The 115,343-nt window shown below is 52.2% G+C and carries 93 protein-coding genes and 2 pseudogenes (2 of these 95 only partly in view); 24 read left to right on the top strand and 71 right to left on the bottom strand.

Annotation, left to right across the window (positions count from 1 at the left end):
• The 4 genes from ET33_RS07995 to ET33_RS08010 form a co-directional block, all read right to left on the bottom strand.
• Positions 1–713, bottom strand: partial view of an ATP-binding protein gene (locus ET33_RS07995; protein WP_036679055.1) — the 5' portion only. 424 nt of this gene lie to the left of the window's left edge; only the first 713 of its 1,137 coding nucleotides appear in the window; the start codon lies at positions 711–713; its stop codon lies off the left edge, out of view.
• A gap of 145 nt (positions 714–858) precedes the next feature.
• On the bottom strand, positions 859–1,728 hold the full coding sequence (locus tag ET33_RS08000) for a glycine betaine ABC transporter substrate-binding protein (protein WP_036679856.1): 870 nt from the start codon (positions 1,726–1,728) through the stop codon (positions 859–861).
• A gap of 26 nt (positions 1,729–1,754) precedes the next feature.
• Positions 1,755–2,600, bottom strand: coding sequence for an ABC transporter permease (locus ET33_RS08005; RefSeq protein ID WP_036679057.1), 846 nt, complete (start codon positions 2,598–2,600; stop codon positions 1,755–1,757).
• Positions 2,590–3,798, bottom strand: a complete 1,209-nt coding sequence (locus ET33_RS08010) for a quaternary amine ABC transporter ATP-binding protein (RefSeq protein ID WP_036679059.1) — start codon at positions 3,796–3,798, stop codon at positions 2,590–2,592. Before ET33_RS08010 ends, ET33_RS08005 begins: the two co-directional genes overlap by 11 nt.
• A gap of 275 nt (positions 3,799–4,073) precedes the next feature.
• Here ET33_RS08010 and ET33_RS08015 point away from each other — a divergent pair, with 275 nt between their 5' ends.
• The 3 genes from ET33_RS08015 to ET33_RS08025 all read left to right on the top strand — a co-directional run bounded on the left by ET33_RS08015 (position 4,074) and on the right by ET33_RS08025 (position 9,084).
• Entirely contained in the window at positions 4,074–4,649 is a 576-nt protein-coding gene (locus tag ET33_RS08015; protein ID WP_036679061.1) for a GbsR/MarR family transcriptional regulator, read from the top strand.
• A gap of 242 nt (positions 4,650–4,891) precedes the next feature.
• A complete protein-coding gene (locus ET33_RS08020; protein WP_235206663.1) occupies positions 4,892–7,483 on the top strand; it encodes an Ig-like domain-containing protein in 2,592 nt (863 codons plus the stop codon).
• 431 nt (positions 7,484–7,914) lie between these two features.
• On the top strand, positions 7,915–9,084 hold the full coding sequence (locus ET33_RS08025) for an MFS transporter (protein WP_036679063.1): 1,170 nt from the start codon (positions 7,915–7,917) through the stop codon (positions 9,082–9,084).
• 62 nt (positions 9,085–9,146) lie between these two features.
• Here ET33_RS08025 and nagZ read toward each other — a convergent pair whose 3' ends face one another.
• From nagZ to ET33_RS08195, 34 genes are all read right to left on the bottom strand, one after another.
• Positions 9,147–10,754, bottom strand: a complete 1,608-nt coding sequence (gene nagZ, locus ET33_RS08030; RefSeq protein WP_036679065.1) for a beta-N-acetylhexosaminidase — start codon at positions 10,752–10,754, stop codon at positions 9,147–9,149.
• Positions 10,744–12,402 (bottom strand): response regulator transcription factor, encoded by a 1,659-nt coding sequence (locus ET33_RS08035; protein ID WP_036679067.1) that lies wholly within the window; start codon positions 12,400–12,402, stop codon positions 10,744–10,746. Before ET33_RS08035 ends, nagZ begins: the two co-directional genes overlap by 11 nt.
• Positions 12,403–12,407: 5 nt before the next feature.
• Entirely contained in the window at positions 12,408–14,234 is a 1,827-nt protein-coding gene (locus tag ET33_RS08040; RefSeq protein WP_036679069.1) for a cache domain-containing sensor histidine kinase, read from the bottom strand.
• Between the two features lie 70 nt (positions 14,235–14,304).
• Entirely contained in the window at positions 14,305–15,636 is a 1,332-nt protein-coding gene (locus ET33_RS08045; RefSeq protein WP_036679072.1) for an extracellular solute-binding protein, read from the bottom strand.
• Between the two features lie 224 nt (positions 15,637–15,860).
• The gene (locus ET33_RS08050; RefSeq protein WP_036679074.1) at positions 15,861–16,946 is read right to left on the bottom strand and encodes a hypothetical protein; all 1,086 of its coding nucleotides are present in this window, start codon (positions 16,944–16,946) and stop codon (positions 15,861–15,863) included.
• 27 nt (positions 16,947–16,973) lie between these two features.
• Positions 16,974–17,765, bottom strand: a complete 792-nt coding sequence (locus ET33_RS08055) for a DL-endopeptidase inhibitor IseA family protein (protein ID WP_152570605.1) — start codon at positions 17,763–17,765, stop codon at positions 16,974–16,976.
• A 17-nt stretch (positions 17,766–17,782) separates the two neighbouring features.
• Positions 17,783–20,014: a C39 family peptidase gene (locus ET33_RS36305; protein WP_051775181.1), complete on the bottom strand. Its 2,232-nt coding sequence runs from the start codon at positions 20,012–20,014 to the stop codon at positions 17,783–17,785.
• 51 nt (positions 20,015–20,065) lie between these two features.
• The gene (locus tag ET33_RS08065) at positions 20,066–21,460 is read right to left on the bottom strand and encodes a hypothetical protein (protein WP_036679077.1); all 1,395 of its coding nucleotides are present in this window, start codon (positions 21,458–21,460) and stop codon (positions 20,066–20,068) included.
• A gap of 255 nt (positions 21,461–21,715) precedes the next feature.
• Entirely contained in the window at positions 21,716–22,027 is a 312-nt protein-coding gene (locus ET33_RS08070; RefSeq protein WP_036679079.1) for a hypothetical protein, read from the bottom strand.
• Entirely contained in the window at positions 22,020–23,126 is a 1,107-nt protein-coding gene (locus ET33_RS08075; protein ID WP_036679081.1) for a hypothetical protein, read from the bottom strand. Before ET33_RS08075 ends, ET33_RS08070 begins: the two co-directional genes overlap by 8 nt.
• 33 nt (positions 23,127–23,159) lie before the next feature.
• On the bottom strand, positions 23,160–26,069 hold the full coding sequence (locus ET33_RS08080; protein WP_152570606.1) for a type VI secretion system Vgr family protein: 2,910 nt from the start codon (positions 26,067–26,069) through the stop codon (positions 23,160–23,162).
• 32 nt (positions 26,070–26,101) lie between these two features.
• Entirely contained in the window at positions 26,102–26,476 is a 375-nt protein-coding gene (locus ET33_RS08085) for a DUF4280 domain-containing protein (protein WP_036679083.1), read from the bottom strand.
• Positions 26,477–26,478: 2 nt separating this feature from the next.
• Positions 26,479–27,006, bottom strand: a complete 528-nt coding sequence (locus ET33_RS08090) for a hypothetical protein (RefSeq protein WP_036679085.1) — start codon at positions 27,004–27,006, stop codon at positions 26,479–26,481.
• A gap of 18 nt (positions 27,007–27,024) precedes the next feature.
• On the bottom strand, positions 27,025–27,636 hold the full coding sequence (locus ET33_RS08095; protein WP_036679087.1) for a hypothetical protein: 612 nt from the start codon (positions 27,634–27,636) through the stop codon (positions 27,025–27,027).
• A gap of 358 nt (positions 27,637–27,994) precedes the next feature.
• Entirely contained in the window at positions 27,995–29,146 is a 1,152-nt protein-coding gene (locus ET33_RS08100; RefSeq protein WP_036679089.1) for an XAC2610-related protein, read from the bottom strand.
• A gap of 29 nt (positions 29,147–29,175) precedes the next feature.
• Positions 29,176–30,498, bottom strand: coding sequence for a phage tail tip lysozyme (locus tag ET33_RS36310; protein ID WP_051775183.1), 1,323 nt, complete (start codon positions 30,496–30,498; stop codon positions 29,176–29,178).
• Between the two features lie 43 nt (positions 30,499–30,541).
• A complete protein-coding gene (locus ET33_RS08110; protein WP_036679091.1) occupies positions 30,542–30,982 on the bottom strand; it encodes a hypothetical protein in 441 nt (146 codons plus the stop codon).
• 13 nt (positions 30,983–30,995) lie between these two features.
• Positions 30,996–31,454 (bottom strand): hypothetical protein, encoded by a 459-nt coding sequence (locus ET33_RS08115; protein ID WP_152570607.1) that lies wholly within the window; start codon positions 31,452–31,454, stop codon positions 30,996–30,998.
• On the bottom strand, positions 31,418–33,124 hold the full coding sequence (locus ET33_RS08120; RefSeq protein WP_036679095.1) for a DL-endopeptidase inhibitor IseA family protein: 1,707 nt from the start codon (positions 33,122–33,124) through the stop codon (positions 31,418–31,420). Before ET33_RS08120 ends, ET33_RS08115 begins: the two co-directional genes overlap by 37 nt.
• Positions 33,100–33,603, bottom strand: a complete 504-nt coding sequence (locus tag ET33_RS08125) for a DL-endopeptidase inhibitor IseA family protein (protein WP_036679097.1) — start codon at positions 33,601–33,603, stop codon at positions 33,100–33,102. The genes ET33_RS08120 and ET33_RS08125 overlap by 25 nt, the downstream gene beginning before the upstream one ends.
• Before the next feature lie 77 nt (positions 33,604–33,680).
• A complete protein-coding gene (locus tag ET33_RS08130) occupies positions 33,681–34,688 on the bottom strand; it encodes a hypothetical protein (protein ID WP_036679099.1) in 1,008 nt (335 codons plus the stop codon).
• Between the two features lie 15 nt (positions 34,689–34,703).
• A complete protein-coding gene (locus tag ET33_RS39470; RefSeq protein WP_200879192.1) occupies positions 34,704–35,213 on the bottom strand; it encodes a DUF3829 domain-containing protein in 510 nt (169 codons plus the stop codon).
• Positions 35,201–35,500: a DUF3829 domain-containing protein gene (locus tag ET33_RS39475; protein ID WP_036679105.1), complete on the bottom strand. Its 300-nt coding sequence runs from the start codon at positions 35,498–35,500 to the stop codon at positions 35,201–35,203. Before ET33_RS39475 ends, ET33_RS39470 begins: the two co-directional genes overlap by 13 nt.
• Before the next feature lie 31 nt (positions 35,501–35,531).
• Positions 35,532–36,305 (bottom strand): hypothetical protein, encoded by a 774-nt coding sequence (locus tag ET33_RS08145; RefSeq protein WP_036679109.1) that lies wholly within the window; start codon positions 36,303–36,305, stop codon positions 35,532–35,534.
• Between the two features lie 10 nt (positions 36,306–36,315).
• Positions 36,316–38,964 (bottom strand): acetate and sugar kinases/Hsc70/actin family protein, encoded by a 2,649-nt coding sequence (locus tag ET33_RS08150; protein WP_036679113.1) that lies wholly within the window; start codon positions 38,962–38,964, stop codon positions 36,316–36,318.
• A gap of 259 nt (positions 38,965–39,223) precedes the next feature.
• The gene (locus tag ET33_RS08155) at positions 39,224–39,922 is read right to left on the bottom strand and encodes a hypothetical protein (RefSeq protein ID WP_036679116.1); all 699 of its coding nucleotides are present in this window, start codon (positions 39,920–39,922) and stop codon (positions 39,224–39,226) included.
• On the bottom strand, positions 39,913–41,190 hold the full coding sequence (locus tag ET33_RS08160) for a hypothetical protein (protein WP_036679118.1): 1,278 nt from the start codon (positions 41,188–41,190) through the stop codon (positions 39,913–39,915). The genes ET33_RS08155 and ET33_RS08160 overlap by 10 nt, the downstream gene beginning before the upstream one ends.
• Before the next feature lie 6 nt (positions 41,191–41,196).
• Entirely contained in the window at positions 41,197–42,912 is a 1,716-nt protein-coding gene (locus tag ET33_RS08165) for a PP2C family protein-serine/threonine phosphatase (RefSeq protein WP_036679123.1), read from the bottom strand.
• Between the two features lie 6 nt (positions 42,913–42,918).
• Complete coding sequence (locus ET33_RS08170) at positions 42,919–43,770, bottom strand: PP2C family protein-serine/threonine phosphatase (RefSeq protein ID WP_036679126.1); 852 nt, start codon at positions 43,768–43,770, stop codon at positions 42,919–42,921.
• Positions 43,770–44,300: an FHA domain-containing protein gene (locus ET33_RS08175; protein ID WP_036679129.1), complete on the bottom strand. Its 531-nt coding sequence runs from the start codon at positions 44,298–44,300 to the stop codon at positions 43,770–43,772. The genes ET33_RS08170 and ET33_RS08175 overlap by 1 nt, the downstream gene beginning before the upstream one ends.
• A 51-nt stretch (positions 44,301–44,351) precedes the next feature.
• Entirely contained in the window at positions 44,352–44,903 is a 552-nt protein-coding gene (locus ET33_RS08180) for an FHA domain-containing protein (protein WP_036679133.1), read from the bottom strand.
• Positions 44,904–44,930: 27 nt separating this feature from the next.
• On the bottom strand, positions 44,931–45,374 hold the full coding sequence (locus ET33_RS08185) for a DnaJ domain-containing protein (protein WP_036679137.1): 444 nt from the start codon (positions 45,372–45,374) through the stop codon (positions 44,931–44,933).
• An 89-nt stretch (positions 45,375–45,463) separates the two neighbouring features.
• Positions 45,464–45,889, bottom strand: a complete 426-nt coding sequence (locus ET33_RS08190; RefSeq protein ID WP_010497257.1) for a hypothetical protein — start codon at positions 45,887–45,889, stop codon at positions 45,464–45,466.
• Positions 45,890–46,011: 122 nt separating this feature from the next.
• Positions 46,012–48,183: a zinc-binding metallopeptidase family protein gene (locus ET33_RS08195; protein WP_036679873.1), complete on the bottom strand. Its 2,172-nt coding sequence runs from the start codon at positions 48,181–48,183 to the stop codon at positions 46,012–46,014.
• Between the two features lie 416 nt (positions 48,184–48,599).
• Here ET33_RS08195 and ET33_RS08200 point away from each other — a divergent pair, with 416 nt between their 5' ends.
• Positions 48,600–50,621, top strand: a complete 2,022-nt coding sequence (locus ET33_RS08200) for a VWA domain-containing protein (protein ID WP_036679143.1) — start codon at positions 48,600–48,602, stop codon at positions 50,619–50,621.
• 509 nt (positions 50,622–51,130) lie between these two features.
• Here the strand turns inward: ET33_RS08200 and ET33_RS08205 are convergent.
• Both ET33_RS08205 and ET33_RS08210 read right to left on the bottom strand, forming a co-directional pair.
• Positions 51,131–52,072 (bottom strand): serine/threonine protein kinase, encoded by a 942-nt coding sequence (locus tag ET33_RS08205; RefSeq protein WP_036679876.1) that lies wholly within the window; start codon positions 52,070–52,072, stop codon positions 51,131–51,133.
• A gap of 165 nt (positions 52,073–52,237) precedes the next feature.
• Positions 52,238–54,262, bottom strand: a complete 2,025-nt coding sequence (locus ET33_RS08210; RefSeq protein WP_051775185.1) for a penicillin-binding transpeptidase domain-containing protein — start codon at positions 54,260–54,262, stop codon at positions 52,238–52,240.
• A gap of 184 nt (positions 54,263–54,446) precedes the next feature.
• On the opposite strand from ET33_RS08210, the gene ET33_RS08215 reads away from it, so the two are divergent.
• Both ET33_RS08215 and pdxK read left to right on the top strand, forming a co-directional pair.
• The gene (locus tag ET33_RS08215) at positions 54,447–55,583 is read left to right on the top strand and encodes a glycerate kinase (RefSeq protein WP_036679147.1); all 1,137 of its coding nucleotides are present in this window, start codon (positions 54,447–54,449) and stop codon (positions 55,581–55,583) included.
• 117 nt (positions 55,584–55,700) lie between these two features.
• Complete coding sequence (pdxK, locus tag ET33_RS08220; protein ID WP_036679149.1) at positions 55,701–56,510, top strand: pyridoxine/pyridoxal/pyridoxamine kinase; 810 nt, start codon at positions 55,701–55,703, stop codon at positions 56,508–56,510.
• Positions 56,511–56,590: 80 nt separating this feature from the next.
• On the opposite strand, the gene ET33_RS08225 is transcribed toward pdxK, so the two are convergent.
• Positions 56,591–57,184 (bottom strand): TetR/AcrR family transcriptional regulator, encoded by a 594-nt coding sequence (locus ET33_RS08225; protein WP_036679152.1) that lies wholly within the window; start codon positions 57,182–57,184, stop codon positions 56,591–56,593.
• A 104-nt stretch (positions 57,185–57,288) separates the two neighbouring features.
• Here ET33_RS08225 and ET33_RS08230 point away from each other — a divergent pair, with 104 nt between their 5' ends.
• The 3 genes from ET33_RS08230 (at position 57,289) to ET33_RS08240 (ending at position 59,728) form a co-directional block, all read left to right on the top strand.
• Entirely contained in the window at positions 57,289–57,822 is a 534-nt protein-coding gene (locus ET33_RS08230) for a hypothetical protein (RefSeq protein WP_036679155.1), read from the top strand.
• A 183-nt stretch (positions 57,823–58,005) separates the two neighbouring features.
• A complete protein-coding gene (locus ET33_RS08235) occupies positions 58,006–58,770 on the top strand; it encodes an ANT(4')-I family aminoglycoside nucleotidyltransferase (RefSeq protein WP_036679158.1) in 765 nt (254 codons plus the stop codon).
• A 202-nt stretch (positions 58,771–58,972) separates the two neighbouring features.
• On the top strand, positions 58,973–59,728 hold the full coding sequence (locus ET33_RS08240; protein ID WP_036679162.1) for an alpha/beta fold hydrolase: 756 nt from the start codon (positions 58,973–58,975) through the stop codon (positions 59,726–59,728).
• A 654-nt stretch (positions 59,729–60,382) separates the two neighbouring features.
• Here ET33_RS08240 and ET33_RS39670 read toward each other — a convergent pair.
• On the bottom strand, positions 60,383–60,874 hold the full coding sequence (locus tag ET33_RS39670; RefSeq protein ID WP_081890250.1) for a DUF6884 domain-containing protein: 492 nt from the start codon (positions 60,872–60,874) through the stop codon (positions 60,383–60,385).
• Between the two features lie 180 nt (positions 60,875–61,054).
• Between ET33_RS39670 and ET33_RS08250 the strand changes: the two genes are divergently transcribed.
• Together ET33_RS08250 and ET33_RS08255 are read left to right on the top strand one after the other, a co-directional pair.
• Positions 61,055–64,192: a GNAT family N-acetyltransferase gene (locus ET33_RS08250; protein WP_036679166.1), complete on the top strand. Its 3,138-nt coding sequence runs from the start codon at positions 61,055–61,057 to the stop codon at positions 64,190–64,192.
• 6 nt (positions 64,193–64,198) lie between these two features.
• Entirely contained in the window at positions 64,199–65,056 is an 858-nt protein-coding gene (locus ET33_RS08255; protein ID WP_036679169.1) for an amidohydrolase family protein, read from the top strand.
• 161 nt (positions 65,057–65,217) lie between these two features.
• On the opposite strand, the gene ET33_RS08260 is transcribed toward ET33_RS08255, so the two are convergent.
• The 5 genes from ET33_RS08260 to ET33_RS08275 all read right to left on the bottom strand — a co-directional run bounded on the left by ET33_RS08260 (position 65,218) and on the right by ET33_RS08275 (position 70,584).
• A complete protein-coding gene (locus ET33_RS08260; protein WP_036679171.1) occupies positions 65,218–66,444 on the bottom strand; it encodes an RtcB family protein in 1,227 nt (408 codons plus the stop codon).
• On the bottom strand, positions 66,426–67,334 hold the full coding sequence (locus ET33_RS39675; RefSeq protein WP_235206664.1) for a hypothetical protein: 909 nt from the start codon (positions 67,332–67,334) through the stop codon (positions 66,426–66,428). The genes ET33_RS08260 and ET33_RS39675 overlap by 19 nt, the downstream gene beginning before the upstream one ends.
• A gap of 87 nt (positions 67,335–67,421) precedes the next feature.
• Positions 67,422–68,030 (bottom strand): hypothetical protein, encoded by a 609-nt coding sequence (locus tag ET33_RS39680; protein WP_235206665.1) that lies wholly within the window; start codon positions 68,028–68,030, stop codon positions 67,422–67,424.
• Positions 68,031–68,819 (bottom strand): nucleotidyltransferase domain-containing protein, encoded by a 789-nt coding sequence (locus tag ET33_RS08270; protein ID WP_036679173.1) that lies wholly within the window; start codon positions 68,817–68,819, stop codon positions 68,031–68,033.
• Positions 68,820–69,075: 256 nt separating this feature from the next.
• Entirely contained in the window at positions 69,076–70,584 is a 1,509-nt protein-coding gene (locus tag ET33_RS08275; RefSeq protein WP_036679175.1) for a TROVE domain-containing protein, read from the bottom strand.
• 743 nt (positions 70,585–71,327) lie between these two features.
• On the opposite strand from ET33_RS08275, the gene ET33_RS08280 reads away from it, so the two are divergent.
• From ET33_RS08280 to ET33_RS08290, 3 genes are all read left to right on the top strand, one after another.
• The gene (locus ET33_RS08280; protein ID WP_036679178.1) at positions 71,328–72,644 is read left to right on the top strand and encodes a helix-turn-helix transcriptional regulator; all 1,317 of its coding nucleotides are present in this window, start codon (positions 71,328–71,330) and stop codon (positions 72,642–72,644) included.
• Positions 72,631–73,452: a WYL domain-containing protein gene (locus tag ET33_RS08285; protein WP_036679187.1), complete on the top strand. Its 822-nt coding sequence runs from the start codon at positions 72,631–72,633 to the stop codon at positions 73,450–73,452. Before ET33_RS08280 ends, ET33_RS08285 begins: the two co-directional genes overlap by 14 nt.
• 1,062 nt (positions 73,453–74,514) lie before the next feature.
• On the top strand, positions 74,515–74,712 hold the full coding sequence (locus ET33_RS08290; RefSeq protein ID WP_036679191.1) for a hypothetical protein: 198 nt from the start codon (positions 74,515–74,517) through the stop codon (positions 74,710–74,712).
• Between the two features lie 63 nt (positions 74,713–74,775).
• On the opposite strand, the gene ET33_RS08295 is transcribed toward ET33_RS08290, so the two are convergent.
• The 4 genes from ET33_RS08295 to ET33_RS08310 form a co-directional block, all read right to left on the bottom strand.
• The gene (locus tag ET33_RS08295; RefSeq protein WP_036679195.1) at positions 74,776–76,035 is read right to left on the bottom strand and encodes a Gfo/Idh/MocA family protein; all 1,260 of its coding nucleotides are present in this window, start codon (positions 76,033–76,035) and stop codon (positions 74,776–74,778) included.
• Positions 76,036–76,086: 51 nt separating this feature from the next.
• Positions 76,087–77,655: an extracellular solute-binding protein gene (locus ET33_RS08300; RefSeq protein WP_036679198.1), complete on the bottom strand. Its 1,569-nt coding sequence runs from the start codon at positions 77,653–77,655 to the stop codon at positions 76,087–76,089.
• 64 nt (positions 77,656–77,719) lie between these two features.
• Complete coding sequence (locus tag ET33_RS08305) at positions 77,720–78,604, bottom strand: carbohydrate ABC transporter permease (protein ID WP_036679200.1); 885 nt, start codon at positions 78,602–78,604, stop codon at positions 77,720–77,722.
• Between the two features lie 48 nt (positions 78,605–78,652).
• Positions 78,653–79,642, bottom strand: coding sequence for an ABC transporter permease (locus ET33_RS08310; RefSeq protein WP_036679203.1), 990 nt, complete (start codon positions 79,640–79,642; stop codon positions 78,653–78,655).
• A 260-nt stretch (positions 79,643–79,902) separates the two neighbouring features.
• On the opposite strand from ET33_RS08310, the gene ET33_RS08315 reads away from it, so the two are divergent.
• The gene (locus tag ET33_RS08315; RefSeq protein ID WP_036679207.1) at positions 79,903–82,134 is read left to right on the top strand and encodes a helix-turn-helix domain-containing protein; all 2,232 of its coding nucleotides are present in this window, start codon (positions 79,903–79,905) and stop codon (positions 82,132–82,134) included.
• Positions 82,135–82,198: 64 nt separating this feature from the next.
• Here ET33_RS08315 and ET33_RS08320 read toward each other — a convergent pair whose 3' ends face one another.
• Together ET33_RS08320 and ET33_RS08325 are read right to left on the bottom strand one after the other, a co-directional pair.
• On the bottom strand, positions 82,199–84,712 hold the full coding sequence (locus ET33_RS08320; RefSeq protein ID WP_036679212.1) for an SEL1-like repeat protein: 2,514 nt from the start codon (positions 84,710–84,712) through the stop codon (positions 82,199–82,201).
• Positions 84,713–84,753: 41 nt separating this feature from the next.
• Positions 84,754–85,464 (bottom strand): DUF7832 domain-containing protein, encoded by a 711-nt coding sequence (locus ET33_RS08325; RefSeq protein ID WP_036679216.1) that lies wholly within the window; start codon positions 85,462–85,464, stop codon positions 84,754–84,756.
• A 370-nt stretch (positions 85,465–85,834) separates the two neighbouring features.
• Here ET33_RS08325 and ET33_RS08335 point away from each other — a divergent pair, with 370 nt between their 5' ends.
• Together ET33_RS08335 and ET33_RS08340 are read left to right on the top strand one after the other, a co-directional pair.
• Positions 85,835–86,899, top strand: a complete 1,065-nt coding sequence (locus ET33_RS08335; RefSeq protein WP_051775186.1) for a hypothetical protein — start codon at positions 85,835–85,837, stop codon at positions 86,897–86,899.
• A 28-nt stretch (positions 86,900–86,927) separates the two neighbouring features.
• On the top strand, positions 86,928–88,538 hold the full coding sequence (locus tag ET33_RS08340; RefSeq protein WP_036679226.1) for an ankyrin repeat domain-containing protein: 1,611 nt from the start codon (positions 86,928–86,930) through the stop codon (positions 88,536–88,538).
• A gap of 78 nt (positions 88,539–88,616) precedes the next feature.
• Here ET33_RS08340 and ET33_RS08345 read toward each other — a convergent pair whose 3' ends face one another.
• From ET33_RS08345 to ET33_RS08360, 5 genes and pseudogenes are all read right to left on the bottom strand, one after another.
• A complete protein-coding gene (locus ET33_RS08345; RefSeq protein WP_036679229.1) occupies positions 88,617–89,120 on the bottom strand; it encodes a hypothetical protein in 504 nt (167 codons plus the stop codon).
• Between the two features lie 556 nt (positions 89,121–89,676).
• Positions 89,677–89,820 (bottom strand): annotated as a pseudogene (locus ET33_RS39685) (SAM-dependent methyltransferase); the annotation flags it as partial.
• 10 nt (positions 89,821–89,830) lie between these two features.
• On the bottom strand, positions 89,831–90,751 hold the full coding sequence (locus ET33_RS08350; protein WP_036679231.1) for a DUF7638 domain-containing protein: 921 nt from the start codon (positions 90,749–90,751) through the stop codon (positions 89,831–89,833).
• A gap of 183 nt (positions 90,752–90,934) precedes the next feature.
• Complete coding sequence (locus ET33_RS08355) at positions 90,935–91,171, bottom strand: DUF4177 domain-containing protein (protein WP_235206666.1); 237 nt, start codon at positions 91,169–91,171, stop codon at positions 90,935–90,937.
• A 46-nt stretch (positions 91,172–91,217) separates the two neighbouring features.
• Positions 91,218–91,946 carry an ATP-grasp domain-containing protein gene (locus ET33_RS08360; RefSeq protein WP_036679234.1) on the bottom strand — a complete coding sequence of 243 codons (729 nt, stop codon included), beginning with the start codon at positions 91,944–91,946 and terminating at the stop codon, positions 91,218–91,220.
• A 383-nt stretch (positions 91,947–92,329) separates the two neighbouring features.
• Here ET33_RS08360 and ET33_RS08365 point away from each other — a divergent pair, with 383 nt between their 5' ends.
• The gene (locus ET33_RS08365) at positions 92,330–92,749 is read left to right on the top strand and encodes a GNAT family N-acetyltransferase (RefSeq protein ID WP_036679883.1); all 420 of its coding nucleotides are present in this window, start codon (positions 92,330–92,332) and stop codon (positions 92,747–92,749) included.
• 34 nt (positions 92,750–92,783) lie between these two features.
• Here the strand turns inward: ET33_RS08365 and ET33_RS08370 are convergent, their stop codons facing one another.
• From ET33_RS08370 to ET33_RS08395, 6 genes are all read right to left on the bottom strand, one after another.
• Positions 92,784–93,764 (bottom strand): hypothetical protein, encoded by a 981-nt coding sequence (locus ET33_RS08370; protein ID WP_036679237.1) that lies wholly within the window; start codon positions 93,762–93,764, stop codon positions 92,784–92,786.
• An 86-nt stretch (positions 93,765–93,850) separates the two neighbouring features.
• Positions 93,851–94,153, bottom strand: coding sequence for a hypothetical protein (locus ET33_RS08375; RefSeq protein WP_036679240.1), 303 nt, complete (start codon positions 94,151–94,153; stop codon positions 93,851–93,853).
• Positions 94,154–94,325: 172 nt separating this feature from the next.
• Positions 94,326–95,522 (bottom strand): sensor histidine kinase, encoded by a 1,197-nt coding sequence (locus ET33_RS38885; RefSeq protein WP_161783532.1) that lies wholly within the window; start codon positions 95,520–95,522, stop codon positions 94,326–94,328.
• Positions 95,523–97,158: 1,636 nt separating this feature from the next.
• Positions 97,159–99,471, bottom strand: a complete 2,313-nt coding sequence (locus ET33_RS08385; protein WP_036679247.1) for a M4 family metallopeptidase — start codon at positions 99,469–99,471, stop codon at positions 97,159–97,161.
• 389 nt (positions 99,472–99,860) lie between these two features.
• Complete coding sequence (locus ET33_RS08390; RefSeq protein WP_036679250.1) at positions 99,861–101,516, bottom strand: AMP-binding protein; 1,656 nt, start codon at positions 101,514–101,516, stop codon at positions 99,861–99,863.
• Between the two features lie 18 nt (positions 101,517–101,534).
• Entirely contained in the window at positions 101,535–103,496 is a 1,962-nt protein-coding gene (locus tag ET33_RS08395) for an NADPH-dependent 2,4-dienoyl-CoA reductase (protein WP_036679254.1), read from the bottom strand.
• Between the two features lie 192 nt (positions 103,497–103,688).
• On the opposite strand from ET33_RS08395, the gene pdxR reads away from it, so the two are divergent.
• From pdxR to ET33_RS08410, 3 genes and pseudogenes are all read left to right on the top strand, one after another.
• On the top strand, positions 103,689–105,092 hold the full coding sequence (pdxR, locus tag ET33_RS08400) for a MocR-like pyridoxine biosynthesis transcription factor PdxR (protein WP_036679259.1): 1,404 nt from the start codon (positions 103,689–103,691) through the stop codon (positions 105,090–105,092).
• Between the two features lie 98 nt (positions 105,093–105,190).
• Entirely contained in the window at positions 105,191–105,943 is a 753-nt protein-coding gene (locus tag ET33_RS08405; RefSeq protein ID WP_036679263.1) for an HAD-IIB family hydrolase, read from the top strand.
• Positions 105,940–106,628 (top strand): annotated as a pseudogene (locus ET33_RS08410) (M24 family metallopeptidase). Before ET33_RS08405 ends, ET33_RS08410 begins: the two are co-directional and overlap by 4 nt.
• 126 nt (positions 106,629–106,754) lie before the next feature.
• On the opposite strand, the gene ET33_RS08415 reads toward ET33_RS08410, so the two are convergent.
• Positions 106,755–106,943 carry a hypothetical protein gene (locus ET33_RS08415; protein ID WP_036679266.1) on the bottom strand — a complete coding sequence of 63 codons (189 nt, stop codon included), beginning with the start codon at positions 106,941–106,943 and terminating at the stop codon, positions 106,755–106,757.
• 106 nt (positions 106,944–107,049) lie between these two features.
• Positions 107,050–107,694 (bottom strand): SMI1/KNR4 family protein, encoded by a 645-nt coding sequence (locus ET33_RS08420; RefSeq protein WP_051775187.1) that lies wholly within the window; start codon positions 107,692–107,694, stop codon positions 107,050–107,052.
• A gap of 115 nt (positions 107,695–107,809) precedes the next feature.
• Between ET33_RS08420 and ET33_RS08425 the strand changes: the two genes are divergently transcribed.
• Complete coding sequence (locus ET33_RS08425; RefSeq protein ID WP_036679269.1) at positions 107,810–108,637, top strand: alkaline phosphatase family protein; 828 nt, start codon at positions 107,810–107,812, stop codon at positions 108,635–108,637.
• A gap of 330 nt (positions 108,638–108,967) precedes the next feature.
• Complete coding sequence (locus tag ET33_RS08430) at positions 108,968–110,005, top strand: glycosyl hydrolase family 18 protein (protein ID WP_051775188.1); 1,038 nt, start codon at positions 108,968–108,970, stop codon at positions 110,003–110,005.
• Between the two features lie 71 nt (positions 110,006–110,076).
• Here ET33_RS08430 and ET33_RS08435 read toward each other — a convergent pair whose 3' ends face one another.
• Positions 110,077–111,255, bottom strand: coding sequence for a glycine C-acetyltransferase (locus tag ET33_RS08435; protein ID WP_036679272.1), 1,179 nt, complete (start codon positions 111,253–111,255; stop codon positions 110,077–110,079).
• Positions 111,227–112,333 carry an L-threonine 3-dehydrogenase gene (gene tdh, locus ET33_RS08440; protein ID WP_036679274.1) on the bottom strand — a complete coding sequence of 369 codons (1,107 nt, stop codon included), beginning with the start codon at positions 112,331–112,333 and terminating at the stop codon, positions 111,227–111,229. Before tdh ends, ET33_RS08435 begins: the two co-directional genes overlap by 29 nt.
• A gap of 217 nt (positions 112,334–112,550) precedes the next feature.
• On the opposite strand from tdh, the gene ET33_RS08445 reads away from it, so the two are divergent.
• A complete protein-coding gene (locus ET33_RS08445; RefSeq protein WP_036679277.1) occupies positions 112,551–113,111 on the top strand; it encodes a helix-turn-helix domain-containing protein in 561 nt (186 codons plus the stop codon).
• An 86-nt stretch (positions 113,112–113,197) separates the two neighbouring features.
• Here ET33_RS08445 and ET33_RS08450 read toward each other — a convergent pair whose 3' ends face one another.
• From ET33_RS08450 to ET33_RS08460, 3 genes are all read right to left on the bottom strand, one after another.
• Entirely contained in the window at positions 113,198–114,238 is a 1,041-nt protein-coding gene (locus ET33_RS08450) for an NADH:flavin oxidoreductase (protein WP_036679280.1), read from the bottom strand.
• Positions 114,239–114,433: 195 nt separating this feature from the next.
• Positions 114,434–115,015, bottom strand: coding sequence for a TetR/AcrR family transcriptional regulator (locus ET33_RS08455; RefSeq protein ID WP_036679283.1), 582 nt, complete (start codon positions 115,013–115,015; stop codon positions 114,434–114,436).
• An 80-nt stretch (positions 115,016–115,095) separates the two neighbouring features.
• Positions 115,096–115,343, bottom strand: partial view of an ABC transporter substrate-binding protein gene (locus ET33_RS08460; protein WP_051775189.1) — the 3' portion only. 745 nt of this gene lie beyond the right edge of the window; the window shows 248 of its 993 coding nt (coding positions 746–993); its start codon lies off the right edge, out of view; its stop codon occupies positions 115,096–115,098.

Here is a 115,343-nt window from a genome sequence, read left to right on the forward strand (position 1 = left end):
TCGTCATGCACAAAGATATGGACTTCACTGCAATAGCCGACCCGATGCTCCAGCACGCTGTTTTCCAAGACGGCCCATAGCAAAATGTGCGTATCGTAGCCCCCTTGCCCCCGTCCCAAATAAGCGCTCGCATTGCTTCGGACCTCCGTCATATCCATGTAATCGCTCGTGTCGATCAGATCCGAGAGTGCGGCCAGCAGCAGCAGCAGCGGCAGCATCCGATGGGCGGGAAGCGTATACCCTCCTCCCGGCTCTTGAACGAGCAGATCGGCCCCAAGCAAAGCTTTCAGGTGATGATAAAGCTGTCCAGTCGTCCCCATATTCAACCGTTCCACCAATGCGGCCCCGGACAACGGTTCATTCACGACGGCCCGCAAAATATCCAGCCGCTGCTTATGCCCGAGCGCAGACAGCACTTTGGACGCTTTGTCCGTATTCAGACGGAGCAGATCGTCCATCTGCCGCTCTTGCGGCATCCAGTGAAAAACGCGCCCCTTACCTTCATAATGGCCGGAATAATAAACCGTCCCCTCCCCGGACTCGCTTGTATCGGTTGCAGATACGACCAAGTCTACCGAAGTCCGCCCGGAAGCCGGTTCAGGCGCCGGAATCGTCTTGGCCGACCGCTCTTCCAAACAGCGCCGAACCAGATTTTCAAGCTCCGACATGCGGGTGGTCAACTTATCGATTTCCTGCAGAGCATCTCGGTTCATGAGCTCACCTTCGCTTTTTTATTATTTTACGTAATTACGTAATAACATTATATCATCGAAGGGAAATCATGTAAATCTTTGTTTACTAATAAAAAAACAGACCGGAGAACGTCATACGTTCGTCCAGTCTGCTTACGCCTCGACTTTATTTCTTCTTCAAATCTTCGATCGAGTTGATCTCCATATATTTCGGGACGACCAGACCGATTTTGGTCCCTTTCAGGTTCGGGCCGAGGTCCTCGAATTTACCTTTGAACTTCTCGTAATAGTCCTTATGCGTCGTCGGCAGCCAAGCGGCAACGATCGCATCGACGTCTCCGCCAGCAACGCCGGCCCACATCGGGCCCGCTTCCACCTGCAGCATTTCCACCTTGTAGCCGAGGCGCGATTCGAGCACCTGCTTGACGACGTTCGTGCTGGCGATCTCCGAATCCCAGGCGACATAAGCGAGCTTCAGCTTCCGGCCTTCGGCCTTCGGCACGTCCTTTACCCAACCGTCCACCTTGGCGGCGTTCTCTTTCACCCAATCCGCCGCGGCAACTTCCGGCTTCTTGCCGTCCATGACCGCCCCCATCACTTTCTCCATGTCGGCTGCGGTCCATTCGAATTTATCGAGTACCGCATAGGCAGACGGCTCCGCCGTTTTAAGCCCCGTTCTTGCGATCGTATGAATCTCCTCGTCCGCCCCGTAAACGCCCTTCGGGTCCTGCAAATATTTGAGGTCGTATTTGGCGAACATCCAGTGCGGCGTCCACCCGGTAATAATGATCGGCTTTTTCGCTTTATACGCTCTGTCCAGCGCCGCGGTCATCGCCGTGCTGGAGCCTTCCACAAGCTTCCAATCGGTCAATCCATAATCTTTAAGTGCCTGGCTCGTTGCCTTCATAATTCCCGCGCCGGGGTCGATGCCGATAATTTCATATTTGACTTGGTCCCCCACAAACGCCGAGGTGCCGGAGCTCTTGGCCCCGCACCCAACGGCTAGCAGAGCAGCCCCGAGCAAACATAACGTCATCCACAGCAGATTCCGGTTTCGTTTTTTCAATGCTTCTTCTCTCCTTTGGGTTTCATCTTAATCGCATGCTGCGTCAGCCGATCGAGCACAATCGCCAGAATAACGACGGCGAGCCCCGCTTCGAAGCCTTCGCCCGTCTTAAGCTGGGTAACGGCACGATACACGTCCGCCCCGAGCCCTTGAGCGCCGATCATCGAAGCGATGACGACCATCGACAGCGAGAGCATGATCGTTTGGTTGATGCCGGCCATCAGCGTAGGCAGTGCCAGCGGGAGCTGGACCTTCCAAAGCTTCTGTCCGGGCGTCGTCCCGAAAGCGTCGGCCGCCTCGATCAGGTCGAACGGCACCTGGCGGATGCCAAGGTTCGTCAGCCGGATCGTCGGAGGCACCGCGAAAATAACGGAAGCGATGACCCCCGGCACAACGCCCAACCCGAAAAAGGTAACCGCCGGGATCAAATAAACGAAGGCCGGCATCGTCTGCATGAAATCGAGCAGCGGCGTCAACGTGTTCTGCACCGTCTTGTTTCTCGCAGACCAGATGCCGAGCGGCAGGCCGACGATGACCGAGAGGAAAGCCGAGGTCATCACGAGTGCGAGCGTGTCCATCGTATGGTCCCAGAACCCGAGGTTGGCAATCAGCAGCATGCCGAGCAGGGCAAATATGCCGAGCATGAGCCCTGCCGCACGGTAAGCCAGCAAAGCAACCAATACGATAAGCACCAGCGCAGGCGGAAAATGAAACAGCAGCGAAAACAAATCGACCGTTCCTTCGATTAAGGAAGAAATGAAACCGAACAGCCACTCGAAGGAGGCGCCGAGCCAATCGACGATCCCCTCGACCCATTCGGCAATCGGTAGCTTAGGACCCATCCGTGGTCACCGCCTCTCGAACCCGGTCGTGGTTGCCGGCCAAAGCTCCGAGCACCGCGCCGCGAATAATGACGCCGAGCAGCCGCCCGTTCTCGGACGTGACAGCCACCGGCACGCGGCATGTGCTGACGGTATCGAACAGGTCGCTCAGCAGCGTATTCGGCGACACCGTCGGCACCTCGGATATGATAATCGCATCAAGCGTCAAGTGCTCCCGGATCGCCCGGGCCGCGTCTTCGGCCGTCAATACGCCGATCAGCCGCTTGGCGCTGTCAACGACGAACAAGTTGGAAATGCCATTCTCCCGCATCAGCTCCAGCGCCACGCGCGGCCCCCCGCGGTCGTACACAATCGTCTCCGGCCGGCGCATGACATGCGAAGCGTTCAATACCCGGGACAGATCGACATCTTCGATAAATTTCTCCACATATTCGTTGGCCGGGGTGATCATAATCTCCTCGGGCGTGCCGATCTGGACGATGGAGCCGTCTTTCATCAGCGCGATCCGATCCCCGATCCTCAGCGCTTCGTTCAAATCGTGCGTGATGAAAATGATCGTCTTCTTCAGCTTTTCCTGCAGCTCGCGCAGCTCTTCCTGCATGTCCTTGCGGATCAGCGGGTCAAGCGCGCTGAACGCTTCGTCCATCAGGAGGACCTGCGGCGAGTTGGCGAGCGCCCGGGCCAAGCCGACGCGCTGCTGCATGCCGCCGCTCAACTGGTCCGGATATTGATCCGCCCATTCCTCCAGTCCGACCAGCGCAAGCGCTTCCCGCGCTTTTTCCCTACGGATCTTGGCCGGTACTTTCTGTACCTCCAGTCCGAACTCGACATTTTGCACAACCGTCTTATGCGGGAACAGCGCGAACTTTTGAAACACCATGCTCATCGCTGTCCGGCGGAATTCGCGCAGCCGCTCCTCGTTCATTTCTACGATATTTTCACCGCGGAACAGGATGCTCCCGTCCGTCGGTTCAATCAGCCGGTTCAGCAGCCGGATCAGGGTCGATTTACCGCTGCCGGACAGCCCCATAATGACGAAAATTTCCCCTTCGTTGACCGTAAAGCTCGCGCGGTTCACGCCCACGGTCTGTTTCGTCTCCGCAAAGATACGCTTCTTGCCCCAGCCTTGGTTAAGAAGCTCAAGCGCCTTCTCCGGATGCTGACCGAAAATTTTGGTCAAATGCTTTACTTCGATCAAAGCCGTATCCCCCCCATTCTTTCGATGCTCTTAAGTTTACAGGTGCACAGGCGGATGGGTCAAAAGCGAAATAAGTTTGTTTCGTACGTACAGAAAAAACTTTACAAACGTATCGTACAGAATACTCCCGTTTCCTCCAAATTCCTTTCCTGCTAGTAGCTTTACTTTCAAATGCATGTTCAATACAATACAATGAGAATATTTATTTTAGGCAAAGCATTCTGCCGCGGAACGGCTTCTATCGGCGGCAGCATCCGCAGGAGGCATAATCAATTATGAACAACTGGGTTGGGATGACGGAGGAACAAGCTGGCATCGTTCAAAAAGCCCGTAAACGCGTAATCGAATCCATCGGAAAAAATATGGATTTATATGGCGTCACCCTTTCCACCGGCCATTTGTACGGCATGATGTTTTTTGAGGATAAGCCTATGACGCTTGATGAAATGGGCGAAGAGATGGGTATGAGCAAGACGAGCATGAGTACGGGCGTACGCACGCTGACGGACCTCAAGATGGTGCATAAAGTTTGGGAAAAAGGAACGCGAAAAGATTTGTACGAGGTCGAGCCGGACTGGTACCAGACGTTCGCGGATTTTTTCGTCATTAAATGGCAGAAATCCATCGAGATGAACGTACAGGCGCTGCGCAAATCTGCGGCCGAGCTGAAGCGGCTTGTAGAGAACGACCCGGACAACGAAGCGCTGCAAAACATCGTCGCCACCGACACCCGCAAGCTGGAGGAAGCGATCCGCTACTACTTGTGGCTCGGACGCTTGATCGATACGTTCGAATCCGGAGAAATTTTCAAGCTGGTGCCGAAGGAAGAACCACAAGCGGACTCCCATTAATACGCTGTATATGCTGATAGGCCGTGCCGAAGACGATTCGGTACGGCTTTTTCGTGTCCGCAGAAATGCCCTCCCTGTCCCGATACGATTCGTCATTTTCCGGGAAATAATCCCCTGAATCGCAAGCGAACAAGGGATACAGCAACATTATCCAACAAAAGTCTAAAGATTTTGGCCGAATATGCCGATATATGTACCATTGTCTGACCAGACGAATTCAAACGGAACAGGAGTGAAAAAGCTTGCGCTTTAGAATGCAAAAAGTGTTCTTGTTGTTGCTTACAGTCGTCTTGAGCACATGCAGTTTTGGCGTCATGAGCGCATCGGCTGCGGATGTCATCACGAAGCTGGTATTGAACAAAAATGAAGTTTCGCTGGACGTGGGCAGCACCGCCAACCTGACAGCCACTGCGATTTACGACAACGGAAAGACGGAAACGGTAACGGTCAAAACCGAATGGAATTCCGAAGACCCGAACATCGCCTCGGTGTACGCCGGTGTCATTACGGCCAAAGCGGAAGGCGACGTGATCATTACGGCCAAATATATGACGGAGCAAGTTCCCGTCAAAGTAAAAGTGACCAAGCGGGTCAAATCGCTCATCAAAGACAAGCAAAAAATCGATCTGCGCAAAGGCCAAGCGGAGCAAGTTACGCTGAAAGCTTATTACGACGACGGCTCGTCGGAAGATGTGACCGCGAAAGCGGAATGGACCATCGACAACGGTACCATCGCCACCCTCTTCAACGGAAAAGTGACCGCTCAGGGCTCTGGCTCCGGCACCATTACGGCGAAGTTCGGCAATCAATCGGTCTCGATTCCGCTGACCGTCGAAGTGGTTAAACGCGTCGATGCCGACAAATCGAGGGTTTCGCTGCTGCTGAACCAATCGGAAACGATCCGGCTGCTCGCCACCTATCCGGACGGAACGACGGAAGATGTGACGGAAAGCGCCGACTGGACGTCCGACAACGCGGATGTCGCCGATGCGCTTAAAGGCAAAATTACCGGCTACGGTCCGGGACAGGCGAACATTACCGCCACCTACGGAACGAAGACGGCCAAGATTAAAGTGGACGTCGACAACGCCATCAAGCTCGACCTGAGCAAGCAAAACCTTCTTATGAAGAAAAGCACGACCGAGCAGTTGAAATTGACCGCCACTTATCCGAACGGAAATACGGAAGATATTACCGATCGTGCAGAGTGGTCGTCCTCCGACGATACGATCGTTTATGTCGTCAAAGGCAAAATCAGCGCCAACAAAACGGGTGAAGCGACCGTCACCGCCAAATACGGCGAGAAATCCGTAACTGCCGTCGTCGACGTAGACGTACCCCGCCGCTTGGAGCTGAGCAAAGACACGATTACTTTGAATTCGGGCAAATCGGAGCAGCTCACGCTCGACGCCACCTACGCCGACGGCAGCAGCGAAGATGTGACCAGCCAAGCGAAGTGGTCCTCCGACAAGGAAACGATCGCCAGCGTCATTAACGGTAAAGTCACCGCCGTGAAAGCGGGCGAAGCGACGATTACGGCCCAATACGGCGAGAAAACCGTAACCGCTAAAGTGCTGGTCGATATTCCTAACGTACTCGTACCGAGTAAGAAAAAAGTGAATTTCCAGATCGGAGATTCGGAGCAAATTACGCTGAAGGCCGTTTATCCGGACGGCGTAAATGAAGACGGTCTGGAGAAAAAAGCCGAGTGGACATCCTCGAACGACCAAATCGCCGAAGTGCGCGGCGGGATGATTACGGGGCTCGGAACGGGTACCGCCACGATCACCGCGAAGTTCGGCAACCGTTCGACGACCATCCAAGTGTCTGTCGGCGTATTGAAAACGTTGACTGCCGACGCAACGAGCCTTGTTCTGAAAAAAGGCGACACCCGGACGATCAAATTGGACGCGATGTATACGGACGGCAAGACGAACAACGTAGCGCAGGATGCGGAATGGACGAGCTCCAATCCGGCGGTCGCTTCGGTCAGCGAAGGCACGATCAAAGCGCTCGCTTCAGGTGAAACGACGATCACCGCAAAAGTCGACACGAAGACGGTGACGATTACCGTGCAAGTCGATATGGCCAGCACGCTGAAAGCCAGCCCGGCTTCCATTCAAATGGACTTGGGCGAAACCCGCACGATCAAGCTGACTTCCACCGATGCCAACGGCAAAGCGGAGGATGTGGAAGGCACGGCCGAATGGACTTCGGTGAGCCCGACGATCGCGCAGGTTGAGAAAGGGGTCGTGACCGCCTTAGCCCGCGGTAAAACGACCATCACGGCCAAATTCGGCGGAAAAACCGTAACGATCCCGGTCGACATCGGTTCCGTGACGGACCTGGTACCGAACAAGCGCTATATCCCGATGAAAACGGAAGGTACGTTCCAGGTTCAGCTAACGGCTACGATGGCGGACGGCACAACAAAAGACGTCACGTCGCAAGCCCAGTGGAAATCCACCAACTACAAACTGCTCGAGGTGGATAACGGTTTAGTGAAGGCCATCGCCTCCGGCAGCGCTTCGATCTCCGCCACCTTCAATGGTAAAAGCGTCGCGATCCCGGTTGACATCGACCGTCTCAAGTATTTGAAGACGGATGTCGTCAGCTTGAATATGAAGTCGGGCGAAACGCTGAATGTCAGAGCAACAGCGACGTTTATGGACGGTTCGGATGAGGACGTGACCGTATCCGGACTTTGGAGCTCCACTAACATTCGGGTAGCCGACGTGAAAGACGGAGTGATTAAAGCGACCGGAAAAGGACGCGCCACCATCACCGTTGGCTATGCGAGCAAGAAAACGACCATTCTTGTGAATGTAAACTAACCGGTAATAAGAACAACGTTCGGAACTCTGTATAGAGGAACCGGACGTTGTTTTTTTGTAAAAATTCGTTATATTCATTTCAGGGCCTTGGAGTCCCGGTTCCGCTATGCTAAGGTAAAAGCAATATAAGCTGAAAGGGTGACCGAAAGCCAATGATCCACTAATCCTATGCCAAAAAGAAACGATCGTAATCATTTTACGAGCTTTCTGGATAGGATTCGTGCGGGCTTTTTTATATATACAAATGAAGAACATGGCTTTGCTTTGCCGACGAAGCCGTGTACTTTGATTTGTGTTCGCATGTGCGCCTCCTATCCGGAAAAAGGATAAGGAGGCTTTTTTATTTTCCAACCTCGGCCATGCGTTTGCTTTCTAACCCCTGGTTGCTTAAAAATCCCCGGCTCCGGCACGGGTACCCTAAGGAGATCTCTATGCCACAAATTCATCCCAAAAAAATATTGCCCTTATTGATGATCAATATGTTCATCGTGATGGTCGGCGTCGGCTTGGTCACGCCCATTTTGCCGGCACTCATTACCGGCTTTGGCGCAAGCGGCCAAACGATCGGCTTCCTGGTAGCTGCGTATCGCATCACGCAATTTGTCTTGTCTCCCATAACAGGAAAGCTGTCCGATCAATACGGAAGAAAATTACTTATCGTTGCGGGAGTTGCCGTATTCGCCTTAGCCAAAATCATCTTCGCTATCGGCAGCGAGTTGTGGATGCTGTATTGTTCGCGGCTTCTGGAAGGCGTGGCGGGGGCCTTGCTTGTCCCTCCGATGATGGCGTATGTCGCCGATATGACAACGACGGAGGAACGGGCCAAAGGAAACGGGCTGTTGGGTGCAGCCATGTCCTTAGGCTTTGTTATCGGTCCCGGGCTTGGCGGACTTCTCGCAGGCTACGGGTTAAGAGTGCCGCTTTATGCGGCGGCTGGGGCTGCCATGCTGGCGGTGGTCATTTCGGTTATAGGTTTGCCGGAGCCTTTATCGAAGAAAGACATGATCGCTGCACGAGCCAAGGGAGCTCCAAAGCTATCGATCCTCAGACCGTACGCCGACTCGCTGAAATCCAACTATGCGTCCCTGTATATGATCGTTTTTGTGATGACCTTCGGGCTGGCCAATTTCGAATCCGTATTCGGCTTGTACGTCACGAACCGGTTTCAGTTCACGCCCCAAGCGATCTCCGTCATTTTGACGGCGGGTGCCGTCATTGGGGTCGGGATGCAGGCATTGCTGGTCGCCAGAGTGATCAAAGCGTTCGGTGAACAGCGGGTCATTCAAGCGTCTCTTCTGTTCACCTCTTTCGCTTTTGCGGTTCTGCTGCTGGTTCGAGGCTTTTGGACGATTTTTCTGGTGACGTCCTGCATCTTCTTCGCCATGTCCTTGCTGCGTCCCGCCCTGAACACTCGGATATCCAAGATGGCGGGAAACGAACAGGGAGCGGCAGCCGGGATGAACAACGCGTACATCAGTCTCGGCAATATTCTCGGGCCTTCTTTGGCAGGGCTGCTGTTCGATGTGAATGTGGTATGGCCTTTTCTTGCCGGCTGTTTCATTCTGTTGGTTACTTTTCTCATGACCTTGCGGTTGAAGTAGTTACGGCCGAAAAAGCAAAAAAGCTATTCCTCCATCTTCTCTTTGGAGGAATAGCTGTAAGATTACCCTTCGGACGCGACCAGCGGCGCCGGCAGCTTGCCTTGAGCGGGTAGCTCGCCGGCCAGCACGCGGGCCAGCGCCTTCATCGCGAACGGCGTATTCTCGTAGCACGCGAGGTAGATTTTTACCTCATCGGGCAAGACGCTGATGTCGAACGGATTGCGCGCCGCAGCGACGACCAGCTTCGCCTTTGGCAGCGCCGCGAGCGCATTGGCAAGCTCCACCTGCCCTCGCGAGAACGAGGCGTTGTAGGTCACCAGCACGATCTGCTCCGCGTCGCGGGCAAGCTCAACCACGCGTGCCTGCTCCTCCACTGTCGGCTGCACGCCGATCCGCTCCTCGCGCACTTGGTAATTCAGCTGCGCCAGCCAATAGCCTGCTGTCTCGCGGCGGGCCAGTACTTCGTCGACCTCGGTGCCGACTTGCACCTCCGGCCAGACGACGAGCACCGGCTTCGCCGGATCGAGCGGCAGCGCGGCTTCGCCCCGCAGCAGCGTCACGCTGCGCTCGGCAATGCGCTCCGCCAGCCGCTGCGACGCCTCGGTCGCCAGGCTCGCGCCCGGCGCCAGAGCCGCGCCCGCGACCGCTGCCGGCGCGACGCGGCGCTTGAGCGCGAGCAGGCGCTCTACCGAGCGGTCGATCCGCTCCTCGCGGATGCGGCCGCTCTCCACCGCCTGCACGAGCGCGTCCAGCGCCGTCTGCTGCCGCTCGATCCGGTGGCTGACCAGCACGAGGTCCGCCCCCGCCTCCACAGCCATCACCGCGCCTTCGGCAATGCCGTAATGCTCGGCAATCGCGCTCATCTCCAGGCAGTCGGTGACGACGACGCCGTCGTAGCCAAGCTCCTGCCGCAGCAGCCCGTCGATGACGCGGGACGACAGTGTCGCCGGCAGCCGCTCCGGCTCGACGGCCGGGAACAGCACGTGCGCGGTCATCACCGCATCGACGCCAAGCTCGGCCACCTGGCGGAACGGCGCGAGCTCCAGCCGGTCCAGCCGCTCCCGCGAATGCGGCACGACCGGTAGCGCAGTATGCGAGTCCTCGCCCGTATCGCCGTGGCCGGGAAAATGCTTCACCGTCGCGGCGACGCCCGCTTCTTGGTAGCCCCGCACGGCCGCCGTGCCGAGACGGCCGACCGTCTCCGCATCCCCGCCGTACGAACGGACGCCGATGACCGGGTTCAGCGGATTGTTGTTAATATCGAGACACGGCGCGAAGTTCATATTGATGCCCATCGCCTTCAGCTCGCTGCCTGTTACCTTGGCCGCTTCGTAAGCCGCCTCGGCATCTCCGGTCGCCCCCAGCGCCATGCTGCCGGGAATCGGCGTCACGCCTTGATCGATGCGCATCACCATCCCGCCCTCCTGATCGATCGCGATCAGAAGCGGCACGCCTCCATGGGCGAGCGCCAGCCGCTGCAGCGATGCCGATAGCTTCGCTACTTGAGCCGACTCCGTCAGATTGCGGCGAAAATAAATGATTCCGCCGAGATGCTCTTCCCGGATCAGCCGTTCGATATCTTCCGACGGCTCCGTGCCGTGGAAGCCGCACATCAGCATTTGACCGATTTTTTGCCGGAGCGTCAGTTCCCCGATTCCTTTAGACACCATCTGCAACTTCCTCCTCTGTCTCAAGCTCCGCCACGCCCGGCTTGGCCCGTTCCCGGAACTCGGTAGGGGTCATCCCCTCATATTTGTGAAATACTTTCGTAAAATAGCGCCGCTCCACGTAGCCTGCCAGCTTGCCGATTTGGGTAACGCTCTTGTCGCTGTGGAGGAGCAACGATTTGGCCAGCTCCATCCGTTCGCGCGTCAAGTATTCGAGGAACGTCTCCTGATGATGCTGCTTGAACAGCAGGCTGAAATAGCTGTTGCTGATTCCCAGATGCTGAGCCAGCTCCTCTACGCCCAGATCACGGGCCACATGCTTCTGAATGTACTCCCGGGCGGAAGCCATCAGCAGCTCGGGCGATTTGCGCCGGCCCGTGCTCACCTGCTGGCATTCCCGGATAAGCAGGTGTACGCACTCGACGAGTTCCTTCACGTTTAAGCTATCCTCCAGTTTGGCCCATACGGTCTGCTCCTGCGAGCTTCCAAGCAGCCCGACCGAACGCATTTCCCGCAGCAAATGCAGACACAGGAAATGCAGCATCTGCTCGGCGCGCATCGAGTTATGGCCGCCGGCTTCCTTGATGCTGCGGCCAAGCTCCTCAAGCGTCTGCTCGATCTTGGCGGAGTCTCCCTGCGTCAATCCGGTGGCGAGACCGTCGGCCAAGCCCCAGAACGAGCTTCCCGTCGCATCCGTTCCGGCCGTTTGCTCGTGAATCAGAATATGCCGGTTCTCCAGCGACAGCTGGAGGCCGCGCTGCACTTTGCGGTACGCGCCCGCCAGCTCCTCCGCCGCAAGTGGCGACGGGTACACCCCGATGCTAACGGATAGCTTGACGTAACGCTCCACCGCTTGCTGCACCTGCTCCGACCATGCCCTCAGCCGCTCCGACGCGATGGTCGAGGCGGCCATCGCTTCCGCCGGCGGCCCCGTCGCCGGAAGCGGAATAAGCACGCACCATTCCCCTTCCCGCGTCAGCAGGACCGCGTATTCGGCAAGCTCCGAACTAAGCGCATCCTGCAGCACGTTGCGCACGGCAAAATGCACTAGCTTGCGCTCCCGTTCGTCCTGACGCGCAATCTGGGAATAGTCGTCCAGATCGACGAGCAGCATCCAATAGCGCTGGTCGAGCCAAGAGCGATCCCCCTCTTCGCGAAGCCGGTGCAGCGGAAACGACGTATAGTCCATCAGCAGATCGAGCAAAATTTTTTCGTAAGCCAGCTCGGACAGCTCCCGCCATTTGGCCGTTTCCTTCAGCTCGTTGATCTTGATTTCGCGGATGCCCGCGGCCGTCCGCTCAATGACCAGTTGCAGCTCTTCGTAATCGATCGGCTTCAGGATATAGTCGCGCGCGCCATACTTGACGGCGGAACGGGCGTAGTCGAATTCCTGGAAGCCCGTCAGCATAATAATTTCGCCTTCGTAGCCGGACTCTCTCAGCTGCCGCAGCAGCTCGATGCCGTCCATAACCGGCATGCGGATATCCGACAAGATGAGATCCGGCTTCCCTTCGCGGGCTAGATCGAGCGCTTTGGCCCCGTTGGCTGCCGTGCCGATCAGCTCGATGTTCATCGCTTCCCAAGGAATGACCTTCTCCAGATTGCGGACGATATTGATTTCGTCGTCCACCAGCATGGCTTTGATTTTCATCGCGATCACCCGGTTGTTCGTTTTGGTATCGTGCAGCGAATGACCGTGCCGAAGCCCGGCCTACTGCAAATCATCATGCCATAGCGGCTGCCGTAATGGATGCGCAGGCGGTCCGCCACGTTCGGGATGCCAAGCCCGACCCGCTCCTCCGGCATCGGGGCTCCCGCTTCCGCCGAGCCGCCGCTGGACCTGCTCCCCGGCGTTCCATGCAGACGAAGCAGCACGTCGTCCGGAATACCGGCCCCGTTGTCCTGTACCCACAGCACGACAGCGTCCTCTGTCTCTTCCGCGGCAATCCACAAGAAGCCCTTCTGCCTCTCGGAATCGCCGTCTCCCGCGCTGCTCTCCATCCCTTCGAAGCCATGCTGAATGCTGTTCTCCAGCAGCGGCTGCAGCGTCAGCTTCAGAATCGGAGTCGAAAATAACGCAGGCGGCACGTCGATTTCGTATTCGAACAAATCTTCGAAACGGTATTTCTGGATTTCCAAATAATTGCGAACATGATCGATTTCCATCGACAGCGGAATTTCCTCTTTGTGGTAAAAGCTGACGCGTAAAATCGTCCCCAGCCGCTGGACCATCCGACTCACCTTGCGGCCTTCATTTTGCGCCGCAAGCGCATTGATCGACTCCAACGTATTGAACAGAAAATGCGGCTTGATCTGCGCCTGCATCAGCATCAGCTCCGCTTTGTTTTTCCGCTCCTGCTCCCGCTTTACGTCCTCCAGCAGCGTGCTGATCCGCTCGACCAAGCTGTTGAAGCCACGGGCGAGTGCGCTGGTCTCGTCCTTGCTATTCGCTTCGACGCGGATGCCGAGATCGCCGATCTCCACCTTTTTCATGGAGTTCACAATGTACAAAATAAAGCGAATCACGTGGCCGACGAACAGCATGTTGAACAGCAGGGCGCTGAGCAGCGACAAGATCGTAATCGCGCCGATCCATTGGATCACCTGCATCGACCGTCCGGACAAATATGCCCAAGGCGTGACGGAGACGACGCTCCAATTCATTTTGCCGAATTCGTCCAAATTCAGATGATGCACCGAGACGATGCTTTCGACGCCGTCGAATTTCATTTTGCCGCTCTCGTATTCCCCGCCCAGATGAATCGAGCCGTCAATGTGCGACGAAAGCGTTTGCCCCGAGAGTTTATCCTTGTTGTCCACCATGATCAGCCCATCCTGATTGACGATCATGAAGCGGACGCCATTGCTGTGGCTGGTGCCGAAATAGTTGAAAATGCGGTTCAACTCGCTGAATTGAAACTGCTGCAGCAAAATCCCACGGTTGTCGAGCGTATACATATCGTTGATCACTCGAATCATCGTAAATAGCGGCTTATTGCCGGTCCAATTCTCGAATTCGTGCGGACCGATCCAGCGGGGCACGCCGTTCAGGGCCATGACTTCGCCGAATACGGGCAGCTTCGCAAGCTCGGCAAAGGAAAGCGGTCTGTAACCGATTTTCCCCTGACTGAACGACTGCCGTTCAAAATCGTACAGCGTCACCGAATAAGCCGGAGTATAGGAAAGAAACGTTCGCTGCAGCAAGCGGTCGTATTCGGTCAAAGTGACGGCATCGACGCCGTCTTTGGCACCGAGCATCCGTTGGATGTCTTCCCGCTGCATCGACGCTTGAGAGAAATAGTTCGCTTCCTTCAGCACGTACGTAATATTGCGGCCGACGGCCTTCAGCGTAAATTCGGACTGCTCCGCATAGTTTTGCTGGATGATGCTCTGCGACAGCAAATACGTGATCGTTCCGAGCACGAACAGCGGCGCCACGATAAACGCCATGAACCCCAAAAACATTTTTTTCCGAAGATTCATCAAATGCCTGTCGTTCCTTTCTTATGCCGAAGGGTTCGCCGCTATGCTGCCGCTCTTCCGGCGAACCGCATCATCTCTTCGCTTCTTTGTTAGCGGCTTCCTGCACCCGCTGAAGCTTCTCCACCACCTGCTCTGCCGTCAGCTTGCCGCCGACAAACTCCTGCATGCCGGTTTCGAGCGCTTCGCGAACTTTGGCCTGAACGACCGCATCGAACGCCGGAAACTGCTTGAACCGGGTCGTCTGCATGATTTCGTCCACAATCGGATAAAAACCCGACTGGTCGATCAGCTTCATGGCGGGCAGGACGCCGTTTTCTTTCAATTGACGCCGCTGCATTTCGTCGCTGTACATAATGCGGATGAACGCTTTGACAGCTTCCTTCTCCTGTTCGCTAAGGTTCCCGGCGAAGCCATAGCCGTTCGAGTAGCTGCCGTTAATCCAGCCGCCGCCCTTCCCTCCGGTATCCGGGAAGTTGAAGAAGCCGACGTCGTTCGCGATCTTCGACCACTGGGGATCGGCAATCGCCCCGCTCGCCCAGCTCCCGTCGAACAGCATCGCCGCGTTGCCCGCGCGGAACTTGTACTGCTGCTCCGCATATTTAAGACCGAGGCTGCCTTCCTGAAAGTAGCCTCTTTTGACGAACAGCTCGTAGCGCTTGAAGCCGTCAAGCACGTCGGGATCGGTCCACTTGCGCGATCCGTTGACGAAGCCCTCGACGGAATCGGGGCCGGCCGTACGTACCCAAAGCGTGTTCATCAGCATGTTGATCACCCAGCCGTCGGCCGCTGCAAGCGCAAACGGCGTAATGCCGTTAGCCTTCGCCTTCTCCGCGATGGCGATAAGCTCCTCCCACGTTTTGGGTACTTCTACGCCCAGCTCCTTAAATATCTTCTTGTTATAGTACACGCCTTCCACGAAGGACGCCGTCGGTAGTCCGTAAATTTTACCGTCAACCGTGAACTCGTCCAAATCGAAAAAACGGTCCTTAAGCTTCATCTCCTCCAGAATCGGGGTCAAATCCATCAGTCGACCGGCTTTGACATATTTCTGCGTATCCGAGCCGCCGAACAAGTCGAATATTTTGGGCGGCGAGCCCGCGGCCATCTCGGCCGGAAGCTTCTCGAAGCGGTTCACCTTGTCTTCGATGCCCTCAAGTTCCACCGTCAGCCCGGGAACGGCGGCTTCCATCCTTTTGGCGACGTCTTCCAGCAGCTTCAGCTTAAGCCTGGCATCGTCGCGGACCTGGGTATGCCGCAGCGAGATCGTGAACGGCTTCGCCTGCCTTACACCTGCCTGATCGCCTCCCGCAGGGGCCGGCGCACCGAGCTGACCGCATCCGGCGACAAAGCCCGAACACAGCAGCAGGGAGGTCAATTGGAGCGGCCGCCGTTTGTCTATCATCCGTACCCCTCCTTCGGGAACCGCCAGTTATCCACTCTCGATTATAGTACGCGCCCCGCCGCGGACGGCAGGGTTTGATTTTCACAACAGGGGGATAAATTCGTCTAATCAATTGGGTATATTTGGAGTATGCCACGGCGGCGGGGAAAAGGGAAGAGGAAAGGGGCAACAGATCATTGGAGCTGTTCTGCGCGAAGACCGGCAATCGTACCTGCATTAATTGTTTAATGATTCACAAACTCAACCTGTTCCCCGTTAATCGTCACCTGAATCGTAGACGGGTTCTGGCTAATAAAAGGCGGCAGCTTCGAGTGAATGCTAGCGAAATCCACCTCGGCAAACACGTTTTCATCAAAATCAATTTCTTCCGATGTAAATGCATGCCATTCCTTGCCAAGCCACTTTTGCCAATCGTCGTTATACTGATCTTTCTTGAATGTTAATTCAACACCATCTTGAATCATAACCACGTTTTCTATGCTGCAATTGGGGCAATAGAGGAGAATCGGTATTTGGATTTTCTTTCCCTCGGGATATCTGTTTCCATACTCCACCAAACCAAATCCTACACCTTCAGCCCCTGCCACAAAATCGATTTCCTTTGAAAAAGGATATATTTTGCCGTTGTATTTAAAAAATGGGGTAGCTTTTTTCGTTGGCGGCAAGATCAACGCGTCGTTGCAAGGCTTTGTGAGTTCTCCGAGTTCATTCCCCCACGTTTCCCTGTTAACTTCAACCGCTTTGTTTAATGGACCTGCATCCGTTACAGGTACCTGTGGTGTAAAACCAGTCTTCTCCCCAAATACCATAGGTTCATAATATTGGGTTACTTCATTATCCGGAAATCCAACGACTCCGTTTAATACCCCCGTTCTCTGGGAATGAATCGTTGCAAATACCAGAGAGTTCGCATACTTGTCATTACGCGTAACGAATATCGGATTATCCTTCATAAATACCGACTGTTCCGGATTCTTGGCGGAAACGGATTGTTTGGTCATGATGAAATTTAACAAGGGAAAAATTCGCAATCCTGATTGATAATCAACCGTTCCGTCCTTGATAGAAAACTGCCCCCGATCCTCCAATGCTTTTTGACACGAGATGATTTCCTTCGAGGCTGGCTTAGGGGGATTTTTCGGAACGCTTTTCTTCGGTCCGGTATTTTTTTCTTCGCTATCCATTCTGATGTTATCGTTATTCACGGCGACCTTGATACTTTCGGGAGATTTCGAATCCATATTTCCCGTACATGCGGTTAGCATGGAAAGGATGGTCGTGACGACCATCCATTGCAGCAGACGCTTCAAGAAGATCCTCCTCTCCTCCTCGGTGCATTACAAGAAATGCTGCGGCTTCGTATCGACTCTCCAGCCCGACTTATCGATATATTTAAACGTTATCTCGATCGTCTTCGTTTCCGCTGAAGCATCAAGCAATCCCACTTTAAAAAGAAACGTCACTTTATTTCCGTCTTTTGTGGTCTTTGTTACCTTAATGCCGCTCCAGTCATACATGGAGCCCCAGTCCAAGGGACTAAAAGCTAGTTTATTGTCAACTTTTCGTAGATTGAGCTGACCGATAATCGTGTCGGCGATAGGAGAAGTGAAGGCTTCCTCCAAGTACTTTTGAATTTTTTCTTTGGAATTCAGCTCAGCGCAAATAAAAGCATACCCGCCATCCTCGTCGTTGATATAGTTGAAATCATCGCAAGGACCGCCTTTTTGCAACAGCTTGTAGTTTCTGTCCCGAGCCTCATCCATAAGTTTAATGGCCGCATCAACCGTTAGTTCCGGCGTTGACTCCGACGCAGCCCCAGTTTTCGGCGCGGGAGCTGCTGCCGGTGCTGTTTCGGTTTTCTGTGCCGGGGTTGCTGCCGGTGCTGTTTCAATTTTCGGTGCCGGGGTTGCTACCGGTGCTGAAGGCGTCGCTGGCGTTGTTGGGGATACCGAATTTTGTTGGCTTTGCCCGTCATTTTTTCCGGTAGTTTGAGCGCTTTCCGCAGGCGAAGTTTGATGATTCTGTCCTGCACAACCGGCAGCCAGCATGAGAACAAACAAAGCTATAGCAATTAACCATAGTTTTACTATTTTTTCGTTCAGCTTCAAAAATACTTTATCGTTCAGCATGACGTACTCCTCTATCCTCATTTTGGCTTAAACTCCCGGACGCTCAATATTTGTCCTTTTGATTTATAGATCTGCATATGATCCAATGTCGTTTGCACTCCGCCCCACGGATCGATAATGATAATATCCGAGTCCTTGTTTCCTTCGTTCGTATATCCGATAACTACTGCAAAGTGTGTGCTGGCCTTGCCATTCCGATCGTGTCCGTCACTTGAAACAATGCAAGGCAATCCCTTGTCAATGGACGCTCTGATATGCCGATACACATCGTTTTTCGTAAAGCTTTTGCCCACATCATACCTTTGGTAAGACAAATCTACCGCTTTAGAGGCTCGAGGAAAATCCATAGCGTTTCCTGGCGCATACTTTTTGCTTACCGAATTGAAATCCGTGTCGGCTCCATAAAAATTAGCCACCATCGTAAATGACGCAATTGCGCAGCCGGAAGCGGAGAACGGAATTTGGTCTACCGCAGGTACTCCTTTGATTATGTGGTTGCCAGAAGGTGTAGGGGTTGGAGTCGGCTTTGGAGTTGGCTTCGGTGACGGGTTTTGTACACCGGAGCTTCCGTTTCCGGCACTTCCCGATACAGACTCAATGGCTTTTAACAGGATATACACGCCTGGTTGGCGGTCGACCACATTCGGATCGAATTTCCCGTCTGAAACATACTTTCCTTTGGTATATACATTTGTTCCGCTATAGGCATACGGGCTGACGAGGTCATTTTTCAGGTATCCTTTACCGTTATACATTTCCGCATATGCCATCATGGCGACCAAGTCATTGGATGTTACGCTTAAATGATAAAATTTGATCAGGTCTTTTTTGTCCAATATTGCGTCTACCGCAGCCTCTTCAAAGTCTGTAAAAAATTTCCCCTTAGGTACTTTCTTCGTTACTTTTCCAAGCTTCTCTCCATTATGCAAATAAGCCGAAAAATCGCAGGACGCCTCCCGATAGTGAATGGCGGCAATCAACTGCGGAGGAACGCCCGTTTTTTTAGAAATTCGTTCGTAAATGTCTATATTTTTCTTGTAAATTTCCGCGAATTTTTGCAATTCTTTTCCGAATTTGTCCTGATCGATCTTGTTAATTTTTCTTACCATTTCTTTGGCATGGTTATAGATCGGACCCGGATCGGGATTTTGCGTGCCTGACGAATCATAGCCTGCGCCCTGCGAGCTTCCTTCCCCTCCGCTTGGCTTCGCAGCCTTGTTAAAATTCTGCTTTGCCCATTCCGCTTCTTTCGGGGAACCGTACAAAATTTTCTCCGCAAGATACAACCTATCGTTGGCCCATTTATCGCCGCCCGGCTTACGGGTCATATTATAAAGATACTGTGCGTTGTTCTCCCATTCCGTTTTGTCATATACGCCGTTCCATGCTCTGTCCTGGGCATTCGAATACTTGCTTAGAGGATGGCTCCTGTTATCGGCCACGACTCTCCCCGCTTCTTCGATGCTGTGATCGATCGTGATCGTCCCGCCCATATGCTCGCGCGCGTACTTGGCGCTGGCCGCCACTCCGCTGGCATCACCGCCCGCTTGTGTCGGGGTTGCCCAGATTTGCTTCGCGCCCCAGATCATTTCATTGCCGACCATTCGCTGCGCATCGGCCAAATCATCCTGCAGCGTAATCGTTCCGCCCATGGTACGGCCTTTGGCTGCCAGCTTCTCGGCTTTCTCTTTATTGGCCGGATCGTGCTCTTTATGCGCCTCCGCCCATAAAATTTTCGCCGACAAAATCATCTGATTGCCGACCATCCGTTTCATCTCTTCCGTATCGCAGTTCGGGATGGTCCCACCCGATTTACGGGCTTCCCTGGCGTCCTGCTCCGCCTGTTTTTTTCCCGCCTCGTCCCCTTTCTTTTGCGCATCCAGCCATGCCATCCGGGCATCCAATATCCGCTCGTTGGCTACGATATTTCGTGCCAGCTCCTGATCGATCTCGCGGGAGATGACTCCGCCCATCTTCCGTCCGATGACCGCCAGATCGTCGGCTTTGTTTTTAAGCCGCTGCTTCTCTATGGCATTCTTCTCGGCATCTGCCTGGGCCCGTATTTTCTTCGCTTCCCAGATCATTTCGTTCCCGGCCTTCCGCCGCGCGTCCTCCGGAGTGTCCCATCCGTTCGGAATAACGATAAACGGGTCTACGCCTTCGTCCATGCTTCGTTTCCATTCTGCGATCATTTCTTCCTTGGTCGGTTCTCGCTCCAGAACCTGAGCGCCTGTCGTAGCTTTCGGCACCTGACTCCCTCCTCGCTTCGCCCCTTGACATGTGATCTGTATGGTCTGCCGCTAGTTCGTTTTCACCTTATCTCCCTGAAGCTTCACGTTGCCGTCCAGCTCGACCAGACTCGTTTTACATTTCAGGCCCAGCGTGTTCTGCGCCGATATTTGCACCGTATTTCCGGCATGCAGAGATAAATTCCCATCCGCTTTGACCCGAATGTCTTTTTTACTGCGAATTTCAATGCCATGATCGTCGATTAAACGAATCAGCACTTCATCGTCTTTGCCGGTAATTAAAATTTCATTGTTTGTGAAGGCGATCGCTTTCCGGTGCTTGGTCATAAAAATTTTGACCTCCGGCTTCTTGATCAAATCTCCATCTTTTGTTTTCATACGGATCGAATGTGTAACGATAGCTTCCTCTTCGTTATCCGAGGGGAAATAGATGTTCACTTCGTCGTCCAGCTCCGGCATACAATACCATCCCGTATCGCCTTCCGCGGTATAAAACGTGGCGTGGGGGAACGAGCAGGTTTCTGCGACAGCAGGCTTCGCCTTATCGATTTCGTGAAAATGCACCTTGATCCGGTCTTCCTCGATCCCGATCACTTTTCCTCGAACGGATGACCCTTTGAGCTTGCTGTTCCGCAGACGTTTTTGCTGCAATCCGTCAGAGGTGGTCAGCACATATTCATGCTTGAGCACCCCGTGCCTGATGGCGGCAATCGACTGAAAGACGTATAACGGACGATTCTTATAAGTAACGGAATCCCCAATGTTCAGCAGCACGTCTTTTTTGCCGGTGCTGTGTATTTTATAGTACAGTAAGTTGCTGTTCTCGCTTTCGATTCCAGAACCGATCCTGCGGGTGACCGAAAAGTTAAAGTTTGTGAGCTCGCCCTTTTCCACGCCGTGCGGCAGGCCAAAATAAAACTGCGGCTTCACTGCCGTCGGACTCGGAATCAGCCCCCAGCCAAAACGGGACGCCATTCGTTTCATAAATTCCCAATCCGTCTCGTCGTACTGCATCGTGAACTTCTGTAGGGTCGTCTGATCCAGGCTGCTGTTCCAGTTGGCCCCGGAATAATTCCCTAAGAGGTTTTCGACCAGCTTGTGATACGTCAGCTTCTGATTCTGGAACGTTCTGCGATTGATCTTCATGTCCATTGCATACGTATTGGACACGGCTTCGCCGACGATATAGTACACGTTCGCCGCAGCTCTTACCCGAATATTCATCAGCCGTCCTTTGAACAGGTCGATGAGCTTCCCGTCTTCCTTACGATAAGAAATTTCCAACGTTGTCGACGATTCCGCCATCTCCACGTACCGTTCTTTCACATCGTCCCTGACAATTCCGGTGAAATAAGCCTTGGCATGATCGTTGATCCGTTGGGTAATTCGAACCTTAGGATTCGTTAGCGCGATTGCCGTTTGGTTTATTCGTATGATGGGTTCCATGAGCGTCGCTCCTTTTATGATGATAGGAATGTTAGCCGATATGGTCGATATGCCACGCGTTGGTATTCTTTGTTTTCCCGACATGTTACGATAGCCGTTTCGGGTTTGCAGCTTTCCTGATAAGCAGTTGTTCCATGGTCCTCAAACAGATATTGGTTGAGATAAGGAGACAGTACATAATCTTCATGAGGCAATTGAAATTGCAGCTCGGTTTGATGCGAAAGAAAGTTATAGATTTGCGCAGAAATATTGGGTCTAAACGAAGCTTTCTTCGTCACCTGCATTTTTCACATAATGTATCATTTCATTATCGCCTGTACCTCGAAATAGAAGCCAGTCGGATAGCTTTTCTTGATAAGCTTTTGCTTCATTATTGTCATTGTTATGCCCCGATGAAATGTCGTCGGAATGAGTGTTCTCCCTCTTCTGTTCGGAGGTAACACGGTCGGCGGAGTTGTCCCCCAAACCTTCCTGCTGGCTATTTTTCTGTTCATTCGAACATCCTGTAAGCAGCAATAACATCAAGCCAATGATAAGGACGAAGCGGTTTCTTTTTGAACTACCCATCCTTCTGTCCTATCCCCTCGACTGCATGCCGTGTAATAGATGGTGGCAGTACATCTTGAGGAAACCAGAATCGGATCGTATAATTTGAAGGTATGCCATGGAGAATCCGGTCCTCCCCCGTTGTCAAATCCCTCAAATTAAAGTCTTTTGAGGACCGAAGCTTGTAAATAATTGTCTTTTTATCGGGTGCAAGAACGGCATCGTTTGTTTCAGCCGGAAAATCAAGCAGTCGAACTTCATCGTCCATGACCAAATAAAAATTTGTTTTCCCCTGTTCGTCATACTGCATAGCAATTTCTGTTATTCCTTGATCCAATTTTGTCATGGCTTTGGCCAAATTCGGGTTTCGATACAGCTCCTTACTGCTTTTCACATCATAAACGACAAAATCATTAGATTCTGAGACCAACAATTTTTGATTATCTTTGGAAAAAGCATACAAGCGCCGTTCGATCCCACTCTCCCCTTCAGTAGGAAAAAGTACCCTTATCTTCTTCTGTTTCTCGAGGTCATACAAAACTAGACCCTCTTCGGAATTGGCAATGTACTGAGTGTGATCCGGGGTGAATAAGGCGATATAGTTGTCCAAGTTCCCGGCATCTCTTGTAAATGTTCCTTTAATAAAAACTTTTTGATCAATAAAGTCGTATCCTTCAATGATCTTTTCGGTAGATGATTTATCTGAGATGAAATAGGCTTTACGTCCATCCTTTGTAAAGTGTTCCAAATACGTATTTTCGCAATTGACTGCGATAATTTTTCTTTGAATGAGATCATTCATGATCGCTTGAAAATCTACCGCTGCAACTTTTGAATTTTCCGGAGATTTTAGGTTAATTAATTGGTATCCGCCATCATATAATGTATCCTTGTTTTCAGCTAATAGCAGCCATCCTAAGTCTATGGATTTTTTTTCACTGTGACTAGGTTCCGGCGTTTCTTTTGGAGCAGTATTTGGAACTGGCTCCTTAATCTCCTTGGGAGTAATTGCAACATTCTCATTTTGGGACCTCTTGTTACTTGATAATTGCTCAGGCTGGGAGCATCCGGTTAGCATAAGCAACAAACATATACAAAAAGCCAAGTATTTTTTGATCATCGATTTCTGGGGCACCTCCTCAAGCTTGTTTTACTAATCTTTCCGATCTATAATTACGATACCGTTTAATTTATTATAGGGAATATTGCTAGGCACATTTTTTCCTGATTTATGATAGTCCGATTGCACATAATTTGAAGCATTCTGATCTAAGACACCAACCGCTTTTAAGAAGCGGGTATAATCATCTGACTGAATCGTTAAACAGCCTTCCGAGCTTGGGCCGGATGAAAAACCCATATGCACATTTATTCCCACCGCAGTTGTTTTATTTGGATCATTTGGATAAGTTGCAGGAACCCCTGCTCCATCCCTTACTCGAAGCGCTGGATACTCTTTCCTGTGTAGCCCGCTAACAAACTCGTACACACCTGCTTTGACCGTAGCTATACCTTTTTGGTTTCCGTATGTTGGTAAAGTGCTTGTATTTTGGAAAGTTGCTTTAACTTCACCGCCTTTCACAACAACCCCTAAAGCTCCATGCCTACCGTCCGTACCGCCATGGTTACCAACCCCCTCGAAAAAGAACACAAGAGGGATGTCGGGATTTTTTTTCAACGCTGCTTGAATCGTCTGATCCGAATAATATGAGTTGATTCTTTCTAATGCCGTTTTTTGATTGTCACGCAGTTCTTTATGATCAGTTACATATGAAGCTATGCGATGATCTGCTACGATCTGCTGTCCATTATTATCCTTTTTAACATCGGTCGTGGAAGAAGGTTTTTGTTCATTGGCCTGATCATTCCCTGGACTTGGCTTCGCAGCAGGCGCACTTCCGCTCCCGCTCTTCTCCTGAGGCTTCGGCCAAGGCAGAATCCCACGCGCCACCTGATATGCATAAGCTTCCAGCAGCTCCTTCGTGTGAACCTTCCCGGCGAGGCCATACTTGACGGAAAAATCGTACAGCGCGTTGTTCAACGAGGAATCCCACTCATCCTTCACATCCAGATTATATTTAAAGTCGTTCGGGAACTTCTTGGCCAACAGGTTCAAGCTCTCCCGCGCCGCGCGATGGCTGACGCCATATTTGGTCCTGATCTCGTCGGCGGATTTGGAGATTGATGCCGGGTCCTCCGTTGTCAGCTTGTTTTTGGCGTCAGCATATCGCTGCGTCAATTCCTCCAGCCGGTTCGCATCCTTATAAGACTCCGCAGAGCTGTTTCGGATCAAGACGATCATTTGTACCTTGTCCCGGAGAGAATTGGCAGCTCCATGGTAATAATCCTGCTCCGCTTTATTGCCCGCGGCATGCGCTTCATACCACTTCTCGGTATTCTCGTTCATCTGCTCCTGCGCCCATGGTGACATAGCATGGATCTCGTCGATCTTGTCGCGGATCTTCTTCGCGTTCGCGGCCGCTGCCTTCATGCCCTTCTCGTCGCCGGCCGCCTTGGCGCGGTAGTAATCGGCTTTGTACTTCAGCAGCAGCGGCTGTGCCCAGCCCGGGTAATTGCTGCCTCCGTTCATCTCCTGCTGCAGCGATGCATAAGCCGCAACCTCTTCGTCGGGAAGCGGCGCCGTCAGGACGCGCGAGCCTTTGATATGATTTTCCCCGTCCAGACGAATATGGCTTGTCTTCGACGACACGCTGATTTCTTTCGCTGCCGTAATTTCAAGCCGCTTGCCGTGCATGACCAGATCTTCGCCCGCTGCGAAGACTATGCTGCCTTTGCTGTACAATTCGACGCCCGTCTCTTCGTTCAGCTTGACGAAGAAGTTGTCCCCCATCGAGGTCATTACTGTTTCTTTCGGAGCAAAACGCGCTTCCTTACTTCCCCTGGTACGCAGCCGCTTTGTATGAGGATCGCTGATCTTGTCACCGCCGCGGAAATGTTTTCTCAGAGAATGACTGACGACAGCGTCTTTTTCTTCACGGGATGGAAAATAGAGGTGAACCGTATCGCTAAGCTCAGGCATACAGTGCCAACCGACCCCGTTATCGCTGGTATAGTACGTAGGATAAGGAAACCAGCAGGCGGTAGCTTTGTTCTGTTTCAGATCGATATTTAGATGTACCCTGACGTTCTCGTCCTTCACCTCGATCACTTTGCCCTCCAGAGAGGTTCCGGATAAATGCGGATTGAAAGTACGGCTTCGCTTCAGGCCGGATTCCGGGACTAATACATAATCGTACTTCAACACTTGTCGCTTGATGCTCGCAGTAGCCCGCTCGATTACCAAAGCCTTGTTTCGGAACAGAATGACGTCCCCGATTTCGAAATATTGATCCGATTCCACCTCGTAATACAGAAATTCCCGTTCGTTCGCATCTTCCCAGCGGGCGTTCGCCATCGCTTTGCCCGATTCCGCGGCATGTCTTCCCGTTAAATAGTTGCTTCCCTTTAAAGTGCCTCTGAGCTCCCCGCGCGAAATGCCGAACCAGAATCTGGGTTTGTCCGAGGTAACGTCCGCCACCAAACCCGTGTAAAACCGAGAAGCCATTCTCCCCAAAAACTGCCAATCCGTTTCACGATACTGAATCGTAAATTCGTCCAAGGTCCGGCTGCCCGCGGCCAAGTCGATGAAATCCGATTGTGGATACCCCCTGATTACTTCGCGGACCAATTCCGTGTAAGTCATATCCTGGTTTTGAAAAGAGCGACTCCGGACAGCCTTGTCCATTTGATAAGAGTGGGACAAACCTTTCACGATCATATGATAGTTGCCGCTGCTGAACCGGATTTCAAGCTCGGTTACCGTTCCTTTGAACAGACAGCGGACTTCTTTCTCTCCGTCCATCTGAAACACTTCGATATGCTCTCTGTACTGAGCCAGATCCGGATATTTCTTTTGATGGTCGTCCGATACGACAGCTTTGAGATACACTTCTCCGTGGCCGCCGACCTTCTTGACGAGCTTAAAATCCAGCAGCGCCACAATATCGTAAGGCGCCGTTATTTTCAGATCGCCGTACGTCGCGGCGCTCATCTGCATAACCAAGCGAATGCCCCCTTTCGATTCTCTTCAAAAGCCTATTGCCCCTCGTTCACAATTGTAATTTTTCCGCACCACATGCACAGATTGGTTGAACAGTTCAAAAGCGCAGGGGAATGATCTACCAGCACATCCGTTTTTCCATCCAGCCAAGGCATCGTAATGACCGGTTTACACGGCATTTTTTTGAGCTGCCCTTGATTGGCGGCCGTCGCGGAAGCGACTTCGGGATTGGACAGACTGCTGCACAAGCCAAAAGCAGGGATGTTGATCTCAGGCTTGAAATCCTGCACATTTCCCTGCAGCTTATCGTTGATCGCTATTTTTCGTCCCGCCGGCGTTTTAAAATTCGCATTCGTGCTGCCATAGCTGCATTTAATGGAAGCGCCTTCTACCACATAACTTGAACTCATATTTAAAACCTCCTCACGTCGATTGTTTTCAACCGTATTCCTTTCGGATTGTACCTGAGGATGCTTTCCGCCACATCCAGATCGACTACGATGAAATCTGCCATGCTATCGGAGATTTTGAATATTTTGTAATGCCCGACTTTCCTCGAATCAAGAACAGGCGTTTTGAGCGAACCATTCTTATGCCACTCGCTCTCCTCCGACAGACACGCAAGCGTATCCGGCACCGCTATCCAATAGAGCGTCTGTTTCATTTGCTTGATATCCGCAAGAACGACAAGCTTATAATAAATATGAGGCTGATACCGGTCAAAAATCGTCTTCAAGGAGTCGGATAGAAGCGGAACGGGTCTTTCGATGAAATCGATATATTCGCCCTTTCCTTGGGTATAAAACTGCAAAATCGTATGCTCCAGCTGCGCGCGGCTCTCTTCGTTCCGCAGCATACGTTGGTCTACCGTTTTGGCTATTCCGGCCGGCTCTTCGTAATCTACGATTCGTTCGTCTTGGGATACGATATAATATTCCATGCTAAAATTCACCCCTGCTCATGAAAAGAGACTTCCCTCCTGTACGAAATTGTCCTTGTAGACGACCTCACTAATGCCCTTATGCTCCCCCACCCGAACTTCCAGATCTGGTTCACGGACAATTTCATCGAACTCTTTCAGTCGAATTGCATCAGCCATCGCCTGTTTGACCAATACGACAATCGATTGGTTAAAGGCAGCGGCCGCCTCCAGCTTGATTCGTTCAATATCGGGCTTGATAATTTTGCCCATGTATTTTTTTCCGAGTTGCTCCAGTTCGTCTTCCAACGCATCCAAATATTTAAAGGCCCATCCCGAATCGTACGTTCCTTGGCACGGGTATGTATCGAAATACCAGTCCTTGTCGAACGCCTCTACGACATGCTCGTGCTTTCTTTCTAATAAATAAGTGCGCCTCATGGAATAATTGATATAGGCGATCTTTGCTTTTTGCCCCGCGGATTGCATTTCTTTAATATTCAGACAAATACGACGAAAAGACTCGATAAAATCCTTCGCCAGCTCGTCTTTGTGAGAACGGTATTCTTCCTCCGCTTTTTCGATGTACTCCTTCTGCTTGTCCTTGACGTAAGTTTCCCAAAAATGCTTCAAGGCCTCTTGTCTGGTCATATCAAGTACCTTTCCACTTCAAGTTTGGCTCTGCTGCTCTAAAAGCAGCATAGAATGTATGTTCTTTCCATTTTATCATGATCCCGGTTTCCGATTCTGTATGGTTTGACCCATTATTTGAAAAAGCTACTGTTGATGTAAGATCTTGTGGATATAAAAAGCACCTGAAATCACCACCAGGTGGTTTCAAGTGCTTGCATTCTTTACCATGCAGGATTAACAACTGCACATATCATCGCGCTTCGTGGCGCTAAGAAGCGTCCCCTTTCACTTGCATTTACAAGGGTACAAGATTCAAACCATCCAATATACAATCTGCTGCTATGCATTCTCCAAACACCTTTTCGTCCATCTTCGGTTAGTTAGCTTGATACTGTTCTTCTGATTCTTTTATCAATGTATTCTTATTCTTCCAGACAAGTTTTTGTATAACCCCGGAATTTGCACTTTCTTTTTGCCAATTTTGCAAATAACCATCATGCACTTCAAAATACGAAAGCATCTCATCACATTTTACTTTAACAAAATTCTTTGCAGAATCATCCCAGACATATAGTGCATAACGATTATTCATAATACCTTCTTCTTCCAAAAATTGAATATCTGCATAACCATCCATGTTGACATCCAAAAATTTAATAGTATCTTCTTTAGAACCTGATGCATCGGTGGATAATGTCAGCAGGTTTTCGCCTTTCTCGTTTTTGAGCGTAAAATTGCTTATATATTCTTTATTATCGTAACTTAATTCAGCAGAATATTTTGTTCCACCCTTACCTTGAGTGATATCATATTTAGCCTTTTCGAATTTGTTTTTATTATAATAAATAGTTTGATAAATATTGGCTGTAAAAGAGTTTGCGCATTCTATTTTTAGTTTATTCACCACATAATTCGCTGTAGGATTATTTTTGAATAGATCAACTTCTAAAATGCTATAATCAGATTCAACTAAATAGCAAGCATCCCTATAGCAAACTACATAATTCGTCAGCCCACCTCCTGTTACACTATATAAACTGATTATTCCAGAATCATCGGTTACATTATTATAAATCCTTATTTTCTCATAATCAGGAGACATATCACTTAAATAGGATATGATGTTTTCCGTATTGAGGAAATCTTGTTTTTTTATTGCCCGAATTGTAATGCTCATATGAGTATCTGGCCGAACTTTTCCTTTATCGATTTCAAGCTTAAAAGTTTCATTATCATCACTGCTTGTATCGGAGACTATATGGTATTCATCAAAATTAATCGAAAATTTACCGTATTGTATTTGCTTCTGGGTTTCATCTTTATATGTTTTAACATAATTGGATGGACTACTAGATGGACTATTAGATGGACTACTTGCTAGACTACTTGTTGGACTACTTGTTGGACTGCTTGTTGGACTGCTGGAGGGACTACTGGTAGGATCTGGTTGCCTATTTGTTGCTACATTATTGCAACCAACTAATATCAGTACAGCTAAAATAATTACACCTGATGCTATACTTTTCATAATTTATAATCCTTTCTCACTGAGTAATATTAATTACTACCCATCATAACTTTATATACATTTTTTGCGTTATTTGCTCGAATTTTAGCTTGTTTATCAGTATCGTGTGGTATTTCATACTTGTAAGTCACTATACTACCTGCCCAATATGCAGCATCGGCTCCATTACTATTACCATATTGGGATTTCCAGTTTTGATAAACTCTTTTATTGTAATAATCTCCATTAAGTTCTTTAACAATCATCTTATTCTCTGCTATAAGACTTTCTGCTTTTGTTGGATAATAATCTTCTCCATATAGTTCAATGTAAGATTGAATTAAGCCCATAGTGCGACCACCAGTCCATTGAACACTACCAAGTCCAAATTTCCCCACATATCCACCTTTCTCCAGTTCCTTTAGCACTGCATATGTTTTTTTTATTCCAACTTCGGAAATGTTTTTCCCAGAAAACACATTTCTATAATCATAATTTTTATCCATATATTTTAAATAAGCAGGTTCAGCGCTTGGATTAGCGATGTAAGCAGAACTTTCAAACTTGCCAGGGCTTCCCTCGGCCATAATATTACCAAGAACCCCTGCTACAAATGCTGGCTCATAACCTTCGTTAAGTAAAGTAGTGGTTATATTTATCATTGCGTCATTTATCTCTTTTGATAGACCCAAACTAGTATCATTCCTGAGGTTGTCAATTATAGCCTTCCCCTTCCCCTTAGCCGGTTCATTAGCTTCTTTATTAGCTTCTTTCCGCTCTTCCTTTTTCGGCATTTCATGCTTCGCTATAATCTCTTGAGCCTGCTTCGTATATTCAGCTTTCGCGGATTCCGGACTCGCATACTTTTCCCTATCCTCGTATGGGATGAATTCGTTATCATCCACATAATACCACTTTGCCGTCAAATCATTCAAAGTTTTCGCATCATCCGGCCACTTTTGCTTCATACTTTCAATCAATTTCAGCTTATCTTCGATTCCTTGTTCCGCTTCGCTAGCCAATCGCATGACTCTTACGTTGCCGACTTCGTTCGCTTCCATCCATCGCAGGGTCTGCTTCTGCATTTGCTGCTGTGCCCATTCGGGTATTGTGGTCATTTTGCGCAATTTATCCCTAAGAGCGTCTGCCAGTTCCTTCGCTTTGTTCATTGCTATTCGATCCCCACTTGCTTCGGCAATATACCATGCCTCCTTATACTTCTTAATCCATTCCTTCGCCCAATCCGGATACGTTAGATTCAGTTTATTCTGTTCTTCTTCATAATCGTATTCATCGGCCTTTCTGCGGGCATTTGCCGCGGCCAACACTTTTATCACCGAAGTATCGTCGAATGTCGGTTCTTTCCATTTCATGTTTTTGTTCACCCCTATTTCTTTGAATACCCGCTTCGTATAGTTAGCGATTCACATACTTTACTTGCTCCCCATTAATCGTCGCTTGCACGGTCGAAGGATATTCACTGATGAATGGAGGCAGATGGGTACGCATTCCGTAAAAAAACGCGTCCGCGAATACCTTTTCATCAAAATCGATTTTCTCCGATATGTACATATGCCAATCGCTGCCCAGCCATTTTTGCCAGTCGCTATTCGTTTCAGCCTCCGTAAATTTTAACTCCACATTGTTTTGTACCATGACTACGTTCTCCACTTTGCATCCAGGACAGTAAAAGAGCAGAGGGATTCGTATTTTCTTTTCATCAACATAGCGCTTAATGGACTTTTCCAAACCTGCCCCTACCCCCTCGGCGCCGGCGACAAAATCAATTTCTTTCGAAAACGGATAGACGTAATCGCTATAATTAAAAAATGGTGTGGCCGTTTTCGTAGGCGGCAAGATTAATGAATCCTTACAGCTCATTAGCTTCAATCGATTTCTTCGTCATAATAAAATGAAGCAGAGGAAATATTCTCGGTCCCGATTTATAATCGACGCTTCCCTCATACTCCGAAAATTGCCCCTGCTCTTCCAATTCTTTTTGACACGCCAGCATTTTGTGGTCTGTGGGGCTTGCGTTATCCGATTGGCTTGTCTTACTTTCTTTTTCTTTAGCATCGGTTTTCAGGTCGGCCGCATTTGTAGCAACCGTTGTTGTGCCGACTTCGTTACCTCGTGGGGTTTGGGGATCGATTCTCCCCTCGCATGCAGTTACAATTGAAAGGATGGATACAACCATCATCCATTTCGAAGCATTCTTCAAAGTGCTCTGCTGCCCCTTTCTTTTAATAGTAGCAGCTTCTGCATTTGCTGCTGCTCTTAATAGAACATCCATTATTTCAACTGACCGGGATCGCTTGCCACTTTCCATCCGGTTTTTGGATCTTTAAAAAGCACCATTCTGCGAAGCTCGCTATCATCGCTTCCGGCTATCGGTACGGTACATTCATACGAGTAAAAATTGCCTTCACGTTTGATCATTTTAAATGTTGCATGTTCCCAATCGGAGCCCCCAACTACCCCTAAGGTCTGCATGGCTATTTTATTATCAACAATCACAAGGTTAAGCTCGGCAATAAGTTGATCTACAATTTCATCCGTAAAAACTTCGGATAAGTACGCTTTTAATTTATCCATCGTATCCAGCGGTTCGCAAAAGAATTGGTATCCTCCCTTTCCGTTTACCGTTATTATCCTGTCGTCACATTTTGCATTAGGCAAAGCCCCTCCTTCTTTTGTATGGAAGTAGCGGTTTGCAGCTTCTGTAACGAGCGATTTGATAAGGTCATCTGGTAAATTATCTGGGGTGTTGGGATCAATCCTTTTAGAAACCACAGCAAACGGTTCCTCGCTATAAGGCTGGAAAATAACCGCTTTCATTGTTTGTCCTTTGCCGGTAAAAGTCCATAAATCCGTTGTCTTCTTTGCCACTTCCCTTTTTTCGATAGCAGCAAAATCTTCTTGTATGGTATAAATCATGTTTCTATCTGTGTGCTCAGCCAAAATCAATAGAGACGGATGATCAGGATTTTTTATCACCTTCCTAATTTCCCCTTCAATTCCCAGATCGGAAATTGACTTCTGATAAATGACTTTGTTTTCTGCAAGACTTATTTTTCGCATTAGCTGCTTTTGTTGATTGATTTGAAGTAAATAGATAAGTTCTCGCTGCTCCCTGGTGTCCCGATTTATCGTCTCGCTGTATCCGGACATAGTCACCCAGTCCCCATAGTTGCCAATCACTTGAACATGCTTCTCGCTTAAGGCTTTGCTCATACCTAGCAAGTACACATTGTTTACGTCATCCCTGATTAACGCAAACGGATTATTCGCCCGGTCAATGTACCCTAACAGCATATGGTAGTGTTCAAGCGGGACATTTGCACTTACTTTATGAAGAGCAGACTTATACAGATCACCCATAGGTGCAGTTGTCCTTGCCTTGCCATCAAACCATACATCTAACGAGTATTGGTTTACAGGATCGATGATTTGAAATTTCGCATCGCAAATGTTCATGATTTGACTGCGATTGCTCAGTTCCTCGGGCAGTTTATAGTAAATCATTTGAGTGCTCGGCAGCTGCGTCTTAGCCTCTTGCGAGAAATCCAGCATAAGCAAAATCGGCTTTCCTTTGTATAGACATAGTCCTAGTGCTAACTTACCTTCGGGGTAATAATTCCCCGCGAAACAGCTGGCATATACTTTTCTGAGTTCTTCATGACTAACCTTCTGCTTCAAAATCTGGTTAGACATCGCTTTGTCGATCGTGACCTCAAAGTCACGAAAGTTGAAAAATTGAGGTGAAAAAGAGCCCTTTCTATAACGATCAACAACGATTTTCTGTTCTGATGAGGTAAGAACCGCATTCGAGCTGCTTGCCGCTTTTTTAGAAGAACCGGGCTGGCTATCCGGAGAATTCTCGCAAGCTCCCAAGACTAGCATCAGCATCAAACAAATTACAATAACTTTCAAACGATCCCCCACCATCGCGATTCCAATTACAAACCCGACTATTATGGAATCATATTCAATTTCCATGAACTATGTTCATATACACACTCTACAATATCCGAGAATCCAGACTCCTCCGGCTCATCATATATAGGTATTAACAAGGTAAAAACTCGGCGGTCTCCCAAATCTGCCACTAAGGCTGCCGTAGCGCGCTCCCAATCGCCCATTCTTCCAATGTCGCTTTCTTTAAATGCCAGTTTACCGTTAATTGTCGTCACTTCATGGGATTGTATCAGGTCCTCTACCATTTCATCCGAAAAGACCGTCCCTAGCTTTGCTTTTATTTTTTCCATACTATCCATCTTGCTGCAAAATTGATGATACAACTTTCCATCGACAATCATCGATCGTTCTAGCTGTTCATCCTCGCACCCCATATCCCCATACCAGAATTCCATAAATTCAGAAAGGGCTTGCTCATATAATTTGACAGCCCTTTTCATCAAGCGGCGGAATCGCTGCAGCTTCGACACTTGCAGATTCCGTTTGCGGAATTTTTTCACTTTGTAATTCCTGCGAATTAAAGGAAGATGATAGGAATAAGACGAAAAATAAAAGGATTATCCGTTTGACTAACATGTTATATCTTCGTAATGTATCCAACCTCCTTTACTTTCACCTTACTACGCTCATCGGATTGCGAATAAACATAGAAATAATCCGAGATCACCAGTCTCGCCCTACCTTTCGTGCCCGGTTTACCGAAGCGTTCTTGTTGCCTCTTTTCAGTAAACTGTAAAGAAATTGAATCCGGCAGGTCATTGTCATCTTTGTTTTCATAAATTCGAATTTCTGGAAAGCCAAAGTCCGGATCGACGTGGAAAATGACACCTTCCGAAAAATCCGGGTCCTGTACCTCGTAATCGCCGGTGACTTCAATCGAACCCCTGAATTGCACTTTCACCATATCGTAATAGCATTTGCAGTCTTTGTTTGTATCATGTACGTTCGCGGTTTTGACCGAAGCAACCTTGAGTCCCGCAAATGTGTCGCCGACCCGGATGGTTCGGGGGTCGATAAGGCTTCGTTTCATGCCTTCCGGTTTAAATTTCATAGAAACGATCGGATCATAGATATCTTCAACTATTTTAACGAACACTTTTTGTTCCTCTTCACTCATATCGCCCATCGCATCGGTTTTACGCCACGAGGAGAACACGTATGTGTCTGTTTTGAGGAGAATTCCACCCGGAGCGCTCACTTCCGTATCATCCTTTACCACACGGTCCCATTCTTCTCTTGTATGCCGCTCAATACTCAAAAGAAACTCTTTATCCCCATTTGGCCTTAAATAATTTATAACGATTTTATTATCGATTTCGTCTATTTGATAATGGTCTCTCCATGCCTCTCTGAACTCCAACGAAAAACCGAGCCTTTTGTTTACATATTTCAAAGGTTTTATGATTTCAACGGCTTTGGTGATAGAGCTATTTGTAGGTTCCGGGGCAGATTTCTCTTGTAACACTTCGGATTGTCGTGAATTCACTGTTAAGTTATTGGTTGACGCTGTTTGATCTTTTGCTCCATCGCATCCTGCTGCAACGATACAGGCCATAAACACGACGGCCCAAATTTTTCTGTCCATGAATGTTCTCCTTGATCACCGGCTCAAACCGATCATCGTATTATACGAATTGACCAACGCCGAAACGCGCTTGTCGAAGTTTTTCAACGGCACGTTTCTTCCGCCTGTCGTCACTTTCCCTTTCATATCGCTGCTGATCGTCGTGTCCTTGGTCCGCAAAATCTCCATCAGGTCGGTGGCAGACGTCTTCACCCGCTGGATGCTGTCGGTAAACACGGGAACGATTTTCACCCGTTCTTTCTTCAACCTCTCCTGATCCTTCGAAAGCTCCATAAACTTATCGATATCTTCCGTCAGCAGCTTGTACAGCTCGGCATATTGGTTCACGTCGAAATCCAGCACATTGTCGTCGGTCACCCCAGCGTTGTTAAACGCCTTCTGGATGTCCTGCGCCCGGTTGACGATGCTCATGGCGTGGTAGCGGACCAGTTGATCGCTTTTCTTTAGCTCCTTCAGGTCTTCTTTCTTCCGTTGCTCTGTAATGACGGCAAAATCGGTAAAAAACTTGTCGGCTAAATCCGACACCTCGTTAAACTGCACAAGCCGGTAAAATTTTTACGGACGCGGAGCTCCTCCTCCTCGCCAAACTCCTTGAAATAACCTTCAAACGTCTTATTCAGTCCTTGAGTCAAATAGTTGCTTAAACCGATGTAAGTATTGTATTTTGCCGTATCCCGCATTGAATTCGATTCTTGCTTCGCTTGGGTGGTCTGTTCCTTTACCTTCTCCGCGATTTTGCCGATGGAGCCGCAACCGCTAAGGAATAGGCAGACGGCCACGCCAAGCGATAGGACCGTTAATCGTTTATACATGATTGTAATTTCCTCTCAATGTGAACGAACGCTACTCCACAATCATCCGTCGCGGACCGCCCGGCCTCAGCTCCGGCCCTCTGCGGTTTCCGCCTTGGACGTCGTCCAAGATGCGTCCCAAATATTTGTGAATTTGCCCGTTGTCGTACGGCTTATAGCCCATGCCGAGCCGGATCCCGATATAATGGAGGATTAGTTCCCGATCTACGGCTTCCTGGCTCATGCACTGCATCGCAAAAGCGATGTCGTACGGGTTCGTGCTGCCCCGGCTCAGCAGCTGGCTGGCAAAATACCGCATCAACGCAGGGTGAACGCTGCGCTGCCCGACGCCCGCATAAGCCGCGTGGATCATGTTCCACGTATTGAACTCGGTGGCGAAGTCCGCGAAGCTCTGGTACTCCGACCGCAGCTTCGCGCCCTCCTTCAGCTTGAACCGCCCGAGCTCCAGCTCGCTGGCGCCGGCGACTTCCTCGTCCAAGACGAGCTCCGCGCCGTACACCGTATAATCGCTTTGCTCCTCCGCTGCGTGAAAGCGGATTTTGAGCACGGTCTCCTTGCCGGTCGCGGAGTAAGGCACCTGCTGCTCCTCCTCCAGCGTATACAGCCGGCCGCCATGCTTGACGATCCCGCAGCCGACTACAAGCTGTTCCGCTTCCACTCTAACATCGGTCCCCGCCACGATGCCGTCCGAGTAGGACTGAAAATACAGGCCTGCGAGCTGCCTCGGGTAATCCCGCAGGCTCTCCAGCATCTCCCGCTTCAGAATCCGGCCTTTATGAAAATTCGGATATATATTGGAGAACATCCGCTACCTCCTATTTCCAGCCGTCAAAGAAATCAAGCTCCGACAGATCGTTTTCGAATGCAAAAAACCGCTTGCTTCCCAAGTACAGCTGCTCGTCCTCCCGCGCAACCGGCACCACATGGAAGCCCCACTCGTTGTCCTCCGCGAACACGAAAAATTTGACCTCGCCGTTCTGGATGGAGTCCGTATCGTCCTGCGGAATCTTGGCCGCGTACCGCCCGGCGATGTCCTCGTAACGGATCGGCTCGAAGCTGCCCGGCTCGTTGGCATACGCATACTTGTGACGCACCGCGCCGTCGCTTCCTTTCAAGAAGAACTCCACCTCCTTGACCTCGAACGGCCGAGAGATAGAACCTTGCACCTGGTTCAGCCTTTCCTGGCTGCTGATCAAGAGCTTCTCCTGCCGGCTGTGAGTGAAGGCGCTGACGGTATATGGGACGACCGGCGCATGATTCGTAATGTAGGCCTCGATCGTGCCCGCCTTCCTCGCGCTGAGATAACGGATCGCTCCCCGCAGGCAGGCCAGCTTCAATTCCGGAACGCTGTCGCTCTCCTCGGTTTTTTGCCGGAATTCGATGCTGCGCCCGGGGACGAATTCCTTCAGCGCTTCGCGGAAGCTATCGATGCGGCACGATTGGCCGGTCAGCTTGATAATGGAATATTCCTGCAGCCGCCCGTCCTGGTAAAAGTCTTCCAGGAACTTGCGCACGATATCGTAAATATCCGCTTTGATCAACAGGTTGATCTCGTTAATATTGAACACGACGCGGGGGAATTCGTAGATATCCTTCATGCGGCCGTTCTCGTAGGCGGACAGGCACCAGCGGTCCACCGCCGTAATTTTCAGGTCCTGCTCCTGCCGGTCCCCGGTCTGCGAATCGAACCGATTGCGCAGAATGCCCGTTTTGCGGAAAAACTCTTTCTTCATGCTGTCGGCGATTTCCCACAAAAAGTAATAATTACTTTTTACCCGCAGGTACTCTTCCCGCGTCCGGTTTTCGTAATCCTTGAACCGGGTCGGAATAATGCGCTCCGCCTCGCGGTAGCGCGCTTCAAACCGTTCGTAAACCGATTCGACGCCGAATTCGTCCACGTGCCGGAACAAATCGGGGCCGGGAATGCCGATCAAGCTGTCGATATCCGGCACGCTGCCGCCCTTGGTGTAATAGTCGGCAAAGACGATTTTCATGAACTGCAAAATCCGGTATGTAATGTTGTTGCCGCCAAAATTGGTGTCGCCGTTCTCGTAGGCCGTATGAATATCCAGCTTGTAGGAGATATGCCCGTCCTCAATCCGAAACCGGCACGATGACAAATCCGTCGTGCCTCCGCCGCAGTCGATGACAAGCGCGTTATACGTCTCACCGTCCGCAAACGTATTTTTCTCGATCTGATCGGCAATCGTATTGAACAGCACGGCCATCCCTTCATCCAACGCGTCGTCCGATTCGATGCGATAATCCGGCAGCAGCTCCGCGAACATTTCGGCGAACTGCGTCTTCAGCTTCACGGGGCTGGAAATGTGCATCTTGCGAAAGCGGCACTTGAATTGATGCTCCGCCGTCTCGATCACGTGAAGCAGGTAGGCGCGCAAAATGTCGTTTCTGCGGACGACCGTCGTATTTCCTTGCCCGTCCACAATTTCCTCGGGAAGCTTATACCGGTTGACCCAGCGCTTGATTCCGTGAAAGACGGTGGCATGGCCGGTATACCCGTTTTTCTTCATGAATTTCATGGCTTCGTGGCCAAAATAATATTTCACCTGCTGCGTATCCGAGCAGTCCGCTACGGCGATAATCGTCGGCAGCAGTTCGATCCACTCCTCCCGTTTGCCGCCGGCCACCGGGAATTTCACCAGATTGATGCTGTTCAGCCGAAGCGTCCCGTTCAACAGATCGTGGCGGGAGGGATTGGAAATGTAGCTGCTGTCCAGATAAGCGCCCGCCGTTGTGTTGGACGTTCCGAAATCGATGGCCAGCACCGCGTCGGTATCTTCCAGGTCCCGGATTTCCAGCTCCGGAATCGGAATCCGCCAGTAGTGCAGATTCGTAGGCGGCAGCGGCCTGCTGCGGGTGTAGGTCTGATATACATATTCCGAATCCTGCTTCCGGAACAGCAGGAAGCTGTAATTTTTGTTCGAGGTGCGGCGAAACGACATTTCCTTAGAAGCGGTCAGGCAGTACATGCCCGGGTCCGGCCCGTCCTTGGCCAGATTCATAATGCCGCACAGCTCCATATGATCGTTGACGAGCAGCACGTTCGATTCGGTGACGGTGCCCGGCGCTTTGACCCGGTATTGGTCCAGTTTATCTACCTTAAGTCCGTCGTACAGCGTAACCTTGGCCGGGATTTGAATGCTGCCGTCATCCGGCAGCGGCGTATTCAAATACCGGGCGATCGCCGCCTCCACGCGCTCCCATCCGTGCTCGTCGTAGCTTTGGATCAGCAGGCTCTGCTCCGCGCTGCGGTATTTCAAAATCGTGCGGATGAGCGCTTCACGGTCGAGCGGCCCCGAGAGCCCTTCGACCAGCTTTTCCTTATGACAGATGCTCCGCAATTGCAGCGTCGTCATCTCCGACAGCTCGTCCCGCGTGAACTTGACCTTGCTTGTCTCTTCCGTGCCGCCGTTCTTCGGCGAATGCAGCTTATACGTTCTCATGTCTGCGCTCCTTTCGTAGAGGACCAAGTCCGGTGAATAACTGTCGCTGCGCAAGCGGATCATTCTTCCGATCGCTGCCCCACCCCACAAAGTGAAGTCTATGCATGGAAGCAAATCAGAGTACTTTGTGGGGACCCCCGACCGCGGATTCTTGGATTCAATAACCCATTTAGCAGGGAGAATCCGGGGACAAAGGCGAACGCTAACGCTTCTCCGGAACGATTCCGCTCACTCCGCTCGTATTCACCTAACTTTAAAATTAATACATCGCGATATGATCCACGCGCATCGTGTCCTCAACGTCCACAATGCCGAAATGATTCTCCCAATACGTCTCTGTATGAAAACGCACGGGCAGAAACAGGTCCTTGATCAGTTCCAGCTTCGCCCGTGTGATCTCATTCTCCCGCTGTCCCACATAGAACAACAGTTCGTCCTTTTCCTCGCAGTTGGCGTAAATCGTCGAGTGCTTGAACAATTTGCGCATCGTATCCTTCAGCAGATACACCGCTTCCCCCGTCTCGTACAGCCGCAGCAGATTGCAGGCCACGACTTCCCGCTCCTCCCGGTTCAGCAGCTTCAGCCGGTCCCGGACGCCATCGCCGAACAGCCCCGCTTCCATATCCCGGAGCACGAAACGGATATAAAATTCCCGCTTGTTCATGCCCTGCATGAGGTCGATATCGGTCAAGAAATGCATCGCAAGATCGAACAGCGTGCGCCGGAATTCCGTATCCTCTTGATTGTTAATATCGAACAGATCGCGGAAAATATCGTAAAACCGGTAATACGGATTCACTTCGACCGTACGCTCTTCGACGGTGCGGGCATTCAGCGTTTCGGTGCTCAGCTCCATATAAGGCGAGTACACTTTGGCGGGGGCAAAATAAAGGTCGTCCTTCGGCGTGCCCGCGTCCGCAGCCCGAATGACCAGATCCCATACGTAATTCAAGCCCATTCCCCTTCGCAGACGTATTCTGGAAAATACATTTGGATCTCCGAAACGACGAAGCTCATCAAATCCTGCAAAATAAAGCTCCCGCTCCGGCGGGCTCTAAAGCGGAGCCGCATCCGTTTTTTGTCGTTCTCCACCCTCACGTTGTCGCTGATGAACGGGTTCATCCCGTAGGTGACTTCCTTCCCGTCCGCCTCGTCCATAATCTCGACCTGCACCAGTTCGAGATCGTCCGAGGCCTCGAAGGAGCCCGCGATCCGCGCTATCTCGCCCTTTGCCCGGACGACGACCGGATGCTTGCGGGAGAAACGGCCGGTGAAGCTGCTTTTCCGCTTGTTCGAAACGAGCTCGTAAGCCAGCCGACCGAGCTTCGTCGGTGTCGGCTGCGTAATTTTCAGCACGTTCCAGTTCCCGGATTTGTCCTGCGGGGACACGATGGTCAGCTCCTCCGGCATCCGCTTAATATACCGGATCAGCGCTTCATCCCCATCGACCAAATAGCCGTGCTGCGTCCCCGTTTTGCGCAAGGAAAGCACATGCTCGAAATTAATCCGGTCGGCGGCCGGTACCGGAAAGCCTACGTTTTTGAGCTCCAAGCACTCGATGTTCCACATCGGCACCATGTCCAGCTTTTTGTACGCTTCGAATTCCTCAAGGAATATCCGGATTTCAAGCAGCTCCTCCTCCGGACCCGAAGGCTGCTCCCCGCCGGTCCACAGCACGTCGAAAAACTTGCCCGCATACGGATGATTTACCGTCTTCCACGGCACGTTGTTTTTTTGGAAAATAAAATAGAGCTTTTCCAGCTCGCGGATATACGTCTGGTTTTGCCGCAAACGCACCTGTATGGACCGGGTGCCTCCTGTAGTAACGATTTCTCCCCGGAACGTGCGCTTGCCCCGAAGCAGCTCCTTCAGCTTGGAGTAATCGCACTGCAAAAACAGCGTCATCAGCAGCGCCTCTTCTCCGCGCTGCATTTGCTCCGTCACGCTTCGCAGGTCGCACGTTTTCGGCTCGGTGTCGGCGGCAAGCATCGGGTACAGAAACTCATGAATCGGATCGATCTCTTCCCGGGCACACAAGGTCACGTAGATGTCGTCCCGGTCCTCCTGGTCCTCCACCTCGTTAAACACGCGCTCCTCCAGCTTGCGGTTCAAGTCCTCCTGATACTCCACCAGGTTCAAAAAGACGCCCGTCACAATCTGCTTCAAGAGCTTGCGCTGTTCGAGATCCTCCATTCGGCTCAGCCTGTCCAGCAAGATGTCTTTCATGGGAACTCACTTGCCTCCTCCCTCAGTCTTCTCGGCCTGACCGCCGCTTGCCGCCGCTTTGGCTCCACCTTGACCGGCAGCCCCTTGGTTTGCCGCACCCGCTTCGCCTGCGCCTTGAGCTGCCGGAGCGCGTCCTCCGCCTCCCGCAGCTCCGTCGGCTCCGGCCGGTTGGGGCGGCTGCGGAGGCGGGTTCAGCTTCTCCTGGGCCTTCGTAATTTTCCGCTCGACGCCGAGCACCTTCTCCAGCATGTTGATTTCCTGATAGATCTCCTGCGCCATTGCGTAGGAGGTTACGGCCTGCTCGTAAGCCTGCGCCGTATAGCTCTGGTCGCCCTTCTTCTCCAGCTTGTCGGCGTCCAGCTGCTTCTTCTCTTTAAAGACGCCGGCAATCTTCGCGTCCGCCGCTTCCAGCTTCGACGACAGCTCCTTTTCCCCGCTTGCAAAATCGGCCTGCTGCGCTTCCTTTTTCGCTTTCGCGTAGGTTTCCTTGGCGCCTTCGTAATCCTGCGCTTGCAGCTTCTGATCCCCCTGCTTCATCAGCTCCGTAATTTGCTGGTAGGTGCGGGCTTTGGCAATTTTGCTCTCGATATCCTTCTCATCGTATACGCTTTGCTGCTTCGCTTCCTTCTGTGCCTTCTCGTAGCTGTCGAGCGCCTTGACATAATTTCCGTCTTTGAAGGAGCCGTCACCGTCCATGATGAGCTGCGCCGTCTTCTGCTTTTTGCCGATGAGCCGCATATGGACGACGTCGCTTACCTTGATCGCCGCATTGCGCGCTTCGCTGTACTCCTTGACCGCGCCCGGATAATCCTTCTCCTGCACCGCCTCGTCGCCGCTTTTTTCGCGCTCGAAGATGGCGGCCGCCGCCTCCACTTTGGCCTTGGCGGTTTTGTATGTATAATAATAGGCTCCTCCTCCCAGCAGCAGGAGAGGAATCAGCACCAGTGCGATCCTTTTTATGATTTTCCATTTCTTCTTCGGGTCTTCCTTGAATACTTTGTTGACATAAACGGCCGCAGCCGTATAATTCGGCACTTGCTTATTCTGCCGGCTGAGCAGCACATCCTCCAGCGTATCGACAAGCTCGGCCGGCTCCTTGACCTCTTCCAGCGAATCAAGCATCTCCGCGCCGTCTACGTTCTCCCATACCCCCGGCGTACAGAGCAGCAGGACATCGCCTTCGGACAGCAGCGTCTTCTTGGAAACGAACGGCTCGAAAGCGCCCGGCTTCCCCATATACCATAGCAGATTGTGCCGTTCCTCGTGCTTGTCCAGCCGATCCTCCGACAACTCTCCCGCCTCGGCCATCGACCGCGACAAGCTCTGATCCTTGCTTTTCGTATGCAGTCTTCCATTGCGAAATTGATACAGCCGGGTGTTCCCGGCCACCGCCCACACCATCCGGGTATAGTCCGTAGCGACCAGTGTCAGACTGACCTTACGCCGGACCCGGCGGCTTTCGATCTGCAGCAGTTCGTGCGCTTCCCACAAATACCGTTTCAGCTTGCGCCGGGATAGCGTCGGGCGATCGAGAAAACTGCCAAGGACGCTTTTGACGGCCAGCTCGGCGCTTTCCTTCTCCGTATCGGAATCGAGTCCCCGGGCAATCACATAGCAAGCTTTACCGTCCTGCTCCGTAAACGCAAAATAATCCTTGTTGCGGATAAACGTTCCCGCCTCGGATAGAAAGCTCGTTTTGAAATCGCTGTTTTCCTTACGCATCGGGTTCTACCAGCCTTTTTCCAAAATCACGACGGTCGCGTTGTCCTGGTGCGTGAGCTGCTTCCGCTCGATCGCTTCGATGATTTCCTGGGCGGCGTCGTAGGCCGAAATCGGCTTGGACAAAATGTCCTCCAGCTCCACTTCCGTGAGCGTATTGTACACGCCGTCGCTGCACAGGATGACTTTGTCCCTCTTTTGCAGCCGTACGGGCTCCGTGCCGATCTCGATATTTTTGAAGCCTTCGTAGCCCAAGTAGTTGACCAGATGGTTCTTCATCGGACTGTCCAGCGCTTCGTCCCGCGTAATCTCCCCGGATACAAAGCGTTCCTCCAGCACCGATTCCAGAATGTGCTTCTGATTGACGTCAATGAAGTCCCCGTTCCGGAAAATTTTGATGAGGCTGTCCCCCACCGCTCCCCAGTGAAGGTTGCCGTCTTCCACCACAACGGCGACCAGCGTCGTTCCTCCCTGCGCCCCTTTCAGGGTATGCATGATTTCCGCATTGCTCACTACAGCCGCAGTCGTGAAAAACTCGGGAAGCTCCTGAATATGCTCCAGCTTGAGAAACTGCTTGACGAACGTCGTCACGGCAGCCGTACTTGCCGCCCTGCCTCCCGACAGTCCGCTGATGCCGTCGGCCAGAACGGCGATCGTCCCGTGCGGGCTGACGAAGGTGGAGAAATAGTCGTCCTGCTCCTCGCGCGCCCCGATCGTCTGTCCGTTTCCGATCTCGACCTTCGGAACGGCGTTGTTCTGATGAAGCAGACCTCTCCTGATGCGGAACAAAACCACAAGGGTGCAGACACAGGCCCAGACGATAACGTAAGGCAGCCATTCGTGTTGTTCCGGCATGCTCATCATTCCTTACCCGATTGATCTTGATCCCACTCGAAATGCACTCCGCATAACGGAATGAACAGAAACTTGCTGTGTCCGAGCTGCACGACATCGTACGCGGTCAATTCGACCGGCGTATACACCGCTTCGTTGTTATGGTAAGCGAGCCCCGACGCATCGCCCGGCAGCAGGAAAAAGTTCCGCTTCTTCGGGTCGTACACGACGACTGCGTGATTCCGGCGGGAGATGGTGTTGTCCCCGATGATCCGGATGTGCATATCCTCGGCCCGGCCGATGAAATTTTTCTCCGCCATGATCCGGTAATCTTGTCCTTGCTGCGGTCCTTCGATACAGACAAGCCACCCGGTCACCGGCTCGATGCCTTCGGACTCCCCCAAATAAGGCATCGTCTTTTCGTCCTCCTGGACTCTTGTCGCTTTCTTGCTCTCGGCTTTGGAAGCCGGCTCCACGACCATGCTGCAATAGGGGCATACGCTGCCGTGCTTTCTCGTACTGAACATGTGTCCGTTGGCGCATCTTGTCAAACTCATTGATATCCATTCCCCCGTCTGCTTCTTCTCAAAGCTCAAAGCCGAAATGCCTTACTTGACCAACAGCCTCGTATTGGCAATGTAGATCGTATCGCCCGAATGCACTTGCTCGGGCTCGTCGCCGTTCAGCAGCCGCTTGCTGCTTTCGCCGCGTTTCTTGATGCCGACGCCGTTACTGGAGTCGAGGTCTTCGATGTACCAGTTGCCGGAAGCGTAATTCAGCACCGCGTGCTGCTTGCTGACCAGGGCGGCATACTCGGTACCCGACAAATCGATCTGCACCTCCAGATCGGAAGAGCTTCTCCCGATCAAGAGCGACGTCTCCCCGTGGATGTACCATTCCTTGATACGCTCGCCGTCATCGCCGAGCAGCGCCAGCTTCGTAATCGCCGCTTCTTTCTTGGCTTCGGGCGCCGACGCAGTCGTCCGCCCGTACTTTCGCCAAGCCATTCCCGTCAAACCGATGATGAAAAAGACGGCGACGAACAGCCTCAGGGCGACGTTGGTGTTCCATATATACGTATAAACCAGGGTAAAAGCCGAGACCAGCGCGATCAGCACGTTGACTACGGTTACCCATACGGATTTTTTTTCGCTCAACATTGGTTCCCCCGTTGGAACAGGATGTGCTTATTTTTTTCGAATGCCAAAATATTTCTCGAACATGGCCGTCGTATCGACCGGATTTTTCGTCTCGCTCTTGTTCTTGATCCCGGCTTCTCCACCTTTGGGATGATAGCCGAAAAAACGCTCGAATTGCTTTTCCATATCTTTCAGATCAAACTGGGGCTGGCCGCTCTCGGCGCGCCGCTCCTTCGTCTTGGTGCCGGCGCCGGATGACGAACCGGCTTTTCCTTCCTTCTTGCGGTCCAGACGTTCGTCGTAGGCTTGCCTCGCCGACGCGTCGGACAAGGTCTGATACGCTTCGGTCACTTGCTTGAACTTCAGCTCCGCCTGCTTGCTTCCACCGTTGGTGTCGGGATGATGAAGCTTGGCGAGCCGCTTGTAGGCTTTCTTGATTTCTTCGGGGGAGGCGCTGCGTTCGACCTCCAGAATCTCATAGTAATTGTTCATCGGATTCATCCTTACCGCCGGAAATGGAGAAAGTTAAGGGGCGGAACGGCCCCTTAACTCCTGTTGCTTGCAATAACCGGTCAAGCCGATTAGTTCGCGTATCCGCCTTCGATCGTAGCGAATTCCGTTTTGTCTTTCTTTTGCTTGATGAAGAGCGTGAACGTGCCTACGCCTTCCGTGTCGCCGAAGCGCTCTTGGTAATCCACGACGAACGCGTTCGGGAAGTAGATTTTGCGCACCACTTGGCTGGCAGCGATCACTTCCAGCGTCACTTTGCGGTAGCAGTCCGATTTCTCAGCCGGTACGAGCGACCACAGAGCAAGCTTCATCGTGTCGTCGGCGCTGTCGCCGTCCGTTGCGGTGATGATTTTGCCGGAGATTTTCAGGAACGCGCCTACGTCGGTCGATCTCGCGTTGGAGTCGTTCGGCGTATCCGTGTCGTAAATCACCGATTGAATGTTGTCCATGCCCAATTCGATTGTTTCTGCGCCTTCTACTTTCAGTCTGAAGCCCATAGATAAATCCTCCCTTAAGGTAAGTATGGTCCCCGACAGCGTATGGCGCTGACGGGATTTATGTTGAAAGGTGAGCTTGCGAAAGCTCTCCTTTAACAACCGCATAAGTTTGTTCAGCATCGTTACCCTTTAACCGGGGTGGTTCCTTTCGTGATCATCACCTCGAGGTTCTTCACGTTGCCGTTGAAGACCAGGTCGATATGGCACATGTTGCTCTTATCGTCGATAATGTAGCTCATGTCGTCCCCGTCCTGGATGATCGAGTTGACGTACCCCCGCGTGCCGAGCCATTTGCTCTTTTGGCTGCTCGGATTGTTGCTGAAAAATTTAACGATGTTGTCATGTTTGAAATCGCCGGTTTGGAAACGCAGGATGCGTTCGATGTACGTGCTGACCAGCGTCTTGTAGATCGAATCGAAGCCGTCGTCGGTCGACGCAAGGCTTCTCGCCTTGTAGACGGTAATGCGCTTGATGTCTTTGCCCTGCAGCTGCGCGTTCTCGGAAGAGAACACGAAGCCGAAGTTTTTCCGGTTGATCGAATCCTTGATGTTGTTCGTGAAGCCGGAAATTTCCTTCGCCATCGTCGTGATGGCACGCAGACCGTTCTCCCCGGCCTCGATATCGAAGCGCACGCCCGGGAATTCCCGGCTCACCGTCTTGAACGATTCGCGCAAATATTCCGGGCACTGGTAAGCCGCCACGATCCCCGCCGCCACATAGGCTGCGCCGATGTAGACGCCTTCGATCCAGAGCTTCAGAATGTCTTCCTTCTCCTGCGATAGCTTGACGCCGCCGTCTTCGGTTTGCAGCATTTTGCTGTCGATGACGACACCGGACTTGTCCTTCGGAATAATTGTGAAGTTCGGAACCGACGGTACCGCGAATTCGCTGAATTCTTTGCGGACCAGCAAGCCGCATTTATCGATATACTTGTCGATGCCGGCGGTAGCCATGCTGTTGAACGTCGTTTCTTCGCCGGTCTCGAAGCTGAAGAACACCTGTACCTTGAAGTCTTTGATCACCTGCAGCAGCATCGTGAGCGATTCCATCGTGTTGCCGTCCTGCTTGGCGACCTTTTCGTTGCCTCTGAACCGCTCCCGGCTCACCTTCGAAGCGCCGGAGGAATCGAGCTGCACCGAAGGAACAATGCCGAACCAGATCGTGTCGGTGAAATCGTTCTTCGAGTTGACCGTGTTCAGGTACGTTTCCAGCCTCGGAATGTTGCTGCTTTTCACGATCATGTCCAGCTTGGTGTTCGTGATCAGCATCGAAGGCTGCATCCCTTTGTTTTTGGTGGAGTATTGATCGAAGAACATTTTGATGCCCAACAATTTTTCCACCAAAGGCTTGACGGTCTTCACGAACTCATCCTTGGCATTCTTGTAGAACTCCAGATACGTGTTGTAGTTCTGCACTTCCTTCTCGGTATCGATCTCGCTCTGAACCGCAGGTAGCGGGCAGAACGTCCGCACGACCAGGTCTTTGACGTAGGCGGATGGTGTATCCGACACGGACTCGTAATCGTCCTCGAATACGTTGATCAAGCCGTTCGCGCTGCTGTCGTCCGCGATCATGAGCTGCATCGTGTCCGATTTCGGCGATTCGATAATTTTCAGCTCGCCGGAATCGCCGATCATCAGCATCCCGATCTGGATCGCTTCGGATTCGTTCTCCTCCTGCGCTCCTCCAAGAAGAAGGCGGGTCTTGATGTCTTCGATCGCCAGCGGAAGCATGGCCATGACGTTGTTATAGTTTTTGCTGGCGTCCTCGAACATGATGTTCAGCTTGTCCCCGAGGTCCAGCTTTTTCGGATCGCCGTCGTCCAGCTTGTCGTATTGCCCGTACAAATAATGGATTTCCTTGCGCACTTGGCGGATGTCGTCCATTACTTTTTTCGGAGAAATCATGTCGAGCAGGTTCTCGAACTTGAAGTCCACGTTAGGAATGCCTTGGCTGCGCTTCGTGTCGATGAGCGTGAACAGCATTTTCAGAAAATCGTTGCTTTGGTCGATCTTGATCTCCGAAATGCTGTCCTCGGCAATCCCTTCCGGCTTCTTGAGGGTATACATAACCTTCTGGTTGGCCGCGTTGAAAAACGAGTACACGGTCGGCGAAAACTTGTCCAAAAACTCGTCGAAGCTGCGAACGAGCAGATGCTGGTTAATCTCCTTGATCTTGTCGTCGCTCAAGCTGTCGATGCCTCTGACGTCCCCGACGATCGTGACGAGATCGAGCTTTTCCGGGTTGATCTCTTCGAAGAGCATGGTGCGGTTCGTTTGATTGATGATGTCCATTGAGCTGTCGGCTATAAAAACTTGCCGGAACCGGCGCATGATTCTTATAGCCTACTCCTTTCCGAGCATTTTTGGATGAAGGCCGAAAACACAGGTCTAATCATAGAGTCTGATGTTTTATTTTGTCAACTATGGATATTTATAGTCTTTTTATCCTAGTGAATTAAGTACTATTTTCCCATTTTTGAGCAAACACATTTATTTTTTGGACCTTCTGTTATATGCTGAATTAACCATATAAACCCATCCTTTCATTCCCTTTTTCATCATCTCCCCTTCAAAAATGTGTCTAACTTAACAAAACTGTATTTTTTTACTATTTCCCGCTGTACTAATTTTTCGGCAAAGTCCTGCCGATAGTTTAGAGCAGTTTTGGTGTACTTTCACACATTTTACAAATGAAGGGTGATTTTTTTATGTTTGGGGAAATGCATACAAGAAGGCGCGTCCCGGTCGGACTGCGAATTTTGGCGATTGCTGTCGTACTGGCGCTGCTGTTCGTTCCTCTCGGATCGGCGTTGGCCGAAGGCGATACGAATCCGGGATTCGACGCGGTGTTCGTGATGGACGTCAGTTATTCGATGAACGCGACGGACCGGGACCGGATCGCTGCGGAAGTCATCAAAATGTTTATGGACATGAGCGAGGCATCCCGCACCCAAGTCGGGTTCGTCGCCTACAACCATAAAATTGTCGAAGCGCAGCCGCTCGCCCCGCTAACCCAGGAGGAGCAGAAAAATCTGCTCAAAAAGAAAATCGCGGAGCTGCGTTTTTCCGGCTATACGGATCTTGGTCTCGGGCTGAGCAAAGGGTCGGAGCTTGTCGGGAGCGGCAAAGGCGGCGGTCGTCCGTTTATGATTCTGCTGTCGGATGGCGGCACGGACTTTGGACCTATTTTTACGGGAAGATCAGTCGAGGATTCGAACAAAGACGTGGAGCGTATAATCGCGGAAGCGCAGGCGAAAGGCTACCCGATCTACACCGTCGGGCTTAATCATGACGGCTCGGTCAACGCGCCGCAGCTTGAAGCAATCGCCGCCAAAACGGGTGGCACGTCGTTTATTACGGAGAGCGCAGGCGATCTGCCGGAAATTTTCAACAATATTTTCGCCAAGCAAATCCGCTCCGTGCTCGTCCCCGTCGCGGCCGTCACGGCCACCGGGGAGCTGCAGGAAGTGACGGTCAACATTCCGAACGGCAGCATGAACGAAGCCAATATCGTGCTGTTGTCGGAGCATCCGATCGCCGAAACACACCTGTATTACAATTCGAAAAACATCCGGTTCGTGAAATCGGACAAATATTCGCTGCTCAAAATTCCCCAGCCGCAAAAAGGCGCCTTTCTGCTGAAATTCAAAGCACGGCCCGGGGATTTCGTGAAAATCAGCCTGCTCGGCAACTACGGCCTCAAGGCGGGAATGGAGCTTGCCCAGCCGGTCAAGGGCGTGCCGTCGACCGTTTCCGCCTTCCTGCTGCATCAAGCGGACGGAACCAAGCTGGCCGACGCTGACGTGTATCAATCGATGAAAGCCGAACTGATCGTGAAGGATCTGAAAACGAATAAAGAAGAACGGACGCCGATGAAGCTGAACGGAAACGGCTTCGAAACGCAGACGATTTTCCCTCATTCCGGCAAGTATCAAGCCCGCGTGTTTCTGAGCAGTCCGGATTTTTACCGGGAGACGGCGGTCAGCGAGTTGGATATCGCGAACACGGCGCCCGAAGCGATCGGCAGCGGGGCCATCGAGCTGACGAAGGAAGACGGGGACGCCAAAATAGATCTTAAGAACTATTTTCGCGATGTAAATCAAGACAAGCTGAGCTATACGATCGCCTCCAACAGCAACGCCAAGCTGGCCGACTTCGCGGTGGACGGCGATACGTTAACCGTCTCTTCCATGCATGCCGGCAAGGCGGTCCTGACGATGACGGTAACGGACGACGAAGGAGCTTCCGTCACCTCAGACCTCGTCATCAGCGTGCACTCCGTTGTGCAGCGTTATTTGATCATCGCCGGCATCGTGCTCGCCGTGCTCCTGGCCGCTTGGGCCGTTTATTGGCTGCTTCGTCCGAAGCCCCGCTTTGCCGGAAGGCTGGAAGGGTACTTCCTCAATACGGCGAGCGGCAGCGACATTCCGGTGAAGTACTGGCCTCTCGCTTCGTTCGAGAAACGGCAGATCAGCCTTCGCGAGCTGTTCGCCAGCCTCGACGTCAACGAGCCGCTGCCGGAGGCGGAGCACGTCATCATCGAAGCCGGGAAGAACGGCACGATCCTGCTGCGGCACAACACGCGCTGCACGATTGAAAAAGGCAGGACGCCGATCCCCCGCAACAAAAAGGAATCGATCAGCTACAACGAGAAAATTTATATCACGTTCGAGGACCATTTGACGGAAATCGAGCTGCGGTATAAAGAAGTAAAACCCAATGCCCTGTAACGGGGGTTGGGTTTTTGCCGTTCCATCGCGGGAGAAGCCTAGGGAATTCGGAGTGGATGCTCGATGGGGTTGGGGAGAACGCGTCGGGCCGCTTTTCTCCCTTCGGGGCGCATTTGGGACGGAAGCTGTCTGCCTCCTCGTGCCCCTCAACATTCGGGACGGAAGCTGCCCGCCATTACTCGTGCCCCTCGACATTCGGGCGGAAGCTCCCGTTACTTTTCCGGATCATTCGGCCAGAACTGCCGTTATGTTCCGGGAACGATTTTGAATACCGTTTGAGTCGCTTTAGAAGCCACGGTGACACGATTGCACGGCTTACACGCCTTAGAGGAACTACGATGCGCTATCCGGAATTATTGCGCTTTCCCCAGGAACATAGCGGAACTCGGGACACCTTAATCGTGTCGAAAAATATTCCGCAACGCTTGTTGAGCATCGATAACGCATCACAGTTCCTCTAAGCGGAGGTACAGCGGACAAATGAACCGAATAGTGCCCCCGCAGTTCCGCTATTTTTCGGAAACGGCCGAAGGCGGCTCCAAGCGGTTCCGCCGCATCCCGGCTTTCAGACGCATATATTCCAAGTGCAAAGCTGCCTTAAGCAGCTTCAGCGACGGGCATCTTCTGCGCGGCTGAACGGCAAGCCCCCATCGGATCATCCCCGACAGCAGCAGGCCGACCTCCGGGTTCGCGCTTCTCGCGCTTTCCATGCGGTCCTCGATCAGCCGCTCGGAAACGTCCGCCGGCACGAGCCCGGTGAAGCTGTAATATAAAACGGCGGCGGCGCTGTATAAATCGGCCTTTTTCCCTTGCCGGGCCTTTTCCGAATACAGCTCTAGCGGGGAGAAGCCCGCCGTTGTAAAAATCGGACGGACGTCCGGCTCGGCGAGCGATACGGCCGAACCAAAATCCAGCAGCACCGGCCGGCCTTCTTCCGAAATCATCATATTCCCCGGCTTCAAATCCCGGTGAATGAGGCCTTGCCGGTGTACGACGTCCACCGTATCCAGAAACGGCAGCAGCACGTTTCGGATCAAATGCGCCGCCGAAGGCTTCTCCTCCCGGATAAAGTTCACGAGCGACTTGCCCGAGCAATAACGGGTCACCAGATAGCTCGTCCCGTTTTCTTCGAAATGGTCGATATATTCGACGATATGCCTATGCCGGAGCCGGCTTAGAATCGAAGCTTCCCTCCGGAAAGCATCGTTCAGCCCTTCAAACTTCCGGCGGCTCGAAGGACGGCGGCATATGACCGTTTTCCCGTCCATATCTCTTAAAGCTAGGCTCCCGGGATAAAATTCCTTGATCGCAAGCCTTTCTTCTCCTTCCGCCGGGCTTCCGATGTAAACGATGGACAGCTCGCTCGAAGCCAGCCGATCTTCAATCCGGTAGGTGCCGCCTTTTAGCAGCGTATGCCGCTGAAGACACACATCATCGAGGTCTGGGGTCATCCAAAATTGCTCCTTCGTTTCGAACATTCGCCTTGATTCCGTTGAGGCGCGGGCCCGCAAGCCCCTTCCCCATCTTATCACAAGAATCAAAATTGGGAACCATTGGATTTTCTGCGTCTGCGATCGAACGCACGCGAAGGCTCCGCAGGCGGCAGCACTGGCTGCTTACTTCGCGAAACCCCGAAATAATGCCTTGATTGTCCCGGCAAGGTGATGACTTCCGCCCCTCGACTCCACCTTCTCCAACATTAAAGCGACGAGCAGCTTCGGCTTGTCGGTATCGTAAGCGACGAACCAGCCGTTCTCCTGCCCGGACTCTCCCTTCTTTTGCTTCAGTTCGGCCGTACCGGTCTTGCCCGCCAGCGTCAGCCCGTCGATTCTCGCTGCGCGGCCGGTGCCTGCGGGATTCTGGATAACCTCCTTCATCTGCTCCGTCAGCATGCGGCTCACCTCGGGGCGGATCAGTCCGCTTTTCCACACTTCGCCGGTCGTCCGGCCGTCGTATTCGAGCACCGGCTTAATCATATTGCCGCCGTTGACGAAAACCGTATAAGCATCCGCCACATGCAGGGGCGACATGACGACCTCCCCTTGACCGTAGCCGGAGTCGGCCAACAGAACTTCCTTCTTAATGCCTGCGTTCGACAGCGACGAGACGTCCACCGCCAGCGGCAGCGGCAGCTTCTCGCCGAATCCGAACTTGCCGGCGGCCTTCTCGAAGCGCTCCGCTCCCAAACCTAGCGCGACCTGAGCAAAATAGATGTTGTCCGAATACATCAGCGCCTTCGTCAAATTCACCGCGCTCGCCGCCTCGGACACCCTCGTAACGTAGTAGTTCCCCCACGACGAGTCCTTTTTCCACTGCTTCCCGGTAATGGTCTTCTCTTCATTCGGATCGAGCATCCCCTGCTCCAAAGCGATGGCCGCCGTGATCGGCTTGAACGCCGACCCGGGCGCATAAGCGCTGGCGTATCGGTTGAACAGCGGCTTGTCCGGGTTCTCCGTCCATTTCTTCCACTGCTCGGTCGAAATGCCCGAGATCCAAAGATTCGGATCGTAGGACGGGGTGCTGACCAGCGCAAGCAGCTCGCCGGTCAGCGGCTGCATCGCCACACCCGCTGCCGCATCATTCTCCAGCTCCCGGTACATCGCCCGCTGCATGCTGGAATCGATCGTCAGCTTCACGTCTTCGCCGTCTACCGCATCGCGCTTGGCAAGCGTCACCTTGTCGCGGCCCTCCGCATCCGTAATGTAAATGCGCTGACCGTCCCAGCCGCGCAGCCGGTCCTCCAGCGTCAGCTCAAGCCCGGTTTTGCCGATCCAATCGTCCGGCCGGTAGCCTTTATCCTTATGCTTCTTCAGCTCCTGTTCGTTCAGCTTGCCGACATAGCCCGTCAAATGAGCCGCCGCCGCGCCGAGCGGGTACGAACGTACCTGCTTCGTCCGGTAAGCCGTTCCTTGTACCATAAACAGCTCGGTTTCCCGCGGGTCGTCTTTGGGGACTAGCGCTATGGGGACAAACAGCTCCGGCTTCACCCACGAAGCGCCGAGCTTCGCCTGGATATCCTCCGGCTTCAGGTTCAGCAGTGCCGCCAGCTTGCTCACGGACTCGTCGGACGGCTGCTCCATTTTTTGGGGCACGAGGCCGACCTCCCATTGATCTTCGTTGATGGCCAGCCCATGGCCTTGCCGGTCGAGAATTTCTCCCCGCTTCGCCAGAAGCGTCTGCACGCGCACCTTGTCCGTGTCCTTGAGCTTCGGAAACAGAAACGACGAAGACCAGTCCACTCCCCAGGCGCGCTCTTCCTTGCGAAGCGTCGCCGTCTGGTCGAACTCGATCGGTCCCGCCGACGTCTTCATTTCCACATGCAGCTTGTACCGAATTTGATCGGTCTTCGCATTCGGGTCTTTCTCCGTCGGCGCCGCCGTTATATTCAGCTCCGTTAGTCCGATTCCTTCATAAATGTTTTGGTGTCGGCTGACAAACGCGTCTTGCGTGACGGATTCTTTAACATGGTTCGTCAAACTAGGATACATAGCCGCGTAATCTCTTTTCTGCCAAGCGGCGACGAACGAATCCATCACCTCTTCCGGCGGCTTCATCTCCGGCTTGCAGGCCGCGAGCATCAGCAGCAGCGCGACAAATAGGACGCCCCATATGACGCCCCTCGCAACTGTTCGATGGGTCAATCTCAGCACTCCCTCTCTCTATCCACTCGTTTCTATTGTAGCCAAACGCAGGCGGAAGGAGAACGGATAGCTTCCTGATATTTCCCTTACGAAACGCTGACCGGGACCCGCCGGAAATGGTGGATACAGCTTTTGGCGCGGTGGTATAATCGTCTTATTCCATGGATCTGCGGGGGAATGACCAATGAAAATCATAATTGCGCCGGATTCGTTCAAAGGCTCGCTGTCCGCGCTGCAGCTGTGCGGAGCCGTGAGCTCCGGCATTCGGAGCGTCGTCCCGGATGCCGACATCGTCGAGCTTCCGGTCGCGGACGGCGGAGAAGGCACGGTAGACAGCCTTGTGCATGCTTGCGGCGGTACCCGGGTGGAGGTGCAGGTCCGCGGTCCGCTCGGAGAGCCGGTCACGGCCGTCTACGGCATCCTGAAGGACGGCACCGCCGTCGTCGAAATGGCGCAGGCGTCCGGGCTGCCGCTCGTTCCCGAAGCGCGGCGCAACCCACTTGCCGCCTCCTCCTACGGGACGGGCGAGCTGATTCGGGCCGCATTGGACCGCGGATGCCGGCAGTTCCTCATCGGGCTCGGCGGCAGCGCGACGAATGACGGCGGCGCAGGCATGCTGGAGGCGCTCGGCGTCCGCTGGTACGGAGCGGACGGCGTCCCGCTGCCCTCCGAGGGCGGAGCGCTCGCCGAACTCGCCGGCTTCGACGCCTCCGGCATGGACCCGCGCCTCGCGGAATGCCGCTTCGTCGCAGCGACGGACGTCCGCAATCCGCTCTGCGGGCCGGAGGGCGCTTCCGCCGTCTTCGGCCCGCAGAAGGGCGCGACGCCGGACATGACGCAAGCGCTGAATCTGGCGCTGCGGCAGTGGGCCGACGTCATTTGCCGGCAAACCGGCATCGACGTGCTGACGCTGCCTGGCGGCGGCGCGGCCGGCGGCATGGGGGCCGGGCTGCATGCGTTCCTCGGCGCGCCGCTTCGCTCCGGCATCGACATTGTGCTGGAGAAGGCGAAGTTCGAAGCGCAGCTTCGGGACGCCGACTTAATCTTCACTGGCGAAGGCCGGTTGGACAGGCAGACGCTGTCCGGCAAAGCAATTGCGGGCATCTGCCGCAAGGCCCGGGAGGCGGGAGTGCCGGTAGTCGCTTTGTGCGGCAGTCTGGAGCTGCCTGCGGATCAGTTGGACGAGCTCGGACTGACGGCGGCTTTTTCCATCGTACGCAAGCCTTGCGACTTGCAGGATGCGGTCGGGCATGCCGCAGAATGGGCAAGCGAGGCGGCAGCCCAAATGATGCGCCTGCTACAGGGCGTCAGACGGCGATAGCCGACATTTGGTTTGGAATCTTTTCGTCTGAATCCGTGAAATTTCGATTGAAATTTTGCGCCAACGTGATAGGATAGGTCATAAATGCAACTTCATTCATCCGGGGAGAGAAGTACAATGAGCATACCAAAAGCATTAACCATTGCCGGCTCCGATACAAGCGGCGGCGCCGGAATTCAAGCCGATTTAAAAACGTTCCAGGAACGCGACGTCTACGGAATGACGGTTCTCACGACGGTCGTCACGATGGACCCGAACAACCAATGGCACCATGGCGTTCATCCGGTCGCTTTGCCTACCGTCGAAGCCCAACTGCAAACCGTGCTTGACGGCATTGGCATCGATTCGCTCAAGACGGGCATGCTCGGCTCCGTCGAGCTGATCGAGCTCGTCACGCGTACGCTCAAAGGCAAAGGGCTGCAGCGTATCGTTGTGGACCCTGTAATGGTCTGCAAAGGCAACGACGAGGCGCTCCATCCCGAATCTACGGTAGCGCTGCGGGAGCTGCTCGTCCCGATCGCGGACGTCGTCACTCCGAATTTGTTCGAAGCGGCGCAGCTTGCGAACCGTCCGCCGATTCAAACGGTGGAGGACATGAAAGAAGCGGCGCAGATCATCCATGCGACAGGCGTCAAATACGTCCTGATCAAAGGCGGCGCGAAGCTGAATCATCCGCAGGCGGTCGACTTGCTTTATGACGGAAAGACATTCGAGCTGTACGAATCGGATAAAATTTCCACCACCTATACGCATGGAGCCGGATGCACGTACTCCGCCGCGATTACGGCCGAGCTTGCCAAAGGCGCCGACGTCAAAGAAGCGGTCGATACCGCAAAACGGTTCATCAGTGCAGCCATCCGGCACGGCTTTCCGCTGAACGGCTTTGTCGGCCCGACCCGCCATTCGGCGCTGCGCCAGTTCGGGTAAGCCTGTCACCGATTTTGTCCATATCAAAGAGCCTGTCTCAGTCCGAGACGGGCTCTTTATACTTTTTGCCAACGACCGCGTTACGGCACAAGCAAGCTATCCAGATGCCGCGCAATGATCCCCGCAATTTCTTCCGCTCTTACGACCTCGGACGCGATGACGCCGTGTACGACCAACCCGTCCACCAACGCGTGGAACCGCTTCGCTTCCATCTCCGTGTCAAGGCCTGGCTTCAGCAGCTGCGACTGGCCGAGGGATTCGAAAATCTTACGGAACACACCCCGCAGCGAGTCGTGGATTTCCCGGCTCAGCGGCATCAAGCCCGGCTCGGTCAAAGCAAAAGTCGAAAAGGCGATCCAGATTTGACTTTCCGCCAAGCGGTCTTCGTCCAGCGGCACGATTTGACCGATAATCGTTTCGATATTTTCCCGGGGATCGCCGTCCTGCGGAAGCGACTGTATACGTTTTTTTATCCGTTCGGCGACCAGCCGCATGGAGAAAGCCAATAAAGCCGATTGCGAATCGAAGTAATGACGCAGCGAGCCAAGAGATATGCCGGCTTCCTCGGCGACACTGCGCACGCTGACCCCTTCCAGCCCTTCGCGGCGAATAATCCGCCACACCGCTTCCGCCAACTGCTCCCGTCGCTCTTCATGGTTTACGATTTTAGGCATGCCCCGATTATAGCACGGTTGTTTTTTTTAATACAACAATGCTAAAATAAACCCTGCTTAGCAATACAAGTGTATCAAAAAAAAGAAAAGAAAGGACTGACTGTATGACGATAGCCGCATTTATTATCGGTTGTGAAATTGGCTTCTGGGTGTTTGTCGTCGCCGGACTTGTCTTCCGTTATATTTTGGGTATGAAACGAATCGGAGCTCTTTTGCTGGTTGCCACGCCGGTGGTCGATCTGGTCCTGATCATTGCGACCGTCATTGATTTGCGCAACGGGGCGACCGCAAGCTTCGTACACGGCCTCGCCGCCGTCTATATCGGCGTATCCATCGCCTGCGGTCACCGGATGATCCGGTGGGCCGACATACGGTTCGCACACCGGTTCGCAGGGGCTCCGGCGCCCGAACCAAAGCCTAAGCACGGCGCCGCCCATGCCCGCCGCGAGCGGCAGACGTGGTTTCTTCACCTGCTGGCCTGGATCATCGGCTGCCTGGTTCTGCTCGGCATGATCTGGTTCGTCGACGACGAGAGCCGGACGGCGGACTTGTGGAGCATGATCTGGCGCTGGGCGGTCATACTGGGGATCGACTTTATATGGAGCTTCAGCTATACCTTCTGGCCCAAAAAAGCATAGCCGGATTTGGCTGAAACCTTGTGCCCTTCTCGCTCGTAAGAGTAAGACAATCGTATATTTTTCAAAAGGAGATCGATGCTCATGCCTCGCCTAAAAATCCCCCGTTAACCCCGGGGACCGCCGCCTCCGTTCGAAGCGATGCGCGAAACCAACCTCATATTTTACCAAGGAGTGTGCAAACGAATGAACGGACCACAGGCGGTAACCAAAGAAGAAAGACGGGCCATTGCCCGTGAAATTGCCGACCGGCTTAAGCAGGTTTACGGCGACAACCTAAAAGCGATCGGCCTCTACGGCTCCATGGCGCGCGGCACGGACGGGCCGTTCTCGGACACCGAGATGCTTTGCGTTCTCCGCTCGGGAGACGAACCGGTCGACTTCAGCCACGAATGGGCGGCCGGGGCCTGGAAAGCGGAGGTGAACGTGTACAGCGAGGAGGAGCTGCTGCAGTATGCGCGGACCGTCGAGGATACATGGCCTCTGTCCCACGGCGCCTTCCTTACGGCTCTGCCGCTGTACGACCCGGACGGCTTTTTCGATGACCTGAAAGCAGCGGTCCAGTCACCGGACGTAGCCGATTTCCGGGAAAATATCCGCAGCATTCTGGTCGGCGAAATGTTCGAATTCGCCGGCAAATGGCGCAATGCCAACGCCCAAGGCCCACGGACGTACCTGCCTTATCTGGCCATGGAAACCGTGCATTACGCCGCGATGCTCATCGGGCTGCATCATCGGAGAACCTACTCTACGGGAGCCAAGGTCATTCCCGAAGCAATGACCTTGCCCGACCGGCCTGACGGCTTTGACGCGCTGGCACAGCTCGTGCTGTCCGGCGAGCTATCCGACCCGGACGGTGTCTTCCTGGCGTGCGAGGCTTTCTGGACTGGCCTGCAAGCGTGGGCGGAAGAGCATGACTATGCGTTTATCACGGAACGAATTCCATTTTAAAAGCAATTCGGCACAAAGGCCCGCATCCGCTGCGGGTCATTTTCTATGCTTGCAACATTTTTATATTGACTGTACGTTCAGTCATAAATTATACTAAATCTGCAAGGACCATGGCACCTTTTTCCATCGCTTCTATTACGCGTCACGGTCCGGTCATCATTTTATCCGCTGTTGCGGAAAATACGTCGGAGGAGGAATCACGATGGATCTTCACTACGAAATTTATGGGGCGGGCGACGAGACGATTGTCCTGCTTCACGGGGGCGGGACAGATATGCGCACCTGGCAGTTCATCCTTCCGAGGCTTGCGGCGAACTATCGGGTTATCGCATTCGACGGACGGGGAGCCGGACAATCGCCGGCGCCTGTCGAGCCCGCCAATTACGTCGAGGATGTAAAAATGGTTCTTGACCACTTCGGCCTGGAAAAGGCCATACTAGTCGGCCACTCCATAGGCGGCCAGATTGCCGTCGACTTCGACCTGACGTACCCCGAACGGGTATCCAAGCTCGTGCTTATCGCCTGCTCCGTCACGGGCTTCCAGAATGCGCCGGACATTGAGGAGCGGTTCCAGCGCGTCCTCGCCGCGGCGCCGGATGTAGAGAAAATGACCGAGTTTTCGCTTGATCTTCCGTCCTATGACGTCGTCAAAGCAAGCCCGCACCACCTAGAGCTTATGACCGAGATGATTAGACACAATATCCAGCGATGGTTCGATTGGAAAAGCGGCGAATCGGTATGGCCTCAGCCTCCTGCCATCGAAAGGCTGGACCGGCTTGCGGCGCCGACTTTGTTCATGATTGGCACACTCGACCGCCCAGACCTGTTCCCGCTCGCCGAGCAATTCGGTCAGCTTCCGAATGCCCGCCTCGTGTGGATCGACGGCACGGATCATATGCCTATGTTCACCCATCCCGACGAGGTCTCCCATACGATTTTGCAGTTTCTGGAGGAGTAACGACATGCCCCGAACGCCGGAGGAAAACGAACAGATTCGCCGCGCGCCCGAGATAAAATTTTACAAGCGGCCACGGAGCTTTTTATCGAGAAAGGGTTCCATTCCGCCTCCATCGACGATGTAGCCAAGCGAGCGGACATTTCAAAGGGCCTTCTCTACAACTATTTCAAAGGCAAAGAGGAACTCTTGGCCGCTATGGTCGATCTTCGTATCGAAGAGGTGCTTGAAGTGATGCAGGCCGCGGTCGCCAAAGAAACCCCTGCCGAGCAGCTGCGCCATATCGTCGAAGGGGCGCTGGACAACGTCCGCGAGCAGCCGGAAGTATTCCGCTTCTATCTGAACTTATTCACCTGTCCGAGACAAGATGAGGTCGTTGCCAAGCATGGAAACCGGCTGCTGGGCGCCTACGCGGAGCAGTTCGAGGCCCAATGCGAAATGTTCGAGAAGCTGGGCGCTCCCGATCCCCGGAAACGGTCACTTCACTTCTCCTCGACGCTCCAAGGCATCATGCTGAAGTATACCAATTATTCTTCGGGATTCCCGCTGGACGATATGAAGGCGCAAACGCTTGTGGCAATCGGAATTTGCAGCCGGACGGCTCCTGACTCTCCCGCAGCTTCCGCTCCGTCGATACGACGGCGGCGGGAGCCCCTTTTATTCCAAGCCCTCTTCCCTTGTTCCAACAACGCCATCGAACGGTTCGTTGCGCTCCAGAGCACGGTTCAGCTTTTGCAGCATATCCCCGATCCCCCTGCTCCCGACCAGCGGAAAATAAATCCGTGTCTCCCCGGAAAACACCTCGGGAACGATCCCGGTGAACTTTTTGCCGCCGAGCACGACAGCTTCCTCAAAGCGGTCCAACCGTTTTTCGCTTACTTGACGTTTCAACTCGTGCAATGAAATGATTTCCGGGTGCCCGCTGCCAAAGGCGACATTGTAATTTTCATCGAGCCTATCGTCCGGAAGCAAAAAACCGTGCTTGGCCGACAATATCGCCCAATGATCAAAATAACGGTCCGCATACGCCTGACATTTTCGGTGAAGGGGCGAAATGTACGCCTGTTTGGCCGGGCAAGGACCTGACGGTGCTGCGGCGGTATCCCATATTTTTTTGGCTCCGCAAGGAATGATGCACAGTCTGTTCACGTTCGTCCCGCTCCTTCCGTCGTTGCGCGCAATAACCTGCGCTTCCTTAGCTGTCTGCCGCTATTGCTTCGCCGCGGGAACGGTCATCCCCTTCTTTTTTCCCCGAACTTGCAACCTTCCTCCCTTCTCGGACGTATATCCATTATCTTCTATATTTAACTGAGCCGAGGTGGAAGCAAAATGACAACGCATGTGGATATCGTACATTACCACCCTGATTATGCGGAAAGCGTAGCCGAAATGTGGAACCGGAGCCAAGACGAATGGGGCGGCGGACCGGCCGTCCGGACAGCCGAGCAGATTCGCCAGGACGAGGAAAACTCGGATGCCATGGCCGTCTTTCTCGCCGTCTGCGACGATCAAGTCGTCGGATACTGCAGCCTGGGCGAATACCGCGAGGATACCGGCGCACTGTACATCCAGCTGTTGAACGTACGTCCCGATTACCATGGCCGCAAAATCGGCAAAATGCTCGTATTGCGGGCGGTGGAGGAAACGATCCGCCTGGGCTGGCCGCGCGTCGATTTATACACTTGGGAAGCCAATATGAAGGCGGTGCCGCTGTACAAGAGATGCGGCTTTTTCTGGGAAGACCGCGAGGACGCGACGCACTTCATGAACTTCATCCCTCAGGTGGCGGCTTGCGAAGCGCTTGCCCCCTATCTTCAAGATATCGATTGGTACGCCGACTTGAAGCGAACGATCGAAGTGAAACCGGACGGCCATAAAGTGAACGGCTTCGATACATACACTTACGCGTGGTCCAAGAACGGACAATCGCTTCGCGTGGATATCGAGCGCAGAGGCCGCGGCATCTGCCTCATCGAAACGGAGGACTACTTGCTGTCCGCAGTCGCGGAGCAGGCCGAGCCGGTGTTCGGAAGCGAGTATACGATAGAGTACCAAGTTGTAAACAAATCGGGCGCCCCGCTTAAGCTTGAGCTCCAGGGCGAATCGGACCGCAATGTGACATTCAATTGGAAAAGCGAGCTGCAAGTGGACGGCGAGGAACGGATCGCCGCACGTTTCTTCGTCGGAGCCATCGAGGAAGAGCAGAGCGAATGGCGCACCTGCCCTGCCGTGCAGACGCGGGTACGAATTAACGGACTGGAAGCGCTGCTCAAGGTCGGCGTCGTGCCGAAATTTCCTGCCGGTCTCACGATGCAGGTGCCGGATGTAAGGCATGCGCTTGGCGGGGATTACGTCCTGTACCTCGATATGGAAAACCATTTCCCGGAGACGGCCACGTTCTCCTTCGAGCTGCCGGAGCAAGCTTGGCTTGCGCTCGGACAACGGGCTTTCGAAGCGCGCCTGGATGCGAAGGAGCGGATATCGTTAGCGGTTCCGTACCGCCTGCTCGACTACGGCTTCTACCAAACCCTGCTTCAAATCCGGGCCGTTCCGGACAACGGGCCGGAGGTGACGTTCACCCGTTTTGTTGGCGGAGCCTTCGGGGGACCCGGGGCGATGTTTGCCGGAGAGACGGAGGACAACCGGGTTGCCGTGAACGGCAGCTATGGGATCGAATACGATAAGGATCACAACGAAACGTTCCTTCGGGCCTGGAACCGGAAGGACGAGCAGATCATGCTGCTCCCGCCGTCGATAGGCAAGCCGTATTCCGCCGAATTTACCCGGAAAAAGCCGATACGTGTAGAGCCAAAAGAAGAACGAGGAGCGGTCGGCTTCCGCCATACGTACCGCTCGGATGCGTTCCCGCAGCTGCTGCTGCATCTCCACACGCTGCTGTACGCCGACGGAACGGCGAAGCTGTGGCAGGAGCTGGAAAACGACTCGAACGCCCCCGTCGTCAGCGAAATGTGGGTCTCCCAGCGCATTCGTTCCGACCTGTACGGGATCGTTCTGCCTTACGACGGTCAATTCGTCGCAACGGCCGACTCGCACGGTATTGATCACGAATATTGGGACGGCTCCAAGGTTAGCGAGCCTTGGCTTTTCGCCCGGGGCGTCAGGAGCACATACGGGATTTGCTGGTCCGGCACCCACCGGATGAACATGGGCGATTGGTATCTGGAGCTGGAAACCCGCTTCGGACGGCTGGAAGCCGGAGAAACGAAAACCTCGGATACGATCTTCTTGTCTATGGGCGGGTTCGACGATTGGACCTCGTTCCGGGAATTTGCCCTGAAGCGCATCGGACAGGAAACGATGGCGCCGCCGATCCGCCATGTGGAGCTGACGGCCAATGAAGGAAACCCGTTCGTCACGCCAGATGCGGAGGAAGTGCCGGTCACGCTTCGGGATGCGAAGCAGACCGTATGGGAAGGCGAGCTCTCCGCCCGCTACATGGATGCGGCCGAAACACCGGAGCAGGTGCATTTGTCGCCTGACGAAGAGGCGGCGGAAGCCCGCTTCATGCTGCCTCGTCCGGCATCCCGCTGCCGCGTGGTCCGGGTGGAAGCGCGTCTAGGCGCGCATGAAGAGACGTATCATGCCGCCTTGTTCCCGGTTTCCAGCGGAGAAGTCAGCGGCACGACATCGACCGAAGCCGATTATTCGGTGCTAGAGGCCGACAATGGAATCATTCGCATCTCCGCAGCAGCCGACTATTACCCTGGGCTGCGGTCGCTAGCGGTCGGGGGCCGGGAATGGCTTGCTTCCGGGTTTCCCGAATACGGAGCGAAGTCGTGGTGGAATCCTTGGACCGGCGGCTTATCGGGCCAATTCGAAGAGATGGGTCCGTTATCCGTGCGCAAAGAAGAGCATTCCGCCGCCTTTGTCCGCCTCTCCGACGAGAAAGGCAACGTGTGGGCGGGCATCCGGGTCCGTCAATCCGTTCGAAACCACGATACGTTCAAAGGGACGACCATGGACAGCTACTATTTGATGCTCCCCGGGGTACCGATGCTCGCTTATATGACGGATATCCGTCAGAACACGGGAACGTATCTGGACAAATCGATGGTCAGCGAGCTGTTCCTTCGTCCCGACGAGACGGACGGCTATGGGTGGCTGCAAACCTGCGCTCCGAACGGAAATGTGCTGCGTTACCCTCTCGGAAAAGGGGAGCTCAGCGTGCGTGAGACGAAGGATTACGTGTTCGGACTGGATAGCCAAACCGGAGTTATGCATATCGTCACGGACGAAGAAGCCAACCGCCCTTCAGTTTACACGAACAAGGAGATCAGCGTCCTGTCATTCACGCGGAGGGTTTGTCTGCCTCACGGAAGCGTGAGCCGCTCGGCTCCGGTGTTCCTCGTCTTCCCGGACGCCCCGCTGCCCGCGGACAGCTTGGAGGCTTTACGCAGACTCGCCTTCCCTCTTATACTTGATACCAGTGACACGGAGGGAGAGTAATACGGAATGAAAATCATTGATGCACACATGCATTTGTCTCATATTGCTTCGTTCAAGGAAACGGCCGCAAACCGCTCGTTCGTCGATTACTCCGTTGACGGGCTGCTGCGCGAATACGCCGAGAACGGTGTCGTGCTGGGCATCGGCATGGGAGTGACGGAGACCGCCGCCGGAGGCTTCCCCGACCGGGAAGCCCCCACGCCGATGGGACTCGACATGGTGGAGTCGTATCCGGGGCAGATCGTGTACTGCCCCGGCGTTAACCCGTTCAAGCTGGGCAACGCCGGACTGGATGAGCTGGAGCAAGCGCTGCAGCGGCCGGAGGCGGTCGGGATCAAAATTTACCTCGGCTACTATCCGTACTATGCCTATGATGACGTCTACCAGCCGGTCTACGAGCTGGCGAAGCAGTACAAGGTCCCGGTCGTCTATCATACGGGCGATACGTACTCGGAGCGCGGCCTGCTGAAATATTCCCACCCGCTGACGGTGGACGAGGTTGCCGTCGCCCATCGCGACGTCAACTTCATGATCGCCCACTTCGGCGACCCGTGGGTGCTGGACGGAGCCGAGATCGTCTACAAGAACCGCAACGTATTCGCCGATTTGTCCGGCCTGATGGTCGGCGATGCCGCGGAATGCGCGCGGCTCAAGGATTCCCCGCTCTTCTTCGCCCATCTGCGCCACGCGGTGACGTACTGTGATCATTACGAGAAGATGCTGTTCGGCACCGACTGGCCGCTCGCCCCCGTGCAGCCTTATCTGCAATTCGTGCAGGAGCTGATTCCGGAGGCGTATCACGAGCACGTCTTTTACAAAACCGCCCTGCGCGTGTTTCCGAAAATTGCTCCGCTCGTGGAGTAGCCGCTTAAACGACGCATAAACGCTCAAAAAAAATCCCCGCCTCGTCGATGGCAGCGACGGCGGGGATCAAAGATATATGTTAAGTAACGGGATCTTCTTTAGTATGCAGCCCGAAGCTTAAGCCCACCTTAAAAGAAGTTCAAAATTTGATTAAAAGAGCCTTAATCCTTATACGGATCGAATTCGTCTGCCCCGGCCATGCATACGCCGATCGGCTTCAGCACATGCAGTACCTCGATCGTCTCCGTATGGGCGTCCAGCACTTCCCGAAGCTTCCGGTACACGAACGGGCTCTCGTCCGTCCCGGCTCCGCGAAGCTCGACGCCGAAGCTTCTCACGGCCTCGTGCATTTGCACCTCCGAGATGAGGCCGCCTGAGCGGGTACGCGTCTTCCAGTTCATCTTGCCGGCCGCTTGCGTGCGGCTCATAATTCTTCCCGCGCCGTGCACCGTGCTGTAGAAGGCCGCCCGGTTCTCCTCCGTATCCTTTCCTCGGACAATGACCGAGATGTCGCCCATGCTGCCGCCGATGAACCCGAGCTGGCCGGGAGCGGACGGCGTCGCCCCTTTGCGCACGACGACCGTTTCCCGGCCGCCGTGGGTTTCTTTCCACGCGTAATTGTGGTGATTATGCACCTCCAATTCCGCGTCCGCTCCCAGAATCGCCAGCACCTGACGGATGACGGCATCTCTTCCGGCATACGCATACCGCCCGGCCAGCTTCATGGCGCGGTAATACATATCGCCAAGCTCGCTGTCCAGATCGAGCAGCACCGGCGGCTGGTCCATCTTTTCCCCCGGAGCGTTCGCCAAAAACTCCCTGCCCGCCGCAAGGTTAATAAAGCCGCTGGCCGTCTTATGGCCGAACCCGCGGCTGCCGAAGTGATTGCCGATCCACAGCCGTCCCGTCCCCGCTTCCTCGAACAAATCGACGAAATGATTCCCGCTGCCTACGGTCCCCAACTGATCGCGGGCAAGCTTCTTCAGTTTATCGTGCTCCTGATGCCCGATGGCGGCATACACTGACCAATCCGGATCGTCGAACAGTTCGTGGTCCACCTTCTCGCTATTTACGCGCCCGATGCCGAACGAAACGTTCCGTGCGATATCGTCCATGATACGCCCTAGCCGTGGCCGGATATCCGCAGCCAGCAGGTTCGTTCGCACCGCTTTGTTCCCGCACCCGATATCGTACCCGACGCCGGACGGCGAAATTTGTCCCTCGTAGACGATCACCCCGCCGATCGGCTGGCTGTAGCCCTTGTGGTGGTCCGCCATCAGAAGTGCCTGCACGACATTTCCGTGCTCCGCGCACGTTTTCGCTTGCGCCAAGGCGCCTGCCTCCGGGTTTCCCCAGACACGGACGCCGTCTATGATTTGATAAGCCATGCTGTCAGCTCCTTTTCCTGCAAAAGCTTCGCAATTCGTTCTTTTACTTGTTCATTCGGCTCGGAGACCGTTAGTTCCTGCAACGCGGCCGCCACTTCCTCTCCCCAGACCGGAAGAGGCCATGCCTCCAAGCATTTCAACGCCATGTTGCGGTTCATGGTTGCCGGGCTCAGCAAGCCGGCGGCGATCAGCTTCGTCCCGTGCCCCTCGAACACGTCCAGCGCCTGCAGCAGGCTTTGCAGGCATTGATGCGGCCCGTACTGCTCCCCGTAGCCGATTTCGTCCTGCGGACCGCTGGCGATTTCCTCCAATGGAAGATTCGCTTCCGCATAGCGGACCAAGCGGTCCATCCGCTCCGGTTCGTCCGTGTGCACGAGCTCATAATACAGGTGGCTATCCAGCGGATGCTCCTGCAGCCGCCCGAATAGCTCCTCCCAGATATCCATGCGGAGCCGTTTAGCCGCATAGATCGCATGCTGCCATACCGCGCTGTCCTGCGAGCGGATGTCTTCCCATATTTTGGATGTCCATCCTTCGTCTTGAATGACGTTCTCGCACAGCCGCTTGCAGGCTTCGCGCAGGTCGCCGGACCAGCCTCTGTCATACCGCTGCTCCCAACGCTGACCGTCTTCGTTTAAAAAATCATAAATATCCGTCACAACCGATAGCTGCGCCGCGGTAACGCACATTGTCTGCGAATGCCTTAGAAAATCGCTTACCGCCGATGCTGCGTCCTCATAGTCGTCGATATTTTCCGCAGGCCCACCGGACAGCAGTGACGAGAGGATGACCCCTGCCCCGTCATACAGCTCAAGATCCACGGAAGCTTGCGATAGCGCTTCGGCCAGTCCGCCGTTACGCGCGCAATAACAGGCCAAATATTCGTTCATGACGCTGTTGCGGCAGCCGTGGCGAAGCAGCCAATCCCGGATTTCCTGCGTCTGCGGCTCTAGGCGCTCGACCAGTTGGATTTTTCCCTAGCCGTCTACAGCCTTGGCCAATTCGAACAGCGTCTCGTTGGCGTTGTCCAGACTGCCCCGAATCGCAACCGCCGAATAAAGCGTAAATTCGTCATGCTTGCCCAGCGTGATAACCAGTTCCCGGTGTTTCTCGGTTTCGAACTGGCCCAGCAACGCAATCCCCAGCTTGACGACATTGCGGTGCGCCCCGGATCTCGCAAACCACTCCGCTTCCTGGTACAGATTCGGAATGACGACTCCGGGGTGTTCCCGTAGCGACTCCAACAGCGAGTCAATGACGTTCAGCACATCCTCCTGCATCAGCTTGAGGTACGTGGCGCGTCTTGTTTTGTTGTCAGGACTCCGGCTCTGCTTGACGAGAAGTTGTACCAGCGCCTGCACCTTCGCCGTCTCCGCCTGCCCGCCGGCATGATGGCTGAACGTGCCGTCCATGCCCCCCGCGACCCAGCGCACGGAATGCCCGGCCCAATACTCGTCGTCATCCGGCAGCCTGGCGTCATTGAGCCGGTCCCGGTCATCCAGCGCGGACACGATGTACTCATAGATGGAAGGCTTGCCGGCCCATGGATAAAGCGTATTTTGATTCAACGTGTTTATCATTGTCAATCACCTATTCTCCCACACTTCGCCAAGCACGGCGCGGAACAGCCCGTCGAGCTCACAAGCCTGTCCGCCTTCGGCGCTTTTCAGATGAACGGCCGTGCGCTCGAAATGATTCATTTTTTGTTCCAAAAAATCGTTGATAGGGTTGATCCTCGGCTCGTAGTCCATTTCGTCCCCCGCCATTTTGCGGTCTACCAGTTCGAGAATGACCTTTTTCAGCTCGCTGCCCTCCGGCACCAAGCGGTCCACCAGCACGTCGAATTCCATCGGCGGCATCGCGTTAAACTGCTCGATCCATTCGCAGGCCAGAACCGGGCGAAGCACGTAAAAATATTTTTTGATCTTCACCTGCTCCCCCTGCAAGTATTCGCGGTAATTGCCCTTCGCCATATTGAGATAGTGATACATGCACGATTTCGGGGAAAAGGTCAGCGGCGAGATGCTGCGAATACGCTTTGCCGCAGAGTATTTCTCGTAGTACGGGATCGGCGATTGCAGCCACTCCAGCAGCGGCGGGTTCGATTTGCGGAATAAGTTCAGCGCCTTCTTCAAATCCCAGCCGTTGACATCGAGCTTATCGCTGATCGGCCGCTCGATCACGTCCCGTTGCTCAAATATGGATAAATACCACTCGACAGGCCGAACGTACAGGAAACGGACATCGTAGTCGCTGTCCTTCGACGGGAACCCCCATGCCCGACTGCCCGATTCGCAGGCGTACAGGATGCGCACCTGCTCCTGCCGCTCGATGTGGCAGAGTTCTTCTAATATATGTTGACGAAAGTCGGTCATCGTGGTTTTCCCTCCTTGGGATCGAGATGGTGGTAACGGAAAAAGCCATCGACCTCAGCGGTCCATGGCCCGATGTTCTTATAGATGGTTTTACGGCGTGCGCGTAAAATGTCATCCGAATAGGACCGATGAGATGCGGAAGTCAAAGCTGCCATGATTTGGCAAACTGCATTATTTGTACTTCAGGATGAACTGTAATTTCGTCGTCGTAATCCCTGCCATCTTCATCGGCCTCCTTTTTGCAGAAAGTGAATCGTTACTTTTCGGTACCACCCAGCTCCATGGCGTCGATCTTCCCGGTCATATCCGAGTAGCCCTGTACCGCTTGCGCAATATAGGACAGCACGGTGTCGCTCCAGCCGTAAATATAGAACGTATTCCGGTCGGCCGGAGGCGCCATCGCATAACGGTACGGCGCAATGTCGACGATGAACGCCTTGACGAGCGGGTTCACCTGGGCGCGGTATTTTGCCAGCTCGGCGTAAAACGGGCTGCCGCTGTTCTGCTGCTCATCCGTAATAATGATGATCTGATCAACCCGCTTGTTTTCGTAAAACAGCTTGCGCACAGGGGCGCCGGTATCGGTTCCGCCGCGGGAACGGATGCGCTCCGCCTGCGTTAGAATGCTGTCGTGACGCGACGGCTTGGCGTTCGTCACTTCCGTGTCGAACAGCCAGAACAACGAGTTCCCTTGCGTCTTCTTGTACAGCGCCAAGGCGAATACGGACCCGATCTGCAAATATTCCCCTTGCATGGAGCCGGAAATATCGAGGAAAATCGCCGTGTTCTCGCCGATCTCCGGCAAGTTCGCGAACGTCTGCTCCACCGCGGCCCGAAGCGCGTCGCGCAGCTCCGGACGCTCTACCTCCCGAAACGCCTTGGCGAACCGGAACGGCAAAATTTTCGCCTTGCGCAGCGCCTCGGCATTCGTCAGACGCTCCACCGCGAACGCCAGATTAGCTTTCTTCTCGAACACGCCTGCGCGATCCAGCGCGTTCAAATGGCGCAGCAGTGCGAACGTAGGCATCTGGCGCAGCAGCGCCTCCCAGACGGCCTTGGACGGCTTGATCGCGCCCGTCACCGTTTCGTACGGCAGCTTCCCGCGTTCGATGCAAGCGAGCTTCTCGGCTTCGCTTCTCGCCCGCTTCAATTGCTCCAGCGCCTCCACCTGCGGGAGCATGGCGAGATTTGTCTCCTGCCCGCGCAGGTAACGGAACAGCGCCTGCTGCTTGAGATCGGCCGGCTTCGGATGCGCCGTCGCAATCGCGTCGCCCAAGCTGAACCCGCGTCCCCGACCGTTGTACTTCAGCGCCCAATATTCGGACACCCCGGAGAGGAAGCGAGCGACCTGCCGTTTCACGGCCCGACCGCCCTGTCCGCGGCCAAGTCCCCGTAGGATCGTCAGGAAATCGGACAAATCGGAAGGAATCCGGACCACTTGGTCGAACACCTTGGCGAATACATCCGGCCGATAAGACGACAGTATGGCGAGCCCGAACAGCGGCTGCAGTCGCATAAATCCCTCGTTGCGGGCGAACACCAGCGCTTTGGCCATAAATTGCGGGTTCTGCTGCGCCATTTCGTGATGCAGCTCCAGCGCGTCCTTCAGCAGCTCGTTTTGATCAGCGTAAAACGTATTTCCGAGCGTATTGGTTAACAGCGTCTGCACGTACTGCTCTTCGGCTGAACGCGCATAAGCCGGGAATCCGTGTTTGTTATGTGTCGTCGGCAGCATGGCGCCAAACATTTTTTTAGCGAAACTCATGGTTGGAAACCTCCTAAAGGTTTTGCGTAGCAAAACCACTTCGTAAGCATATTCTTAGTTTTTTGCATAGCAAAAAACTGCTTCGTAAGCATAATCCTAGGTTTTGCCTAGCAAAACCACTTCGTAAGCATATTCCTAGGTTTTGCACAGCAAAACTACTTCGAAGCATACTCATCATAGACCCGGCGAGGAAAAGTGAGGAAGGTCGGTGCAGGACTCGAACCTGCATATTGCCCAATACTCTTTTGGCCGCTTGGATGCGAAGGAACCCTCCCCGGCGCCTTGCCGTACTATTAACTTATTAAGAACGAAGCGAGGGAAAAACGAAAAGGCGCATGGCGTCTCCGACGCCCGGCTGCCGCCGTCAATTCTTTTCCCATAAAAGTCGAAGGAGCCCTTTCAAGCGCCTCGCTTCGGTATTCATATGGTGAAGATCCCCGAGGAAGTGGGCGGAAAGGTACATAACCGCTCTACCATCTGAGCTATTCCGCCGTATAGCGGAAGCCGGACTCGAACCGGCGACCTGTCGCTTAAGAGGCGAAGTAACCCTTCCAAGCGCCTCGGTGATCTTTTGGCGTAAAGCTTTTTGCCTTTTCGGCGTCGGCCTTACATGTACTATCATCGCTTATTTTCGGCCCCGCGAACATGGCGAAAGTATTACGACAAGAGAAAAAGTTTTCCTTTTTCTCCAATTCCCATCCCTGTTACAATAAAAGGAACAGCTACGAAAGCGGAGGTTGTCCATGGCCAGAGAAAGCTTCGATAAAGAAATCCAGTTTTTGCGCATGCTGGTGCTGACCAGCGGCGCCTACAGCCGCCAGCAATTCGCGCAGCGGCTCGGTATCTCCGTACATACCTTCGATAAAACGATCCGGCGGCTGAAGGACATCGTGAACACGGTGTACCAGCAGCTCCCGCAGGAGCAGGGCAAAGAATTCGCCGAAACGCTTCGCTTCAGCTACTACGAGTCCGCTGACCCGATGCTGCTGTTCTTATACCGCGCCAAGTCACTCAAGGAATCGGAGAGCCACCGGCTATCCCTGCTGCTCGCCGCCATGCAGGATGAAGCTCGGACCGTCATGGAGCTGCTCGATGCGTGCTGCAGCGATCTTCCCGCGGAGCTTTCGCTGCCCGACGAGAAAACGATTCGCTCGGACCTGAAATATTTGGAGGAAGTCGGCGTTATCGTAAAAGAGCCCGGAGGAAGGCCATACCGGTATCGCGTTCACGACCGGCTCGTCAAGGAGCTGACCTACGAGGAGCTTCTCGATCTCTACGATTACGTCGACATTATGGCGAATACGCAGGTGCCGTCCGTTCAAGGCTATCTTTTGCGGGATAGTGTGAAAAAAGCTTTACAGCAAACGGGCAACGCGGAAAACGTCACCGGAGAGCCTTTTCTGTACAAGTACCATTATTACTCGCGCATTCTGGATGAAGCGCATTTGTTCACCTTGCTTGGAGCCATTCGTCAGCGCCGGAAGGTGCGTTTCCTCTATTTCTCGCCCAGAACGCGCAAAAGCTACGCCTCGAAAAATACGAACCCTCTGTTCGAACGCGAAACCGAGGGAAAAGAGGTCGTGATGCTGCCGCTCAAGGTGATCTACGATCACCAATACGGTCGATGGTATTTGCTTGGCTCGGAAAGCCGGCAAGGGATCGTGAAGTTTCGTTTGGAAGGTTTGACTCAACTGAACGAGGACGAGGTCGTACCGGAAGAAACGTTCAACGAGAAGCTGCACCTATTGGAGGAGAAAACCCGCTACAGCTGGCTTATCGATACCGGAAGGCCGCTTACGGTGCGGGTGCGGTTTTTCAGTCCGGAGGCTCCGCAGCCCAATTTCGTCAAGGAGCGCGTGCTGCTCCAAGGGCAATGGGGTCACATTACGGAAGAAGACGAGGTTTCTTTTATCTATGAAATTAAGGTGCACGGGACGACCGAGATCAAGCCTTGGCTGCGCAGCTTCGGCTCTAGCTGTGAAGTACTCGCGCCGGAGCATCTGCGCCGGGAGCTGATTGAGGAGTGGAAGGAGATCGCAGCGTATTATGAATCCGTTTGAGAAAATTTTTAATTACCAGGTCATGTCCCGCCTGCACGAAACAGGTACGCTCGCCGTCACCTCCCATGAACGGACATGGCTTAAAGCGATGCTGGAGCATCCGGCGTCAGGGCAAGCTTTTACTCCTGAGACGCTGGAGAAGCTGCAGAGCATGCTCGGAGGCGACCCAGCGCTGGATATGAAGGAAGGCTTCGGGGAAAAGGCCAAAAGCCGGGAGCATCAGGTCTACCATCCGCTTCTGCGACCCTTGCGGCGGATCATGCTGAGGAAGAGCGGCATTCTCATCAACCACCGGATCAGAGACGGACGGATATTCGAGGAGCAGCGGGGCTTTCCGTTCAAGCTGGAATATTCCATGGTCAAACGGGAATGGTACCTCATCTGGTATCACCTTCGCCATAGGGCGTTGATGAATACGAAGCTGCAGCATATTGTGGAGCTTGCGGAACAACCGGTTTCGGCAGAGGAAGCCGCGGCTGCCGAAGCGGACATCAACCGCATGCTGGAGGGCCGGAAGGAATCGGCGGTCATCGAGGTGGTGCGCAAGTATAACAACGAGCTGTCTCGCATCCTGTACGCCTTCTCGTGCTTCGAAAAGCAGGTTGACTACGACGACGCGGTAGACTGCTACATGATCCGGCTGACGTTCCTTGGGGACGAGAGCGAATATATTTTGTCCAAGCTGCGCTTTCTCGGCAAGCGGGTCCGGGTGGTTGAAGGCGACAAGCTCAAGCGGCGCATGCGGGAATCGGCGGCAAAGGCGCTAAGCCGGTACGGGGTAACGGAGGAGCAGCAGGTTACACCGTGAACGGCGGCGGGCCTGGGGTAAGTCGAGCGCGATTTTCCTTACGCAGGCTTAGGTCTGGTTATTGTTCGGCGATGCTTCGCGCCGCTGTCAGGGCAGCACGCCCAATTATCGGGGCGAAGCTAGGACGCTCTTGGAGACGCCAGAGACGCTGGAACGCTCGATGGATGATCGAAAATGTTTGGTAATGCAAGATAGGTATTCGATGATGCTCGATGCGTGCTTGATGATGCTTGATAGTGCTCTATGGACGCTTGATGTGATGCTTGATGGTGCTTGATAGTACTCGGTAGGTGTTCGACGACGCCCAAAGTCGCTCTTTAAAGTGCACTATGGCTCACAGAGTACGATTGCGTTCGATGGCAAGCTTTTTCGAATCGGCCTTTATAGGTAACCTAGCGATCCTAAGTGCGTGCCGCGACCTTCCCGCAGCCAATAGAGGAACCCAGATGCGCTATGATGCTTCCAACAGCCCCATTCTGAAATATAGAGGAACTCAGGTGATCTATTGTCCTATCACGTCGGCATAATCAGGGCTATCAGGCACCATCCGCCTAAATAGAGGAACCAGGTTCCTCTATTATTCGGAACGACGACCAAAATCTCCGAATAACGAACGTCAGTTCCTCTATTTCCAGAAATCTCGGTGGTATATCTATCGGCCGCAGCGCGGGCATGAGAACTAGGCGGATGATGCCCTGCCCATGCTGTGCCACAACGAAAGGCTTGAGTAAGCGCCACTTTGCGCCGCAAGGCAAGCTTGTTGCGTGGTCATACGATGAAGATTCCAGCGCTTACGAATCTTCACATACCCTAAGGCTCTTAAAGCAAGGTTAGGTTCGCTCCCGTAGCTTTGCGGCAGAGGGGACGAACGATGCGCAAACTAGATTTGCTGCATACACCGAAGCAACTACTAGAAAAACATTTTTTCGCGTCTTGCTTACGACAGCGCGTACCAAACAATAGGCGCACATCGCTACGACACGACACCGATGTATAGACTTTTTCACGCTGATGCTGGTAACAAGTCGTGCGAGCGAATCGATTCCCTCAGGAGGTGTCCTTATGTACGCAATTCATTGGCCTAATGCGATTTTGTTCGCTCTTCTTTTCCTGGCCTTTCCGATCTATGTCGTCTACCGGCTGCAAACGATCTCCCGCAAGCTATCCCGTATCGAACAGCAGCTTCTCGATCAGAAGCGGGCGGAGATCAAGGCGGACAACGACCGCATCGCGAAATCGCAAGAGCCCCCCACCGCCTAAGACTGTTTTGACAACAGCTCTTAAGCGACGGGGAGCTCCGCGCATCCCAGCGAAACCGACGACTTATGTCGCCGATACAACCTGCTTATAGTAATCGTCGATGAGAACGGCCTTGCCGCCGTTCAAGCGGGACTCTTCCGCCGCGAACGCCATCAAGTGGCTGCGCACGGAGGCGCTGGCCGAGGTCAGGCTGTCCCCGCCGGCGTTGTTCCGCACCTCGCGCAGGAAGCTGCGCACGATGCCGCTGTCTCCGCCGCCGTGGCCGCTAATCTGCGGCGGGATTTCGATCTCCGTCTTCTGGTGCGTCAGAAAATCCATCAGCGTAATGGTGCTCTCTTCCCCACGAAGCTCGCCGCGCGTGCCCATGATCTGGATGCGGCGCTCCTGCTCCCGCGTGAAGCCGCACATGCTGAACATCGCCGTAGCTCCGCTCGCGAATTCCATGTTGACGACCTGATGGTCGACCACGTTGTTGTCGCACTTGTAGACGCAGCGGCCGTACGGCGACTCGCGCAGGCCCTTCACGATGTTCTCCCGCGTCAGCTCCTCCGTGTAATGACGCGCCCAGGCTTTGCCTTCGCCCAAGTAGAACCGGGGGGCGGAGTAAGGGCATTCCGCCTCCACCGCGCACCCGTCGATACAGTAATCCGTCGATCCGGCAGGCGCATTTCCCGAATGAAAATGCGTCAGCGAGCCGAACGAGCTGACCTTGACGCACGGCTGATCCATCAGCCATGACAGCACATCCATGTCATGACAAGATTTTGCAAGAATCATCGGACTGGATTTGTCCGAGTTGTTCCAGTTGCCGCGAACGAAGCTGTGGGCGATGTGCCAATAGCCGACATTTTCGTTCAGCTGAATCGATACGACCTCGCCGATGCGGCCTTCCGCGATGATCTTTTTCAATGTGGCCCAGAACGGCGTGTACCGCAGCACATGGCAGATCGTCAGCAGCCGGTTGTTCGCCAAGGCCCTCTGTTCCATCTCCACGCATTCGCGCGGGTCCGGCGACATCGGCTTTTCGAGCAGCACGTGGTATTTAAGATCCAGCGCCTGCAGCGTCGGTTCGTAATGCATCCGGTCTTGGGTGCAGATCATCGCGATATCGGCCATCTGCGGGCGGCTGAGCAGCTCCTCCCACGTCTCGAAGCAGTTTTCCCGGGAAATACCGTGCTCGGCTGCGAACTTATCCCGGCGCTCAGCGTTGGGCTCCGCAACGGCAACGAATTTCAATTCATGCGGACAATCGAGCGCATATCGCGCATAGCCGCCGGCCCCTCTTGCTCCGGCTCCGATCAAGACGGCTGTCATTGGTTTCATGCTCTTGGGCTCCTTTTTCCGAATATCGTACTCGCTTGCTGGCCTTAAGCCTTACTGCCAGCCGACTTTCGCGTTGTTGTCCTTGATCAGCTTGTTCACTTCGTCGATGACTTCCTTGCCGCCCTTCGCCATAAATTCATCTACCATCTTGTCCCAATCCGAAAACGGCCGCTGGCCGACGATCATTTTCGTTTTCTCGTCGTTCAGGAATTGGGACAGCTCGGTCCATTTCGTGTTATATAGTGGCGACTGAACGGCCATCACGGGGCTGAGATAAATTTTGGATGTCTTGAGATACGAGACCACCGATTCGTTAAACTGCCTTTCGAGCGGTGACTTCGAGCCTTTGATGAATACTTCCAAGTCTTGATCGTTCGGCGCCCAGCCTTCGGTGTTGATGTATGCGCTTGGCGCAACGTTGGAACGGTTTTCCTTAATTGGAATCGGCACGCCGTCTTCCATCTTGTAGCCTTTACCTTCTTTGCCGTTCAGCCAATCGTACTTTTCATCCTTGGCGTTGCGCTGGTCCGCCGGGGTGAATTCACGGAAGTAATCCATGATTTCGAGAATGCGCTGCACTTTCTCCGGATCGTTCTTCAGCTTGGCGCTCAGCAGATACATCTTGTAGTACCCGGCCAACGATCGGATGCCTTGCGTGCCGTCCGGCGCTTTGAAGGCGGGCAGCGGCGCAAGCACCGCATTCGGCGCGTTCTCGGCCAGCGTCTTGTAGTTGATCAGATTGCCGCCCGGCTCCTCGTACCAGATCCCGACTTTTCCGGCGTTGAACGCCTTGAACACGTCGTTGTAATTCGTAACGGCCCAGTCTTTCTTGATTGCGCCTTCCTTATACAAATCTGCCAGGAACTTGACGACTTCCTTGCTGCCTTCGCCGATGTCGGGGATGTACTGCCCGTTCTTGTCCTTTTCGTACCAAGCGCCGTAATACGGGCTAAACGTAGGGCTGTAGTAGATGTTTTTGGCCAACCCGAGGCCGATCGTGTCGTCCTTGCCGTTGCCGTCCGGGTCCTGCTTGGCGAACGCGATAGCGACTTTTTTCAGCTCCTCGTAATTCGTCGGCATCGGCAGTCCCAGCTTGTCGAGCCAATCCTTGCGGATGACCGGCTTTTTGCCGCCCTTGGCGTTGAAGAAATAAGGAACCGCGTATACTTTGCCGTTCACTTTGAGCATATCCCAGACGTTGGAAGGCACCGGCTTGAACGAATTATATTTGTCGAGATAGTCGTTCAGCGGGAGAAAAGCGCCCTGCTTCGCCCATTTCATATAATTGGCATCCACCAGCTCCATGCCGATGACGTCCGGAATATCGCCGGAAGCCATCGTGACGCTGAGCTTCTCGTCATACGTATCCCAAGGCACATACTGCGGCTTGAAGTCTACGTTGAACTTTTCGTTGATCGCTTTGACCGCTTCGCTGTCCGGCCCGGGCACCGGATTTTCCCACGTGCCGGAGAACCAGGTGATCGTTATCTTTTTATTTTTGGCGTCCGCGCTGCCTTTGCCGGCGTCCGCCGCACCCGAGTTCGCTCCTCCGGAGCAAGCTGTCATACTGCCCGCTACGGCGAGCGAAAGCAGAACGGAAACAGACCGTTTTATTGTCATGGCTGCATATCCTCCTTAAGGTGTAATGCTATGGTACATCAGTCAAACCGAATATCCAACCCCCCTAGCCTTTGACCGAGCCCAACATCACCCCTTTCGCAAAATGCTTTTGCAGAAACGGATACAGCACGAGAATCGGGATCGTCGATACCAGAATCGCCGCCATGCCGATCGTTTCCGCGGGTGGAACCTGCAGCCCACGGGCCGCCTGCACCCCTTCGGACAAAATATTTCCCGCCTGGCTCAAAATCACGATCTGACGCAGCATGACCTGTACCGTCCATTTGGCTGGATCGTTCAAATAAAGCAGCGCCGAGAAATACGTGTTCCAATGGGCCACGGCGGAGAACAGCCCGAAGGCCGCCAGCGCCGGCTTGGACAGCGGAAGAATGATGCGAGCATAAATTTGCAGGTCGTTGGCCCCGTCGATCAAAGCCGACTCCGTCAGCTCGTGCGGAATATTGAGAAAAAACTGCCGCATGACGATCAGGTTGTACGAGTTGATGGCAACGGGAAGAATTAACGCCCAGTACGAGTTGATCAGGCCGGTGGCGCTAACGATCATATACGTCGGGATAATGCCCGCCCCGAAGACGAATGTGAACAGGACGAGGAACAGAAATACCCGTTTGCCGAGAATGTTGCGCGACAGAGCGTAGGCCATCATCGAAGTCAGCAGCAGATTGACGAACGTGCCCACAACGGTGACGAAGATAGTCACGCCAAGCGAACGCACGAACGAATCCGATTGAAAAATATAGGCGTACGCATCAAGCACAAAGCTTGTCGGAACGAGCAGCAGCTCGGTCTTCACGTACTCCGAATAGGAAGTAAACGACACGATAGTCATATAGTAGAACGGGAACAGCATCAGCAGCGCGATGATCACGAGGAGCACCCCGTTGACGGCCCCGAACGCTTTTTCCTGCCATGTGCGATTACGAATCATAGCGTTTGCACCTCCGTATCTTGCTTTATGCCGCAGCCGCAGGTAAGATTAGAACACGCCTTCTTCGCCGAAGCGTTTAGCCAGACGGTTCGCCCCGATAATCAGCAGCAGACCTACGAGCGATTTGAACAAACCGACCGCGGTGGCGAAGCTATAGTCGGATTCGGTCAGGCCTTTGACGTACACATAGGTGTCGAGCACGTCGCCCACCGATTTGTTGAACGGGTTGAGCATCAGGAAAATCTGTTCGAAGCCCGAATCGAGTACGCTGCCGAGCCTCAAAATAAGCAAAATCACAATCGTGCTGCGAATCGCAGGCAGTGTAATGTGCCAGATTTGCCGCCAGCGGTTGGCTCCGTCAATAACGGCCGCTTCGTACTGGCTCGGATCTACGGCGGCCAGCGCCGCGAGGAAAAGGATCGTGCCCCAGCCGGATTCCTTCCAGACCACTTCGAGCACGACGAGAGGCATGAACCAGCCCGGCTCCTGAAGGAAGGCAACGGGTCCGATGCCGAACAACACGTGCAGCAGCTTGTTCACCAGACCTTCGGACTGGAGGAACACCGTGACCATGCCGATCACGACGACCCAAGAAATGAAGTGCGGCAGGTAGACGATCGATTGAATGAGGCGCTTGAACCATTCCCGACGCACCTCGTTGAGCATCACGGCGAGCACGATCGGTACCGGAAAGGCGAAGGCGATTTGCAGCAAAGACAAGTACAGCGTGTTCCAGAGCACCCGCAGCACTTCCTTGTCCTGGAAGATGCGTTCAAAGTGCTTCAGTCCGACCCATTCGCTGCCCCAGAAGCCTTGAAATGCGCTGTAATCTTGAAAAGCCATCATATTACCGGCCATGGGCAAGTACTTGTATACGATAAAGTACACCAGGCCCGGGAACAGCAGCAGATACAAGTAACGCTCTTTCCACATCCGGGTCAAGAGCAGCTGCCGGCGCGAGCTGCCGGATACGGACTCCGCTATCATGCGGGAAGGGTTCGGATCGGGCGATGCCTTGGCTGTGAATTCCGTTTCCATAAGAAAACTCCTTTCTCGGTTTCATTGGGACTAGCGGCAGGTTCGCACCCGTTATCTTGGAACCGCTTCCAGTCTAATTTGAGACTTAAGGTCTGCCCCCATCCCGGGGCTGTAATGTTATAATATAGTGAGAATTCGTCTTCGAAAACCGTCGCTATTGCCGTTTTATCACGGTTTTCGGGATTTCCGTAAATCAGTGAGACATTCGAAAAACAGACATATTTGCATCCGAGCCACTGCACGAAGGGAGTAAACCGCCTTTGCCAAGCATCCTCCGCATCAAAATGAAAGCGCGTTCCGTCTTTTTTAAGCTGTTGCTCAGCTTTCTCGGGGTGATCGTTCTTCTGGTCATCTTCGAGCTCCTGACCTATGGTGTTTTCCGGCAAAGCCTCCGCGATGAAATTATCAAATACAATACGGTCAATTTGACGAATACGACGAACGATTACGAGCAGCATTTTGAGCTGCTGGAGAATACGATGCTGAATTTGTACCTAAACCCCCGGCTGCAGGAGCTGAATGGCAAGCCGTATCTCGATTACGTGGCGGCCAACAAGGTGACGGACTATCTCAGCAATACCGTATCCAATCGGGCGCTGTACTTGAACAACCTGTTCGTATACGACGTTAAGCATTCGCTTTTGTTGGAGAAATCGAGAGGCGCGAGCCCCGAATCCATGTTCACCGAATATTACGTCAATCCCGTTTACACTTACTCGTTCTGGAAAAAGCAATTTGAGCAGGCCGGCCCGATGACGATCTACCCGGCCGCTTCCTACCTGCGAAACGGCTCGCCGGGCGATTCTACCGGTCCGGTCTGGCCTTTGCTGGTCAAAAGCCGGTTTTATCCGGATTTTATGATGCTGGCTTTTGTCGATGCGGACCGCATGTTTCAAGCGTTCCACCGCTCGGTCAACGACAACTTTTACGTATTGGACGCAAGCGGCCGTCTGCTGTTCGCTTCGGGCTCCGCAGCCGATGAGCCTCTGCCTGCTCTGCCTCCGGGACAAGATTGGGTGAAGGCGGATAACCAGTACTTCTTCTACACCACCGGACCGAAGACCGGGTTCACCTATGTGAATCTCGTGCCGGACGGCCATATTTCGTCCCAATTGATCAAGCTGAATCTGACGTTCGTCGCCGTCCTGCTCGTCACTATCGCGGCCAGTGTCACGGTATCCGTCTTGTTCACCGTCCGGTTCAACAACCCAGTTCAACGCATCGTCGAGTCGATCAAAAGCTTGAACGAGCAGGACACCGTGCCCCGGCACGATAACGAATTCGAGCTCATCCGCGGCAATATCGGCTTTTTGCTCCAGCAGCGGCATTTGCGGCATCAGGATCTGGAGGAGAAGCATGCGCTGCTGCGCTATCACAGCTATATGAACAAGCTGAAAAAAATCCGCGGACTGCCTGTCGCCGGTACGGAGCAGCTAGGCGAACAAAAGCCGTTTCGGGTCGTTCTGTTCTCTCTCTCGTTCAATCACCCGTTTCACACGGAGATTCAAGCGGAGGAGGAACGCGCCGCATCGTACATTCGCGAATACATTAACCATGTCGTCACGAAGGAGCTGAAAGGGTCCCTCACGTTCCAAATCGAGCGAAACCAGATTTTATCGATCGTACATCCGGAGCCAGGAGAGGACGACCGCTTGCGCACGACGCTGGATGGCATCGTCGGCGTGCTGAGCACGGACAAAGCCTACTGCTTCCTCACGATTGCCGTCAGTCCGCTGCATGCGCATACCGCAAGCCTGACCGACGCCTACGAAGAGGCGCTGGAGATGATCCGGTACCGGCCGTTCGACGACGAAACGGTCGTGCTCGAAGTGCAGAGCGTCCCGCAAGAGCCGTTCGTTGTGCCCGATGCGCTGATGCAGGAAATTAAAGCAAACTTGCAGGCGGGGAACGCCGCGAACGTGCTGCAGGCACTGCGGCGCCTTATGGGGCAGATGGAGAAAAGAAAGGCCGACGCGCTCGCCTACCGCGAGTTTGCCCGCGAAATCACGCATAAAACGACCCGGCTGCTGCATGGCATGGGGCTGGACAGCGGAAAATTAACGGACCTTGAGCCGGAGCAGCTGCATACCGTCTCCAAGCTGGACCGTTATTTCGAAGCGATGATCAGCGAAGCTTGCCGGCGCATCAACAATAAAAAAGAAGCCGCCGACCCGATTATTACCGGAGCGACCGCTTATGTGACGGAGCGATATACGGAAGATATTACGCTGGATCTCGTCGCCTCTTGGCTCAACATTACGGGAGGCTACTTATCCACTTATTTTAAAGAAAAAACGGGGATCAACTTCCTCGATTTCGTCAACGACGTGCGCATCAGCAAAGCGAAGGAGCTGCTGCGGCAGACCGATCTGCGCATTCAGGATATCGCCGGGCAGGTCGGTTATCAGAACATGAACTCGTTCAACCGGATGTTCAAGAAAATTACGGGCGTTACGCCGAGCGAGTACCGGCGGTCGGGAACGCAGATGTAGGCGAGCCGGGGTTCTGGCCGCCTTCCGGGCCATGGCGCTCCGTGAAAGCGGCCGGATTTTCATATCAGATGTCGTCCGGGATATCGAGGTCGGCCTTCCCGGCCTGTTCAAGATGATATTTCGCCAAGCTCTCATCCGCGAATTCCTTTTCGTTCCGGTAGATTCGAGCCAGTTCGATATGGGCATGCGAATAGTCTCTTTCCAAAGCCGTGTTAAAATAAGCGATGGCCGCGGCGGGATCTTTGGCTGTACCCAAGCCTTGACTGTATACGATTCCTAGGTTATAAGCCCCCACATTGCTGCCGGCTTCGTAATCCTGACGGTAATAATGCAGTGCCTTTTCGTAATTCCCTTGTTGATCGTACAAGTAGCCCAGCCACCCAAAGTTCGGCGAGCCCAAGGCTTCCCCCTGCTCATAATGCCAGAGCGCCTTCTCTAAGTCCTGCGGGACCAGCTCCCCCTCAAAATAGACGGAGCCCAGATTGTTGTGGGCCAGCCCGAGACCCTGCTCTGCGGCTTGGCCAAACCAGTGCAGCGCCTTGTCCGCATCGGGTTCCGTCCCAATGCCATGCTGGTAGCAGTAGCCCAGACCGTTCATCGCATAGAGATTGCCCGCCACAGCCCCCTTTTCGTACCAGTAAAAAGCTTTATCGTAATCGATATAGCCTTCCTCCGTGTAATACATTTGCCCAAGGTTGTTCATCGAGGGGGCATAGCCTTTCTCGGCCGCCAGGGTATCGTATTCGATCGCTTTGTCATAATTGCCTGTGTCGTAAGCCAGCAAGCCCAGGCTGTACAAAACTTCTACAGATGTATATTCGTCTACGCCGCCGGAATCGGGGCTATCCGTTTTGGCATAAGCCATCAGTCGCTTGTGTACGTCGGCGTCAAAATAATAGTCGTAATATTTGTCCGTGGTATCCTCCAGCACTTCGGCTTTATCGGCCCTCGACATTCCGTAGTGCCCTGCCGTATAAACTTGGGGACCTTTGAAGGCATACGCAAAACCGTTCACCGGCGCTTTTCGCGCTACAAGATCGAATTCGTAGTCGCTCAACCGCTTTTCGGGTGAATAGGCGATGCTCCATAGCCCGTTGCGCTTCAGCGCGAAGGCACCCTCGTACAGCCACACGATGTCCTCGTAATCGTCCAAAGGAAATAACCACGAAGGCTCGTCCGGGTCCCCGTTAAAAATGCCTTTTTGCCCGTCCTTTTGCGCCAGCACCAGGTTGCTCGACATGGAATCGACGACAGCTTGCAGATCGATCAGAGCATCGTATTCATAAGGCAGCAGAAGGCTTTCCTGCCGCTTGCCAAAAGCGCCGTGCTTTTTGCCTTTGCGCAGGATGAGCAGATTCGGGAAGTGGGTTTGCCGGTTCAGCTTATCGAAGCCTGACACGCAGACCGTGCCGTCTTTTTTGTACAAGGTGTGGTGATTGGCATCTTTATGCGGCTTGACCAGAATAAGCCCTTCGCCGATCGGCTCCACCGCGGCTAACGGAAAGTCTCCGATATAGTTCCAAGATTCATTGAAGATTTTACGGTTTTTTCGCCCTTTCACTGCCGTATGGTAATACTCGCCGCCGAACTGGAAGGCCTCTTCATGCTCGAAGGGCACGATGACGGAGCCGGATTGGTCCAGCACGCCCCAGCCGCCGTCTTTTTTCCCGGTAAAATAAATGCCTGCCAACTCCTCCAAGCTCTCATATTCGGTTGGCGTCACCGTCCGGCCTTCGAGATTGATAAGACCGAATTTATCGTCCCGTTTGACAATGGCGGAAATCGTACCATATTCAAAATCGAAAGCATCGTCCCATACGAGCGGGATGACGATTTTCCCGGACTTATGTACATAGCCGAATTTGCCTGCCCGGGCGACCACAGCAAGATCTTCGCAGCTGAAATCGTAAAACTCGTCAAACTGCGGGCCGAGCAGTATGTTGCCAGCCTTGTCTTTCAGGCCCCACAAGCCGTTTTCCTCAAAAATCTCCACATCCGTCTCGTCTTCGTAAGGCTGCCAAATCGACGCCCAACCGTATTCGTAAGTCGGATAATTAAGCAGCTCGGCGAACGAGGCGAAGCCGGGACTGATGTCCCTCAATTCGGAATAGTGCAGCAGCGAGATGTCGTCGTTGTCCATCGCCTTGGTGATGATCCCGTTGTTATGGGCGATATTCGCCAGCCATGTTTCCGCCTGCTCGACATGGGGGATGTCGTCCATATTGAATACGTCCCAAGCGTCCAGATGGAAATACGGGAGGTCTAATTTTTCGAGATAGCTCCAAAGCTTGGTTTTGGCTTCAATAAAGGCTGCTTTGTCTGCAATCAGGCCTTCCTGCTTCTCCAGGAACTCGTAAAACCGCATCAGGTTTTCGATTCCCGTCTGGGCATTGTAATACAGTCCCGCGTTGTCCGGTTCCGTATGGTTGTTGTAATTATTGCCGTCGATAAACCCTCCGTCGACCAAGAGAGGCTGTAACAGAAGAGGCATTTCATAGCCCCATTCCATCATCATCGTATCGTCATCCTGCGCTTCGGAAGGGGCGCTGACATTATATAAATAGACTCTGTGCGACATCGCTGTTCTCCTTCGTAGACTGCCTCTGCGGACAGCCTTTGTTATATCTGTTTGTCGCGCTTCCAGACGCGGTACCGTTCCGAAATGACCGGCTCGATGATCCGGTAATTCTCAATCGTATCCTCCACATGGTAGATCGTCGACAGGCCGGCGGCCAATATTTCTGCGAAATCCGTGGCCGTGTAAATATCGTTATGGATATTCAGGTAGTCGCGCGCAAACGCATCCGCTTCGTCCGATAGTTCATTCGAGGTCAGCACGCCATCCCAGTTTTTGCGAAAAAATTGGGCGCCTGTCATTTCATCCCGTTTTACCAGCTCGATATCCGGCAGATCCCGTTTCCGGCTTCGCTTACTGGACAAATCGTTTTTGATCACCCACGCGACGAACATGCCGGTCGGGACATAAGCTTGAAATACGTCCAGTTCTTGCGGAAAGTCCCCTTCGTAATGCCACTTCGCTTTATCGAACACGTACAGCTCTTTTTCCTTGATCTGAAATAAGACGCCCGTCGGTTCTTCGACGAAGCCTTTAGCCCTCAACTCATCGGCCAGCGCATTCAACCGATCGACGGCTTCCTGCTTGGCGGGATACGGCTGATAGGTCGGATTCATCGTCTTTTTATCGGGATACAGCCGGCCTTTAATGACATTCAGGATATAGACCTGGTGTCCTTCCGTAATGGTCAGATGTACATAATCTTTAAAGGTCTTTCTCTGCTTGGTTACTACCGTTTCGATCTTTTTCGTCATCGTTCTCCCCAACTCATACGAACTTAAGCTTCTGTAGTTACCAGCTTACCTTGGATTGCATTTTATGGGAATCCTGCAAAATTACCAAACTCAACCTGCATTCTTCCAGAGAAAATCACTCTTCAATACCGCCTGCCGCGGACTGGCATTTTTTCTGAAAAGCCTATTTCCGCGCATCATTTTGCTATATACTGGTACTATTGTGCATGTTGGATACAGATATTAGAAAAAAACGGCGGAGAGAAGCATGAAAAACCTATTTTTACGAAAGCTGACAATATTCATATCATTACTGGCTTTATGCTCGGGGTGTAAATTAACGACGACTGCCACTTCGTCTGCGCCTGCAAAATCAGGAACAACGACCCAGATGGCAACGCCGACTCCTCCCCTTGCGCCAGCCCAACCTCCTCCTGCAGCATCGGAAAAACCGAAGCCGCAGGCGGCATCGCAGGCGGAAGTTCCGCCGCCGAAACCGGTTGCCGTGCAGGAGCAGCCGATCGAAGGCGTTTATGCGAGAGCCGGGGAAAATCAGCTTTGGATGGGCAGGGCCAAAATTAGCAAGCGGGACAATGGCATTTATCATTTGGAAGTGAATGTGACGAGCGGGTTCGCTCATCATATCGGGTCCATGGAATCGGATTTTACCATCACCTCCGGGAAAGTGAAATTGCTGAATGAAGAGTACGAGGACGTATCGGTAACCTTCGCCGAAAACCGACTCGTGATCGATTATCCCGATTCCAAATTATTCGGCGGTCATAATGCAGAACCGCGAGGAGCTTATTATTTATTCAAATCGCCGATCGATCCCCCGTTTCTTGCCAAACTCTACGATGCGGCCAAGATAGAACCATCGTACCGGGAAGGGTTCACAGATATCTGGACAGTTAACGCGGATCAAGGAAAACAGCTATTGCTGCTTCAATCGTATAGTGCAATCAATCGGTCTAACGTCATTTCAGAGCAAGTGGTGGTCTATGACGAACATAGCAAGGCATTCAACGTTATTGGCGAAATCGATACGGTAAACCGAAGGAAGGTAGCCGATCGTTTAAAAGGCTTCGGTTATCCCGAAGACCTCGTATATCTGGCAACACGAAAAGCCGAATTTGACCGCTACCAGGAGACGATGATGAAGAGATTCGATAACGAAGGACACCCCGGGCTGGAAGCTCCCCTTTCCGAACAGGAAGCGTTCTTTATTGCGACCGGAATAGGAAGAGTAACAAGCCATGCAGACAACCGCCGCAATGAAGATAACATCGGATCGATTTTCATTCAAAAAGTTTCCTCATCCGACGGCGAGAAGGTGACCATCCATGAGTACGAAGCGGTCCGCAATGGAGACGATGACGAACATACGGCAACGGGAAACTGGATTCACGTAGACCGAACCACGGGAAGAGTTAAGGACATGTTTGACGAGAAGTAGAGCAGGATGCAGCTTGGAGGCACATTTTATGAAAAAGTTATTGCTTATGGCCGTTTCCCTACTGGGGATGACCGGTTGCTTAAGCGAAGCGAAAAGCACGAACACACCAATGCCACAAGCGGCGGAGCAGAAAGAGATGACTCCCCAACCGGCGGCTCCGGAAACTCAAAATAATCAGGAGGAACGTTGCGAAGTAACATTCAACGGTCAAGTCTATAAAGCTCATATCATTTCCGGCGCAAAAGCCGGTATTGAAGGCTTGAGCATAAAATTAACCCGCGGAGACGAAACCTTGGAATTCGTTGGAGAATCCGTCACGGGACTGGAAAGACCCGTAACGATAAACCAGCTGTCCGGTCCAAACGGAGAAAAGAACGTCATCTATTCCGCTCCCTCCGGCGGTACCGACAGCAACATCGATGCGGCGGTCCTTAAACTGAATTCCGCAAAGGACGCGATTAAACTGGACAAAGACGTATTCAGCGCGCTGGACGATGCTTCCTTTTACGAAATGGCCCCCAAAGTGAAGGACAAGAAGCTCCGCGATTGGATTACAAATCAGCACATGGGTTTTCATACCGCAATTTTCGACAGCTTTGAATTAGATCAAGGAGATCGCGGGAAGGTCCGCTTTCGGGTCGGCCACCGCCCGACTCTCTTATACGGGTCAGCCAAAGTGCATTTTGATTTTCAGACTCGAAAATTCCAGCTTGATGAAATCAGCGACGCTGTTTTTCAAGATTCCGGCGATTGGTGTAATAATGTCGTGGAACGCACGGACAGATGGTACGGAAAAGTCCTTGCCTTAAAAACGAAGTATGGAACCAGTACACTTCTGGAAGGCGGGGATGTTCATAAGCTTGTTGCTTGCGGCGAATCTTTAGACAAGCCCCTGACCTCGGGGAAGTATTATCTTATTGAAGCGATTGCGGCATACGACAAATCCGGTAAAAATAATATACTGGATACTCTCCTGGACTATAAAATAAAAACGGACGTTAAAGATAAATATGGAAATTCGGCTTACGCGGTGGCGCTACTTCGGGGGATCGAGGACAAAAAAATCTTGGACCGGCTCCGGCAAGGACTTCGTCCAAGTGAGATTCTAAAAGCCCAAAGAACCGTAACCCTGCTGCTGAACGGCAGCGATTTGTCGCTAGAGCAAATGGACCGTATCATTCATGACGGCGACAATTCCGTACCCGTTAATTCCAATATTTCCGTCTATACTTCGGGACTCATGTACAAAGAAAAAGAAGGCACCTGGACGGGCACTGCGCTTGGAAATGCCATTGTGGCCAACGATATTCCCAAAACCAAATGGCTGCTCGACAACGGGGCCGATCCTAATATGTTTATGGGCGAGTATGAATTTAAAGTATCTCCTTTAAGATATGCCCTAAGTCTGCAAAAGGATGATCTCTCCTTAGCGGAGCAGTTGCTGAAGCACGGAGCCAACGGCGACGAAGTCTTCCCCACGATGCCGGGTCAAGTTTCCTTAAACGCTTATTTCAGGGACAATCCCGAGATCACAGCCTTGTTGAGCAAGTATGGATTTAACAAATGGTACCTGGAAGATCCGGAAAATAACCTGGAGCTCACAACCAAGGACGATATAGTTAAGCTGAAGACGCCTTGACTTTGGGGTACGGATTGAGAAGCAGAGTAGCCTTTCGGAGGTTACTCTACTTCCTTTGGGTCACCTCAACCGCATCCCTCATCGGCTGGAGTCTTTATAATCCCATTTCGACAGGTAGGATGCGGAAGCTAAAGGTCTAAAAACATCTCTTCCACGAATCGGATAAAGAATCTCCCACCCCTTGGAAACAAGAACCAAATTTCCATCTTGATCGTTAAAACGAGGACCTTCCCGTTTCTCTAGCACTCCCTTAAGGACAACTCGATTTTTCTTGCCTCCTGACGACCCATGATCATAAATAGTTAGAAACTCGCTTAACTCGTCCATCGGATTTGCACCTTCAACATACATGTAGCCGTTAACGGAAGGAAATAGATGATTATTGTAGCCAAGTATTTTCCAATCGGCTCCCGATGCATCGGAATGCTCGGAAATGATCTCAATTTCACCTAAAGGAAGCTCGCCTTTGGGAATATAATCGAACTCAGCGGATACCGCATGTTTAACCGGTAATTCTTGAATGCAAAGATATGCCACTAAAATTAAAGCAGCGGATACCATGATCAATTTAGTTTTTCGCATGGGTCCACCTTTGACTAAAGTGTTCTAAGTAGAGTCGTTTTAGATTCATCGGAAGAATCAGGACTGGCGTACATTTCATATTAACTTAGAAAAAAACCAATAAATAATAATAGACTGATGAAAAGAAGTACAAAACCAACTACTCTTCTAACAATAATTATAAAATATGGGGGCTCCGGAACCGGCAAGAAAAGCTCATCAGTTCTATAGTACTTCATATATTTAGGGAAAACGATAAATCCTATTGATAATAATAATAGAACGATTGCTTGTGTTATTATCACGAATCATCCCCCACATTCCTCTGCAAGTAGCAGGATGGCGCTGACTAGCCCAGTGCGGCAAGACTTCCGCCCCATTTTACCAGGCGTTGAACTTAATATATATCGGACATATTCATGTTCTATTTTATGTAAATTCACACACACATCGGATACAGTGGAAACTAAAATAACCTTAGTCCGGAATACTGCCGAACTAAGGTTAACTAAAGACGCTCCTTCCTATTGCCCAAACGATAGGAATGGCTTTTTATAAACTGTTATGTGTCCAATCCTTATAACCTGGCAATGATCATAAAACGTTCCGAGTTGGTTTTAATTCCTTTTTCAGTTTGATTTTCCGCAATAAATTGTTAAAGTATTTGAAAGTCAAATTCGATTTGTCCAAAGTTGGGAATAATTGGAGTACGTTTCAAAAGTTCGTTCAGTCTACACCTCTCTTTTATCTTCAGGACGATAAATGATTCTTACATAATCTGAATCTTTACTATCCATATCGCCCAAGTATCTTCTTTCATGCTCCGGAATAAGCTCGTACAGTTCCTTAAGTTTCTCCCTAGAATAGTCAGAAGGATATTCTAGATATCTATAATAGGCTTCTCTACATTTTTCTAATGACGTTTTCTTGTCATTCAGTTCAGAGTATAGATCTATTAGTTCCTTATACTTTTCTTCTTGTTCCGTTGCATAAAGCCCCTTTTCAAGCGTTACTTTCGCAAAATTATCCAAAACAATTTCAGTTGGAGTATTGAAATCTGTAAAGAAAGTTCCATTTCTAAACAATGGTTCTAATTCAGATAAATCATAATTAAATTCAAAACTTGAATTATAACAAGTCACTCGTCCATCTTTGTAAACCACTAAATTTACCAAATAACTGATGTCCTTATGCTTCATAAAGATTGTGAACCCTTTACCATCAATTGTTTGATAAAACATTTCACTTTTCACATAAAAATCTTTTGCTTCGGGTGAGTATGTAACTTTCCTCTTTTTCAATAATTCGTTTTCATGTTTTGAAATCGTGTAAATATTACTCATTTTAGGATTTAGCTTTTCTATTGTATTCTTTATCTGCATATAATAACTTTTTTTGTCATAATTCCAACTTGCTGATCTAACTTTATATGCTCCTAACCCAAATATCGATAGAATCTCTCCATTCGGGACATTTGGAACAAGCCAATTGATTTCTATTTTTTCTTTGAGCCCTTTTAAATCAACTAACTCCCAACAATTAATCATCCCATCTTCATATACATCAAGATTTATATAGTGATATTGCATATTTTTAATAATACCCGGGATACGAGTACCCTCTATTCTTCTTTGTCGACTAATTTTTTGCATTGGAATGATCACCGTCCAATAAAACAATATTTTTATCAGAACCTAGAAATTAATACAAAATCGAGATTGCTACTAGAATAATGAGCAATATAAGTATTAGTACAGCGCGAATAAATTTATCTGTTATGTCCAACTTAAAAATACTCCCTTAACGCGGCTCCAATAAAATTGGCCTTCTACGGTCTATTTCTTTCTTTTGAATACACAAATGACTTCCTTTGAAGATCCTTGATGTTGGTTTGTATCAAAGCAAGATACAAGTTCCCATCCATTTGATCCCATTGCGTTAAGTTCGTTGTCAAATTCTTTTATATCTAATGTTCCTCCAGTAAAGAAACCTTTAGTGAAGAACTTAAGAGTTCTATATTCCCACCGTTCCATAGCTCCATTATTCCTTTCTTTTATCTGAATATTACCCATCACAAAATTCTTCCTTGCTGCCTCTCAAGTATGAGTTTCCGTTAGTTTAGAAATCACACTCATCTATCGTATTGGTCAGCTCAGCCCATCTAGCCGATAGTAACTTTGCATAATCCAGCGAAAATAATCCATAGTACCCTAATGAATATCCGTCATTAACTTCTATCAATAGTGTTTGTCCTTTATCTGTTAATCCAAAATCTACTGCATATCCTTTAGGAGCAGTTTTGTATTCCATGACAACATCTTCAACAACTTTATGATCGTATTGTACTCTCCAGTCGCCTCTATATCTTCGAATGTCTAAAATCCTTCCATATCTAACAAAGCATCTCCATTCCGCTACAAAATTCACAACTTCCGAACATAATATCTCTGGATCTTCACCATATGTACCACAGCCAATTAAATCCTTAGTACTTCTAACTACTACCCCTGTAAATTTTTTATCCTCTACTGGCTTTATAAATATATTCCAATTCTCAGGGGTGTTTGCGATTATGCTTAGCTTCGAATTCCAAACCTTTCTGCCTAGGTAACCCTTTAATTCCTCTGGATAGTCAATTTCAGGTGTAATGATATTATGTTTAAAAAGTACTTTTCTAACATCGTCAACATAGCTAACAACTATATCTTCTTTTTTACTATCAGATAATTCTTCTATATTTTTGAAATAATTAATTTCAAATCCCATTTGTTTAAATCCGTCGTAGGCTGCATAAAAATTGTGGCTTGCAATTTCGTTGTCAAAATTTTTTCTTATATATATCTTCATTAAAAGCACCTACTTTATCTTCATCAATAATTTTTACCTTCTAGCATATGCGCAGCGAATGATTGAAATTTTCAAGTATCTGTGACCACCTGTAATTAGTCTTGGTTTTCGAGTTGTTTCAATAGTAAAATTATACCACATCTTTCATAAGACAGAAGTCGAAAAAGGTAGAAAAAAACAGAAGATAGAACCCAAGACATATTAATTCAGAAGTCTGTGTCCTAATCTCGTTTCCTGCAGCGTTGTTTAACTCAAGCATAAGAAATATACTTGGAGTATGGAAGGGGCGTGAAAAACATGGAGTTCACAATCGGAAAACTCAAGTAATACATGGTGGTTGTCATATGCAAGCGACCACCAACTCTAAAGATAGGTGGTTAAACATGTCAAGTAAACTATACGAAATCATCGAACGTCCCCCCACTGTTCTGGAACATAAAACTTTATGGGAGGCGGTTGGTTGGGGAAAAGTCAATATAGAGATGACCGAGCAATCCATTGCTAATTCAGTATATTGTCTAGTTGCAATAAGCGACGGAAACGTAATCGGTATGGGACGGATTGTTGGCGATGGAGCAATGTACTATTATATACAAGACATAGCTGTATTACCCGAGTATCAGAATATGGGAGTAGGTAAGCAAATTATTGAGAAACTGCTGAATTTTATAAATGTTAATTGTTCTGGAGCCGGTTTTGTTGGTCTATTCGCTTCACATGGAAAAAATGAATTTTACGAAAAATTCGGATTTAAAAACCATTCGCCCGGCATGACCGGGATGTTCTTGGTAGTAGGCGGCTAAAATTAGCCGCCTCTTCAAATAAAGAATTGTCTATTCAATTATTATAAATGCGTCGATAAGCCTCTCTAAATCTGGTCCCCTCGCCTTCAATAACACTGACTAAATAGTCACCATACTTCTCTTTATAATCAAAATGCAAATTAGAACCCGTGTGTAAAAAAGCAATGAGGGTATCCTCGTTCGTACATGTTTCTATAATTTGCAATCCGTTTTGCTCAGAGTAATCTTTGAAATTTTCCCAAAAATGAATTTCCGCTGCCTGTATGATTTCGTCCTTGCCACGATAATTGTGGTAACCTAGGAACTTCACATTTTCTCCTATAAGCGCCTTATGATCATCGTAGAAAATTTCCAAAAGCCAGTTCTTAAATCTAAACCCCAAGATGGTGCCAGATATTCCACTGTGGCTTTCGTTTAAGCAACATTTCATTAACAAGTCGTTGAAACCGATGGTTTCTTTACCTGGAAGGTTAAAAAATCCGCTGTACTTCAAATATTGGATCAGGGAGAAATTCATGCTTTCCATCGTAAGGACGGATGTCTGGGAAGTCACAAGATTAACCAATCTTTTGTTTCCAAATCTATTCGTAATCTCCCAAATTAGAAAATCATCATGTATCTTTGAGTAATGAAAGGTCAACCGCAATCCGTTGCAAAGCACAACTCTGACGCTGTTTTTAGTTTGTGTGCTTGTACTGATGTCCAGTTTCCGCTCCTTTGCATAGTCCTGGAAATTGCGATAAAAATTGATTTCACTGCCTTTTAAGATCTTGTCTCTGTCATGGATTCTGGTAAATCGTTTAAAATCAAGAAGTGATCCGTAGTAATGATTTTTTTTATAGATCAGGGTCAAATCACATTGTTGAAATTCAAAATCTAATCGGATACCTTCTTCGCTTTTGCTACTTACTTGGCAGGTAAGCATTAGCTCGTTCAAGGTCATGTTTTGATTTTCAGGTATTTCAATAAAACCGCCATACTTCATAAAGTCATTTAGCTTCGTGAATTTTTTCATCTGATTGGCAGCACCTCTATCCTTCTAAACCGTCCGAGAAAACTCGCCACGGACCAGCGTACTCTCCAAGTTACAATAGGCAAATTCTATTCTGCCATCTGTTCCAATAAATTCTGAGCACGGCTCACTTCCATATCCAGCACGTCAGTATCCAAATGCAAAGAAACATACCGATCCAGGGCAAGTTGAAGCCAACTTTGAGCCGCTTCGTATTTTTCCGTTTGCCACAGCAAATCGCCGTAACAAACTGCCGCACGAAGATAAGTAGTGCTGTCTCCGGCAGAATCCGCGGCTTCAATCGCCTGCGTCAGGCACTGTTCTCCTTTTTCTAACCTGCCAAAGTCCAAATATTTCAAAGCTTTTTGTAGTTCATCTTGGGCTTTGTTCATCGTCGACCCCCTCGAGTTCCGGAAGCCCGCATTCCGCCGCTGTTTAATGTAAATTATATACGAACAAAAAACGTTTGCGAAAGACGATTTGAAGTCTATAACTCACGATTTAGCGTCTTAATAGCAAAGAGGGGCTTTCACCCCTCTTCTCTAAAGGACACGTGTATTCGGCTCACAAGGACATCGTCTCCCGAATTGGGATCGTTACGACAAGCTTCGTCCCAGCGCCCTCGCGTGAATCGAGCTCCAGTTGCCCGTTCAGATGAAGGACGCGGCCTTTCATCTGCTCTACGCCCATCCCGGAAGATCCAATCTCCATGCGACGCGCTTCCGTACTTTTGAATCCGACACCGTCATCCTCATAAGTTAATACAAAAGCATGATCCGCGACCGTCATCGTAAACGTGACCTTGGAAGCGTGTGAATGCTTTTTCGCGTTGTTAAGCAGCTCCTGAATGACGCGAAAAATATGCTTCTTCGTCGTCAAATCCTTCGCTTCAATGGCGGAGGCCCTTTCCTCCTTGAACTTGAGCACGAACGGCGCGTGATACGCTTCCTTATCTAAGTACGACCTTACCGTTTCGATCAGCCCGATTTCCTTCAACAAAAACGGGTTCAATTCGAAGCAGCTCTGGCGCAGACTGTTGTTGATCATCTCTACGAAATTGACGATATTGTTCAGATGCTCTTTATCTTCTTTGTTCATCGCGTATTTGTCCAGCAAGGAAATAAATCTCCGTTTGAGAAAAAACAAATCCTGCATCGTCGTATCGTGGAGATCGGCCGCAATCCGCAGCCGCTCCTCTTCCTGCAATTCGAACATGACTTTGCGGAACCACTGAATATCCTGCGCCGATTGCTCGTTCGGAAGCTGCGACGCAAGAAGCTGCATCCTTGCAGTCAGCTTGCGTATCAGGTGAACATTCTCCAAGCTCACTTCCAAGTACGAGGTAATCAAATGCAGCCATTGAATCTCTTCTTTGCCGAGCAAGGTATTCGCTTTATTCCGCGTGATGACCAAATAGCTGGTATATTGTTCATGCCTGTGAATCTCGATACAGGTGTACAGCGGGTGCTCGGATAAAGCCGACGTTTGGAGCAGTTGCTTAATCTCGTCCGCATCGATGTCCCCTTCTGCGATGATCTCGGTATCATGATCGTACTGAAACACAATGGCTCCGCCCATTACTTCGAGCGTCTGAACAATGTCCACGAGTACAATATCCTTCAGCTCGCGGAAGCTTGAGATGACCCCAAGATTTTTGGAAATTTTCTTCAAGGCGGTACGCAGTCTGAACTTTCTCGGAAATAAAAACGCTTCAAGTCTTGTTGTAAAATATTCAACCGAATACAGAACGAAGGAAATCATGGCGACTGAGCCTGCAAAAACAAACAAAGTCTGCTTTTCATCGGCTAAATTCTGAAATAGGAATGCGAAGATTGCCGTAAATACCCCCGATGGTACAAGGGCAAGCAGACAGGCAAAACCAAAGCGCCGAAGCACCAGACCGATATCGTACAGTTGATTCGAGGCAATTAAGTAAGCGAATGAGATCGGGAAGTATAAAATGAACCAGCTTGTATAGACGGCATCTATTATTCGATAGGAGGCAATCAATTCAGGGATGAACGAGAAACAGATGACCGGTAAAAACGAAATAAATAAGGAGAATAAAACACTTTTAACAATACTTGATAAATAAGATTTTTCTCTGCGTACTTTGAAATACAATACTATCAGGATGCCGATATTGAACATGAAGCCCGCAATAAAACATAACAAAGTAAAGGCACCTGTATATTTATAAATGGTGAACGTCAGTGGCGGATAGAAATGTAAGGCATTTATTGCGGTCCATATAATAAAGATCGAGTACCAGTAGTTCAGAATCCATGCAGGTAACCGTATATTTCCTTTTTCCCTAAAAAAAACAACTAGAAAATGAAAAAAAACAAGTGGCAGTAAAATCATAAATTCACTCATTAGAAACTTTCCTACAATATCTCCTCGTACAGAAGCTCCCAAGCTCATGTAAATGATTGCACATGTAAGAAAGACAACGGCTAGAAACTGAGCCGATTTAGAATATCGCATCTTTACAAACAACAATCCAGCCATAAACAAACATAAGCCTTCCTCAAGTAAGGGAACAATATCATAGGTCATGTCGTTTGGGTTATCAATTAGAACTTCGTGCTCAAGCCCATCGCGAAAAATAATTAATTTTTGGGCTTGCTCCACTGATCCCCATCTAGAAATTATAAGATTTACATTAGATGCTTCTTCATCTACTTGTTTGATGATATCTCCAATTTTTATGTCAAGATTATTAGCAGCGCCTTCCTTGGATATCGCTGCAATAACCCACTCATTTTGTTGGTTTAGTTCAAGGTCAATTCCAATAAAAATGAATTTAAATATGGTAGAAGAGCACCAAATTTGAATCCCCGCAAAAATCACTAAAAACAACAAGACTACTATTTTATTTTGCATAACAACTCCCTAAATACTTACTTTTGTGAAATTTCCTTGATATACTACTTCTAGTAAAATATGCTCAGAAGGGATGTACACCATGAAAACCGTCCAGATAACTTCACAGTTACACTATGTCGTCCATAAGTTAAAGAACGTCGATTTGCCCCAAAATGTAAACCATCTAATAAACGATTTACCGTTATCTTCCGTAGAAACATATGCCGTTAATAAAATCTTCAACCAACCTATAACTACTAGATTGAATAGCTTAATAAAACCTTACGGTAAATGGTATTAATTCCAAGTATTATATTACCAAATTAATAAGAGATTGTATATCCGGTTCCGGCTAGTATAAGCTCTCTTTATTTAATTACATAAATTTGAAATATATAAAAAGTCCCTGCCTTCAAAGATGCGGGAACTTAGCAATTTCACTATAAAATACGATTTACTCTAACCTACTACCAAAAAAAAGACCGCACCTGCTAACAGGTGCGGCCCCTTATCACTTAACTCCAGGCGCTTATTCCACCAAGCTCCACAGCGCCGGTACGAGCGCTGGCTCCCAGCCCGGCAGCGAGGTATGGGCTTGAAGCGCTTTATACGTTTTGCCGCCATAGGATACGAGATCATTGATCTTATACGCTACGTATGGCGCCCATGGCTGCACCGTCGATGCCGTATCTGTCGTAACCGTGACCGGGTCGCTTGCGGCCGATACGTTGCCGGCGGCATCCTTCGCTTTGACCGTGAAGGTGTAGGCCGTTCCGGCGGTCAGTCCGCTTACCGTGGCTGTGGTTCCTGCAACCGATGCGGCTAAAACAGAGCCATTGTACACATCGTACCCGGTAACGCCGATATTGTCCGTAGAGGCATTCCATGACAAGGATACGCTCGTCGAGGTTTTGCCGGTCGAAGTCAGCCCGGTCGGTGCGGTCGGCGGCTGCGTATCCGGGTCGGAGGATGTAGACGTCGTGACCGTGACCGGATTGCTCGCGGCCGATACGTTACCGGCGGCATCCTTCGCTTTAACCGTGAACGTGTAGGCCGTTCCAGCCGCCAATCCGTTCACGGTGGCCGTCGTTCCCGTAACGGATACGGCCAAGGCAGAACCGTTATACACATCGTAGCCCGTCACGCCTACGTTGTCCGTGGAGGCGTTCCATGACAGGGTTACGCTCGATTGCGTTTTGCCCGTCGAAGTCAGGCCGGTCGGCGCCGTCGGCGGCTGTGTATCTTGCGCCGGGGGACTGCCTACGCCTACAGCGCCGTAAGCGGCTTTCACGGAGTTGGCCTGCGTGGAGTTCGCCCCGAACAGATCGGTAGCCGCTTGAATCGCCGCCGCGCGAATGGCTGCAAAATTGGAGGACGGCGTCAAATATAATGTAAGCGTTTTATACATAATTTTTTCCGCATCGCTGCGACCGATTCCTTTGACCGTCACCCCGTAATGCGTGCCGCCTTGCGCCAGCAAATAATACGCTTTGTTATTAATGCCGCTGTTAGTATGCACACCTCCGTTATCGTCAGAGCCCCGATACAGCTTGCTGTAATGGTCCGGCTGATTGTACAGCTCCGGATTTTCCATCGACCGCAAAGCGTCACCCGGTATATTCGGCGTGTAGATGTCGGCACCGATCAACCAGTTTTTCCCTTTAATCGCATTGCCGAAAATATCCGATATCGACTCGTTGAGCGCGCCCGATTCGCCTTGGTAAATTAGCCCGGCCGTATGTTCGGTCACGCCATGGGTCAATTCGTGGCCGATGACGTCCAGATCCCCGGAGAAGGCGCGGAACAAGTTGCCGTCCCCATCGCCGTAGGCAATCTGTACGCCGTTCCAGAACGCGTTGTTATAGTTCCGGCCGTAGTGAACGCTGGACTTGATCGCGAGCCCGTTGCCATCCAGACTATCCCGGCTAAACTTGTTTTTGTAATAGTCGTAGACGACCTCGGCATAAGCATGCGCGTCAACCGCTGCCGGGTCAGTCCATACGTTGTCCGAATCCGTCAGCAGCGTGCCCGGAAGCGACTGGCTATAATTCGCAGAATACGTAATAATGCCTTTTCCACGCGTGTTGTCCTGAAGCAGATACTGTGACCCGCTTGCCGTTGTCGTAAAGGTCTTCGTATCGCCAAGCACACCCACGCCCGTACCGGTAGCTTCATCGAGCATGCCGAACTTGTTGACGATAGTTCCGTTGTCCGCGTTAATGAAGTAACGCACGCGTTGCGGGGAAGGCTCAAGCACGTTGACTTCGGTCATGTAAACGAGAAGGTTTTGCCCGTTGTACGGATAAATATTCAGCTCAGCGGATTGCTCCCTCTGCTGGCTGCCCAGCTTGCCGATCAGCTTCTCGGTGTCTTGATTGGCGATCGCAATTGCCTTCTCCGCACTAATTTTGGGCGTCAGAGGGACCAAGGATTGCTGCCCCGAATCGGGGACGGTGCTTCCGATGTACGACGTAACATTGCCCTGCTTGTCAAAATGCAGCGTTTGATCCCCGCCGAATACGGGAATTCCCTGGATATACTGCTTCAGCCGGACGTGTCGCGTTCCAGTCTCGGCATCGGTCACCTGCTGCGTAATTCGAATGCTTTGCTTCGTATCCCCGGTCAGTCCGAGAACGCCTTTCTTGGAGTCCAAATATCCCCAGACCTTATCTTCGTTCGACATGCCTTGAGGGGCGATCCACGTTTCCCCGATAAATCGCGGTGCGGCCGTTTGCACAAGCCCGCCTTCGGAATCGTTCGATGCGTTCGGTGCTGCCCCTGCCGGCAAGGCAGCCGTCGTCATCATGGCTCCCAGGGCAATGACGGTAAACATTTTTTTCATAAACAAACTCATCTCCCATCGTTCGATTTTACTTCCAGCCTGCAATCGATCAATCTATAAGTACTCATCCCTCCTTACATGGTTTTATGGCAGACAAAAGCTTCTATGCGAGTACAACAAGATGTCCGCACCGGAAAACAACAAAAAAAGGATAGCTGTTCACCATAGCGAAAACGGGCTCACCCCTGGGTGTCTGCACGCGTTAGCCTATTTTGGAACCGCTTTCCTTTTTTTAGAATACTGTAATCTTCCATTGGTGTCAATTATCCTTTGGTCAATTTTTTATAAAGTTAAGTCTGTCGCAGAGGTCTCGATGGCAGCTTGCTCCGGTACGATCTCGTAACAAAAAGACCTCTGCAGCACACTACAAAACCGCTCTATCCATCCGCCTACGTCTTTTGAATCTGATTCGCCCGTTCGTACAGCACCCTGCGCAGCAATTTGCCCGATCCGGTCTTGGGCAGCTCGCTTAAAAACTCGACTTTGCGCGGATATTTGTATACGGCCATATGCACTTTGGCCCACTCGACGATATCCTGCTCCGTCACTTTTCCGACCGCTTCGTCCTTGAGCACGATATACGCCTTCACTTCCTCGCCCCGGTAATCGTGGGCTACGCCAACGACGCACACTTCTTTAATCGCGGTATGCTTGTGCATGATACTCTCCACCTCGTTAGGGAAGACGGAGAAGCCCGACGATTTGATCAGTTCTTTTTTCCGGCCGGAAATATGGACGTAGCCGTCCTCGTCCATGTGTCCTAAATCCCCGCTTAAAAACCATCCGTCGACAAACGCGGCCGCCGTAGCCTCCGGATTTTTCCAATAGCCCTTCATGACCATCGGTCCTTTGAAAGCGAGCTCTCCCTGCTGCCCGAGCGGAACCTCCACGGTCGGATCGTCTATGGCAACGACGCGAACATCCGCATCCATCAGCGGGATGCCCGCTGAGCCGACCCTCGCGTTTTCCATAAAATTCATCGTAATCTGGGCCGTTGTCTCGCTCAGCCCATAGCCTTCCAGCAGCCGGGTGCGGGTGACTTCGTAGAAGCGCTCAAAGATCGGCTTCGGCACCGGAGCGCCCCCCGACAGGCAGCCTGAGAGGGAAGACAAATCGTAGTTCGCCGCGTTCGGGTGGTTAATGACCGCGATATTCATCGTAGCCGTGCTTACCCAATGCTGGATTTGCAGCTTGTGAATCGCTTCCAAAATAACGTCCGGCACAAAACGGTGGAACAGCATCATCGTACCTCCATTGCAGAGCGGCGATCCCATGCAATTGACCAGTCCGATAACATGAAACAAAGGCATCGCCGCCAGATGGCGGTCGCGCGGCTTCGTTCGTACCCCGTCCCTGAACGAGAACGCGTTAGCCACAATATTGCGGTGCGTGAGCTCCGCGCCTTTGGGCATGCCTGTCGTTCCCGAAGTGTATTGCAGCACGGCGGTATCGTCCAGGCACGCATTGGCCGGAGGAATTGGATCGTCGTAATGGATCAACTCCAGAATACGCTCCTCTCCCGGAAGCCTGCTTATCGTTCTCTCCACAGGACCGAACGACATCGGAAGCTCCGGATAATCCGGGGCAAAATCCGTCAGCGCCGTCGAGATGATCCGCAGCCCGGGAAACTCCGGCAAAATCGGACACAAATGCTCCAGCAAATTTTCCTGAATGAAGATAGCCTTAGGCTCGGCGTCTCCCAGCAGATGGCTCAGCTCCGCCCGCTTGAACATCGGATTCATGGGCACCGCTATCGCGCCCAGACGCTGGACGGCCAGAAACGCCATAATAAACTGCGGGCTATTCTCCATATAGAGGGCGACGGTGTCGCCCTTGCCCACGCCTCTTGCATGCAGTTGGGCGGCGAGCTGCATGTACATCTCTGCCAGCTCGCCGTACGTGATCGTCTTGCCATAGAAGTAAACCGCCGTATCGTCGGGATTTGTTGTCGCATGTTCCTCCACATAGTTTTCCAGGACCTTGTCTTCAAAGATGAAATGCCGCGGAACATCTTCGGGCCACACCTTGTACCATGCTTTTTCCATGCTTACCCCTCCATATCGTTATTCGGTCTTCGCAAGCCTGCCTTCCTCGTAAGCAACACATGCACCTTCATAGATGGCTCGCTTGGCATCCAGCTCTCCCGGGAACCGGGCCCCGCCGATTTTGACGACAGGAATGCCCGCCCGCTGCACGAGCTGGTAATCCCACGCTTCGGATAGTTGTCCGGCGGCAAGAATGACGGTGTCGGCGGGAATTTTTTTCGTTTCCGAACCACTCTCCGTCTGCAGCTGTATGACAACTCCGTCTTCGTCAATGCGCTCGTAGCTTAAGTCGGTCACAAATTGAACCTTCTTCTGCCGCAGATGCGAAAGAAGCGCCCAACGGGTCGTTTTGCCTAGTGTTTCGCCGGGCTTGCCTTTTCTGCGAAGCAGATAAATCTCGCGCTCCGCCTGCTCGGATAAGTAATGCGCCAGATCGCAGCCGATCCCTCCCGCTCCGATGATCACAACCCGTTTTCCAACCTCTGCCTCCCCCCGGAGCACTTGCTGATACGTCAATACGTGAGGAAGCGAGATTCCCGGCAGCTCCGGGATTCGCGGCTTGATGCCGCTGGCCAGCACGACCAGATCCGGAGCAAGAGCGGCGATTTCCTCCGGCATCGGACTATAGTTTAAGCGGATATCTACGCCTAAGCGGTGCAACTCGTGCTGATAATAGCGCAGCGTCTCGGCAAACTCCTGTTTGCCGGGAATCCGCCTCGCCAGATTCAACTGCCCGCCCAGCCGGTCTTCTTTTTCGTACAGCACGACGCGCTCGCCAATCTCGGCCAATGCCCGCGCCGCTTCCATCCCGGCGGCTCCACCGCCAATGACCGCGATGTGGCGGGGACGCTGCACCCTGAAGGGCTTCCACTTCGACTCCCGGCCCACCCGCGGATTGACCAGGCATGAGGCCGGCCGGCCTTCGAACACTTGATCGAGACATGCCTGATTGCAAGCAATACAAGTATTGATCCGGTCGAATTGCCCATCGCGGGCTTTGCGCAGCAGATCGGGGTCCGCCAGGAACGGACGCGCCATCGATACCAGATCGCAGGCTCCACGCTGCAGCAGCTCGTCGGCCAGCCGGGGATCGTTAATCCGGTTGCTGCCGATCACCGGAACGTTCACCGCCCGTTTGATCGATTCCGCGATGTGAATATATCCGGCCCGGGGCACCATCATGGAGATGGTCGGCACCTGGGATTCGTGCCAGCCGATTCCGACGTTAATCGCGTCCACTCCCGCGTCCGCCACCATGCGGGCGAATTGCAGCGTTTCTTCCTCCGTCGTGCTGTCCGGGACCAGATCGGCGCCGGACAGCCGGAAAATGACCGGATAGCCGGGTCCGACCGCTTCGCGAACGGCCTGAGCGATGCGCAGCGCAAACCTTGTCCGATGCTCGAACGAGCCGCCCCATGCATCGGTGCGCTTATTGGTCGCCGGGGAAAGGAATTGATTGATCAGATACCCTTCCGACCCCATAATCTCGACGGCATCGAACCCGAGGTCCGCCGCCTTCTTCGCGCTGACCGCATAACGGGCGATCAGCTCCTCGATTTCCTCGTTGGTAAGCTCCCTTGGCGTGTGACGATGGATCGGCGAACGGATGGCGGAAGGCGCTACGGCGAGGATGCCCGTCAGATCCGAGTAGGCGTACCGCCCCGCGTGAAACAATTGGGCCGCGATCCGCCCTCCGGCCGCATGCACTTGAGCCGTCAGGCTTTCCATATGCTTGCAATGCTCATCGCTGTAAAATCCCATGAAGTTATGACCGCCGTCCCCTTCGGGCGAGACGGAAATGCCGCCTGTCACGATCAGGCCCGGACTGTCCTGACCGGCTCTTTCCTTATAGAAATCAATCAAGGCTTGACTGCCCGCTTCTTCCCCCTCCAGCCCGGTATGCATAGAGCCCATAAGGACACGGTTGGGAAGCTCCAATCGGCCCAAACGTATCGGCTGAAACAAGTGATCCAGCTTCATTGTCTCTCTCCCTTTCGTTTCATAGGACCTGCTATATTCATCATTTATATGCAGGGCTTTCCATTTATAACATCCGCTTCGAAGGTCAGGTTTACATCCCGGATTCAACCTGCGTATAATTAGATTTATTTATGTCTATTTATAACTAAACAGCATTAATTCATACGATTTTGTTGAGGTTGAGGGTGTCCGATGCGTGAGCTTTCTTTAGAACTTTTGCCGAATCAAGCGCCTTTGTTTTTTCAAATTTACGGTTATTTCAAAGATGGAATCCGACAGGGGCAGTTGTCGTATGGCTCATTTCTCCCTTCCATTCGAAGCTGCGCCCGTACGCTGAAAGTCAGCAAAAATACGGTTGAAACCGCGTATCAGCTTCTCGTCTCGGAGGGCTACCTCCACACCATTCCCAAAAAAGGCTATCAGGTTGTGCATCAAGCCGAAACGCTCGTTCCTGATCCGGGATCGGCTTCAAGCGACGCCTTGAACAAAGATATCCAAATCGATTTTCGATACGGGAATATCGAGCTGTCCGCTTTTCCGTTCCATCCATGGAACAAAGCGCGCAACACGCTGATCGCTCATTATCAAAGCAAGTATGAAGTGGAAGGACATTCCCAAGGCGAGTACCTGTTAAGGAACGAGCTGTCACGGCTGTTGTATGAATCCAGAGGCGTGGTGTCCGGGCCCGGGCAGATTATTATCGGCTCTACGCCTCAGCAGCTCTTATCCCTGTTAAGTCAGCTTCTGGACAAGAATCGGAATGTCATCGGCGTCGAAAACCCCGGCTACGACGGGGCAAGAAATACGTTGATCAACCATGGCTTTCAAGTCCGTGCGATTCCGCTGGCCGAAGACGGTATTTCGATCGAAGAGCTTGAGAAGAGTAGGGCGAATGTGGTGTATGTGAGTCCTTCCCAGCAATTCCGAAACAAGCTGGCGATGTCTCAAGACAAACGGCAGCAGTTGATTCATTGGGTCCGTTCACGCGCAGGTGCGGGTTCGGTTAAATATATCATCGAGGATGACTACGAATGGGAGTTCAGGTATGACGATCGTTATTTGCCGTCCATTCAAAGTCTGGCCCCCGAGAAGATCATGTACATCGGAAGCATTTCCAAAACTTTGCTGCCAGTCGCCAATCTAAGCTATCTGGTGCTTCCCAAGGCGATGCTGCCTTTATTTCGCTTGAAAGTAAGGGAATACGACCAGCCTGTTTCGCGGCTCGATCAGCTGACCTTGGCCCAGTATATAGCCGACGGTTATTGGCATAAGCATTTGCTCAAGATGCGGAAGCATTATGAAGAGAAACGGGAAGCTCTATTCGAAGCCATATCCCGGTACGAGTCGTACTTTGTGGAGGTCGAGGGAAAAGATACCGGGCTGCACGCTATCCTAACCGTGAAAACAACGAAATCTGAATCGGAGCTCATTGCGTCAGCGTTGGAAAAAGGCGTCAAGGTTTACGGGACATCCAGATACTGGCTTCATCCTGCAAGCAAGTATCCTACCATACTGCTTGGTTATGGAGCCTTGAGCTGCCATGAGATTCGTATGGGCATCCGGCGGTTGACCGAAGCTTGGTTCGGCCCCGCTTGAAATTGGCTTGTCCCACCGATTTTCGTGATTCTGTCCCTTTCGCTGTCATCCGAATTCATTATGATTGGTAGTAGTACTGCTAGCGAGGTGAATGACAGGTGAACTTTATTTTCGACATGGACGGGACGATCTGCTTTAAAGGGCAGCCCATTTCCAAGAACATTCTGGACTGTTTGCTGGAATTACAGGAAGCCGGCCATTTTATCGGCTTCGCTTCCGCGCGGCCTTACCGCGATATGCTGCCCGTTCTGGACGAGCGGTTTCACGACCACCTTCTCATCGGAGCGAACGGAGCGATGGCTCACTACCGGGGACAGCCTCTCTACTTGAATGCTATTCCCGCCGAACTGGCCCGCGAAATCGTAGCCATTCTGGATGAATTCCAGGCCGAATATCTGATTGACGACAAGCTGAACTACGCTTTAAAGTCGCATCGGCCTCATCCTCTGCTCATGAGTCTGGACCAGAACAAGCTTGCGGAATGCGTGGACGTGACCCGGATCGAAGCTTTCGTTAAAATTGTCGTGTTGGCGTGCGACAGGTTTAAACAATTGGCCGACATCCTTTCCCGGTTGGATGTGACGATTCATTATCATTCGGCGGAAGGCATCTTAGATATTACTTCAAGCAACGTCAACAAAATGAGAGGCCTGGAGCAAACAGGTCTTGGGCTGGAGTCGTTTATTTGCCTGGGCAATGATATGAACGATCTCCCGCTGTTCGAAAAGGCCCTCCATTCCGTCGTCATCGGGGAATTCGCGCCTCTGCTTCGTATCGCCAAAGAGCAAATTCCAGTGGATGACCGGGTGGAACAAAATATTATATCCAAGCTGAAGGAGCTTAGCGCATGAACGATATGACCCAACGACACTTATCGCTGCGGGAGGCCGAGACGAAAGCGGCCGAGCTGTTCAAAGCGATCGAAGAAAACGGCCTGCTGCGCAGCGGCGTAACCGAAAAGCAAATCAACCGTGACATTTACGAGCTGGCGTTCCAAATGTTCGGCATCAAAAAATATTGGCACAAACGCATTGTACGGGCCGGCAGAAATACGCTGTACCCTTACCGGGAAAATCCCCCGGATTTGACCGTTTCCGAGGAAGATATCCTGTTTATCGACTTTGGCCCAATCTTCGAAGATTGGGAGGCCGATTTCGGCCGCACCTACGTGCTGGGCGACGACCCGATCAAATTAAAGCTGCAGAGCGACATCGCTCTGGCATGGGAGGAAGGGAAAGCCTTCTTCCAATCCCAGCCCCAGATTACCGGCAGCGAGCTGTTTGCTTTTGTAAGCGGGCTTGCGGCAAAATACGGCTGGGAATTCGGAGGCACGCACGCGGGACATCTCATCGGCGAATTCCCTCACGAGCAGATCCAGGGCGAAGAAGTCGAGAACTACATTCATCCCGACAATCACGTTCCCATGAGAGACCCGGATCAGAACGGCCGTCCGCGGGATTGGATCTTGGAGATCCATTTGTTGACCGCGAGCTTGAAATCGGCGGTTTCACGGAACAGTTGTTGACCGTCGAATAAAATGCAAGAACATCTAAAAATCAGCCCCCCTCGAACGAGGTTGAGATAGCGGTCAAATAGGTAATAGAGTTGTACGAGGGGGTGGGGTATCTACTTCCGGTCGCTGTTGTCTGCAGGAAATTTTTATTAGAAGCCGCTTAGCAGCGGATATTTCCCGCAGACAAAGGCGAACGCTATCGCTCCTCCAGTAGATACCCCACCTCCGTTTTTTATCTCTATTTCAGTGAAAAACCTCTTTCTCAACACCCTAGCCCCCCTTCCAACGGGGGTTATTTTTTTGATTTCTCCCCCAATCAAACGGCGATGCCGTGCCAAGCCATTCCTCCTTTCTTCTACAACATTGCGTTGCTTTTCCCTTCTTTAAACATCCTTCGACGTTATTCCTTTAAATTCCTTCTTTGGAATATAATGATTATCCGATTCACAACTTCCCACGGGCTAATTTTTTAAACACGTCGATGGCATGACTATCAAGAGAAAAGAATACATCGTCCTCGTCTTCCTCGTCGATTTCCACTTCAAGGTTGTCCACCTGGCCGACGAGCATGTCAATAAACTCGCTAAGGCTGGAAGCAAGCACATATTTGTCGTCTTCGTCTCGTCCGAAATTGATGATCTGTCCAGGGGCTCCGTCCGGGCCGGGGTTCATGTCGAAGCCGATGGCATTGCCCGCCCCGTCATAAAATACGGGAATCCATCCGGTGTCCGCATAGACGGGCCGAATGACTCCGGCCGGGTGCGATTGGCAAAACTCTCCGAGCTCCCGCAAGCCTTCGGCCCCTTCCGACTCGATAAGCTCCTTCCACTCGTTCCATCTGCGGTACATTTCCTCGACCGACAAAAAATCCAAAGCGTAAACGACGCCATACTGATGATTCTGTCCATTATTCAGCATGTACAGCTGTTTCAGTTCCGAAGGCAGCTCCATTCCCATTTGACGCTCGATGTCAGCGATATCTTCCGGCAAGGCTGGGCCGTTTAAATAACAGTCGAAACGGCCGGCTTTTTGATTCATGGCATCAACGAATGAAGTCCATGCTGCAGCGATAGAGACATTGTTTTTCAAAGGAGTTCCTCTTTTCTATAGGGAATGTGTGTTTAATTGTGTTTTGTTGTATTTTGTTTGACTTTTTCCCCTAGCGAGGATTATGATAAACGTAACGAAAGGGGAGAGCTCATCCATGAAACCTATCGCTCGTGTCATTATTATCGGCTGGGACGGAGCAGGCAATTTTGTAGCGTCCGCGAATACGCCGAATTTGGACCGGCTCGTCCGGATGGGGACATTCGACTTCCAAGCCCAGACGGCGACGCCGACGATCAGCGCGCAATGCTGGGGATCGCTTCTACATGGCGTCGCGCCGGACAAGCACGGGTTGACCAACGAAGCCGCAAGCAGCCATACGTACCCGGACGATTCGCCGTTTCCTTCGATCTTTCGGGTTGTGCGCGAGGCATATCCCGACGCCCTGCTGGCCGCATTCAGCGCGTGGTCCCCGATCAACGACGGCATAATCGAACCGTCCATCGGCGTCCATAAAGTATCGATGAAGGACCGCGACCTGTCGCTGGCCGCAGCCGCTTATATCCGGGAGCACCCCGAACTGAAGCTGATGTACGTTCAGTTGGATTTACCGGACGCGGCCGGTCACCGGCACGGGTACAATACGCCCGAGCAGCTGCGGGCGATCGAAGAAGCGGATGAACATACGGGATTTATCCTCGATGCGATCGAGCAAACGGGTCTTCTGGACGACAGCCTGCTGATCCTCGTGTCCGATCATGGCGGCGGCGGAGCCGACCCGCGGGACCACGGCAGCGATCACCCGATGGACAAGACGATCTTTTGGGGCTGCGTCGGTCCGGGCATCCGGCAAGGCGCTTCGCTTCAGGGCACGATGACGATCACCGACACGGCGGCCGTCGTCGTCCGAGCGCTTGGCATCGAAGCTCCCGCATCTTGGGAAGCGAAGCTTCCGGAAGGACTTTTCGCGGAATCATGTCACTGAAATGTCGTTTTGAAGGATCCCCAAGGCTTGTTCGCCCTTGGCTTGGGGACCTCAATCACAAGGAAATCCACATCAATTCCACGTAAAATCGCCAGTTGTATGTAACCCCATTCCCTCCAAAATACCCGCAATGAATAAAGCCCGTTCTCTCTATGAAATTCTACTATAGATATTCGATCGATGCTCTGATGTGTCGTTTTTGTGAAAATATAAACTATTTGTCGGGTGCGGTCGAAATATGCCTTGACAGGAGGTGATCTGCATAAATTTGTAGCAACCCGTATGCCCAACATTTGAACCGCAAGCACAACATTGGAGGAGGAAAATAATATGAATTATAAAAAGGCGCTGAAGGCTTTTGTCGTAACCGCTTTATTAGCATCCGCGCTCTCCGTCAGCGTGACAACATCTTATGCGGCAGCGCCAACGGTTCTCGGTTATTATACGGAGGATTCTACCGAAGCTTTTCCTAAGTTTCACAGCTACATGAATCAAATTTCCACAGATACGTTTAATACCGATATTAACGGAAATATCGTCGGCAAGGTGCCGACGCAAGCTGTGAACTACGCCAATTCGGTGAAGGTGCTGCCTTACGCCTTGGTATCCAATTACCGCGATCACGATTGGGACAGCAGTATCGCGCACAATGTCCTGACGAACCCGACAGCCAAAAGCAACCTGATCAAAAACATGCTCAACCTGGTGAAAAAGAATAAATACAAAGGGATTAACATCGACTTCGAGGCAGTTTTGCCGGAGGATCGCGCGGCGATGACGAAATTCGTTCAAGAGGTGGCCGGCAAAATGAAGGCGAACGGATTTCTGACCATGGTCTCGGTTCCCGCCAAATCGGAGGACGATCCGTCGGATTCGTGGACGGGGGCTTTTGATTTTGAGGAGCTGGGCAAGGCCACCGACGTCATTCAAGTGATGACCTACGACGAGCATGGTGTGTGGAGCGATCCGGGGGCGGTCGCGAGCAATCCGTGGATCGAAGCCGCTCTCCACTTCGCGATCACGTATGTTCCTTCAGAGAAGGTGCTTATGGGGCTTCCGGCGTACGGCAATGACTGGAACTTGTCTGATCCTTCGAACAAAAGCAATCGATTAATCGAATGGAAGGATATGCCCCAGCTGATTGCTTCCACCAAAGCAACCCCGATACGGGATGCCGTTACGGGATCGATGGTTTTCAACTACACAGATACGGACGGATCGAAGCATGTCGTTTGGTATGAAGATGAGGCATCGATCAAGCAAAAAACGCAATATACCAAGACCTACTGGCTTGCCGGCGTATCGGTATACGCTATGGGCATGGAAGATCAAAGATTCTGGGATGCCGTCTCGGCAGGACTGAAATAGAATAGCAAAATTGCAAGTAACAACAAGCGGCCGCTTCTCTCCACGAGAGACGGCCGCTTGCTCTTTCCCTTTTATCCCAGCAATCCTAATTGTTTTCCTGCACGCTCCAGCGCGCTCAACGCAAAATCAAGATCCTCCTGCGTATGCCCGGCGGTCACAATAAACCGCACCCGGCCTTTGTCCATTGCAACAGTCGGGTAGACGATACCTTGCGCGAAGATGCCTTCCTCCAGCAGAAGGTCGGAGAAGCGCATCGTCTTCGCCGGGTCGCCCACGATGACCGGGACGATCGGCGTCTCGCTCCCGCCCGTATCGAATCCGAGCTCCTGCACCTTCGAGCGGAAATACGAGGCATTCGCCCACAGCTTCGTAATCAGCTCGTCGCTTTGCTTAAGCACTTGAATCGCTGCGAGGCAGGTAGCAGCCACCGCAGGCGTCTGCGACGTGCTGAACAGAAACGGACGCGCTTTATGAATCAGATAATCCTTCAATACCTGCTCGCACGCGACGTAGCCTCCAACCGCGCCGACCGCTTTGGACAGCGTACCCACTTGGATATGCACCCGTCCGTGCAGCCCGAAGTGGTCGGTCGAGCCTTTGCCGTTCTTGCCGAGCACGCCGCTCGCATGAGCGTCGTCGACGTAAACGAAGGCGTCGTATTTCTCCGCCAGCTCCACAATGTTCGGGAGCGGGGCAATGTCGCCGTCCATACTGAACACTCCGTCCGTCACGACGACGCGCTTTTTAAACCCTGCGCTTTCCTTGAGCACGGCTTCCAGTTGGTCCATATCTTTGTGCGCGAATATTTTCCGGTGCGCCTTCGTCAGACGGATGCCGTCGATGATGCTTGCATGGTTCAGCTCATCGCTGATGACGACGTCGTCGGGACCGAGAATGGACGAGAGCACGCCCTGATTTGTCGTAAAACCGGATTGGAACACAAGCGCCGCTTCCGTCCCCTTAAACCGAGCCAGCTCCTGCTCCAGCCGATCGTGAATGTCGAGCGTGCCCGTAATGGTACGCACCGAGCCGCTGCCGACGCCGTACTGCTCGATGGCCCGAATGGCCGCTTCCTTCAGCTCCGGGTGATCGGTGAGCCCCAGATAGTTGTTCGAAGACATCTGAAGCAGCCGGCGGCCGTTCAGCGTCATCCAAGTGCCCGAGCGGCTCTCCCAGACTGTAAGCGGACGATACCGTCCCTCCTGCTTCGCTTGCTCCAATTCATCCCGCAGTGAGTTCCAATTGGCCATGAATTAGCTCCCCCTTATTGGTTGTTTGTGTATCCGTGTCGTGGTGAAATACGATTTTGCCGCATTGACCGGAAGCCGCAAGCGCAAAAGCTTCCTCGTACTGATCCAGTGTAAAAGTGTGCGTAATGAGCGGCTTCAGATCGATTCGAGTCCGGTCAAGCAAGCCCTTAAGCTGGTACCAGGTCTGGTACATGCGCCGTCCGGTAATGCCTTCCACGCGAATGCCCTTAAAAATAATATGCCGTGACAGGTCAAGCGAAACCTCCCGGGTCGGAATGCCCAGCAGCGAAACGCGGGCTGCCGGAGCCGCCGCTTCGAATCCACCGCGGATCGCGTCCGGGTGGCCGGACATTTCCAGCACCACTTCCGCCCCTTCCCCGCCAGTATGCTCCATAATCGCCTGTACCATGGACGTCTCCTTGCTGTTGATCGTCACGTCCGCTCCCATCGTGCGGGCCAGTCCCAAGCGGTAAGCGTTTACGTCCACCGCCATCACCATGCCCGCTCCGCATGCTTTGGCCACCGCTACCGCCATCAAGCCGATCGGTCCGGTGCCGATGACAGCCACCGACTTGCCGACGATGTCGCCAGAAAGCACCGTCTGTACCGCGTTGCCCAGAGGGTCCTGCAAGCAAGCGAGCTCGAAAGGCAGCTGCGGATCGTTGTGAATCACATTGGTCGCTTTGACGACCGCGTAGTCGGCGAAGCAGCCCGGTGCGGTGATGCCAAAGCTTTTCGTGTTCGGGCAGACGTGCGCGTTGCCAGTCCGGCAGGCCTTGCAGACGCCGCAGACGATATGCCCTTCCGCCGAGATGCGGTCCCCGAGCTTCACGTTCGTGACCCGGCTGCCGACAGCTTCTACGACACCGGCAAATTCATGGCCGAATACGTTAGGCGTAACGACCGTTTGCTCCGCCCAGGCGTCCCATTGGTAAATATGTAAATCCGTGCCGCAGATTGAAGTCGTTTTCACCCGGACCAGCACTTCATCGGGACCGCATTCCGGAACGGGAACCTCCTTCAATACTGCGCCGAACGCCCGCTTTTCCTTCACAAGCCCTATCATCGTTGTTCCCATCGTGCATCCCTCCGCCGGATGTTGTATAATATAATAAACCATTGTGCGCTATGGTGTACTTACACTATATTATACATATGTACGTGATATTGTACATAGGTTAAAACGTCACCTTGGAAAAAAAATTTTTCTTCCCGCCGGCAAGTCCCAACAGAAACGTTGTGCGCGACCGCCGTTCGTTTATAATGGAGAGAGTAAAGCAGCATGGGAGGATATCATGGAGCACGAACAAATTCATAAGAAAATCGGCAAAAGCCTTCAAGCCATCCGCAAAGCCCGCTCGCTGAGCCTCGACCAGGTAGCGGAGCTGACAGGGGTCAGCAAAGCGATGCTCGGACAAATCGAACGCGGCGATTCGAACCCGACGATCTCGATTCTGTGGAAAATCGTGAACGGGCTGCGCATCTCGTTTACGTCTCTGATCGAAGAAGAACCGGCCAAAGTCACGCATTTCCGTTTTGAGAATTTGGAGCCTTTTGTGGAGGAGGAGGGCCGGTACCGGGCGTTCCCGCTCGTTCCGTTCGACCAGCAGAAGCGCTTTGAAATTTATACGGTAGAAATGGAAGCGAACTGCACTCACATTTCGGAGCCTCATAACGAGGGGATCGAAGAGTACATTTTGATAATGCAAGGGGAGCTGGACATCACGATCCAGCAAAAGACGTATACACTGAAGGTGGGGGACGCGCTTCGGTTTACGGCGGACCAAAGCCATATCTATACGAATAAAACGGATCAGAAGACGATGTACCATAACATCATCCTTTACCCTTCCTGATCCGCAGCAATGAAAACGGCAATCCAGGAAGCAGCGCCTCCTTCGGATTGCCGTTTTTACTACGCTTTGGCAGGGACCCCTGCTACTTAATAAAGTGTTTTCACTGCCTCCGTCGTAAAGGGGACCAATTCGGCTGTTCGGCCGTCGCGGATCTTGTTTGCCCAAGCAGGGTCTACCAATAACGCCCGACCTATGGCTACCAGATCAAATTCTTGACGTTCCAGCCTCTCGATTAACCCGTCGATCTTCGCGTTATTGGCTCCCTTTCCTTCGGTAAAGAGGCTCATAAAATCGCCGTCCAGACCAACCGATCCGACCGTAATCGTCGGTTTCCCTGTCAACTTCTTGGTCCATCCGGCAAGATTCAGATCGGAGCCTTCGAACTCCGGCTCCCAGAAACGGCGCGTTGAGCAGTGGAAAATATCGACGCCCGCGTCGACCAAGGGCGCCAGGAACTGTTCCAGTAGCTCCGGCGTTTCAGCCAATTTCGCTGTGTAGTCACTCGCCTTCCATTGCGAGAAACGAAACACGATAGGGAATTCCGGTCCGACCGCGCGGCGGCAAGCTTCGATAACCTCCACTGCAAAACGGGTGCGCGCAACCATGTCGCCGCCATAGCTGTCGGTTCGCGTATTGGTTTTCTCCCAGAAGAATTGATCGATCAAATATCCATGCGCACCGTGGAGCTCGATGCCGTCGAAGCCAAGCCGCTTGGCTTCGAATGCCGCCTGTGCGAAGCCTTGGACGATTGCGGCGATTTCCGATTCCGAATAATCGCCTACATGGCCTCGTGCTCCCATATGCCAAATCTGCGGTATAATCCGTCCGCCCGCCTCGTGTACCTCTTTCACTACGTTTGCCCAACCGTTTAATGCAGCTTCGCCATAGAAATGCGGTACGTTGGCGGAATTGGACGAATCCGCATGGTTGATCACCGTGCCTTCCGTCACGATAAGACCAACACCGTTTTCGGCCCTGCGGCGGTAATAGGCGGCTACCTCCGAACCTGGCACACCGTCCGGAGAAAATTGCCGGGTCATCGGCGCCATCACGATACGATTAGGCAGAGTCATTTTTCCGGTTGCGAACGGTTCAAACAAGGCTTGAACAGATTGAGAATAACTCATAACAACCTCCAAATTAAATTATATTTGATTGAATTATGTTAATCATTCTATATGTTGGCATCGACGAAAAAAAGTTACAAACAGTATCTTGAATTCGGATTTTACTCATGTACTTAGATATTCCCAGGGAACCACCTCCTTTAATCTCACCGACACTTTATTGACTACGCGGTCAAAAACTTCGCAAAAAAAAGATCAAGGTTCGAGCATCGCAAAGGACGTACGCAAGACCGCATCGATCTGCTCCCGGGAAGCACCTGATCTCTCCATGATTTTCGCGCCGAGAAAAGCGTTATTCAGGTAAGCGGCAAGCTCTTTGCTGGTATGGCGGGTCGTAATGAGCTGCTGTTCCTGACCGCTACGGATGATCTTCTCCAGTATTTGTTCGACTTTGGCGAACATCATCTCGATTTCGCGGGTTACTTCTTCGTCGTCGGTTCCGAATTCCAGCACGGAATTTACCACGAGACATCCTCTACGAATGGTCTCATTGCCTCGACATAGCGCAGCATCGCTTATGGCCTCCAGCTTTTTCAACGGGGATACTTCCTGGGAGGCCAGTTCTTCCAGCACGGATATACTCTGTTCGCGATACAGCGCCAACGCCTTTAAAAACAAGGCCCGCTTATCTTCAAATACGCAATACAAACTTTGCTTCTTAACCCGCGTCGTACGGGTCAAATCCTCAAAGGAAGTCGACTTAAAGCCTTTCATCCAGAACATTTCCATGGACTGGTACAGTGCACGATCGACATCAAATTCTCTAGGTCTGCTCATAGGGCCATGATATCAATTCTTGACCGCGAAGTCAACAACCGTTCGCCGGTGCGCCTTTAGCAACTCGAAGATACGCAAATCTACAGACTGTCGAACCTTTTGCGAATGTCCTCAAGCAGCAGCTTGGCCGCTATAATGCCGCCGGACGTATTCCAGATCGGCTCGTTGACGACGAAGGCCCGTTTCGTTTTGACGACGTTCATGTTTTGCGCGAGCGGGCTGCCCAGCCATTCCTCGGCCGTTTTCTTGGCTCCGGTGTCCCCTTGACGGTCCGAGACGAAATAGAACATCACGTCTCCGTCGAGCACAGTCATTTGCTCCTGCGTAA

The sequence above is a fragment of the Paenibacillus tyrphae genome, from assembly GCF_000722545.1.
GTDB classification, from domain to species: Bacteria; Bacillota; Bacilli; order Paenibacillales; family NBRC-103111; genus Paenibacillus_G; species Paenibacillus_G tyrfis.

Bases quoted from the DNA above. Each gene is read 5' to 3' on its own strand.
- ET33_RS08000 (WP_036679856.1), bottom strand. From the start codon at position 1,728: ATGACGTTATGTTTGCTCGGGGCTGCTCTGCTAGCCGTTGGGTGCGGG.
- ET33_RS08005 (WP_036679057.1), bottom strand. From the start codon at position 2,600: ATGGGTCCTAAGCTACCGATTGCCGAATGGGTCGAGGGGATCGTCGAT.
- ET33_RS08015 (WP_036679061.1), top strand. From the start codon at position 4,074: ATGAACAACTGGGTTGGGATGACGGAGGAACAAGCTGGCATCGTTCAA.
- ET33_RS08025 (WP_036679063.1), top strand. From the start codon at position 7,915: ATGCCACAAATTCATCCCAAAAAAATATTGCCCTTATTGATGATCAAT.
- nagZ (WP_036679065.1), bottom strand. From the start codon at position 10,754: ATGGTGTCTAAAGGAATCGGGGAACTGACGCTCCGGCAAAAAATCGGT.
- ET33_RS08035 (WP_036679067.1), bottom strand. From the start codon at position 12,402: ATGAAAATCAAAGCCATGCTGGTGGACGACGAAATCAATATCGTCCGC.
- ET33_RS08040 (WP_036679069.1), bottom strand. From the start codon at position 14,234: ATGAATCTTCGGAAAAAAATGTTTTTGGGGTTCATGGCGTTTATCGTG.
- ET33_RS08045 (WP_036679072.1), bottom strand. From the start codon at position 15,636: ATGATAGACAAACGGCGGCCGCTCCAATTGACCTCCCTGCTGCTGTGT.
- ET33_RS08055 (WP_152570605.1), bottom strand. From the start codon at position 17,765: ATGCTGAACGATAAAGTATTTTTGAAGCTGAACGAAAAAATAGTAAAA.
- ET33_RS08065 (WP_036679077.1), bottom strand. From the start codon at position 21,460: ATGGAACCCATCATACGAATAAACCAAACGGCAATCGCGCTAACGAAT.
- ET33_RS08070 (WP_036679079.1), bottom strand. From the start codon at position 22,027: ATGGGTAGTTCAAAAAGAAACCGCTTCGTCCTTATCATTGGCTTGATG.
- ET33_RS08075 (WP_036679081.1), bottom strand. From the start codon at position 23,126: ATGATCAAAAAATACTTGGCTTTTTGTATATGTTTGTTGCTTATGCTA.
- ET33_RS08085 (WP_036679083.1), bottom strand. From the start codon at position 26,476: ATGAGTTCAAGTTATGTGGTAGAAGGCGCTTCCATTAAATGCAGCTAT.
- ET33_RS08090 (WP_036679085.1), bottom strand. From the start codon at position 27,006: ATGGAATATTATATCGTATCCCAAGACGAACGAATCGTAGATTACGAA.
- ET33_RS08095 (WP_036679087.1), bottom strand. From the start codon at position 27,636: ATGACCAGACAAGAGGCCTTGAAGCATTTTTGGGAAACTTACGTCAAG.
- ET33_RS08100 (WP_036679089.1), bottom strand. From the start codon at position 29,146: ATGAAAAGTATAGCATCAGGTGTAATTATTTTAGCTGTACTGATATTA.
- ET33_RS36310 (WP_051775183.1), bottom strand. From the start codon at position 30,498: ATGAAATGGAAAGAACCGACATTCGACGATACTTCGGTGATAAAAGTG.
- ET33_RS08115 (WP_152570607.1), bottom strand. From the start codon at position 31,454: ATGGAAAGTGGCAAGCGATCCCGGTCAGTTGAAATAATGGATGTTCTA.
- ET33_RS08120 (WP_036679095.1), bottom strand. From the start codon at position 33,124: ATGGAAATTGAATATGATTCCATAATAGTCGGGTTTGTAATTGGAATC.
- ET33_RS08130 (WP_036679099.1), bottom strand. From the start codon at position 34,688: ATGGACAGAAAAATTTGGGCCGTCGTGTTTATGGCCTGTATCGTTGCA.
- ET33_RS39475 (WP_036679105.1), bottom strand. From the start codon at position 35,500: ATGTATAAACGATTAACGGTCCTATCGCTTGGCGTGGCCGTCTGCCTA.
- ET33_RS08145 (WP_036679109.1), bottom strand. From the start codon at position 36,305: ATGTTCTCCAATATATATCCGAATTTTCATAAAGGCCGGATTCTGAAG.
- ET33_RS08150 (WP_036679113.1), bottom strand. From the start codon at position 38,964: ATGAGAACGTATAAGCTGCATTCGCCGAAGAACGGCGGCACGGAAGAG.
- ET33_RS08155 (WP_036679116.1), bottom strand. From the start codon at position 39,922: ATGGGCTTGAATTACGTATGGGATCTGGTCATTCGGGCTGCGGACGCG.
- ET33_RS08160 (WP_036679118.1), bottom strand. From the start codon at position 41,190: ATGAAAGACATCTTGCTGGACAGGCTGAGCCGAATGGAGGATCTCGAA.
- ET33_RS08165 (WP_036679123.1), bottom strand. From the start codon at position 42,912: ATGCGTAAGGAAAACAGCGATTTCAAAACGAGCTTTCTATCCGAGGCG.
- ET33_RS08170 (WP_036679126.1), bottom strand. From the start codon at position 43,770: ATGAGCATGCCGGAACAACACGAATGGCTGCCTTACGTTATCGTCTGG.
- ET33_RS08175 (WP_036679129.1), bottom strand. From the start codon at position 44,300: ATGAGTTTGACAAGATGCGCCAACGGACACATGTTCAGTACGAGAAAG.
- ET33_RS08180 (WP_036679133.1), bottom strand. From the start codon at position 44,903: ATGTTGAGCGAAAAAAAATCCGTATGGGTAACCGTAGTCAACGTGCTG.
- ET33_RS08185 (WP_036679137.1), bottom strand. From the start codon at position 45,374: ATGAACAATTACTATGAGATTCTGGAGGTCGAACGCAGCGCCTCCCCC.
- ET33_RS08190 (WP_010497257.1), bottom strand. From the start codon at position 45,889: ATGGGCTTCAGACTGAAAGTAGAAGGCGCAGAAACAATCGAATTGGGC.
- ET33_RS08195 (WP_036679873.1), bottom strand. From the start codon at position 48,183: ATGGACATCATCAATCAAACGAACCGCACCATGCTCTTCGAAGAGATC.
- ET33_RS08200 (WP_036679143.1), top strand. From the start codon at position 48,600: ATGTTTGGGGAAATGCATACAAGAAGGCGCGTCCCGGTCGGACTGCGA.
- ET33_RS08205 (WP_036679876.1), bottom strand. From the start codon at position 52,072: ATGACCCCAGACCTCGATGATGTGTGTCTTCAGCGGCATACGCTGCTA.
- ET33_RS08215 (WP_036679147.1), top strand. From the start codon at position 54,447: ATGAAAATCATAATTGCGCCGGATTCGTTCAAAGGCTCGCTGTCCGCG.
- pdxK (WP_036679149.1), top strand. From the start codon at position 55,701: ATGAGCATACCAAAAGCATTAACCATTGCCGGCTCCGATACAAGCGGC.
- ET33_RS08225 (WP_036679152.1), bottom strand. From the start codon at position 57,184: ATGCCTAAAATCGTAAACCATGAAGAGCGACGGGAGCAGTTGGCGGAA.
- ET33_RS08230 (WP_036679155.1), top strand. From the start codon at position 57,289: ATGACGATAGCCGCATTTATTATCGGTTGTGAAATTGGCTTCTGGGTG.
- ET33_RS08235 (WP_036679158.1), top strand. From the start codon at position 58,006: ATGAACGGACCACAGGCGGTAACCAAAGAAGAAAGACGGGCCATTGCC.
- ET33_RS08240 (WP_036679162.1), top strand. From the start codon at position 58,973: ATGGATCTTCACTACGAAATTTATGGGGCGGGCGACGAGACGATTGTC.
- ET33_RS08250 (WP_036679166.1), top strand. From the start codon at position 61,055: ATGACAACGCATGTGGATATCGTACATTACCACCCTGATTATGCGGAA.
- ET33_RS08255 (WP_036679169.1), top strand. From the start codon at position 64,199: ATGAAAATCATTGATGCACACATGCATTTGTCTCATATTGCTTCGTTC.
- ET33_RS08260 (WP_036679171.1), bottom strand. From the start codon at position 66,444: ATGGCTTATCAAATCATAGACGGCGTCCGTGTCTGGGGAAACCCGGAG.
- ET33_RS39675 (WP_235206664.1), bottom strand. From the start codon at position 67,334: ATGAACGAATATTTGGCCTGTTATTGCGCGCGTAACGGCGGACTGGCC.
- ET33_RS08270 (WP_036679173.1), bottom strand. From the start codon at position 68,819: ATGACCGACTTTCGTCAACATATATTAGAAGAACTCTGCCACATCGAG.
- ET33_RS08275 (WP_036679175.1), bottom strand. From the start codon at position 70,584: ATGAGTTTCGCTAAAAAAATGTTTGGCGCCATGCTGCCGACGACACAT.
- ET33_RS08280 (WP_036679178.1), top strand. From the start codon at position 71,328: ATGGCCAGAGAAAGCTTCGATAAAGAAATCCAGTTTTTGCGCATGCTG.
- ET33_RS08285 (WP_036679187.1), top strand. From the start codon at position 72,631: ATGAATCCGTTTGAGAAAATTTTTAATTACCAGGTCATGTCCCGCCTG.
- ET33_RS08290 (WP_036679191.1), top strand. From the start codon at position 74,515: ATGTACGCAATTCATTGGCCTAATGCGATTTTGTTCGCTCTTCTTTTC.
- ET33_RS08295 (WP_036679195.1), bottom strand. From the start codon at position 76,035: ATGAAACCAATGACAGCCGTCTTGATCGGAGCCGGAGCAAGAGGGGCC.
- ET33_RS08300 (WP_036679198.1), bottom strand. From the start codon at position 77,655: ATGACAATAAAACGGTCTGTTTCCGTTCTGCTTTCGCTCGCCGTAGCG.
- ET33_RS08305 (WP_036679200.1), bottom strand. From the start codon at position 78,604: ATGATTCGTAATCGCACATGGCAGGAAAAAGCGTTCGGGGCCGTCAAC.
- ET33_RS08310 (WP_036679203.1), bottom strand. From the start codon at position 79,642: ATGGAAACGGAATTCACAGCCAAGGCATCGCCCGATCCGAACCCTTCC.
- ET33_RS08320 (WP_036679212.1), bottom strand. From the start codon at position 84,712: ATGTCGCACAGAGTCTATTTATATAATGTCAGCGCCCCTTCCGAAGCG.
- ET33_RS08325 (WP_036679216.1), bottom strand. From the start codon at position 85,464: ATGACGAAAAAGATCGAAACGGTAGTAACCAAGCAGAGAAAGACCTTT.
- ET33_RS08335 (WP_051775186.1), top strand. From the start codon at position 85,835: ATGGCAACGCCGACTCCTCCCCTTGCGCCAGCCCAACCTCCTCCTGCA.
- ET33_RS08340 (WP_036679226.1), top strand. From the start codon at position 86,928: ATGAAAAAGTTATTGCTTATGGCCGTTTCCCTACTGGGGATGACCGGT.
- ET33_RS08345 (WP_036679229.1), bottom strand. From the start codon at position 89,120: ATGCGAAAAACTAAATTGATCATGGTATCCGCTGCTTTAATTTTAGTG.
- ET33_RS08350 (WP_036679231.1), bottom strand. From the start codon at position 90,751: ATGCAAAAAATTAGTCGACAAAGAAGAATAGAGGGTACTCGTATCCCG.
- ET33_RS08355 (WP_235206666.1), bottom strand. From the start codon at position 91,171: ATGGGTAATATTCAGATAAAAGAAAGGAATAATGGAGCTATGGAACGG.
- ET33_RS08360 (WP_036679234.1), bottom strand. From the start codon at position 91,946: ATGAAGATATATATAAGAAAAAATTTTGACAACGAAATTGCAAGCCAC.
- ET33_RS08365 (WP_036679883.1), top strand. From the start codon at position 92,330: ATGTCAAGTAAACTATACGAAATCATCGAACGTCCCCCCACTGTTCTG.
- ET33_RS08370 (WP_036679237.1), bottom strand. From the start codon at position 93,764: ATGAAAAAATTCACGAAGCTAAATGACTTTATGAAGTATGGCGGTTTT.
- ET33_RS08375 (WP_036679240.1), bottom strand. From the start codon at position 94,153: ATGAACAAAGCCCAAGATGAACTACAAAAAGCTTTGAAATATTTGGAC.
- ET33_RS38885 (WP_161783532.1), bottom strand. From the start codon at position 95,522: ATGATTTCCTTCGTTCTGTATTCGGTTGAATATTTTACAACAAGACTT.
- ET33_RS08385 (WP_036679247.1), bottom strand. From the start codon at position 99,471: ATGAAAAAAATGTTTACCGTCATTGCCCTGGGAGCCATGATGACGACG.
- ET33_RS08390 (WP_036679250.1), bottom strand. From the start codon at position 101,516: ATGGAAAAAGCATGGTACAAGGTGTGGCCCGAAGATGTTCCGCGGCAT.
- ET33_RS08395 (WP_036679254.1), bottom strand. From the start codon at position 103,496: ATGAAGCTGGATCACTTGTTTCAGCCGATACGTTTGGGCCGATTGGAG.
- pdxR (WP_036679259.1), top strand. From the start codon at position 103,689: ATGCGTGAGCTTTCTTTAGAACTTTTGCCGAATCAAGCGCCTTTGTTT.
- ET33_RS08425 (WP_036679269.1), top strand. From the start codon at position 107,810: ATGAAACCTATCGCTCGTGTCATTATTATCGGCTGGGACGGAGCAGGC.
- ET33_RS08430 (WP_051775188.1), top strand. From the start codon at position 108,968: ATGAATTATAAAAAGGCGCTGAAGGCTTTTGTCGTAACCGCTTTATTA.
- ET33_RS08435 (WP_036679272.1), bottom strand. From the start codon at position 111,255: ATGGCCAATTGGAACTCACTGCGGGATGAATTGGAGCAAGCGAAGCAG.
- tdh (WP_036679274.1), bottom strand. From the start codon at position 112,333: ATGGGAACAACGATGATAGGGCTTGTGAAGGAAAAGCGGGCGTTCGGC.
- ET33_RS08445 (WP_036679277.1), top strand. From the start codon at position 112,551: ATGGAGCACGAACAAATTCATAAGAAAATCGGCAAAAGCCTTCAAGCC.
- ET33_RS08450 (WP_036679280.1), bottom strand. From the start codon at position 114,238: ATGAGTTATTCTCAATCTGTTCAAGCCTTGTTTGAACCGTTCGCAACC.
- ET33_RS08455 (WP_036679283.1), bottom strand. From the start codon at position 115,015: ATGAGCAGACCTAGAGAATTTGATGTCGATCGTGCACTGTACCAGTCC.